General features: G+C 71.7%; 117 protein-coding genes, 1 tRNA gene and 1 riboswitch (1 of these 119 cut by a window edge). Of the genes, 78 read left to right on the top strand and 40 right to left on the bottom strand.

Going from position 1 to position 106743, the window contains the following annotated elements; genetic code table 11:
• Positions 1-144 precede the first annotated feature (144 nt).
• From ISG29_RS21860 to ISG29_RS15995, 5 genes are all read right to left on the bottom strand, one after another.
• On the bottom strand, positions 145-786 hold the full coding sequence (locus tag ISG29_RS21860; protein WP_407940231.1) for a transposase: 642 nt from the start codon (positions 784-786) through the stop codon (positions 145-147).
• The gene (locus tag ISG29_RS21855; RefSeq protein ID WP_407940230.1) at positions 689-1546 is read right to left on the bottom strand and encodes a transposase; all 858 of its coding nucleotides are present in this window, start codon (positions 1544-1546) and stop codon (positions 689-691) included. The genes ISG29_RS21860 and ISG29_RS21855 overlap by 98 nt, the downstream gene beginning before the upstream one ends.
• Positions 1547-2149: 603 nt before the next feature.
• Positions 2150-3661: an ATP-dependent DNA ligase gene (locus ISG29_RS16005; protein WP_194504445.1), complete on the bottom strand. Its 1512-nt coding sequence runs from the start codon at positions 3659-3661 to the stop codon at positions 2150-2152.
• Between the two features lie 44 nt (positions 3662-3705).
• Positions 3706-5115 carry a wax ester/triacylglycerol synthase domain-containing protein gene (locus tag ISG29_RS16000; protein ID WP_194504444.1) on the bottom strand — a complete coding sequence of 470 codons (1410 nt, stop codon included), beginning with the start codon at positions 5113-5115 and terminating at the stop codon, positions 3706-3708.
• Positions 5116-5222: 107 nt separating this feature from the next.
• Positions 5223-6005, bottom strand: a complete 783-nt coding sequence (locus tag ISG29_RS15995) for an enoyl-CoA hydratase/isomerase family protein (RefSeq protein ID WP_194504443.1) — start codon at positions 6003-6005, stop codon at positions 5223-5225.
• A 35-nt stretch (positions 6006-6040) separates the two neighbouring features.
• Between ISG29_RS15995 and ISG29_RS15990 the strand changes: the two genes are divergently transcribed.
• From ISG29_RS15990 to ISG29_RS15885, 22 genes are all read left to right on the top strand, one after another.
• Entirely contained in the window at positions 6041-8242 is a 2202-nt protein-coding gene (locus ISG29_RS15990) for a molybdopterin-containing oxidoreductase family protein (protein WP_194504442.1), read from the top strand.
• Positions 8243-8276: 34 nt separating this feature from the next.
• On the top strand, positions 8277-9218 hold the full coding sequence (locus ISG29_RS15985; RefSeq protein WP_194504441.1) for a DNA-3-methyladenine glycosylase family protein: 942 nt from the start codon (positions 8277-8279) through the stop codon (positions 9216-9218).
• Between the two features lie 24 nt (positions 9219-9242).
• Positions 9243-10214, top strand: coding sequence for an SCP2 sterol-binding domain-containing protein (locus ISG29_RS15980; protein ID WP_194504440.1), 972 nt, complete (start codon positions 9243-9245; stop codon positions 10212-10214).
• Between the two features lie 90 nt (positions 10215-10304).
• Positions 10305-11456 carry a glutamine-hydrolyzing carbamoyl-phosphate synthase small subunit gene (gene carA / locus ISG29_RS15975; RefSeq protein ID WP_194504439.1) on the top strand — a complete coding sequence of 384 codons (1152 nt, stop codon included), beginning with the start codon at positions 10305-10307 and terminating at the stop codon, positions 11454-11456.
• Positions 11456-14854, top strand: coding sequence for a carbamoyl-phosphate synthase large subunit (carB, locus tag ISG29_RS15970; protein WP_194504438.1), 3399 nt, complete (start codon positions 11456-11458; stop codon positions 14852-14854). Before carA ends, carB begins: the two co-directional genes overlap by 1 nt.
• A complete protein-coding gene (locus tag ISG29_RS15965) occupies positions 14851-15966 on the top strand; it encodes a quinone-dependent dihydroorotate dehydrogenase (RefSeq protein WP_194504437.1) in 1116 nt (371 codons plus the stop codon). Before carB ends, ISG29_RS15965 begins: the two co-directional genes overlap by 4 nt.
• On the top strand, positions 15963-17120 hold the full coding sequence (locus ISG29_RS15960; protein WP_194504436.1) for an alpha-hydroxy-acid oxidizing protein: 1158 nt from the start codon (positions 15963-15965) through the stop codon (positions 17118-17120). The genes ISG29_RS15965 and ISG29_RS15960 overlap by 4 nt, the downstream gene beginning before the upstream one ends.
• Positions 17117-17938: an iron-sulfur cluster-binding protein gene (locus tag ISG29_RS15955; protein ID WP_194504435.1), complete on the top strand. Its 822-nt coding sequence runs from the start codon at positions 17117-17119 to the stop codon at positions 17936-17938. Before ISG29_RS15960 ends, ISG29_RS15955 begins: the two co-directional genes overlap by 4 nt.
• On the top strand, positions 17935-18831 hold the full coding sequence (locus ISG29_RS15950; RefSeq protein ID WP_194504434.1) for a beta/alpha barrel domain-containing protein: 897 nt from the start codon (positions 17935-17937) through the stop codon (positions 18829-18831). Before ISG29_RS15955 ends, ISG29_RS15950 begins: the two co-directional genes overlap by 4 nt.
• A complete protein-coding gene (pyrF, locus tag ISG29_RS15945) occupies positions 18828-19664 on the top strand; it encodes an orotidine-5'-phosphate decarboxylase (protein WP_194504433.1) in 837 nt (278 codons plus the stop codon). Before ISG29_RS15950 ends, pyrF begins: the two co-directional genes overlap by 4 nt.
• The gene (locus ISG29_RS15940) at positions 19661-20107 is read left to right on the top strand and encodes a hypothetical protein (RefSeq protein WP_194504432.1); all 447 of its coding nucleotides are present in this window, start codon (positions 19661-19663) and stop codon (positions 20105-20107) included. The genes pyrF and ISG29_RS15940 overlap by 4 nt, the downstream gene beginning before the upstream one ends.
• 109 nt (positions 20108-20216) lie before the next feature.
• Positions 20217-20540, top strand: coding sequence for an integration host factor, actinobacterial type (gene mihF / locus ISG29_RS15935; RefSeq protein ID WP_194504431.1), 324 nt, complete (start codon positions 20217-20219; stop codon positions 20538-20540).
• Positions 20537-21100, top strand: a complete 564-nt coding sequence (gmk, locus tag ISG29_RS15930) for a guanylate kinase (protein ID WP_194504430.1) — start codon at positions 20537-20539, stop codon at positions 21098-21100. Before mihF ends, gmk begins: the two co-directional genes overlap by 4 nt.
• A gap of 12 nt (positions 21101-21112) precedes the next feature.
• Positions 21113-21448 (top strand): DNA-directed RNA polymerase subunit omega, encoded by a 336-nt coding sequence (gene rpoZ / locus ISG29_RS15925; RefSeq protein ID WP_194504429.1) that lies wholly within the window; start codon positions 21113-21115, stop codon positions 21446-21448.
• A 3-nt stretch (positions 21449-21451) separates the two neighbouring features.
• Positions 21452-22669, top strand: coding sequence for a bifunctional phosphopantothenoylcysteine decarboxylase/phosphopantothenate--cysteine ligase CoaBC (gene coaBC / locus ISG29_RS15920; protein WP_328829485.1), 1218 nt, complete (start codon positions 21452-21454; stop codon positions 22667-22669).
• A gap of 5 nt (positions 22670-22674) precedes the next feature.
• Complete coding sequence (gene metK, locus ISG29_RS15915; RefSeq protein ID WP_194504428.1) at positions 22675-23880, top strand: methionine adenosyltransferase; 1206 nt, start codon at positions 22675-22677, stop codon at positions 23878-23880.
• 45 nt (positions 23881-23925) lie between these two features.
• Positions 23926-25974 (top strand): primosomal protein N', encoded by a 2049-nt coding sequence (locus ISG29_RS15910; protein WP_194504427.1) that lies wholly within the window; start codon positions 23926-23928, stop codon positions 25972-25974.
• Between the two features lie 180 nt (positions 25975-26154).
• On the top strand, positions 26155-26700 hold the full coding sequence (def, locus tag ISG29_RS15905; protein WP_194504426.1) for a peptide deformylase: 546 nt from the start codon (positions 26155-26157) through the stop codon (positions 26698-26700).
• A complete protein-coding gene (gene fmt / locus ISG29_RS15900; protein ID WP_194504425.1) occupies positions 26700-27629 on the top strand; it encodes a methionyl-tRNA formyltransferase in 930 nt (309 codons plus the stop codon). Before def (ISG29_RS15905) ends, fmt begins: the two co-directional genes overlap by 1 nt.
• Before the next feature lie 12 nt (positions 27630-27641).
• Positions 27642-28058 (top strand): MmcQ/YjbR family DNA-binding protein, encoded by a 417-nt coding sequence (locus tag ISG29_RS15895; RefSeq protein WP_328829481.1) that lies wholly within the window; start codon positions 27642-27644, stop codon positions 28056-28058.
• A 2-nt stretch (positions 28059-28060) separates the two neighbouring features.
• Positions 28061-29404, top strand: coding sequence for an RsmB/NOP family class I SAM-dependent RNA methyltransferase (locus ISG29_RS15890; RefSeq protein ID WP_328829479.1), 1344 nt, complete (start codon positions 28061-28063; stop codon positions 29402-29404).
• The gene (locus ISG29_RS15885; protein WP_194504423.1) at positions 29401-29877 is read left to right on the top strand and encodes an SRPBCC family protein; all 477 of its coding nucleotides are present in this window, start codon (positions 29401-29403) and stop codon (positions 29875-29877) included. Before ISG29_RS15890 ends, ISG29_RS15885 begins: the two co-directional genes overlap by 4 nt.
• On the opposite strand, the gene ISG29_RS15880 is transcribed toward ISG29_RS15885, so the two are convergent.
• From ISG29_RS15880 to ISG29_RS15870, 3 genes are read right to left on the bottom strand one after another with little or no spacing between them, the layout of a single operon-like run.
• Positions 29861-30481, bottom strand: coding sequence for a hypothetical protein (locus ISG29_RS15880; protein WP_194504422.1), 621 nt, complete (start codon positions 30479-30481; stop codon positions 29861-29863). The genes ISG29_RS15885 and ISG29_RS15880 overlap by 17 nt on opposite strands.
• Complete coding sequence (locus tag ISG29_RS15875) at positions 30478-30966, bottom strand: SigE family RNA polymerase sigma factor (protein WP_328829476.1); 489 nt, start codon at positions 30964-30966, stop codon at positions 30478-30480. Before ISG29_RS15875 ends, ISG29_RS15880 begins: the two co-directional genes overlap by 4 nt.
• Positions 30967-31026: 60 nt before the next feature.
• Positions 31027-31749, bottom strand: a complete 723-nt coding sequence (locus ISG29_RS15870; RefSeq protein WP_328829474.1) for an AAA family ATPase — start codon at positions 31747-31749, stop codon at positions 31027-31029.
• A 32-nt stretch (positions 31750-31781) separates the two neighbouring features.
• On the opposite strand from ISG29_RS15870, the gene ligD reads away from it, so the two are divergent.
• The 8 genes from ligD to ribH all read left to right on the top strand — a co-directional run bounded on the left by ligD (position 31782) and on the right by ribH (position 38539).
• Positions 31782-32741, top strand: coding sequence for a non-homologous end-joining DNA ligase (ligD, locus tag ISG29_RS15865; RefSeq protein WP_194504420.1), 960 nt, complete (start codon positions 31782-31784; stop codon positions 32739-32741).
• Complete coding sequence (locus ISG29_RS15860; RefSeq protein WP_194504419.1) at positions 32738-33175, top strand: TY-Chap domain-containing protein; 438 nt, start codon at positions 32738-32740, stop codon at positions 33173-33175. Before ligD ends, ISG29_RS15860 begins: the two co-directional genes overlap by 4 nt.
• A 52-nt stretch (positions 33176-33227) precedes the next feature.
• Positions 33228-34052 carry a crotonase/enoyl-CoA hydratase family protein gene (locus ISG29_RS15855; protein WP_328829472.1) on the top strand — a complete coding sequence of 275 codons (825 nt, stop codon included), beginning with the start codon at positions 33228-33230 and terminating at the stop codon, positions 34050-34052.
• A 35-nt stretch (positions 34053-34087) separates the two neighbouring features.
• On the top strand, positions 34088-34741 hold the full coding sequence (gene rpe / locus ISG29_RS15850) for a ribulose-phosphate 3-epimerase (protein WP_194504417.1): 654 nt from the start codon (positions 34088-34090) through the stop codon (positions 34739-34741).
• A gap of 155 nt (positions 34742-34896) precedes the next feature.
• Positions 34897-35026, top strand: a riboswitch (FMN riboswitch).
• 89 nt (positions 35027-35115) lie between these two features.
• On the top strand, positions 35116-36195 hold the full coding sequence (gene ribD, locus ISG29_RS15845; RefSeq protein WP_235960049.1) for a bifunctional diaminohydroxyphosphoribosylaminopyrimidine deaminase/5-amino-6-(5-phosphoribosylamino)uracil reductase RibD: 1080 nt from the start codon (positions 35116-35118) through the stop codon (positions 36193-36195).
• Positions 36195-36803: a riboflavin synthase gene (locus tag ISG29_RS15840; RefSeq protein WP_194504416.1), complete on the top strand. Its 609-nt coding sequence runs from the start codon at positions 36195-36197 to the stop codon at positions 36801-36803. The genes ribD and ISG29_RS15840 overlap by 1 nt, the downstream gene beginning before the upstream one ends.
• Positions 36804-36806: 3 nt before the next feature.
• The gene (locus ISG29_RS15835) at positions 36807-38063 is read left to right on the top strand and encodes a bifunctional 3,4-dihydroxy-2-butanone-4-phosphate synthase/GTP cyclohydrolase II (protein ID WP_194504415.1); all 1257 of its coding nucleotides are present in this window, start codon (positions 36807-36809) and stop codon (positions 38061-38063) included.
• The gene (ribH, locus tag ISG29_RS15830) at positions 38060-38539 is read left to right on the top strand and encodes a 6,7-dimethyl-8-ribityllumazine synthase (RefSeq protein WP_194504414.1); all 480 of its coding nucleotides are present in this window, start codon (positions 38060-38062) and stop codon (positions 38537-38539) included. Before ISG29_RS15835 ends, ribH begins: the two co-directional genes overlap by 4 nt.
• Here ribH and ISG29_RS15825 read toward each other — a convergent pair.
• Complete coding sequence (locus ISG29_RS15825; protein ID WP_328829465.1) at positions 38517-39152, bottom strand: GNAT family N-acetyltransferase; 636 nt, start codon at positions 39150-39152, stop codon at positions 38517-38519. The two genes, ribH and ISG29_RS15825, sit on opposite strands and share 23 nt — an antisense overlap.
• Positions 39153-39173: 21 nt before the next feature.
• Here ISG29_RS15825 and ISG29_RS15820 point away from each other — a divergent pair, with 21 nt between their 5' ends.
• The 3 genes from ISG29_RS15820 to ISG29_RS15810 are packed head-to-tail and all read left to right on the top strand — an operon-like array spanning position 39174 to position 40759.
• A complete protein-coding gene (locus ISG29_RS15820) occupies positions 39174-39437 on the top strand; it encodes a phosphoribosyl-ATP diphosphatase (RefSeq protein WP_194504413.1) in 264 nt (87 codons plus the stop codon).
• Positions 39438-39447: 10 nt separating this feature from the next.
• Positions 39448-40311, top strand: coding sequence for an ATP phosphoribosyltransferase (hisG, locus tag ISG29_RS15815; RefSeq protein WP_194504412.1), 864 nt, complete (start codon positions 39448-39450; stop codon positions 40309-40311).
• A 10-nt stretch (positions 40312-40321) separates the two neighbouring features.
• Complete coding sequence (locus ISG29_RS15810) at positions 40322-40759, top strand: PH domain-containing protein (RefSeq protein WP_328829463.1); 438 nt, start codon at positions 40322-40324, stop codon at positions 40757-40759.
• Here ISG29_RS15810 and ISG29_RS15805 read toward each other — a convergent pair.
• The 3 genes from ISG29_RS15805 to ISG29_RS15795 are packed head-to-tail and all read right to left on the bottom strand — an operon-like array spanning position 40748 to position 42447.
• Positions 40748-41662: an aldose 1-epimerase family protein gene (locus ISG29_RS15805; RefSeq protein WP_194504410.1), complete on the bottom strand. Its 915-nt coding sequence runs from the start codon at positions 41660-41662 to the stop codon at positions 40748-40750. The two genes, ISG29_RS15810 and ISG29_RS15805, sit on opposite strands and share 12 nt — an antisense overlap.
• 21 nt (positions 41663-41683) lie before the next feature.
• A complete protein-coding gene (locus ISG29_RS15800; protein WP_194504409.1) occupies positions 41684-42271 on the bottom strand; it encodes a dienelactone hydrolase family protein in 588 nt (195 codons plus the stop codon).
• On the bottom strand, positions 42271-42447 hold the full coding sequence (locus tag ISG29_RS15795; RefSeq protein WP_328829460.1) for a mycothiol transferase: 177 nt from the start codon (positions 42445-42447) through the stop codon (positions 42271-42273). The genes ISG29_RS15800 and ISG29_RS15795 overlap by 1 nt, the downstream gene beginning before the upstream one ends.
• Positions 42448-42461: 14 nt before the next feature.
• Here ISG29_RS15795 and moaA point away from each other — a divergent pair, with 14 nt between their 5' ends.
• Complete coding sequence (gene moaA, locus ISG29_RS15790) at positions 42462-43460, top strand: GTP 3',8-cyclase MoaA (RefSeq protein ID WP_194504408.1); 999 nt, start codon at positions 42462-42464, stop codon at positions 43458-43460.
• 31 nt (positions 43461-43491) lie between these two features.
• Here moaA and ISG29_RS15785 read toward each other — a convergent pair whose 3' ends face one another.
• Entirely contained in the window at positions 43492-43698 is a 207-nt protein-coding gene (locus ISG29_RS15785) for a hypothetical protein (protein WP_194504407.1), read from the bottom strand.
• Positions 43695-44030 (bottom strand): DUF3099 domain-containing protein, encoded by a 336-nt coding sequence (locus ISG29_RS15780; RefSeq protein WP_194504406.1) that lies wholly within the window; start codon positions 44028-44030, stop codon positions 43695-43697. The genes ISG29_RS15785 and ISG29_RS15780 overlap by 4 nt, the downstream gene beginning before the upstream one ends.
• Positions 44031-44084: 54 nt before the next feature.
• On the opposite strand from ISG29_RS15780, the gene ISG29_RS15775 reads away from it, so the two are divergent.
• From ISG29_RS15775 to ISG29_RS15745, 7 genes are all read left to right on the top strand, one after another.
• Positions 44085-44312, top strand: a complete 228-nt coding sequence (locus tag ISG29_RS15775) for a dodecin (protein WP_194504405.1) — start codon at positions 44085-44087, stop codon at positions 44310-44312.
• 74 nt (positions 44313-44386) lie between these two features.
• Complete coding sequence (gene fabG / locus ISG29_RS15770) at positions 44387-45121, top strand: beta-ketoacyl-ACP reductase (protein WP_194504404.1); 735 nt, start codon at positions 44387-44389, stop codon at positions 45119-45121.
• A 3-nt stretch (positions 45122-45124) separates the two neighbouring features.
• On the top strand, positions 45125-45904 hold the full coding sequence (gene fabI / locus ISG29_RS15765; protein ID WP_194504403.1) for an enoyl-ACP reductase FabI: 780 nt from the start codon (positions 45125-45127) through the stop codon (positions 45902-45904).
• A 4-nt stretch (positions 45905-45908) separates the two neighbouring features.
• On the top strand, positions 45909-46409 hold the full coding sequence (locus ISG29_RS15760) for a serine O-acetyltransferase (RefSeq protein ID WP_194504402.1): 501 nt from the start codon (positions 45909-45911) through the stop codon (positions 46407-46409).
• A 57-nt stretch (positions 46410-46466) separates the two neighbouring features.
• Positions 46467-47018 (top strand): SixA phosphatase family protein, encoded by a 552-nt coding sequence (locus ISG29_RS15755; RefSeq protein ID WP_194504401.1) that lies wholly within the window; start codon positions 46467-46469, stop codon positions 47016-47018.
• Positions 47019-47080: 62 nt separating this feature from the next.
• Positions 47081-47575 carry an FBP domain-containing protein gene (locus ISG29_RS15750; protein ID WP_194504400.1) on the top strand — a complete coding sequence of 165 codons (495 nt, stop codon included), beginning with the start codon at positions 47081-47083 and terminating at the stop codon, positions 47573-47575.
• Positions 47572-48222, top strand: a complete 651-nt coding sequence (locus ISG29_RS15745) for a TetR-like C-terminal domain-containing protein (protein WP_194504399.1) — start codon at positions 47572-47574, stop codon at positions 48220-48222. Before ISG29_RS15750 ends, ISG29_RS15745 begins: the two co-directional genes overlap by 4 nt.
• On the opposite strand, the gene ISG29_RS15740 is transcribed toward ISG29_RS15745, so the two are convergent.
• Genes ISG29_RS15740 through ISG29_RS15730 form a run of 3 tightly spaced genes read right to left on the bottom strand, consistent with a single transcriptional unit; the run spans position 48207 to position 51205 of the window.
• Positions 48207-49205, bottom strand: coding sequence for an Ldh family oxidoreductase (locus ISG29_RS15740; RefSeq protein WP_194504398.1), 999 nt, complete (start codon positions 49203-49205; stop codon positions 48207-48209). The two genes, ISG29_RS15745 and ISG29_RS15740, sit on opposite strands and share 16 nt — an antisense overlap.
• 14 nt (positions 49206-49219) lie before the next feature.
• Positions 49220-50434, bottom strand: a complete 1215-nt coding sequence (gene serB / locus ISG29_RS15735; protein ID WP_194504397.1) for a phosphoserine phosphatase SerB — start codon at positions 50432-50434, stop codon at positions 49220-49222.
• Between the two features lie 9 nt (positions 50435-50443).
• The gene (locus tag ISG29_RS15730) at positions 50444-51205 is read right to left on the bottom strand and encodes a hypothetical protein (protein WP_194504396.1); all 762 of its coding nucleotides are present in this window, start codon (positions 51203-51205) and stop codon (positions 50444-50446) included.
• Between the two features lie 74 nt (positions 51206-51279).
• On the opposite strand from ISG29_RS15730, the gene ISG29_RS15725 reads away from it, so the two are divergent.
• Genes ISG29_RS15725 through ISG29_RS15710 form a run of 4 tightly spaced genes read left to right on the top strand, consistent with a single transcriptional unit; the run spans position 51280 to position 54394 of the window.
• Positions 51280-52074 (top strand): ABC transporter ATP-binding protein, encoded by a 795-nt coding sequence (locus ISG29_RS15725; RefSeq protein WP_194504395.1) that lies wholly within the window; start codon positions 51280-51282, stop codon positions 52072-52074.
• A 9-nt stretch (positions 52075-52083) separates the two neighbouring features.
• Complete coding sequence (locus ISG29_RS15720) at positions 52084-52563, top strand: NfeD family protein (protein ID WP_194504394.1); 480 nt, start codon at positions 52084-52086, stop codon at positions 52561-52563.
• Positions 52560-53633, top strand: a complete 1074-nt coding sequence (locus ISG29_RS15715; RefSeq protein ID WP_194504393.1) for an SPFH domain-containing protein — start codon at positions 52560-52562, stop codon at positions 53631-53633. Before ISG29_RS15720 ends, ISG29_RS15715 begins: the two co-directional genes overlap by 4 nt.
• Positions 53630-54394, top strand: coding sequence for a sulfite exporter TauE/SafE family protein (locus tag ISG29_RS15710; RefSeq protein WP_194504392.1), 765 nt, complete (start codon positions 53630-53632; stop codon positions 54392-54394). The genes ISG29_RS15715 and ISG29_RS15710 overlap by 4 nt, the downstream gene beginning before the upstream one ends.
• A 15-nt stretch (positions 54395-54409) precedes the next feature.
• Here the strand turns inward: ISG29_RS15710 and ISG29_RS15705 are convergent, their stop codons facing one another.
• Positions 54410-54850: a hypothetical protein gene (locus ISG29_RS15705; protein ID WP_194504391.1), complete on the bottom strand. Its 441-nt coding sequence runs from the start codon at positions 54848-54850 to the stop codon at positions 54410-54412.
• Between the two features lie 61 nt (positions 54851-54911).
• On the opposite strand from ISG29_RS15705, the gene ISG29_RS15700 reads away from it, so the two are divergent.
• Complete coding sequence (locus ISG29_RS15700; RefSeq protein ID WP_194504390.1) at positions 54912-55589, top strand: nitroreductase family protein; 678 nt, start codon at positions 54912-54914, stop codon at positions 55587-55589.
• Positions 55590-55702: 113 nt separating this feature from the next.
• Here the strand turns inward: ISG29_RS15700 and ISG29_RS15695 are convergent, their stop codons facing one another.
• Genes ISG29_RS15695 through ISG29_RS15685 form a run of 3 tightly spaced genes read right to left on the bottom strand, consistent with a single transcriptional unit; the run spans position 55703 to position 59008 of the window.
• Positions 55703-56665 (bottom strand): alpha/beta hydrolase, encoded by a 963-nt coding sequence (locus ISG29_RS15695; RefSeq protein ID WP_194504389.1) that lies wholly within the window; start codon positions 56663-56665, stop codon positions 55703-55705.
• On the bottom strand, positions 56655-57455 hold the full coding sequence (locus tag ISG29_RS15690) for a glycerophosphodiester phosphodiesterase (RefSeq protein ID WP_194504388.1): 801 nt from the start codon (positions 57453-57455) through the stop codon (positions 56655-56657). The genes ISG29_RS15695 and ISG29_RS15690 overlap by 11 nt, the downstream gene beginning before the upstream one ends.
• Before the next feature lie 38 nt (positions 57456-57493).
• Positions 57494-59008, bottom strand: coding sequence for a catalase (locus tag ISG29_RS15685; RefSeq protein ID WP_194504387.1), 1515 nt, complete (start codon positions 59006-59008; stop codon positions 57494-57496).
• A gap of 115 nt (positions 59009-59123) precedes the next feature.
• Between ISG29_RS15685 and ISG29_RS21745 the strand changes: the two genes are divergently transcribed.
• The 4 genes from ISG29_RS21745 to ISG29_RS15665 all read left to right on the top strand — a co-directional run bounded on the left by ISG29_RS21745 (position 59124) and on the right by ISG29_RS15665 (position 63344).
• Complete coding sequence (locus ISG29_RS21745; protein WP_194504386.1) at positions 59124-60278, top strand: PP2C family protein-serine/threonine phosphatase; 1155 nt, start codon at positions 59124-59126, stop codon at positions 60276-60278.
• Positions 60275-61141 (top strand): hypothetical protein, encoded by an 867-nt coding sequence (locus tag ISG29_RS15675; protein WP_194504385.1) that lies wholly within the window; start codon positions 60275-60277, stop codon positions 61139-61141. Before ISG29_RS21745 ends, ISG29_RS15675 begins: the two co-directional genes overlap by 4 nt.
• A 182-nt stretch (positions 61142-61323) precedes the next feature.
• Positions 61324-62541, top strand: coding sequence for a uroporphyrinogen-III C-methyltransferase (gene cobA / locus ISG29_RS15670; protein ID WP_194504384.1), 1218 nt, complete (start codon positions 61324-61326; stop codon positions 62539-62541).
• Positions 62541-63344 carry a TrmH family RNA methyltransferase gene (locus ISG29_RS15665; protein ID WP_194504383.1) on the top strand — a complete coding sequence of 268 codons (804 nt, stop codon included), beginning with the start codon at positions 62541-62543 and terminating at the stop codon, positions 63342-63344. Before cobA ends, ISG29_RS15665 begins: the two co-directional genes overlap by 1 nt.
• Before the next feature lie 34 nt (positions 63345-63378).
• Here ISG29_RS15665 and ISG29_RS15660 read toward each other — a convergent pair whose 3' ends face one another.
• Positions 63379-64050, bottom strand: coding sequence for a hypothetical protein (locus ISG29_RS15660; protein ID WP_194504382.1), 672 nt, complete (start codon positions 64048-64050; stop codon positions 63379-63381).
• 18 nt (positions 64051-64068) lie between these two features.
• Positions 64069-64668: a peptide deformylase gene (def, locus tag ISG29_RS15655; RefSeq protein WP_407940228.1), complete on the bottom strand. Its 600-nt coding sequence runs from the start codon at positions 64666-64668 to the stop codon at positions 64069-64071.
• 97 nt (positions 64669-64765) lie between these two features.
• Here def (ISG29_RS15655) and ISG29_RS15650 point away from each other — a divergent pair, with 97 nt between their 5' ends.
• The 6 genes from ISG29_RS15650 to ISG29_RS15625 all read left to right on the top strand — a co-directional run bounded on the left by ISG29_RS15650 (position 64766) and on the right by ISG29_RS15625 (position 71840).
• Positions 64766-66157, top strand: a complete 1392-nt coding sequence (locus tag ISG29_RS15650) for an acyl-CoA dehydrogenase family protein (protein WP_194504380.1) — start codon at positions 64766-64768, stop codon at positions 66155-66157.
• Complete coding sequence (locus tag ISG29_RS15645; RefSeq protein WP_194504379.1) at positions 66157-67383, top strand: acyl-CoA dehydrogenase family protein; 1227 nt, start codon at positions 66157-66159, stop codon at positions 67381-67383. The genes ISG29_RS15650 and ISG29_RS15645 overlap by 1 nt, the downstream gene beginning before the upstream one ends.
• Before the next feature lie 107 nt (positions 67384-67490).
• Complete coding sequence (nicT, locus tag ISG29_RS15640; RefSeq protein WP_207793203.1) at positions 67491-68609, top strand: Nickel transporter NicT; 1119 nt, start codon at positions 67491-67493, stop codon at positions 68607-68609.
• A gap of 47 nt (positions 68610-68656) precedes the next feature.
• Positions 68657-70006 carry a DUF2252 domain-containing protein gene (locus tag ISG29_RS15635; protein WP_194504378.1) on the top strand — a complete coding sequence of 450 codons (1350 nt, stop codon included), beginning with the start codon at positions 68657-68659 and terminating at the stop codon, positions 70004-70006.
• Positions 70003-70395 carry an ankyrin repeat domain-containing protein gene (locus tag ISG29_RS15630; protein WP_194504377.1) on the top strand — a complete coding sequence of 131 codons (393 nt, stop codon included), beginning with the start codon at positions 70003-70005 and terminating at the stop codon, positions 70393-70395. The genes ISG29_RS15635 and ISG29_RS15630 overlap by 4 nt, the downstream gene beginning before the upstream one ends.
• Positions 70396-70406: 11 nt before the next feature.
• Positions 70407-71840 (top strand): GuaB1 family IMP dehydrogenase-related protein, encoded by a 1434-nt coding sequence (locus ISG29_RS15625; protein WP_194504376.1) that lies wholly within the window; start codon positions 70407-70409, stop codon positions 71838-71840.
• A gap of 266 nt (positions 71841-72106) precedes the next feature.
• Here the strand turns inward: ISG29_RS15625 and ISG29_RS15620 are convergent, their stop codons facing one another.
• The 3 genes from ISG29_RS15620 to ISG29_RS15610 all read right to left on the bottom strand — a co-directional run bounded on the left by ISG29_RS15620 (position 72107) and on the right by ISG29_RS15610 (position 75087).
• Positions 72107-72787 (bottom strand): LysR family substrate-binding domain-containing protein, encoded by a 681-nt coding sequence (locus ISG29_RS15620; protein ID WP_194504375.1) that lies wholly within the window; start codon positions 72785-72787, stop codon positions 72107-72109.
• Positions 72787-73581, bottom strand: a complete 795-nt coding sequence (locus ISG29_RS15615) for a helix-hairpin-helix domain-containing protein (protein ID WP_194504374.1) — start codon at positions 73579-73581, stop codon at positions 72787-72789. The genes ISG29_RS15620 and ISG29_RS15615 overlap by 1 nt, the downstream gene beginning before the upstream one ends.
• Before the next feature lie 174 nt (positions 73582-73755).
• Positions 73756-75087, bottom strand: coding sequence for a M20/M25/M40 family metallo-hydrolase (locus ISG29_RS15610; RefSeq protein WP_194504373.1), 1332 nt, complete (start codon positions 75085-75087; stop codon positions 73756-73758).
• 94 nt (positions 75088-75181) lie between these two features.
• Between ISG29_RS15610 and ISG29_RS15605 the strand changes: the two genes are divergently transcribed.
• Positions 75182-75267, top strand: a tRNA-Leu gene (locus tag ISG29_RS15605).
• Between the two features lie 53 nt (positions 75268-75320).
• On the opposite strand, the gene ISG29_RS15600 is transcribed toward ISG29_RS15605, so the two are convergent.
• Positions 75321-75668: a hypothetical protein gene (locus ISG29_RS15600; protein WP_194504372.1), complete on the bottom strand. Its 348-nt coding sequence runs from the start codon at positions 75666-75668 to the stop codon at positions 75321-75323.
• Between the two features lie 112 nt (positions 75669-75780).
• Here ISG29_RS15600 and ctlX point away from each other — a divergent pair, with 112 nt between their 5' ends.
• Entirely contained in the window at positions 75781-76818 is a 1038-nt protein-coding gene (gene ctlX / locus ISG29_RS15595; RefSeq protein ID WP_194504371.1) for a citrulline utilization hydrolase CtlX, read from the top strand.
• Positions 76819-76825: 7 nt separating this feature from the next.
• Here the strand turns inward: ctlX and ISG29_RS15590 are convergent, their stop codons facing one another.
• The 7 genes from ISG29_RS15590 to ISG29_RS15560 all read right to left on the bottom strand — a co-directional run bounded on the left by ISG29_RS15590 (position 76826) and on the right by ISG29_RS15560 (position 82670).
• Positions 76826-77311, bottom strand: coding sequence for an OsmC family protein (locus tag ISG29_RS15590; RefSeq protein WP_194504370.1), 486 nt, complete (start codon positions 77309-77311; stop codon positions 76826-76828).
• Positions 77312-77346: 35 nt separating this feature from the next.
• A complete protein-coding gene (locus ISG29_RS15585) occupies positions 77347-78690 on the bottom strand; it encodes an LLM class flavin-dependent oxidoreductase (RefSeq protein WP_194504369.1) in 1344 nt (447 codons plus the stop codon).
• Between the two features lie 20 nt (positions 78691-78710).
• Complete coding sequence (locus ISG29_RS15580; protein ID WP_194504368.1) at positions 78711-79334, bottom strand: AmiS/UreI family transporter; 624 nt, start codon at positions 79332-79334, stop codon at positions 78711-78713.
• Positions 79335-79372: 38 nt separating this feature from the next.
• Positions 79373-80629: an acyl-CoA dehydrogenase family protein gene (locus ISG29_RS15575; RefSeq protein ID WP_194504367.1), complete on the bottom strand. Its 1257-nt coding sequence runs from the start codon at positions 80627-80629 to the stop codon at positions 79373-79375.
• Between the two features lie 197 nt (positions 80630-80826).
• Positions 80827-81435, bottom strand: coding sequence for an aggregation-promoting factor C-terminal-like domain-containing protein (locus tag ISG29_RS15570; RefSeq protein ID WP_328829440.1), 609 nt, complete (start codon positions 81433-81435; stop codon positions 80827-80829).
• A 40-nt stretch (positions 81436-81475) separates the two neighbouring features.
• Complete coding sequence (locus ISG29_RS15565; RefSeq protein ID WP_207793202.1) at positions 81476-81694, bottom strand: DUF5703 family protein; 219 nt, start codon at positions 81692-81694, stop codon at positions 81476-81478.
• A gap of 25 nt (positions 81695-81719) precedes the next feature.
• Positions 81720-82670 (bottom strand): aldo/keto reductase, encoded by a 951-nt coding sequence (locus tag ISG29_RS15560; RefSeq protein ID WP_194504366.1) that lies wholly within the window; start codon positions 82668-82670, stop codon positions 81720-81722.
• Positions 82671-82744: 74 nt separating this feature from the next.
• On the opposite strand from ISG29_RS15560, the gene ISG29_RS15555 reads away from it, so the two are divergent.
• Positions 82745-83572, top strand: a complete 828-nt coding sequence (locus ISG29_RS15555) for an undecaprenyl-diphosphate phosphatase (protein ID WP_194504365.1) — start codon at positions 82745-82747, stop codon at positions 83570-83572.
• Here the strand turns inward: ISG29_RS15555 and ISG29_RS15550 are convergent.
• The gene (locus ISG29_RS15550; RefSeq protein WP_407940227.1) at positions 83506-86337 is read right to left on the bottom strand and encodes an FAD-binding and (Fe-S)-binding domain-containing protein; all 2832 of its coding nucleotides are present in this window, start codon (positions 86335-86337) and stop codon (positions 83506-83508) included. The two genes, ISG29_RS15555 and ISG29_RS15550, sit on opposite strands and share 67 nt — an antisense overlap.
• 276 nt (positions 86338-86613) lie before the next feature.
• Between ISG29_RS15550 and ISG29_RS15545 the strand changes: the two genes are divergently transcribed.
• The 9 genes from ISG29_RS15545 to ISG29_RS15505 are packed head-to-tail and all read left to right on the top strand — an operon-like array spanning position 86614 to position 94113.
• Positions 86614-87888 carry an aromatic ring-hydroxylating oxygenase subunit alpha gene (locus ISG29_RS15545; RefSeq protein WP_194504364.1) on the top strand — a complete coding sequence of 425 codons (1275 nt, stop codon included), beginning with the start codon at positions 86614-86616 and terminating at the stop codon, positions 87886-87888.
• Positions 87885-88421, top strand: coding sequence for an aromatic-ring-hydroxylating dioxygenase subunit beta (locus ISG29_RS15540; RefSeq protein ID WP_194504363.1), 537 nt, complete (start codon positions 87885-87887; stop codon positions 88419-88421). The genes ISG29_RS15545 and ISG29_RS15540 overlap by 4 nt, the downstream gene beginning before the upstream one ends.
• Positions 88418-88681: a hypothetical protein gene (locus ISG29_RS15535; RefSeq protein ID WP_328829432.1), complete on the top strand. Its 264-nt coding sequence runs from the start codon at positions 88418-88420 to the stop codon at positions 88679-88681. Before ISG29_RS15540 ends, ISG29_RS15535 begins: the two co-directional genes overlap by 4 nt.
• The gene (locus ISG29_RS15530; RefSeq protein WP_194504362.1) at positions 88678-89772 is read left to right on the top strand and encodes a zinc-dependent alcohol dehydrogenase; all 1095 of its coding nucleotides are present in this window, start codon (positions 88678-88680) and stop codon (positions 89770-89772) included. Before ISG29_RS15535 ends, ISG29_RS15530 begins: the two co-directional genes overlap by 4 nt.
• 4 nt (positions 89773-89776) lie before the next feature.
• Positions 89777-89980 (top strand): ferredoxin, encoded by a 204-nt coding sequence (locus tag ISG29_RS15525; RefSeq protein ID WP_194504361.1) that lies wholly within the window; start codon positions 89777-89779, stop codon positions 89978-89980.
• On the top strand, positions 89977-91170 hold the full coding sequence (locus tag ISG29_RS15520) for an NAD(P)/FAD-dependent oxidoreductase (protein WP_194504360.1): 1194 nt from the start codon (positions 89977-89979) through the stop codon (positions 91168-91170). Before ISG29_RS15525 ends, ISG29_RS15520 begins: the two co-directional genes overlap by 4 nt.
• Positions 91171-91211: 41 nt before the next feature.
• A complete protein-coding gene (locus ISG29_RS15515; RefSeq protein WP_194504359.1) occupies positions 91212-92096 on the top strand; it encodes an alpha/beta fold hydrolase in 885 nt (294 codons plus the stop codon).
• A gap of 3 nt (positions 92097-92099) precedes the next feature.
• A complete protein-coding gene (locus ISG29_RS15510) occupies positions 92100-93071 on the top strand; it encodes a 3-carboxyethylcatechol 2,3-dioxygenase (protein ID WP_328829429.1) in 972 nt (323 codons plus the stop codon).
• 55 nt (positions 93072-93126) lie between these two features.
• A complete protein-coding gene (locus ISG29_RS15505) occupies positions 93127-94113 on the top strand; it encodes a LysR family transcriptional regulator (protein ID WP_194504358.1) in 987 nt (328 codons plus the stop codon).
• Positions 94114-94186: 73 nt separating this feature from the next.
• Here the strand turns inward: ISG29_RS15505 and ISG29_RS15500 are convergent, their stop codons facing one another.
• Positions 94187-94933 (bottom strand): IclR family transcriptional regulator, encoded by a 747-nt coding sequence (locus tag ISG29_RS15500; protein ID WP_194504357.1) that lies wholly within the window; start codon positions 94931-94933, stop codon positions 94187-94189.
• 78 nt (positions 94934-95011) lie between these two features.
• Here ISG29_RS15500 and ISG29_RS15495 point away from each other — a divergent pair, with 78 nt between their 5' ends.
• The 3 genes from ISG29_RS15495 to dmpG are packed head-to-tail and all read left to right on the top strand — an operon-like array spanning position 95012 to position 97793.
• Positions 95012-95836 (top strand): 2-keto-4-pentenoate hydratase, encoded by an 825-nt coding sequence (locus ISG29_RS15495; RefSeq protein WP_194504356.1) that lies wholly within the window; start codon positions 95012-95014, stop codon positions 95834-95836.
• On the top strand, positions 95833-96792 hold the full coding sequence (locus ISG29_RS15490; RefSeq protein ID WP_194504355.1) for an acetaldehyde dehydrogenase (acetylating): 960 nt from the start codon (positions 95833-95835) through the stop codon (positions 96790-96792). Before ISG29_RS15495 ends, ISG29_RS15490 begins: the two co-directional genes overlap by 4 nt.
• Complete coding sequence (gene dmpG / locus ISG29_RS15485) at positions 96789-97793, top strand: 4-hydroxy-2-oxovalerate aldolase (protein WP_194504354.1); 1005 nt, start codon at positions 96789-96791, stop codon at positions 97791-97793. The genes ISG29_RS15490 and dmpG overlap by 4 nt, the downstream gene beginning before the upstream one ends.
• A gap of 41 nt (positions 97794-97834) precedes the next feature.
• Here dmpG and ISG29_RS15480 read toward each other — a convergent pair whose 3' ends face one another.
• Positions 97835-98812, bottom strand: coding sequence for a ketopantoate reductase family protein (locus ISG29_RS15480; protein ID WP_194504353.1), 978 nt, complete (start codon positions 98810-98812; stop codon positions 97835-97837).
• A gap of 321 nt (positions 98813-99133) precedes the next feature.
• Here ISG29_RS15480 and ISG29_RS15475 point away from each other — a divergent pair, with 321 nt between their 5' ends.
• Entirely contained in the window at positions 99134-100486 is a 1353-nt protein-coding gene (locus tag ISG29_RS15475; RefSeq protein ID WP_194504352.1) for an MFS transporter, read from the top strand.
• A 31-nt stretch (positions 100487-100517) separates the two neighbouring features.
• Here the strand turns inward: ISG29_RS15475 and ISG29_RS21035 are convergent, their stop codons facing one another.
• The gene (locus ISG29_RS21035; RefSeq protein WP_235960039.1) at positions 100518-100622 is read right to left on the bottom strand and encodes a CorA family divalent cation transporter; all 105 of its coding nucleotides are present in this window, start codon (positions 100620-100622) and stop codon (positions 100518-100520) included.
• 87 nt (positions 100623-100709) lie between these two features.
• Between ISG29_RS21035 and ISG29_RS21355 the strand changes: the two genes are divergently transcribed.
• Positions 100710-101048 (top strand): DUF2314 domain-containing protein, encoded by a 339-nt coding sequence (locus ISG29_RS21355; RefSeq protein ID WP_328829422.1) that lies wholly within the window; start codon positions 100710-100712, stop codon positions 101046-101048.
• A gap of 55 nt (positions 101049-101103) precedes the next feature.
• Here ISG29_RS21355 and ISG29_RS15460 read toward each other — a convergent pair whose 3' ends face one another.
• Entirely contained in the window at positions 101104-102084 is a 981-nt protein-coding gene (locus ISG29_RS15460) for a magnesium and cobalt transport protein CorA (RefSeq protein WP_194504349.1), read from the bottom strand.
• 31 nt (positions 102085-102115) lie between these two features.
• On the opposite strand from ISG29_RS15460, the gene ISG29_RS15455 reads away from it, so the two are divergent.
• From ISG29_RS15455 to mshC, 4 genes are read left to right on the top strand one after another with little or no spacing between them, the layout of a single operon-like run.
• Positions 102116-102868 (top strand): histidine phosphatase family protein, encoded by a 753-nt coding sequence (locus ISG29_RS15455; RefSeq protein WP_194504348.1) that lies wholly within the window; start codon positions 102116-102118, stop codon positions 102866-102868.
• A gap of 9 nt (positions 102869-102877) precedes the next feature.
• Positions 102878-103456, top strand: a complete 579-nt coding sequence (locus ISG29_RS15450; RefSeq protein WP_194504347.1) for a DUF3090 family protein — start codon at positions 102878-102880, stop codon at positions 103454-103456.
• Between the two features lie 15 nt (positions 103457-103471).
• Positions 103472-104245 carry an SCO1664 family protein gene (locus ISG29_RS15445; RefSeq protein ID WP_328829419.1) on the top strand — a complete coding sequence of 258 codons (774 nt, stop codon included), beginning with the start codon at positions 103472-103474 and terminating at the stop codon, positions 104243-104245.
• A 33-nt stretch (positions 104246-104278) separates the two neighbouring features.
• Positions 104279-105520 carry a cysteine--1-D-myo-inosityl 2-amino-2-deoxy-alpha-D-glucopyranoside ligase gene (gene mshC / locus ISG29_RS15440; RefSeq protein WP_194504346.1) on the top strand — a complete coding sequence of 414 codons (1242 nt, stop codon included), beginning with the start codon at positions 104279-104281 and terminating at the stop codon, positions 105518-105520.
• Between the two features lie 54 nt (positions 105521-105574).
• On the opposite strand, the gene ISG29_RS15435 is transcribed toward mshC, so the two are convergent.
• Positions 105575-106423, bottom strand: coding sequence for a PAC2 family protein (locus tag ISG29_RS15435; protein WP_194504345.1), 849 nt, complete (start codon positions 106421-106423; stop codon positions 105575-105577).
• 119 nt (positions 106424-106542) lie between these two features.
• Between ISG29_RS15435 and metH the strand changes: the two genes are divergently transcribed.
• Positions 106543-106743: the 5' portion of a methionine synthase gene (metH, locus tag ISG29_RS15430; RefSeq protein WP_194504344.1), read on the top strand. It continues 3528 nt past the right edge of the window; 201 of the gene's 3729 nt are visible here — the first part of the coding sequence; its start codon is at positions 106543-106545; its stop codon lies off the right edge, out of view.

Genomic DNA, 106743 nt, shown 5'->3' with positions numbered 1-106743 from the left:
AGCCCCGGTCTTTCATGGGGGCGTCGGCGACGGCGTCGCGGCGTGAGGCGGGTTGATGGCGGTCTTCGGGTACGACGCTGGGCCGGCTGACGCTGCCGGGCTGCGGTTCTCCGGGTGGTGAGGGTTGTGGGCGGACGGGAAGGGTCAGGCTGGTTGCGGAATCGCGGCGATGTTGGCGAAGACCGCGACGACCGCGGCCGCCCATGGCCACGATTCCGGGATGCGGAGCCGTCGGCGGCGGGCGCCGTGCGTGACTCGGGCGGGAACGTGGAGCAATCGGTAGCGCAGTGCCTTCGGCTCACAGCTCGCAAGGGTCTTGGCGTCGCCGGACAGTGCGAGCAGCCTGGTCCAGGCGGTCAGGTCGGCCGCGATCATCGTGAGTGCCAGCCATGTCTGGTTGATCGCGAACTCCCGCGATGGGAACCGGCCCAGACCGGTGTCCTTGGCGTGTTGGATGTGGTCCTCGACCCTGGCGTGGGCGCGGTGCCGGGCTTCGAGGAAGGCCAGCTGCCCGGTCTTGGTGTTGGTGACGAAGGCTTGGTAGCGCCAGCCATCGCGCTCCTCGAACAGCGACAGCTGCGCGCCGGGGTGCGGCCGCTCGCGACGGACGATGACCCGCATCCCGGTCGGCCACTTGGCCAACACGTCTTTGTCGATGAGGCCGGTGAGCTCTGCGACGTCGCCGTCCTCACGCACACCGCCGTCGGCGTCGAGCGCGGGAGTCCAGATCCTCTTCGGGACCCGGTCGATCGCCCCGCGCAGCGACTGGGTGACCGCGAATCCCACGCTGTACTCCACGCTGCGGCCGCGGACCTTGTCCTACCTTGTCCTGTTCGGCGAGCCAGTCCAACAGCTTGTGCGAGGCGCCAGCGCCATCGTTACGGATGAGCAGCTTGCGGCGGTGTCTGCCGGAGATCTGGGCGATCGCGTCGGTGAGAACCTCGATGTGGTCGGCCGCGGTGTTCGATCCAGCGTTCCCGGCACGGAGCTTGGCGGCACGGAGCTTGGCGGCAAGGAGCTTGGCGGCAAGGAACTCGGTGGTGTTGTCGCACCACACGCCGAGCGGGTGGTAGCCGAACGTGCGCTTGAACGTGGGCGCCGCCTGCTCCTTCTCACTGTGGCTGACCACGATCGTGGCGTCGACATCGAGCACGATCATGTCCTCGGCCAGCTCGGTCCCGGCGACCTTGCTGGCCGGCACACCGCCCGGAACCTTGGACCACACGTGTCGGCGGACCCGGGCCCGCGCGGTCGCGATCTTCTTCAAACGCCCCGGGGTGACCTCGTCCAGCGTGCGCCAGACCGTCGGCGGCGATGCGACCGGACCGAGCACCCCGACCTGGTGGCGCAGCACCTCGATGTCGGCGATCGCCTCACCACCATCAGCCAGCATCACCGCGACGTCGACCAGCACTCGGCCCCGGTCGTGGACCGGGACGAAGTTGCGGCGAGCCATCGCCTGCGACAACCCCCCGGTCAGCCCCGTTCGGTCGGCCAACAGCCGGGTCGCGACGCTGCCCGCGTGGGCCACCACGCCGACACCCATCAGCCGTGACAGACAAGCCCGTAGACCACGACGTACGCTCCACCTACCGAGTGCCTTCCGCTGGGCGACCTGGAACCTTCGACAAGTCCAAGTCTTCCCTGCCCAGAGGGCACTTCGGTGTTTCTACGCGCCGAACACCACCAATCGCGGTGAACGATCGGGGTTAGCGCCAGCGACTTCGGTCGATGCGGGTACGCAGGTACAGGTAGAAAAAGATTGTTCCGAGTGTCAGGAGGCACACGGCAACAGCTTTCACGTCGGGGTTATTGACGTATAGACCCACGATGATGCCTATCGCTACCACGATTCCATAGAAGAGCAGCAAGACGAGAACGGCCGTTCGCCTTGGGAGCGTGCACTTGTCGTTTGAGCGGGTCATCTTCCCGCCTTATTCCACAGTCCAACGCATACCGCGCAAACACTACCGGCCGTCAAGCCTCCAAGCGTCGCAGTGATTATGGTCAACCACCAGGGCCAATCGTGGTCTGAGGCAAACGCCATAGAAAGCGAGATGACTACGAAAGATGGGACCGTATACAAAAGCTCGCGCCAGTCTGGTTTGCGCCGTCTAGTCTTTTCGGCCCCCGAATTCATGTCACAGAGTCAAGCACGGAAACGGCGTTGCAGTTCAATGATCGTGTCCACCTGGCTCGGTGGCTTGTCGTCTCGGTAGCGGGCGACCCTTGCGAACCTCAGTGCGACCCCACCGGGGTAGCGGCTCGATCGCTGCACCCCGTCGATTGTTACCTCCACCACCTGGATCGGCTCCACGTGCACCACGTGGCCCTCGCGCGAGGTCTCGAGTGCGAGGAACCGCTCGGTCTGCCAGGCGAGCATCTCGTCGGTCATGCCCTTGAACGTCTTGCCCAGCATCGTGAAGCCGGTGGGGGAGTCGGGGTCGCGCGCGCCGAGGTGGATGTTGGAGAGCCAGCCCTTGCGTCGGCCCGAGCCCCACTCGACCGCGAGCACGACGAGGTCGAGGGTGTGCACGGGCTTGACCTTGACCCAGCCGGCTCCCCGGCGCCCGGCCTCGTAGCGCGCCTCGAGGTTCTTGACCACGACACCCTCGTGCCCGCGCGCGACGACGTCGCGCATGAAGTCGGCCGCGACCTCCGCCGAGTCGGTGACGGTGCGCGGCACCAGGTTCGGTGCCGGTACCAAGGCCTCCAGCGCCGCAAGTCGCTCGTGGCCGGGTGCGTCGAGCAGGTCGCGGCCGTCGAGGTGCAGCAGGTCGAAGAAGTACGGGGTGACCGAGACGCCCGTGGCTTGTGCCGTGCGCGAGGCGGTCTCCTGGAACGGCCGGGGGCGGCCGTCGTCGGCCAGCGCCAGGGCCTCGCCGTCGAGCACGAAGCTCGTGGCGGGAAGGGAGAGGGCGATCGAGACGACCTCGGGCAGTCGCTCGGTGACGTCTTCGAGGCTGCGGGTGGCGATGCGGACCCCGCTACCGTCGCGGTGCACCTGGATGCGGATGCCGTCGAGCTTGGTGTCGACCGCGACCACCCCGCCGCCCACCTTCTCGAGTGCCGCCGCGACATCGGGCGCGGACGACGCCAGCATCGGCTGTACGGGACGCATCACCTCCAGCCGGGCTGCGGCGAGCGCCGGCTCACCGACGACGAGCGCGTCGACGACGACGGCCACGGTCGAGCCGGTGAGCATCGCGGCGCGGCGTACCGCGGCCAGCGGCACTGAAGCCGCCGATGCCACGGCTTCTTGGAGCAGCGAGTCGAGTGCACCCTGACGCACTTCGCCGGTGACGACGGCCTGGAGCCACCGCTGCTCCTCGCCGGTGGCGCGGGCCGTCAGCGCCCTCCACGCCTCGGCGCGTGCCGTGCCCGACCCGACACCGGAGAGGCCTGCGATGCGCCCGAACTCCTCGTGCACCTCGAGCACGCCCAACGATGCCGACGCGGCCGGAGCGGGAACCTCGCGCACCGAGCGCCAGCCCAGCCCGGTGCGGCGCTGGCGCAGTGACCCGGCCAGGTACGAGGCGACGATCGGCAGCTCCGACTCGGGGCAGATGCCGAGCAGCGCGGCCAACGCCTCGACCTTCGCCTTGCGCGAGCGGGTGGCACTCACGGTCACTGAGCAGGCGACGATCTCGGCGAGCAGCATGGCGCCAGTGTGCCCGCGCGCGCCGACACCGACCGGGCGAGCGGTCAGGAGACGGCGAGCAGGCCCTCGGGTGACTCGACCGGCCCGACGGCGGCGGCCAGCACGTCGAGTTCCTCGGCGACGCGGCGCAGGAAGGCGGCCGGGTCCGGCATCGAGCGGGGGGTGGCCACGAGGCCCATCGTCATGCGCTCGCCGTAGGAGTAGACGGTGAGGTTCACCTCGGCCGGCGCGACGGCGACTGCGTAGGAGATCCAGTCGACGACCTCGACCGGGCCCGCGAACCGGTGCGTGCGGGGGCCCGGGACGTTGGCGGTCGTGATGTTGTTGAGGATGCGCGGCAGCCGGTGCGCGAAGACGGTGCGCAGGTAGGGCCCGACCCGAGGCACCAGGTCGCCCAGCGCACGGGTCAGTGCGGGTCCGCGCTCACGTCGCAGCGCCACCCCGTGCAGGCACGCGCGGCTGGTGCGCTCCAGCCGCACGAGCGGGTCGGCCTCCTCGACGTGCAGGTACACGCTGGCGGCGGTGATCTGGTTGCCGCTGGTGCGCGTGGTCTTGACGTCGTCGGCCACGCCGAACGTCGCCACTGCCGGCACGTCGGTGCGGTCGCCGCGCGCGGTGTACTCGGCGCGCATGGCCCCTGCGATGGCGGCGTGCAGGACGCCGTTGAGCGTGGCGCCACTGGCTCGGCCCACCTGCTTGACCAGCGCGAGATCGAGGTCGCCGGAGGCGCAGACGCGCTCGCCCCCGCCGTTGCGGTTGAAAGAGGTGCGCGGCGCGGAGAGTGTGCCGGGAACGAGCTCCTTCTCGGCATAGGCACGACTGACCCGGCGCGAGGCCCGGGCCGCCCGAACGGCGGCGGGCAGACCGCCGCGAGCTGCCATCCGGTCCTGGTGGGCGGCCCGGCGCAGGTCGGCGCCGGTGGTCGCCGCGGCGGAGGCGGTTCGCGCGCGCTCGCCGGCCGGCAGCACCTCGGGGGAGTCGGTGGTCAACGCCAGGAAGGTGTTGAGGGCGGCCAGGCCGTCGGCGACGGCGTGGTGCACCCGTACGACGAGCGCCTGCCGTCCGTTCTCGAGGCCGTGCACGAGCGTGATCGCCCACGGCGGGCGCCCGCGGTCGAGGCGACGCTCGGCGAGATCGGCGCAGACGGCGTCCAGGCCGGCGCGGTCGGGCGTGGGGGCGTGCACCTCGTCGAGGTGGTGCTCGAGCTCGACGGGAGCGTCGACGAGGAAGGGTCGGCCGCCGTAGCCGCGGCCCGTGGCGAAGCGACGGGTGGTCCAGGGCGCGATGCCCAGGTACTCGGGCACGAGTCGGTGCAGGTCGGCGAGTGTGATCGCCCGGCACAGCCGCGCGGTGTCGAGCACGGCCACCTTGAGGGTGTGCATCGGCGTCTGGTCGTCCTCGAGGTGCAGCATCAGCGCATCGGGTCCGGTGAGGCGGTGGACCTGCTCGGTCATGGTGTCTCCGGGTGTCGTCCAACTAGAACGTGTTCTAGTTATTCAACGGGATACCCGGCGGTAGGGCACGGTCTCGCCGATGTGGGATCGATCACCCTTTCGGGTGCCTACTCCCCGGGGATGCCGGTGAAGTCCGGCTCGCGGCCCTCGCCGAAGGCCGTCAGGGCCTCGAGGTTGGCCGGCCCGCCCATCAGCGCGGCGAAGGCGGCGTTCTCCCGTGCGCGCGCCTCGGCGATGGCGTGGCGCAGCGGCTCGGTCATGGTGCGCTTGACCGCCGTCAACGACGAGATCGGACGCCGCGCCAGCGTCTCTGCGTCCCCCCTCGCGGTGGCCATCAGCTCGTCGGGGGAGCAGACCTGGCGCACCAGCCCGATGCGCTGGGCCTCGGCCGCCGAGATCCACTCGGCCGACAACAGCACCCACGCCGCCTCCTGGCGACCCACGAGGCGCGGGAGCAGATAGGACGACGCCGCCTCGGGAGCCACGCCCAACGACGTGAAGGGGCACTTGAGCCGCGCCTCGGACGACATGTAGGCCAGGTCGGCGAACCCGAGCACCGTGCAGCCGATGCCCAGGCCGATGCCGTTGACGGCGACCACCAGCGGTTTGGGGAAGTCGGCCAGCGCATCGACCAGGCCGACGAAGCCGAACTCGCCACGCTGGAAGTCGGGGTCGGTGGCGATCTGGTGCATCTCGAGCAGGTCGGTGCCCGCGCTGAAGGCGCGCCCGTTGCCGGTGAGCAGCACGACGGCGACCTCGGGGTCGTCGGCCGCCTCGCGCAGCGCGCGTGCGGTGGCGTCGTAGAGCGCCTCGTTGAAGGCGTTGAGCGCCTCGGGGCGGTCGAGGCGCATCGTGCGCACCCGGTGCTCGTCGCGGATCTGGAGGACCATGGACGAAACACTAGAACGTGTTTCAGTATGTGGCGATGGCCACGAACCCCTCCGTCCGCGAGGTCACGACCTACTGCCGCATCTGCGAGCCGCTGTGCGGGATGATCGCCACGGTCGAGAACGGCCGGCTCACCTCTTTGCGACCCGACGGCGACCACCCGCTCAGTCGCGGGTACGCCTGCCCGAAGGGCCTGGCCTTCCCGGAGATCCAGTACGACCCCGAGCGGGTGCTGCACCCGCTGCGCCGAGTCGCGGGAGGAGCCCCCGGCGAGTTCGAGCAGGTCAGCTGGGACGACGCCCTCGACGACATCGCCACACGCCTGCGGGCCACGATCGACGAGCACGGAGGCGGGGCGGTCGGTCAGTACTTCGGCAACCCGGCCGGCTTCAACATCACCGCCGCCATCTGGTCAGGCGCCTTCGTCTCCTCCCTCGGCACCTCGCACCAGTACACGGTGGGCAGCCAAGACATCAACAGCCGCTACGTGGCCAGCAAGCTCCTCTACGGCACGCTGGCGCAGCTGCCGTTCCCGGACCTGGCCGAGACCGACTTCCTGCTCATGATCGGCGCCAACCCGCTGGTCTCGCGCGGCAGCGGCGTACGCGTGCCTCGGGCCAAGGAGCGGCTCGCCGACATCGTGAGCCGCGGCGGCCGGGTGATCTGCGTCGACCCGAGGCGCAGCGAGACGGCCAAGGCGTTCGAGCACGTGTCGGTCAACCCCGACACCGACGCACTCCTGCTCGCCTCGATGATCGACGTGCTGCGGGCCGAGGATCTCCTCGACCGCGACGCCGTCGAGCGCCAGGCGGTCGGTGTGGAGGAACTCCTGGCAGCGTGCTCCGACTTCTCGCCGGAGGCCACCGCCGCGCGCACGGGCGTCAGCCCCGACGACGTCCGCTCGCTGGCCCGCGACCTCGCCGCGGCGCCCCGCGCGGCCGTGTACGGCCGCACCGGCTCCTGCCTGGGCCGCCACGCCACCTTGATCAGCGTGCTCATCGACGCGCTGACGCTGCTCACCGGCAACCTCGATCGGCCCGGCGGCACGCTGCTCTCGACGCCGGTGATCCCCTTCGAGGAGGTGGCCGAGCGGGCGGGCCAGATGACCTACGACGCCTCCCGTTCGCGCATCGGCGGCTTCCCCGACGTGATGGGCACCTGGCCCTCGGCCATCATGGCCGAGGAGATCACCACGCCCGGCCCCGACCAGCTGCGCGTGCTGTTCACCCTGGCCGGCAACCCGGTGCTCTCGGGCCCCGACGGCGCCGGGCTCGAGGCGGCTCTGGGGCAGCTGGACCTGCACGTGGCCTTCGACCTCTACGTGAACGAGACCAACAAGCACGCCGACTACGTCTTGCCCGCCCGCACCTGGCTGGAGCGCGCCGACGTGCCGTTCGCGGTCGTCAACTCCTCGCCGTGGCCGCACGTGCAGCACGCCGACGCCGTGCTCGAGCCCGAAGGAGAGGCCCGCCTCGAATGGGAGGTCTACGACGAGATCGCGCGCCGGGCCGGACTCACCCTCTTCCTCCCCGGCCCCGTGGCCACGCTCACCCGGCCGGTGCGCGCGCTCGCCCGCCGCCTCGGGGTGCGGGGCCCGACGCCGTGGACCCTGGTCGACCTGCTCATGCGCACCGGGCCCTACGGCGACCGTTTCGGACTGCGTCGCGACGGCGTCAGCCTCAAGCGCCTGCGCCGGGAACCGCGCGGGGTGATGCTGCCGCGCCCCGAAGGCGGGCGTCTGGCCGAGGTGGTGCGTCACGATCACGGCAAGGTCGACCTCGCTCCGGTGCAGCTGGTCGAGGAGTGGGAGAAGCTACGCGCCGGGCGCGACGCGGAGCCCGACCCGGCGTTCCCGCTGCGGATGATCGGGCTGCGTGAGATGCGCTCGCAGAACTCCTGGATGCACAACAGTTCCGCGCTCATGAGAGGCCGCCAGCGCGTCCACACCGCGCGGATCCACCCCGACGACGCCGAGGCGGTGGGTCTGGTCGAGGGGGCGAAGGTGCGCATCAGCGCGGCTCGTGGCTCCATCGACACCGTCGCCCGCCTCACCGACGAGGTGCGCCCCGGCACCATCGCCGTCCCTCACGGCTGGGGTCACGACGCCGGTTGGACCCGGGCCAACGGGGCGGGTGGAGCGAACTCCAACCTGCTGGCGTCGGCCGACCTCGACGACGTCGAGTTCCTCGCCGGCATGACACTGCTCAACGGCATCCCGGTGGCCATCGAGGCTCTCTGAGCCCCGCGGGGCACGGCTGACGTAGCCTCGCCGGGTGCAGGAGGTCACCAGGGTCTGGCGCCCGGAGTGGCCCTGCCCGGTGGCACGAGTGCTGGGGCAGCACCGTCACGGTGGGGGAGACCCCACCTATCGCGTCGATGCGCGCGGCACGATCTGGCGTGGCGTCCGCACGCCGCTCGGCGTCGCGACGATCGCGGTCGCCTCACGACCCGCGGACGGCGAGGTGCACGCCAGCGCGTGGGGTCCGGGGGGCGACTGGTTGCTCGAGTCGCTGCCCGGACTGCTCGGGGCGCACGACGACTGGTCCGGCTTCGACCCGCGCCACCCCGTGCTCGCCGAGGCGATGCGCCACCACCCGCACGCACGGCTCGGGCGCAGCGGATTGGTCATGGAGGCGTTGGTGCCCGCGATCATCGAGCAGAAGGTCACGGGCCAGGAGGCGTTCGCCGGGTTCCGCATGCTCGTGCGCCGCTTCGGTGAGCGCGCACCGGGGCCGGGCCCAGACGGTGAGGGCCAGAAGCTGTGGGTGCAGCCGGACGCCGCCACCCTGCGCCGGATCCCGTCGTGGGAGTGGCTGCGCATGCACGTCGACCCGGCCCGTTCCCGCACGATCCTGACCGCCGCCCGCGTCGCCGACTCCCTCGAGCGCGCCGGTGCCCTCGATCCGGCGGAGACCGATCGCCGCCTGCGCACCCTGCCCGGCATCGGCGTGTGGACCTCGGCCGAGGTGCGTCAGCGCGCCCAGGGCGACCCCGACGCCGTCAGCTTCGGCGACTACCACGTCGCCAAGGACGTCGGTTGGGCGCTGACCGGCACGCCGTTCGACGACGAGCAGTTGGCGGCCTTCCTCGAGCCCTATCGTCCCCAGCGCGGCCGGGTGCCCGCGCTGATCGCGATGGCCGGGCTGCATCGACCCCGCCACGGGGCCCGGATGGCGCCACGCACGCACCTTCCGGCGAAGGTCACCCGCTGGTGAGCACCGCCGGGTTACTGTGACACAGTGACGCAGACAACATCCCCCACCCTCGCGGCGCTGAGCACCGCGACGGCCGCCGAGGCCCTCGCCTTCCTCACCGACACCCCGGCGGAGGAGCTCGTGGCGGCCATCCGGGCCACCGCCGACGCCGAGCTGTCCCGGCTCGTGGCCCGCGAGGAGATCCGCATCCCGGCCGTGCGTGGGGTGTTGGGCAGGCTGCACGAGTACGCCGACCCGGCCGCCCTGGCGGTGATCGCGGGCCGGGTGCGCATCGACCTCGCCCGCGACGACGCCCGGCTGGGCAACCACCTGCTCGTCATCGAGGGCGGCACCGTCGACGTCGAGACCGACGTGCCGGCCCGCACGCCGGCCGACCTGGTGCTCGCCACGACCGTCGTCGGCTTCATCCGCCTGGTCAGCGGCGAGGGCAACGCTGCGCTGGACTACCTGGCCGGCCGACTCGACGTGCGCGGCGACTGCGCGCTCGCCCTGGCCGTGGGCGGGCTCTTCACCATCCCCGGTTCGGAGTCCCGCGCCCTCGACCCCTCGGCCCTCGCGCCAGCCGACGTCGCCCGCGCGCTGACCGGTGTGCCGGTCGCCCACGTGCGCGAGGTGATGGCCTCGGGCTTCCGGCCGATCGTGCTGGCGGAGGTCTTCTCCCGCATTCCCGACCACCTCGACGAGCGCAAGGCCGCCCGCGTCGACCTCGCCATCGGGTTCCAGCTCTCCGGTGGCCCGGTCGACGCGGGCGGCCCAGAACGACACACGGTGCGCGTGACGCGCGGCACCTGCACGGTCCGGCCGAGCGAGGAGGGGGAGCGGCGCGACGCCACGCTGCTCTGCGACGGCGCCGACTTCCTACGCCTGGTCACCGGACACCTCAACCCGGTCACCGGGGTGCTGCGCGGTCAGCTCAAGGTGCGCGGCGAGAAGGCCAAGGCGCTCCAACTGCTGTCCGTCATGCGGATCCCCAGCCCTGCACGACCCGCCTCGTGAGCCGTGCGGGGGCCGCGCGCTGCTAGGCTCCGGTGAGTCGCTCGACATCCTTTAACGATCCGTCCCGTGAGGCGGAGAAGGAGGTACGGCGTGCCCTCGCATGCCCCCGCAACGACACCGACGTGCCGGCCCGCGATCCTCGTGCTCGAGGACGGTCGCACGTTCCACGGTGAGTCCTACGGAGCCGAGGGTGAGACCTTCGGCGAAGCCGTCTTCAACACCGGCATGACCGGCTACCAGGAGACCCTGACCGACCCGTCCTACCACCGTCAGGTGGTGGTCATGACGGCCCCGCACATCGGCAACACCGGCATCAACGACGAGGATCCCGAGTCGCGCCGCATCTGGGTGTCCGGGTACGTGGTGCGCGACCCCGCCCGGGTGCCGAGCAACTGGCGCTCGCAGCGCTCCCTCGACGAGGAACTGCGCGCCCAGGGGGTCGTCGGCATCTGCGGCATCGACACCCGCGCGCTCACCCGCCACCTGCGCGAGCGCGGCGCCATGCGCTGCGCGATCTCCAGCGTCGAGACCGACCCGGCCGCTCTCCTCGCCAAGGTGCAGGACGCCGAGCAGATGGCCGGCGCAGAGCTGGCCAGCCAGGTGTCGGTCGACGAGGCCTACGTGGTGCCCGCGCTCGGCGAGAAGCGGTTCACCGTCGCCGCCCTCGACCTCGGCATCAAGGCCATGACGCCGCACCGCATGGCCGAGCGCGGCATCGAGGTGCACGTGCTGCCCGCCACCGCGAGCATCGACGACGTGCTCGCCGTCTCGCCCGACGGTCTGTTCTTCTCCAACGGCCCGGGCGACCCGGCCGCCACCACCGGTCAGGTCGAGCTGCTCCGGTCGGCGCTCGAGCGCGGCCTCCCGTACTTCGGCATCTGCTTCGGCAACCAGCTCTTCGGCCGCGCGCTCGGGTTCGGCACCTACAAGCTGACCTACGGCCACCGTGGCATCAACCAGCCGGTGATGGACCGCACCACCAAGAAGGTCGAGGTCACCGCCCACAACCACGGCTTCGCCGTCGACGCCCCGCTCGACCGGGCCACCGAGACGCCGTACGGCAGCGCCGCCGTGAGCCACGTGTGCCTCAACGACGACGTCGTCGAGGGTCTCGAGCTGCGCGACGCGGCCGGCAGGCTCACGGCGTTCTCCGTGCAGTACCACCCCGAGGCCGCGGCCGGCCCGCACGATGCCGCCTACCTCTTCGACCGCTTCGTCTCGCTGCTGGAAGGGGAGATCTGATGCCCAAGCGCACCGACATCTCCACGGTCATGGTCATCGGCTCCGGCCCGATCGTCATCGGCCAGGCCTGCGAGTTCGACTACTCCGGCACCCAGGCGTGCCGGGTGCTGCGCGATGAGGGCTATCGCGTCGTCCTCGTGAACTCCAACCCGGCCACGATCATGACCGACCCGGAGTTCGCCGACGCCACCTACGTCGAGCCGATCACCCCGGAGTTCGTCGAGAAGGTCATCGCCCAGGAGCGCCCCGACGCGCTGCTGGCCACCCTCGGGGGTCAGACCGCTCTCAACGCCGCCATGAACCTGCACGCCGCCGGCATCCTGGAGAAGTACGGCGTCGAGCTGATCGGCGCCTCGGTCGAGGCGATCGAGAAGGGCGAGAACCGCGAGCAGTTCAAGCGCATCGTCGAGGCCCTACCGCCCGAGTGGGGCGCCGAGGTCGCGCGCAGCGTCATCTGCAACGGCGAGGAGCTCGCGCCCGGCTCGACGAAGGAGCAGAAGGTCGCGCACGGCCTCCAGGCCTGCCTCGACGGCGCCGAGACGCTCGGCTACCCGGTCGTCGTCAGGCCCTCGTTCACCATGGGCGGTGCCGGCTCCGGACTCGCCTACGACGAGGCCGACCTGCGTCGCATCGCCGGCCAGGGCCTCACCGCCAGCCCCACCACCGAGGTGCTCCTCGAGGAGTCGATCCTCGGCTGGAAGGAGTACGAGCTGGAGGTGATGCGCGACCGGTGCGACAACGTCGTGATCGTCTGCTCCATCGAGAACGTCGACCCCCTCGGCGTGCACACCGGCGACTCCATCACCGTCGCGCCCGCGATGACGCTCACCGACCGCGAGTACCAGCGGCTGCGCAACATCTCCCTCGGCGTCATCCGCGAGGTCGGCGTCGACACCGGCGGCTGCAACATCCAGTTCGCGGTCAACCCCGTCGACGGCCGCATCGTCGTGATCGAGATGAACCCGCGCGTGTCCCGCTCCAGCGCACTGGCCTCGAAGGCCACCGGCTTCCCGATCGCCAAGATCGCCGCCAAGGTGGCCGTCGGCTACACCCTCGACGAGGTGCGCAACGACATCACCCGCGAGACACCGGCGTCGTTCGAGCCCACCCTCGACTACGTCGTGGTCAAGGTGCCGCGGTTCGCGTTCGAGAAGTTCCCCGGCGCCGACCCGGTGCTCACCACGCACATGAAGTCGGTCGGTGAGGCGATGGCGATCGGCCGCAACTTCACCGAGGCGCTGCAGAAGGCACTGCGCTCGCTGGAGAACAAGAGCGCCGTCTTCGACTGGGAGAAGGACTTCGTCGACCTCGACAAGGCGGCCCTCCTCGCCGAGATCGCCAGCCCGCACGACGGTCGCCTCAAGAAGGTCATGGACGCCATCCGGGCCGGGGCGACGCCGACCGAGATCTTCGACGCCACCGGCATCGACCCGTGGTTCGTCGACCAGCTGGCCCTCATCAACGAGATCGCGGTCGAGGTGACCGCCGCCGACGAGCTCACACCGGCGCTGCTGCGCAAGGCCAAACGGCACGGGTTCTCGGACGTGCAGATCGGCAAGATCCGCGGCATGAGCGCCGACGTCGTGCGCGGCGTGCGCCACGCGCTGGGCATCCGGCCGGTCTACAAGACCGTCGACACCTGTGCGGCCGAGTTCGCGGCCCGCACGCCCTACCACTACTCCAGCTACGACGAGGAGACCGAGGTCGAACCCCGTGAGCGGCCGGCGGTGATCATCCTCGGCTCCGGGCCCAACCGCATCGGCCAGGGCATCGAGTTCGACTACTCCTGCGTGCACGCCTCGCTGGCCCTCTCGGCGAACAAGGACGGCGGCGCGATCGCCGGCGGCGCTCAGGTGGGGGGCTACGAGACCGTCATGGTCAACTGCAACCCCGAGACGGTCTCGACCGACTACGACACCTCCGACCGGCTCTACTTCGAGCCGCTCACGCTCGAGGACGTGCTCGAGGTCGTGGCCGCCGAGCAGGCGGCCGGGCCGGTCGCCGGCGTCATCTGCCAACTCGGTGGGCAGACCCCGCTCGGCCTGGCCCAGGGCCTGGCCCGCGCCGGCGTCCCGATCGTCGGCACCAGCCCGGACGCCATCGACCTCGCCGAGGAGCGCGGCGCCTTCGGGCGGGTGCTCGCCGAGGCGGGTCTCGTGGCCCCCAAGCACGGCACCGCCACCTCGTTCGTCGAGGCCGAGCGGATCGCCGCCGAGATCGGCTACCCCGTGCTCGTGCGCCCCAGCTACGTACTCGGCGGCCGCGGCATGGAGATCGTCTACGACGAGGCGGCCCTCGAGGCCTACCTCGACAAGTACGTCGCCGCGGGGCTGATCAGCCACGAGGCGCCGGTGCTGGTCGACCGGTTCCTCGACGACGCCGTCGAGATCGACGTCGACGCCCTCTTCGACGGCGAGGAGCTGTTCCTCGGCGGAGTCATGGAGCACATCGAGGAGGCCGGCATCCACTCCGGCGACTCCTCGTGCGCGCTGCCGCCGATCACGCTCGGTGAGCGGGAGATCGCTCGCATCCGCGAGGCGACCGAGGCGATCGCGCGTGGCGTCGGTGTGCGCGGCCTGCTCAACATCCAGTTCGCGCTCGGCTCCGACATCCTCTACGTGCTCGAGGCCAACCCGCGCGCCTCGCGCACCGTGCCGTTCGTCTCGAAGGCGACCGCCACGCCGCTGGCCAAGGCCGCGGCGCGGGTGATGCTGGGGGAGTCGATCAAGGATCTGCGCGACGCCGGCCTGCTGCCGGCCGACCGCGACGGCGGCGAGCTGCCGCCCGACCAGCCGATCGCGGTCAAGGAGGCCGTGATGCCGTTCAACCGGTTCCGCACCGCCGACGGCTCCCAGGTCGACACCGTGCTCGGTCCCGAGATGAAGTCCACCGGCGAGGTCATGGGCTTCGACCGCGACTTCGGCACCGCGTTCTCGAAGAGCCAGGCCGCCGCCTTCGGTCCGCTCCCGACGTCGGGGCGCGTGTTCGTCTCGATGGCCAACCGCGACAAGCGCTCCATGATCTTCCCGGTCAAGGTGCTCGCCGACATGGGCTTCGAGATCCTCGCCACGCAAGGCACCGCCGAGGTGCTGCGCCGCAACGGCGTGCCGTGCCAGGTGGTGCGCAAGCACTTCGAGGGCCCGGGCCCGGACGGCGAGAAGACCACCGTCGACCTCATCAGGGACGGCGAGATCCAGCTCATCGTGAACACGCCCTATGGCGCGGGCAAGAGCAACGCCCGCCTCGACGGCTACGAGATCCGCACGGCGGCGGTCATGGCCAACGTCGTGTGCATCACCACCGTGCAGGGTCTGGGTGCGGCGGTGCAGGGCATCGAGGCGGCCAGGCGGGGCGAGATCGGCGTCCGCAGCCTGCAGGACTGGGCCCGGCGGGCGTGACCGCCTACGACCGGGCCTATGAGTGGGCGTTCCGGCATCTCGCGACCCGCGTCGACGCCGAGCGCGCGCACCGGCTCGGCTTCGCCGGCATCCGGGCCGGTGCGCCGCTGACCTCGCGGCTGTCGCGGGTCACCACGGCACCGGTCGAGGCGATGGGTCTCAGCTTCGCCAACCGGCTCGGCTTGGCGGCCGGCTTCGACAAGGACGCCGAGGGCATCGCCGCGCTCGCCGCGCTCGGCTTCGGCCACGTCGAGATCGGCACGGTGACCGGCCGGCCGCAGCCGGGCAACCCGAGGCCCCGACTGTTCCGGCTGCCCGCCGACCGGGCCGTGCTCAATCGGATGGGCTTCAACAACAGCGGGGCCGAGGCGGTCGCGCACCGACTGGCCGTCTACACCCGTCGGCAGCGCGGGTCGGAGCAGCGGATCGGCACTCCGCGCACCGTGCTCGGCGTCAACATCGGCAAGTCGAAGGTGGTGCCCGACGACGACCAGGCCGCCGTCGAGGCCGACTACGAGACCAGCGCGAGCCTGCTCGCGCCGTACGCCGACTACCTCGTCGTCAACGTCTCCTCGCCGAACACGCCGGGGCTGCGCAACCTCCAGGCCGTCGAGCGCCTCGAGCCGTTGCTCGCCCACGTGCGCGCGGTGGCCGACCGGGCCTCGCCGCAGCGGCGGGTGCCGCTGCTGGTGAAGATCGCCCCGGACCTCGCCGACGACGACCTCGACGCCGTCGCCGATCTCGCCGTCGCGGGGCGCCGAGACGCCGTGCTCGACGGCATCATCGCCACGAACACCACCATCGGGCGCAGTGGTCTGGTCACCCCGGCCGCCGAGGTCGAGGCGCTGGGCGCGGGCGGGCTCTCGGGTGCCCCGCTGACGGCGAGGTCGACTGCGGTGCTGCGCCGGCTGCGCAGCCGGGTCGGTGAGGAGATGACGCTCGTCGGCGTCGGCGGCATCGACACCGGCGCGGACGCCCGGGAGCGAGTCGCCGCTGGCGCTACGTTGGTGCAGGGCTACTCGGGCTTCGTCTACGGAGGTCCGGGCTGGCCGCGCCGGATCGTCCGGGCGCTGGAGGAGCCCCGAGATCGTGGAGAGGCAGGACACGCATGAGCTACGGGGACTACCAGATCGAGCTGTACCTCGGCGCGCTGAGCGGCGTCCTGCCCGAGCACCCGTTCAGCTACCCCGACCTGGAGTCCCAGGCCCTGGCCACGCTGCCGCCGGAGCTGCGCACCTACATCGCCGGCGGCGCGGGCGACGAGACCACCCAACGCGCCAACGTCTCGGCCTTCGACGACTACGCCCTCGTGCCGCGCATGCTCAACGCCCACGCCGAGCGCGACCTCTCGATCGAGCTGTTCGGCCGCACGCTGCCCACGCCGCTGATGCTGGCCCCGGTCGGTGTGCTCGGCCTCGTCACACCCGACCAGCACGGTGACGTGCACGGCGCCGAGGTGGCGGCCGCCACCGGTGTCCCGTTCATCGGCTCGACGCTCATGAGCGACCCGCTCGAGGAGGTGCGCCCGGCGTGCGGTGACACCCCTGCGTGGTTCCAGCTCTACACGCCCAGGGACCGAGATCTCGCGGCCAGCCTGGTCTCTCGCGCCGAGGCCGCCGGCTACGAGGCGATCGTGGTGACCCTCGACACCTGGGTGCCGGGTTGGCGCCCGCGCGACCTGGCCAGCGGCAACTTCCCGCAGCTGCGCGGCAAGGCGCTGGCCAACTACACCTCCGACCCGCGGTTCGCCGAGATGACCGGGCCGGACCCCGACCCCGGCGCCACCGTGATGACCTGGGTCGGCACCTTCGGCAACCCGCTCACGTGGGACGACCTCACCTGGCTGCGCCAGCTGACCGACCTGCCGCTGGTGCTCAAGGGAATCTGCCACCCCGACGACGCGCGGCGCGCCCTCGACAGCGGTGCCGACGGCATCTACTGCTCCAACCACGGTGGCCGCCAGGCCAACGGCGGCGGCGGCGCCCTGCACTGGCTGCCGGACGTCGTGGCCGCGGTCGACGGCCGCGCGCCGGTGGTCTTCGACTCCGGGGTGCGCACCGGCGCCCACGTGGTCACCGCGCTCGCCCTCGGCGCCACGGCCGTGGCCATCGGGCGGCCCTACGTCTACGGGCTGGCCCGCGGCGGCGTGCCGGGCGGCGTGCACGTCGTACGCTCTCTGCTGGCCGAGGCCGATCTCATCATGGGCGTCGACGGCTACCCCACCCGTGCAGACCTGACCCCCGACGCGGTGCGACGGCGCGGGTGAAGGCCCACGTCCGGGCCGAGGTGCTGGCCAGCAAGCGCATCGGCGCCTACCAGCACCTCACGCTCGTGGCGCCCGGGGTGGGCGAGCGGTTCCGGCCCGGCAGCTTCGCGGCCGTCAGCGTCGGCCCGGCCGGTGAACGGGCCCGGCTCGCCCGGCGTCCGTTCTGGATCCACCAGGTGCGACCCCTCGGCGGCTACGCCGCCACGGTGCAGCTCGTCGTCGAGCCGCGAGGCGAGGGTTCGCGCTGGCTGGCCTCCCGCCAGCGCGGCGACCGGGTCGAGATGACCGGCCCGCTCGGCCGGCCGTTCGCGCTGCCGAAGGAGCCCGTGCCGGTGCTACTCGTCGGTGAGGGTGTCTCCGCGGCCCCGCTGTTCCCGCTCGCGGAGCGGCTGCGTGAGCGCGACTGCCCCGTCAGCCTGGTGCTGGGCGCCGACGACGAGGCGCACCTGCTCTCCGCGCTCGAGGCCCGCCGGACCGCACGTGCCATCACCGTCGTCACGCACGACGGGTCGGTCGGGGCGCGCGGGAGGATCCCGGACGTCGTGGCCGAGGCACTGCGTCGCAGCGACGCCGCGGTCGTCTACGCCGCGGGCCGGGCCGCCACCCTGGCCGCCGTCGCCCAGGCCGCCGAAGACCACGGAGCCTGGAGCCAGGTCGCGGTCGAGGAGCCCTCGGACCAACCCTGGGCGTGCTGCACCGGGCTGTGCCAGGGCTGCGCGCTTCCGGTGGTGGGGGAGCACGGCGCACCGCGCGAGGTGCGGGCGTGTCTCGACGGGCCGGTCCTGCGGGGCGACCGGGTGCGGTGGGCCGACCTGTGAGAACCTCGCTCGCCGGTCTCACGCTGGCCTCGCCCGTGCTCGTGGCCTCCGGGTGCGGCGGCACCGGCCCCGAGCTCGCGGCGTTCGGTCCGCTGAGCGCCTACGGGACGTTCACGACCCGCTCGATCACCCTCGACCCCCGGCCCGGCGCGGCCGGTCCCCGCCTCGCCGAGTCGCCGTCCGGCCTCGTGCACGCCACCGGCTTGCCCAATCCGGGCATCGACGGGTTCTTGGCCACCGAGCTGCCCTGGCTGGTGCAGTCCGGTGCGAAGGTGGTGGTGTCGGTGGTCGGGCGCAGCCTGGGCGAGCTCGCCGAGCTGGCCCGCCGCCTGGGCCGGACGCCGGGCGTAGCCGCCGTCGAGATCAACCTGGCCACCCCCGACCCCGTCAGCAACGGCGTGCTGGAGCTGCGCGAGCCGCAGCACCTCGGCGGCGCCGTGGCGGCGGTGGCCCGCGAGTTGCCGCGCGGAGTGCCGGTGCTGGCCAAACTGCGCGCCGACCCGGTGCGCGTCGTCGAGTCCGCCCGCATCGTGGCCGAGGCGGGCGCCGGTGCCGTCGTGGTGGGTGGAGCCCTCCCGGCCGCCCTGCCGGACGGGCGGCCCGCGGGTCTCAGCGGCCCGGCCATCGCGCCGCTGGCGCTGCGCTGCGTGCGTGAGGTGGCCCTCGCCCTGCGCGAGGCGGACACCGAGGTCGACGTGGTCGGGTGCGGTGGCGTGCACACTGGTGGCGACGTCCGCGCCTTCCTCGACGCCGGAGCGGTCGCCGTGGCGGTCGGCTCCGCCCTGTTCCACGACCCCACGACGGCGGCCCGGCTCGCGGCAGAGCTCACCGACATCCCTGCCGACACCGCTGGCGGCACCCCTGCCGATCACCTTGGAGGAGAAGAGCGATGACCCCCTTCGGCACCCGCGTGCACGACGCCATGGAGCAGCGCGGCCGGTTCTGCGTCGGCATCGACCCGCACGCCGCCCTGCTGCGCGAGTGGGGCCTCGGCGACGACGTCGCGGGGCTGGAACGGTTCGCGCTGGGCGTGGTCGAGGCGGTCGCGCCGCTGTGCTCGGTGGTCAAGCCGCAGTCGGCCTTCTACGAGCGGTTCGGCAGCCGGGGCGTCGCGGTGCTCGAACGGGTCATCGCCGAGTCACGGGCCGCCGGCGCGCTGGTGCTGCTCGACGTCAAGCGCGGCGACATCGGCTCGACGTCCCAGGCCTACGCCGATGCCTACCTCGATCCCGCCTCTCCGCTCTTCAGCGACGCGATCACCGCCAGCCCCTACCTCGGCTTCGGCTCCCTCGACCCGATGATCGACACCGCGCGCAAGCACGGTGCGGGGGTGTTCGTGCTCGCGCTCACCTCGAACCAGGAGGGCCCGGAGGTGCAGCACGCGCGGACCATCGAGGGCGGGAGTCGCGGGGAGCGCGTGGCCGATCTCGTGCTGGGTCGTCTCCGAGCGCTCAACGACGGGGCCGATCCGCTGGGCTCCGTCGGTGCCGTCATCGGTGCCACCATCGCCGAGAGCGTCGAGCACCTGGCCTTCAACGGGCCCGTGCTGGCACCGGGATTCGGGGCCCAGGGCGGCACGGCGGCCGACGTCAAGCGGATCTTCGGCAGCGTCGCACCGCACGTGCTCGCCAGCTCCTCGCGCGAGGTGCTGCGGCTCGGCCCCGACGCCGCGGCCATGCGCGAGGCCGTCCGACGCGCCAACGACGATCTCGCGGAGCTCGGGTGAGGGGCCGCGCCCTGCTCGCCGGCGCCGGCTTGGTGGCGCTCATGGGGGTGCACGGCTGCTCCTCGGACCCGCAGGCCGACTACTGCCACACCGTCGAGGACCACCAGGACGACTTCAGCGAGGCCGTCGCGCAGGGTGGGCCGACCGCGCTGTTGACCGTGCTGCCGGACATGGTCGACCTGCGCGACCAGGCGCCCGACGACATCCAGGGCCAGTGGCAGCAGGTCACGGGCCGGCTGCTCGCACTCCGAAAGGCCCTGGACGACGCGGGCGTCGACCCGACGAGCTACGACCGCGACAAGCCGCCGTCCGACCTGAGCGCCGCCGACAAGACCGCCATCGACGCGGCCGCCAAGCAGTTGGTGAGTGCCGACACCGTGACCGCGTTCGAGCAGATCCAGACCCAGGTGCGCGACGTGTGCCACACGCCGCTGTATCGGTAGCCCGGGCGGGCGGGCGCGTTGCCGGTCGGTGAGAGTTCTGACTAGATTGGGCCCCTCTCCCACCATGAAGTGCTCCCACCCCCGATGAGCTCGTCAAAAGGATGCGTACGTGGCACTACCACCACTCAGCCCCGAACAGCGGCAGGCCGCCCTGGAGAAGGCAGCCGCCTCGCGTCGTGAGCGAGCCGAGGTCAAGAACCGTCTGAAGAACTCCGGCGCTTCGCTGGTCGACGTGATCCACGAGGGTCAGCGCAACGAGGTCATCGGCAAGATGCGCGTCGTCGACCTGCTCCAGGCCATGCCGGGCCTGGGCAAGGTGCGTGCGCGTCAGCTCATGGAACGCCTCGGCATCGCCGAGAGCCGCCGGGTGCGGGGCCTGGGCACCAAGCAGGTCGCCGCGCTCGAGAAGGAGTTCGGCGGCCCGCAGGCGTGAACAGGCTGGTGGTGCTGGCCGGACCCACAGCCGTCGGCAAGGGCACGGTGGCCGCCGAGGTGCGGCGCAGCAGCCCCGACGTGTGGATCTCCGTGTCGGCGACGACGCGCGCCCCACGGCCCGGGGAGATCGACGGTGTGCACTACCACTTCGTCACCCCCGAGCGGTTCGACGCGATGGTGGCGGCCGGCGAGATGCTCGAGTGGGCGGTCGTGCACGGCACCCACCGCTACGGCACGCCACGCGGCCCCGTCGAGGAGGCGCTGGCGGCCGGCACACCCGCCCTGCTCGAGATCGACCTGCAAGGCGCCCGGCAGGTGCGCGCGTCGATGCCCGACGCCCTCTTCTGCTTCCTCAAGCCGCCCTCGTGGGACGAGCTGGTGCGCCGGCTCGTCGGCCGCGGCACCGAGGGGGAGGCCGAGCGGGAGCGTCGGCTCGCCACGGCGCGCGAGGAGCTCGCCGCGGAGTCGGAGTTCGACGTCACGATCGTGAACTCCGAAGTTCGTGCCGCGGCGGAGGAGTTGGTAGCCTTGCTGAGGTTCAACCACTCTCGAGACTGAGGACCCCACCACGTGTCTGCACCGATGATCGCCGCCGAGGGCGTCACCAACCCCTCGATCGACGACCTGCTCGTCAAGGCCGACAGCAAGTACCGCCTGGTCCTCTACAGCGCCAAGCGCGCCCGGCAGATCAACGCCTACTACTCCCAGTTGGGCGAGGGCCTGCTCGAGTACGTCGGCCCGCTCGTCGAGACCCACGTGCAGGAGAAGCCCCTCTCGATCGCGCTCCGCGAGATCAACGAGGATCTCCTCACCTGCGAGGACGTCGACCCGGCCGAGCTCGCCGCCGAGGAGGCCGCGGCTGCCGAGGCCGCCGCAGCCGCGACCGAGGCCCGCACCGAGGGCTGACCCGTGCCCCGTGTGGTGCTCGGGGTCAGTGGAGGAATCGCCGCCTACAAGGCGTGCGAGCTGCTGCGTCGCCTCACCGAGAGCGGCCACGACGTGACGCCGGTACCCACCGCCGCGGCGTTGGAGTTCGTGGGAGCGCCGACCTGGTCGGCGCTCTCGGGCAAACCGGTGAGCGCCGAGGTGTGGGACGCCGTGCACGAGGTGCCGCACGTGCGCCTGGGCCAGGAGGCCGATCTCGTGGTCGTCGCGCCCGCCACGGCCGACCTGCTCGCCAAGGCGGCGCACGGCCTGGCCGACGATCTGCTCACCAACACCCTGCTCACGGCCCGCTGCCCGGTCGTGTTCGCCCCCGCGATGCACACCGAGATGTGGGAGCACCCTGCCACGGTCGCCAACGTCGCCCTCCTGCGCGAGCGCGGCGTCGTCGTCCTCGACCCCGCCTCGGGTCGATTGACCGGCGCCGACACCGGTCGCGGCCGACTGCCCGAACCGGCCCAGATCTTCGAGGTCTGCACGGCCGTGCTGGCCCGGTCGGGCGTCCGGGATCTCGTCGGACGACGCGTCGTCGTCTCCGCGGGCGGAACCCGCGAGTACCTCGACCCCGTGCGATTCCTCGGCAACCGCTCCTCGGGCCTGCAGGGGTTCGCCCTGGCCAGCGCGGCCGCCGCGCGCGGCGCCGAGGTCGTGCTCGTCGCCGCCAACGCGACCCTCGCCGACCCCGTCGGGGTCGAGGTCATACGGGTCGAGACGACGGCTCAGCTGCGCGAGGCCGTGCTCGCGGCGTCCGTCGATGCCGACGCGGTCGTCATGGCGGCGGCCCCGGCCGACTACCGACCGACGTCGGTGAGCGAGTCGAAGATCAAGAAGGCCGACGACGGCTCCGCCCCGAGCCTCGAGCTGACCCAGAACCCCGACATCCTCCGCGAACTCGCCCGGGAGCGACGCACCGAGGGGCAGGTCATCGTCGGCTTCGCCGCCGAGACCGGCGACGCCACGGGTGACGTGCTGTCCCTCGCACGGGCCAAGCTGGCCCGCAAGGGCTGCGACCTGCTCGTCGTCAACGACGTGAGCGGGGGAGCGGTGTTCGGCAGCGACGAGAACGAGGCCGTGCTCCTCGACGCCGACGGCCACGCCACCGAGGTGCCCCGAGCCTCCAAGGGCGTGCTGGCGCACGCCATCTGGGACGCCGTCGGAACACGTTTCATCTCTGACCTAGGCTGAGGGCCATGACTGGACGTTTGTTCACCTCGGAGTCCGTGACCGAGGGCCATCCTGACAAGATCGCTGATCAGATCAGTGACACCGTGCTGGATTATCTGATGGAGCACGATCCCGACAAGGCGAACCTGCGGGTGGCGGTCGAGACGTTGCTGACCACGGGTCTGGTGGTGGTGGCCGGTGAGGTGCGTACGAATGCCTATGCGCCGGTGGCCGAGCTGGTGCGCAAGAAGATCGTGGAGATCGGCTACGACTCGAGCGAGAAGGGTTTCGACGGTCTCTCGTGCGGGGTGCAGGTCGCGATCGGTGGGCAGTCGGCCGACATCGCGGCGGGTGTCGATGACGGGCACGAGTCGCGGGTGGGTGCCTCGGTCGATGAGCTCGACAAGCAGGGTGCGGGCGATCAGGGTCTGATGTTCGGGTATGCCTCGGATGAGACCGAGGTGATGATGCCGTTGCCGATCGTGATGGCTCAGCGGCTCTCGCAGCGGTTGGCCGAGGTGCGTCATGACGGCACGCTGGCCTATCTGCGCCCGGACGGTAAGACGCAGGTCACGATCGAGTACGACGATGCGGGTAACGCGGTGCGGGTCGACACGGTGGTGCTCTCGACGCAGCACGAGGACGGCATCGATCTGGAGACCCAGCTGCATCCCGACATCGTCAAGCACGTGATCGACCCGGTGTTGGAGTCCTTCGACATCCCTTCGCAGGGGTATCGGATGTTGATCAATCCCACGGGCACGTTCGTGGTGGGTGGTCCGATGGGTGATGCGGGGTTGACGGGTCGCAAGATCATCGTCGACACCTATGGCGGGATGGCGCGTCATGGTGGTGGTGCGTTCTCGGGCAAGGATCCCTCGAAGGTCGACCGTTCGGCTGCGTATGCGATGCGGTGGGTGGCCAAGAACGTGGTGGCTGCGGGGTTGGCCAAGCGGTGCGAGGCGCAGGTGGCGTACGCGATCGGCAAGGCGCACCCGGTGGGTGTGTTCATCGAGACCTTCGGTACCGGCACGGTGGCCGATGAGGCGATCCAGGCTGCGGTGTTGGAGGTCTTCGATCTGCGTCCGGCTGCGATCATCCGCGACCTCGATCTGCTGCGTCCGATCTATGCGAAGACGGCCGCGTATGGTCACTTCGGTCGTGAGGAGCCCGAGTTCACCTGGGAGCGCACCGACCGCGCGGAGGCCCTGCGCACCGCCGCGGGCCTCTGACCCGATCCAGGCCCGGCGTCGGTGGGCGCTGGTAGACACCCCTGCATGACCACCCCGCCACCGCAGCCCCCCGAGCAGCCCGAGCTGTTGCCCGGGATGGTGCGGGCGGGGGTCAAGCAGGCCCAGGCCAAGGCCCGCGCCACCCGTGAGCGCAAGGCGGCCGGGGCCGCGATCACCGATGTCGACCCGGTCGCCCGGGTGCTCGTCGACACCGGGCTGGCCCACCTCGACCGGCCCTTCGACTTCGCGGTGCCGGCGTCGATGTCCGAGGCGGCTCGACCGGGGGTGCGGGTCAAGGTCCGCTTCGCGGGCAAGGAGGCCGACGGATACCTGCTCGAGCGAGCGGCGACGTCCGACCACACCGGCAGGCTCCAGCCATTGCGACGCGTCGTCGGCGCCGAGCAGGTGCTCACCGGCGAGGTCGCCGACCTCGCCGCCCTCGTGGCCGGGCGGTACGCCGGCACCCGGCACGACGTGCTGCGACTGGCGGTGCCGCCCCGCCACGCGACCACCGAGAAGGCCGAGGACGAGCCGACGACCGCTGCGGTGGTCCGCGCGCCCAGCCATCCGGAGTGGGCCCACTATCCGCACGCGGCCGCCTGGCTGGCCCGGCTCGGCTCGGGAGAGGCGCCGCGTGCGGTGTGGAACGCGAGCCCGGGGGCCGACTGGCCACGCCTGCTGGCCGACGCCGCACTCGCCGCGCCCGGCGGGGTGGTGCTGTGCCTGCCCGACGGCAAGGACGTCGCTCGCGTCGCCGCCGCCCTCGACGAGGCGTCGCCCGAGGCTCCCCAGCACGCCGTGCTCACCGCCGACCTCGGACCGGCCGCTCGCTATCGCTCCTTCCTGCGCCTGCTGCGGGGCCAGCGGCGCATCGCCGTCGGAACCCGGGCGGCCGCACTGGCCCCGGTGCGCGACCTCTCGCTGGTGATGATCTGGGACGACGGCGACGACCTGCACGCCGAGCCGCGGGCGCCGTACCCGCACACCCGCGAGACACTGCTCCTACGGGCCGAGCAGGTGGGGTGCGCAGCGATGGTCGCCGGGTTCGCCCGCACCGTCGAGGCCCAGCACCTGGTGCACACCGGGTGGGCGCACGAGATCGCGGTGGCCCGCCAGCCACTGCGCGCCGCGGTCACGGTGCGCGTCACCGGAGCCAGCGACCACGATCTGGCGCGCGACGTGAGCGGTCGGGGTGCGCGCATCCCGCGCGAAGTGCACGACCTGCTGCGGCACGCCGTGCAGCAGGGCCCGGTGCTGGTGCAGAACCCGCGGCAGGGCTACCTCGCGGCACTGGCGTGCGAACGCTGCCGCACGCCCGCCCGCTGCCCCGCATGCACCGGACCGCTGCGACTCGGCACACCGACCCGTGCTGCGTCGTGCGCGTGGTGCGGAACCGAGGCGCCGGGCTGGGCGTGCGCCGAGTGCGGGCATCGCGGCCTACGCGCCCCGGTACTGGGCCAGGCCCGCACGGCCGAGGAACTGGGTCGCTCGCTGCCGGGCGTCAGCGTGCGCACCTCCGCTCGCGACGACGTGCTCGCCAGCGTGCCCGACAAGCCCGTGGTCGTGGTCGCGACGCCCGGAGCCGAGCCGGTGGCCGAGGCGGGCTACGCCGCGGTCGTCGTCCTCGACACCTGGCTCGGCCTGGGTCGCCCCGAGTTACGAGGCGAGGAGGAGGCGCTGCGCCGGTGGGCGAACGCGATCGGGCTGGTGCGCCCCGGCGGCCGGGCACTCCTCGTGGGTGATCCGGGCCACCCCACGCTCCAGGCGCTCGTGCGGTGGGACGTCGCGGGGTTCGCGGCCCGTGAGGCCGAGAACAGGGCCTCGGCCCACCTGCCACCGGCGTCGCGGATGGCGACGATCACCGGGCTGCCGGGAGCCGTCGACGACGCGCTCACCCTGCTCGCGGCGCCCGAGGACGCCGAGCTGCTCGGCCCCGTGCCCGACGAGCGGGACGCGGAGCGCTCGCGCCTGGTGGTGCGGGTGCCGAGGCGTGACGGGCCGGCGCTCTCGGCGGCCCTGGGTGAGCTCCAGAGGGTGCGCTCGGCGCGCAAGCTCGACCCCGTGCGCGTCCAGGTCGACCCGATGAGCCTGTGAAGGGCGGAGCCCGTCGGATGTGCAATTCCTGACGGTTCATCCACGATGGGTCACGTCGACCGAGGCGGTCTCCGACGTGCCCCGGGACCTGCGCATCAGACTGGTAGGCCAGGGCACCTCCTACCGCAACCAGACCAACCTGCAACCCTCCCGCGGGGGGCGACACCTAGACTCCGGCGCATGCCCGTGCAGCCGATCCGCCTCTTCGGCGACCCGATCCTGCGCAAGCCCGCCGTCGAGGTGACCCACTTCGACAAGGAGCTGCGCACGCTCGTCGCCGACTTGACCGACACCATGCTCGACGCCCCCGGCGCCGGCTTGGCCGCACCGCAGATCGGCGTGGGCCTGCGGGTGTTCACCTACAACGTCGAGGGCGAGGTGGGGCACCTGGTCAACCCGACCCTGGAGCTCTCGAAGGAGCAGCAGGACGGGCTCGAGGGTTGCCTCTCGATCCCCGACATGACCTTCGAGTGCCTGCGCGCCCTGTCGGTCGTCGCGAACGGCTTCGACATGCACGGTGAGCCGGTGACCATCCACGGCACCGACTACCTCGCTCGCGCCATCCAGCACGAGACCGACCACCTCGACGGCGTCCTCTTCGTCGACCGGCTCGATGCCGAGACTCGCAAGCTGGCCATGAAGGAGATCCGGGAGGCCGAGTGGTTCGCCGCGTCGCCGCCCACGGTCAAGGTCTCGCCCCACCCCATGAGAGGTCTCGGTATCTGATGCGCGTCGTGTTCGCCGGCACCCCCGAGGTCGCCCTGCCCGCCCTGGAGGCCATCGCCGACTCCCGCCACGAGCTGGTCGGCGTCGTCACGCGTCCTGACGCTCCTGCGGGCCGAGGTCGCAAGCTCTCCGCCAGTCCCGTGGGGCAGCGCGCCGAGGAGCTCGGCGTCCCGGTGCTCAAGCCCGACCACCCGCGCGAGCCGGAGTTCCAGGCCGCGCTGCGCGAGCTGGCGCCCGACTGCTGCCCGGTGGTCGCCTACGGCGCGCTGCTGCCTCAGTCGGCGCTCGACATCCCGCCGCACGGGTGGGTCAACCTGCACTTCTCGTGCCTGCCTGCCTGGCGCGGAGCGGCCCCGGTGCAGCACTCCATCTGGGCCGGTGACGAGGTCACCGGTGCCACCACGTTCCGCATCGTCAAGGCGATGGACGCCGGCCCTACGTTCGGCGTCATGACCGAGCGGATCCGGCCCACCGACACCGCCGGCGACCTGCTCGCGCGGCTCGCCGAGGGCGGCGCCGGGCTGCTCGTCGCCACCCTCGACGGCCTCGAGGACGGCGAGGTCGTCGCTCGCGAGCAGCAGGCCGAGGGGGTCTCGATGGCACCGAAGATCCTCGTCGACGACGCCCGGATCGACTGGGCCGAGCCGGCCATCGGTGTGGACCGGCGCGTCCGGGCCTGTACCCCGTTCCCCGGCGCGTGGTCGCTGTTCGAGGGCGAGCGCATCAAGATCGGTGCGGTCACCCCGTTGGACGAAGGCACCGACCTGGCACCCGGCGAGCTCGAGGTGCGCAAGAACAGCGTGCTCGTGGGCACCGGCAGCACCGCCGTGCAGCTCGGCGAGGTCAAGGCGTTCGGCAAGAGGCAGATGGCCGCGGCCGACTGGGCGCGCGGTGCCCGGCTGACCTCCGGCACCCGCCTGGGGGAGTGAACCCGGGTGGCTGTGCGTGAGTCCAGGCCCGCCACGTCCGCCGATGTCGACGAGATCTGCCTCGGCCTACCCGAGGTCACTCTCGGCACCTCGTGGGGCGACGTACCGACCTACCTGGTGCGTGGCAGGGGGTTCGTGTTGTTCCGACACCCCCACCCCTCGGCGACCGACCCGGCCACCGGCCAGCCCTACGACGACCTGCTGGTCATCAGTGTCGCGAGCCTGGAGGACGTCGAGGCGCTGACGGGCGATCCCTCCACCCCGTTCTTCACCATCGAGCACTTCACGAACCACCGAGCCAAGCAGGTGCTGGTGCAGCAGTCGCGGCTGGGCGAGCTGAGCCTGGCCGAGCTCAGCGAGCTCATCACGGACGCCTACTGCGCCAAGGCGCCCAAGACGCTCGTGCGCACCGTGCGTCAGGACGTCTGAGCGTGGTCGATCCGGCGCGGGAGGCCGCGGTCGAGGTGCTCACCGCAGTGCGCGAGGCCGACGCCTACGCCAATCTCGTGCTGCCGGTGGTGCTGCGCCGGCACGGGCTCACCGGACGAGACGCCGGCCTGGTCACCGAGCTGGTCTCCGGCACGATCCGGCGTCGCGGTACCTACGATGCCGTGCTCGCGGCATGCAGTGACCGACCGTTGGAGCGGGTCGAGCCGGCCGTCCTCGACCTGCTGCGGCTCGGCACGCACCAACTGCTGGCCATGCGGGTGCCCCCGCATGCCGCGATCAGCACCACGGTCGACCTCGCGGGCGGCCGCGGCACGGGGGGTTTCGTCAACGCCGTGCTGCGCCGGGTCTCCGAGCGTGACCGCGAGGCGTGGCTACGGCAGGTCGCCCCGCCGCGAGCGCAGGCGTCGGACCGTCACGACGCGGTCGTGCACAGCCACCCGGTGTGGGTCGTGGCCGAGCTGCGGCGCGCCCTGGCCGCGGCCGGTGGCGCTGAGGAGGTGGAGGCGCTGCTCGCGGCCGACAACGCCCCGCCACGGGTCACGCTCGTGGCCCGCCCCGGCCTGGCCGAACGCACCGAGCTGCCGGGCGAGCCGACGCCGTTCTCGCGTTACGGTGTCGCGCTGGAGGGTGGTGACCCCGGTACGGTGCCAGCGGTGGCCGAGGGCCGTGCCGGCGTGCAGGACGAGGGCTCCCAGCTGGTCGCGCTCGCCCTCGCCGAGGCGGCCCTCGAGGGTCGCGACGGCACCTGGCTCGACGTCTGCGCCGGACCCGGGGGCAAGAGCGCCCTGCTCGCCTCGCTCGCGGCTGGGCGCGGCGCCCGATTGATCGCGACCGAGCGCCAGCACCACCGAGCCCGGCTGGTACGTCGCAACCTCGCAGCCGTACCCGGCGACCACGTCGTGCTCACGGCCGACGGCACCCGGCCACCACTCGTGGGCGGTGGCGTGGACCGGGTGCTGGTCGACGCGCCCTGCACGGGGCTGGGTGCGCTGCGACGGCGCCCGGAGGCGCGGTGGCGGCGCGAGCGCGGCGACCTCAAGGCGCTCTCTCGGCTCCAGGAGCGACTGCTGGCCGCGGCGCTCGACGTCGTGCGCCCGGGTGGGCTGGTGCTCTACGCGACCTGCTCGCCGGTGCTGGCCGAGACCGAGCGCGTCGTGAGCCGCACGGTGAGGCGACGCGACGACGCCACCCTGGTGCCGCTCGACCTCGGCATCGCCGCCTCGGCGGGACCGGTGCCCGGCACCGTGCAGCTGTGGCCCCATCGCCACGGCACCGACGCGATGTTCCTGGCGCTCTTCCGACGAGACGTACCGTCGAGCGCATGAACGCACCCTTCCGCTCCCACGCCGCCAGCATCGATCTCGACGCAGCGCCCGAGGAGGTCTACGACCTCGTCTCCGACGTCACCCGCAGCGGCGAGTGGAGCGTGCAGTGCCGGGCGTGCGAGTGGGTCGACGCGGCGCGGGCCGGCGAGGTGGGCGCCGAGTTCACCGGTCACAACGCGACTCCCGAACGGGAGTGGACGACGACCTCCACCGTCGTGAGGGCAGACCGGCCGCACGAGTTCGCCTGGGAGGTGGCCGGCGGGGTGACCCGCTGGACGTTCTCGACGGCCGCCGCCGGTGAGGGCACGACGCTCACGCACACCTGGGAGTTCCTCGAGGTGGGGCGCGAGGTGTTCGGTCAGCGGTTCGGCGACGACGCCGAGGCGCAGATCGAGGACCGCACCCGAGCCGCGCACGCGGGCATCCCTCAGACGTTGGCGCGGATCGCCCAGGTGCTCACGAGCTCCAGGTGAAGGACTCGGCGATGGTCTGCACGTCCTCGCCGGTGGCGCCCGCGTAGGGGTTCAGGGTCGCGAAGTGACCGTCGTGCCCGTCGGTGACCAGGTAGGACGTCTTGTCGGGATCCCCGCCGTCGTAGTCGTCGTGCTGTGCGATGCCCCGGATGGTGACCGCCACCGCGTGGCCGGTGGACTCCTGGGTGCAGGTGAACTTGTCGTCGGCAGGCTCGGTGCACGACCAGCCGGCGGGCGGGTCGATCGCCAGCGAGTAGTCCGCGGCGTCGAGGGAGTCCTTGACCTCCTGGAGCGAGCGGAGGGTGGGCGTCGCGGTCGGACTCGACGACGCCGTGGGCGAGTCACTGGTGCCGGCGGTGGGCGAGGCGGCGAAGCCGGCCTCGGCGGAGCCCTCGTGCGGCACCAGCCACACGACGCCGGCTGCCACGGCCGCGATCGCCAGCGCCGACCCGCCCAGGGTGGCGCGCCGTCGCGCGCGCAGTCGTCGCCCGCACGTGAGCGAGCCGGCGACGAGGCGATCGACGTCGACCGGCTCGGCCAGGGCGCGATCGTGCAGCGCGGTGCGGAGTCTGCTGTCGGTGGGGTGATCGCTCTTCTGGTTCATGGGGTGGCCCTTTCATAGGACGGATCGACGAGAGGGCGCAGGCGCTGGAGCGTGCGGTGAGCACGGGTGCGCACGGCACTCTCGGACAGATCGAGGAGGCGGGCGGTGTCGGCGATGCTGAGGTCATCCCAGTAGCGCAGGACGACGACGGACCGGTCGATCGGTGGCAGTGCGGCCAGCGCGGCGGTGAGGTCGAGGCGTAGGTCCGGGTCGAGAGGCCGAGCCTCCCGTTCGGTGGTGACGTCGGTCGGGATCTCGCCCGAGCGCTTCAGCCGGTGGACCGAGCGGAAGGCGTTGACGAGGATCGCTCTGGTGTAGGCCACCGGGTCATCGGCTCGGGAGACCCGGCGCCACCGGGCGAAGGCCTGGGCGTAGGCCGACTGCACGAGATCCTCGGCAGCGTGGTGGTCGCCGCACAGCAGCCACGCGGTGCGGTGCAGTCGGGGCGCCGTCTCGCGGACGAACGTCTCGAATTCTTCAGTCACATCCAGAGGACGCCGCCAACCCCGCACGATGTTTCAGACCTCTCCGAGAGTCCGTGGGTCTCAGTCGAGCACGTGCCGCAGGTAGCGGCCCGGGGCGTCGAGGTAGGCCTTCCAGTGCTGCACGAGCTCGAGGTGCTCCCACCCCGCCTCGCGCAGCCCCCAGTCGCCGACCTCGAGGATCCGCGCACCGGGCAGCGAGGCGAGCACGGGGGAGTGCGTCGCGCACAGCACCTGCCCGCCGGTGGCGCGCAGCTCGTGCAGGGTGCTCATCAGGCCCAGAGTCGAGGAGAACGACAGCGCCGCCTCGGGCTCGTCGAGGCAGTAGAAGCCGGGGGAGTCGAACCGGGTGCGCAGCACCTCGAGGAACGACTCGCCGTGGCTGAGCCGGTGCCAGTGGTCGCCGCCGCCGGCCTCGGTGGCCTGGTAGGTGTACCAGCCGTGCATCGTCTCGGCGCGCAGGAAGAAACCCCACCGGCCGCTGCCGATCCCGCGTTGGAGGCGCAACGCCTTCCACAACGGCGACTCGGTGGGGTGCGTAAAGTACTGCCCCTGCGTCGACCCGCCTTCCGGCGAGAGCCCGTAGGCCATCGCCACCGCCTCGACGATCGTCGACTTGCCGGACCCGTTCTCGCCCACCAGGAACGTGACGCCGGGGGCCAGGTCGAACCCCTCGCGCAGCATCTGTGCCACCGCCGGGATGCTCGCCGGCCACTCGCCGCGAGGCAGCGGCGCGCGGGCGTCGTCGACGCTCACCCGGACGACGGGCGGTTGGTCGAAGTCCACCTCGGCAGGGTATCGGCCACTAGGGTCTGGGCATGGCGTCCAAGCCACCATCGGTGGAGATCGAGGTCGACGACCGGGTGGTGCGGATCAGCAACCCCGAGCGCGTCTACTTCCCCGAGACGGGAGCCACGAAGCTCGACCTCGTCGAGTACTACCTCGCGGTCGGGCCGGGCATCGTCAACGCGCTGTGGGAGCGCCCGTGCATGCTGCACCGGTTCCCGAAGGGGCTGGCCGGTCCGAAGGTGCACCAAAAGCGGCTGCCGGCAGGCGCGCCGGCGTGGGTCGAGACGGTGCAGCTGCACTTCCCGCGGTGGAACCGCACCGCCGACGAGCTGTGCGTCACCGAGCTGGGCAGTGTGATCTGGGCGGTGCAGATGTCGACCGTCGAGTTCCACCCCTGGAACAGCCGCCGCGGGCACACCGAGCGGCCCGACGAGTGGCGCATCGACCTCGACCCCGGTCCGCAGTGCGGTTACGACGACGTACGCCGCGTGGCCGGCATCGTTCACGAGGTGCTCGACGAGCTGGGCGTCACGGGCTATCCGAAGACCAGTGGCAGCAAGGGGCTGCACGTGTACGTGCGCATCACGCCCGAGCACGGCTTCGCAGACGTCAGGCGCGCGGCGCACGCGTTCGCCCGAGAGGTCGAACGCCGTGCGCACGGGCTGGTCGACCTCACCTGGTGGCGCAAGGACCGCGACCCGGCCGCCGTCTTCGTCGACTACAACCAGAACACCCGCGACCACACGATCGCGGCCGCCTACTCCGTGCGCGGCCTCCCCGACGCCCGGGTGTCGACGCCCGTACGGTGGGAGGAGATCGACGACGCCGACCCGCGCGACTTCACCATCGCCACGGTGCCGGCCCGCTTCGCCGAGGTCGGTGACCTGCACGAGGGCATCGACGCCGACCCGTGGCGCATCGACCCGCTGCTGGAGTGGGCCGAGCGCGACGAGCTCCCGACCGGGGACGACGAGGAGGACCAGCCGTGAGAGGCACCTGGGACGACGTCAACCGGCGGCTCACCAGTACCCTGCTGGCGCTCGACCTCGGCGATGTGCTCACCATCGGCGACGCCCCACCGACGCCCGCCAAGAAGGGTCTCTTCGGCCGGGCCAGGGCGGCGTCGTCCGCCGGGCCTCGCCGCTACGCCATGGTGACGGCCACCCGCAACGAGCTCGTGGCCGAGGTCGTCGGCTCCACCTCGTTCGGCGGGGACTGGCCGATGACGCCGGAGCAGGAGGCCTACCTCGAGCGCACCGGCTGGCAGCGGCCGTGGAGCGACGAGCTGCTCACCTGGATCCGCGATGCGCCGCTGCAGCGCGCGCCCAACATCGCGATCGCCATCGTGCGCGCTCTCCAGGAGCTCGGCTGTGAGGTCGAGCAGCTCGAGGTGTCGTTGAGCCGCGAGGATCCCGACGCCTGAGCCCGGGTCACGGCGTCGCCATACACAAGTCCTGGACTGTATGGTCACGGGCGTGTCCGACAACAGCGCACCCGCAGCCGAGCCGCTCGTCCTCGTCGAGGCCGACGGTCCCGTCCTGACCGTCACGCTCAACCGCCCCGAGAAGCGCAACGCCACGAACGCCGAGGTGCTCTGCCGCCTCTACGACGCGTGGGTGCGCCTCGACGAGGACGACGACCTGCGGGTCGCGATCCTCACCGGCAAGGGCTCGGTCTTCTGCGCCGGCATGGACCTCGGTGAGATCGCTCGGCTGAACCAGGGCGCGAAGGACAACGAGTGGATCACGCGGCTCGTGGAGAGCCCCGACATCTCGCTCAAGGCCTACCTCAAGACCTACCGGCCCACGAAGCCGATCATCCTCGCCGCCGAGGGTGTGGCCCGGGCCGGTGGCACCGAGATCCTGCAGGGAACCGACATCCGGGTGGCCGGAGAGAGCACCGTCTTCGGCGTCACGGAGGTGCAGCGCGGACTGTTCCCGATGGCCGGCTCCGCCGTTCGACTGCGCCGCCAGATGGGGTACGCCGTGGCCGCCGAGATGCTGCTGGCCGGCGACGACATCACCGCGCCGCGTGCCCACGAGCTCGGGCTCATCAACCACGTCGTGCCCGACGGTCAGGCGCTGGCCAAGGCCCGCCAGATCGCCGAGCGGATCGCGGCCAACGGCCCCGTCGCGGTGCGCAACATCCTCGCCGTGCTCCGCCAGACCGAGACGATGCCCGAGGAAGAGGCCTTCGAGATCGAGATGCCGCTGGGCTACGCCACGATGGCCACCGAGGACGCCAAGGAAGGCCCGCGCGCGTTCCTCGAGAAGCGCGCTCCGGTGTTCCAGGGCCGCTGAGTCTCCCGGCGCCGCGCCTGAGAGGATCACGACCCATGGGCATCCAGATCACGCCGAGCATCCTCAACGCCGACTTCGCGGCCCTGGGTGCCGAGGTCGCGCGCATCCCGAGTGCCGACTGGGTACACGTCGACGTGATGGACAACCATTTCGTGCCGAACCTGACGTTCGGCCCGACGATGGTCGAGGCGCTGGCACGCAGCACCGACATCCCGCTCGACGCGCACTTGATGATCACCGACGCCGACCGCCACGCGCCGACGTACGCCGAGGCCGGCTGCGGGTCGGTGACCTTCCACGTCGAGGCGGCCCAGGCGCCGGTGCGGCTGGCGCGGGAGATCCGCGCCGCCGGGGCGCGCGCCAGCATGGCGCTCAAGCCGGCCACGCCGGTGGAGCCGTACGAGGATCTGCTGCCCGAGCTCGACATGCTGCTGCTGATGACCGTCGAGCCCGGCTTCGGCGGCCAGAAGTTCCTCGACCTGGTGCTGCCCAAGATCCGCCGGGCTCGGGCGCTCATGGACAAGCACGGCGTCGAGACCTGGCTCCAGGTCGACGGCGGCGTCTCGCTGGAGACCATCGAGCGCTGCGCCGAGGCCGGTGCCGACACCTTCGTCGCCGGCTCGGCCGTGTACTCCGCCGACGACCCGGACGCGATGATCGAGGCGCTGCGCGCCGCCGCTGCCGGCTGAGAGCGGCCTGCGCCGCCGGCACCGTGGGCGAGGTGAGTCCTTCGGCGTGCGGGTCGGGGGAGTGGCGCGTGGTGTGATTCACAACGGCTCGACGCCGAGCAGTCCGGGAGGCTCGTGCGCTTCCGTGGTTCAATGGCACCGACGAGTGAACATGCTCGCGTGCTCTGGGGTCGGTGTAATTCCGAGCCGGCGGTGAAAGTCCGCGACCCGGTCACAGCCAGTGACCGGTTGACCAGGTGGAACTCCTGGACCGACGGTGAGAGTCCGGATGGGAAGCGCACGCAGCGGTCATGCTCGCCGCCGTCCTCCGACGGCCGCGACGCGCCCGCCGTCCCCCGGAGTCCGTGAGCCCGACCGGACCAGGACGACGCACCATGACCAGCACAGCCGGCACCACCGCAACCGAGGCGGCCGCCATGAGGCGTGCGCTCGCGCTCGCGGCGACGCCGGGCGTGCCGATGGTGGCCGACACCCGCCGCGTGGGCTGCGTGCTGCTCGACGACGCCGGCCGCACGATCGCCGAGGGGTTCCACGCCGGGCCCGGCACCCCGCACGCCGAGGCCGCCGCCCTGGCCGCGGCGGCCGACTCGGCAGCCGGCACCACGGCCGTGGTCACCCTCGAGCCCTGCGACCACACCGGCCGCACCGGCCCGTGCACCCAGGCGCTGATCGCGGCCGGGGTGCGCCGCGTGGTGTTCGCCGAGCCCGACGCCAACCCCACCGCGGCCGGCGGCCAGGCCCGGCTCGAGGCCGCGGGCATCGAGGTCGTCTCCGGACTGCTGGCCGACGAGGCGGCGGCTCTCAAGCGGGTCTACGACGTGGCGCGCGCCGAGCAGCGCCCGTTCGTCACGTGGAAGCTCGCCGCCACGCTCGACGGACGCAGCGCGGCCGCCGACGGCACCAGTCGGTGGGTCTCCGGCACGGCTGCACGACGCGACACGCACCGGCTGCGCGCGCTGTGCGACACGATGCTCGTCGGCACCGGCACCGTGCTGGTCGACGACCCGCTGCTCACCGTGCGCGACGCCGAGGACCGGCCCCTCGCCGTCCAGCCGCTGCGCGCGGTGATGGGGCGGCGCGACCTGCCGGCCGACCGCCGCGTGCTCAACTCCGACGCCCAGACCGTGCTCCTGCGCACCCGCGACCCGCGCGAGGCGCTCGCACAGTTGTGGGCGCGGGGTCGCCAGCACGTGTTCCTCGAGGGCGGCCCCACGCTCGCCGCCGCGTTCGTGCGGGCCGGGCTCGTCGACGAGATCGTCTGCTACGTCGCGCCCTTCTTCCTCGGCGCCGGCCTCTCCTCGGTCGCCGACCTCGGAATCGGCACCCTCGCCGAGGCGTTCCGGCCCCGGGTGGCCGATGTCGTCGTACTCGAACCCGTCGTCGAGGGCGAGGAGCCCAACGTGCGTTTCATCCTGACCCCGCAGCACCCCGCCGACCACCAGGAGCGTGAGTGATGTTCACCGGCATCGTCGAGGAACTCGGCACCGTCAGCGCCATCGACGACCTGACCGACGCCATCCGGCTGCGCATCGCCGCCGACGTGGTGCTCGAGGGCACCGGCCTCGGCGACTCGATCGCCGTCAACGGCTGCTGCCTCACGGTCGTCTCGATCGAGGGCCGCACCTGGACCGCCGACGTGATGCGCGAGTCGCTCGACAAGACCTCGCTCGGCACGGTCCGCGTCGGTGACCGGGTCAATCTCGAACGTGCCGTCACCGCCGACAAGCGGCTGGGCGGCCACATCGTGCAGGGCCACGTCGACGGCGTCGGCTCGATCGGCCGCCGCACGCCGAGCGAGCACTGGACCGTGGTCGAGATCGCGGTGCCACCGGCCCTGACCCGCTACGTGGTCGAGAAGGGCTCGATCACCATCGACGGCATCAGCCTCACCGTCGTCGACGTCACGGACACCAGCCTCACCGTCAGCCTCATCCCCGAGACGCTCGCCCGCACCACCCTGGGCTTCCGCGAAGCCGGGGACGCCGTCAACCTCGAGGTCGACGTCATCGCCAAGCACGTCGAGAAGCTCGCGCTGCCGTACCTCTCGCAGAAGGAGAACTGACCCATGACCGTCCGACTTGACCCCGTCGAGCGCGCGATCGCCGACATCGGCGCCGGCAAGGCCGTGGTCGTCGTCGACGACGAGACCCGGGAGAACGAGGGCGACATCATCTTCGCGGCGTCGAAGGCGACGCCCGAGCTGATGGCCTGGACCATCCGGCACTCCAGCGGCGTGATCTGCGTGCCCATGCCCGGCGACATGCTCGATCGGCTCGAGATCCCGCTGATGACCCCGCACAACAAGGACGCCTACCGCACGGCGTACACGATCACCGTCGACGCTCGCGATGGCGTCAGCACCGGCATCTCCGCCGCCGACCGGGCACACACCGCCCGGGTGCTGGCCGACTCGGCCACCGAGGCATGGGAGCTCACCCGGCCCGGTCACGTGCTGCCGCTGCGCTACCGCGAGGGCGGCGTGCTCGTGCGACGCGGGCACACCGAGGCCGCGGTCGACCTGGCCCGGCTGGCGGGCCTGACCCCGGCGGGCGTGCTCGTCGAGGTCGTCAACGACGACGGCACCATGAAGCGAGCACCCGAGCTGCGCGCGTTCGCCGACGAGCACGGCATCGCGATGATCTCGATCGAGGATCTGGTGCGCTACCGGCGTCGCCACGAGACGCTGGTGCAGCGTCAGGCCGTCACCCGGTTGCCCACCCGGGCCGGGGAGTTCACCGCCTACGGCTACCGGATCACCGTCGACGGCTCCGAGCACGTGGCGCTCGTGCACGGCGACCCCGAGGCGCTCACGGACGGCGAGCCGGTGCTCACCCGGGTGCACTCGGAGTGCCTGACCGGTGACGTGCTCGGCAGTTACCGCTGCGACTGCGGGCCACAGCTCGACGAGGCGCTCGAGCGGGTCGTCGCGGAGGGTCGCGGTGTGGTGATCTACCTGCGCGGCCACGAGGGTCGTGGCATCGGGCTGCTCGCCAAGCTCCAGGCCTATCAACTCCAAGACGGCGGCCGCGACACCGTCGATGCCAACCTCGACCTCGGGCTCCCGGCCGATGCCCGCCACTACGGCACCGCCACGCAGATCCTGCGCGACCTCGGGGTCGGCTCGGTGCGACTGATGACCAACAATCCCGACAAGATCAGCAGCCTCGAGGAGTTCGGCATCACCGTCACCGAGCGAGTGCCGCTCACCCCGCACCCCAACGACCACAATCTCGCCTACCTCACCACCAAGCGTGACCGGATGGGGCACGTGCTGCCCGATCTCGACGTCGCCGACCTCGACCCGGATGGAGTGAACGCATGAGCGGCCACGGAGCCCCCACCACCGACCCCGTCGACTGCGGCGACCTGCGCGTGGCCGTCGTGGCGGCGTCCTGGCACACCGAGGTGATGGACGGCCTGCTGGCCGGCACCCAGCGCGCCCTGGCGGACTTCTCGGTGCCGCACGCCGAGATCGTCCGCGTGCCCGGCACCTTCGAGCTCCCCGTCGTCGCGTCCGCCCTGGCGGCCACCGGCTACGACGCGGTGGTCGCGCTCGGCGTCGTGGTGCGCGGCGGCACCCCGCACTTCGACTTCGTGTGCAACGCCGCCACCGACGGCCTCACCCGCGTCGCGCTCGACCACACGGTCGCCGTCGGCTTCGGTGTGCTCACCTGCGACACCGACGAGCAGGCCTTCGACCGCGCCGGTCTCGACGGCTCGAAGGAGGACAAGGGCTACGAGGCCACCTCCGCCGCCCTGCTCACCGCTCGCACCCTCAAGGCCGTCCGCCGCGGCTGAGCCACTCCTCGGCCAGCAGCGCATAGACGAACTCGTCGAGCCAGCCGCGCTCGCGGTGCAGCGAGTCGGCCACGTGGTGGGCCTCGCGCCGCATGCCTAGCCGTTCCATGAGCCGCCACGACGATTCGTTGTCGCTGAAGCACTCGGCGACGACGCGGCGCAGGCCCAGGCCGCCGTCCGCGACCGGGGTGAAGCACAGGTCGATCACTCCGCGCACCATCTCGGTCGCCAGCCCCTGCCGGCCGTGGCGTGGGTCGAGCACCCAGCCGAGGGTGGCCTGCGTGGCGCGGGCGCGCTCGCGCACCTCGGTCTGCGCCCAGGCGTCGCCGACCATGACCATGACGTCGCCGACGAGCACGCCGTCGCGCTCGACGTGCAGCACGTGCCGGGCCGCCTCGCTGCTGAGGTACTCCTCGGTGTTGGCCAGAGTCGGGACGGGCCCGCCGATCCACTCCGCCACACCCGGCAGCGAGCGGTAGCCGAGCAGAGCCGCGGCGTCGTCGGGTCGTGAGGGCCGCAGCAGCAGCCGCTCGGTGCGCACAGGCCAGACGAGGTCGTGCAGGGCGGGGGCTGCGGTGCCCGGAGTCTGGGCTGATGCGGGGGAGTCGCTCACGGGCACCTAGTCTGGTGCCTCGTGAAGACGTTCGACGAGCTCTGGGCGGAGTTGGCCGAGAAGGCCGCCACCCGTCCCGCCGGTTCCGGCACCGTGGCGCAGCTCGACGCCGGCGTCCATGCGATCGGCAAGAAGCTGGTCGAGGAGGCCGCCGAGTCGTGGATGGCCGCCGAGCACGAGGGCCGCGACCGGGCGGCCGAGGAGATCAGCCAGCTGCTCTACCACGCCCAGTGTCTGATGCTCGCCCTCGGGCTGGAGCTCGACGACGTCTACACCCACCTCTAGGACCTCGACCATGACCAGCACCGACCCCGGCATTCTCCGCGTCGCGATCCCGAACAAGGGCTCGCTGTCGCAGTCGGCCTCCGACATCCTGCGCGAGTGCGGCTACCGCCAGCGCGACGACGCCAAGCAGCTCACCCTGATCGACGACGAGAACGGGGTCGAGTTCTTCTACCTGCGCCCGCGCGACATCGCTCTCTACGTCGGCGAGGGCACCCTCGACGTCGGCATCACCGGCCGCGACCTGCTGCGCGACTCCGGCGCCAAGGCCGACGAGGCGATGGAGCTCGGCTTCGGCCGCAGCCGGTTCCGCTTCGCCGGCCCCGCCGGGCAGTTCTCGGACGTCACCCAGCTCGCCGGCACGCGCATCGCGACCTCCTACACCGGGGTCGTGCACGACTTCCTCGCCGCGCGCGGCATCACCGCCGAGGTGGTGCGCCTCGACGGCGCGGTCGAGACCAGCATCCAGCTCGGTGTGGCCGACGCGATCGCCGACGTCGTCGAGACCGGCTCCACGCTGCGCCGCGCCGGCCTGGAGGTCTTCGGCGAGACGATCCTGGAGTCCGAGGCCGTGCTCATCACCCGCAGCGGCGAGATCCCCGCCGGGTTCGACGTCTTCCAGCGCCGCCTCGAGGGCGTGCTCGTCGCGCGCAGCTACGTGATGATGGACTACGACATCCCGACCGCCGCGGTCACCGAGGCCGTTCGGCTCACTCCCGGCATCGAGAGCCCGACCGTGGCGCCGCTGCATCGCGAGGGCTGGTCGGCGGTGCGGGCGATGGTCCCGCGCGACGGCGCCCAGAGACTGATGGACGCGCTCTACGACCTGGGTGCGCGCGGCATCCTGCTCACCGACATCCATGCCTGCCGACTCTGAGGGTGCCGGGGTGAGCCTGCCCGTCACCTGGCGGCCGCTGGGCGGACCCATCGTGGGGGTCGTGCTGGGCGTGGGGCTGCTCGTGGTCTTCGGTGCGGCCTGGTTCGCCTTCGACGACGAGACCCGAGGCAAGTTCACGGCCTTCCAGATCGGCACGATGCTCGTGCTGGGCGCGCTCGGGTTCGCGTGCCTGCACGCGCTGATCCGGTCCCGGGTCGTGGCCAGCCGAGACGGCCTGCTCATCGTGAACGGCTATCGCAAGCACCAGCTGGCCTACGAGCAGGTCGTCGACGTGCACCTCTCACCCGGCGCGCCGTGGGTCACCCTCGACCTCAGCGACGGCACCACCCTCTCGGTGCTGGGCATCCAGGGTTCCGACGGACGCCGTGCCGTGCGCGCCGCTCGTGCCCTGCGGGCGCTCGTGGTGAACCCGCCGTCAGTCGACTGACCGGATGCCCCAGGTCGCGGTGTGCGACTCACCGGGCTCGAGCACGACCAGTCCGACCCCGGAGTTGAGGGCGTCCGCGGGGGCGGTCATCGGCTCGATCGCCATCGACCTGCGCGCCGAGGCGGGCACGTCGTCGGCGGTGTAGAGCTGCAGGCAGGTGTAGGCGTCGTCGGCCCACAGCGCCACTCCGGTACCGGCCGCCGGGTCGCGCAGCACGGTGGTGGTGACGCCGCGCTCGTCGGGGAGCAGGTCGGTGAAGCCGTCGTTGAGCACGGTGTCGCGCACGGGCCGTGCGACGCGGAAGTCGAAGGCGGTGTCGTCGACGGGCTCGTAGCCGGTGGGCAGCAGCCGCTCGCCGTCCGCCAGCACCCGCGTGCTGGCGGGAAGGGTGAGCTCCCAGCCGTCGACCGGGCCCTCGCCGGCGAGCAGGTAGGGGTGGGCCCCAGCGGCGTAGGGCGCCGGGGAGTCGGCCAGGTTGGAGGCCGACTGCGTGACGGTGAGACCGTCGGCGGAGAGGTCGTAGCTGACCGCGACGTCGAGGCTCCACGGGTACCCGGTCTGCGCCATCACACGGTAGGTCAGCGTGACCGAGTGCGAGGTGTGCTCCTCGAGCGTGAAGGCGACCCACCGCACGAGGCCGTGGGATGCGTTGTGGCGCGAGGGCTCGGTGAGCGCGAGCTGGAGATCCCTCCCGTCGAATGAGTAGCGGCCGTCGCGAGTGCGGTTCGGCCAGGGCACCAGCAGCTGACCACGGCCGCCCGGCGCCATCTCGTGCTCCCCGAACCCGTCGAGCAGTGCTCGCCCCTCGTGCTCGAGCAGCCGGAGCGCGCCGCCGCTCTCGGTGACGACGGCCCGGTAGCCGGCCGCCGCGATCTCGAACTGCTCACCGCTGGGGGAGGTCATGCCCGAGAGGGTAGCGAGGCGTCACACGGCGCTCAGCAGCGCGAGCACCCGCTCGACCACCAGGTCGGTGGCCGCGCCGTCGTAGGTCGCCAGCGCGCTGTCGCAGAAGAGGTGGGCATCGCCGGGGTAGGTGAAGACCTCACCGCCGGGGGCGCCGGCGACCAGCTCGCGTGCGGCGTCCAGGTCTCCCTCGTGGGCGAAGAACTCGTCGTCGTCCATGCCGTGCACCTGCACCGGCACGCCGCCGGGCCACGGGCCGAAGGCCCACTCGCCCGTCACGGGCACACACGCCTCGAGCAGCACCGCGCCGGCCACACCGTCGCGGGTCTGGGCCAGCCGCTGTGCCTGCATGACGCCCATGGAGATGCCGACCATGACCACCGGCCCGGCGGCGAGCAGCTCCGACGCCGCGGCATCGGCCAGCGCCGTGGCGTCCGGGGCGTCGTCTGAGTTCTTCCACGCGAACGCGTCGGGCATCGTGGTGAAGGTGCGCCCGGCGTAGAGGTCGGGTGTGTAGACGTCGTGGCCGCCGGCGCGCAGCCGCTCGGCGAGATCCCGCACGCCGTCGGTGAGCCCGAGCACGTGGTGGAAGAGCAGCACGGTGGCCATCAGCGTCTCCAGTCGTCGTCGGGGTCTCCTCCGGTGCGTCCGTCGACGCTCTCGCACAACAGCTCGGCGTGCCCGGTGTGGCGACCGTACTCCTCGACGAGGGCGAAGAGCATGCGCCGCAGGCTCGCCCGGCGCCCGCCGGCCCAGGCGGCGTCCGGCCCGACCCGCGGTCGCACCGTAGGGTGGTGACATGTCTCACCGTGTGCTCGCCGACCGCTTCGGACGCGTCGCCACCGACCTGCGGGTCTCGCTGACCGACCGGTGCAACCTGCGCTGCAACTACTGCATGCCGGCCGAGGGCCTGGACTGGCTGCCCGGCGACGACGTGCTCACCGACGACGAGGTCGTGCGACTGATCCGCATCGGGGTGGAGCACCTCGGCATCGCGGAGATCCGGTTCACCGGGGGAGAGCCGCTGATCCGACGCGGGTTCGTCGACATCGTGCGACGCTCGCGCGAGCTCGGGCCCGGCCTCGGGCTCTCGGTCACCACCAACGCCCTCGGCCTGGCCAAGACGGCGCACGCACTGGCCGAGGCCGGCCTCGACCGGGTCAACGTCAGCCTCGACACCGTGCGCCCCGACACCTTCCGCGAGATCACCCGTCGCGACCGCTTCGCCGACGTCGTCGCCGGCCTCTCCGCAGCCCAGGAGGCCGGTCTCGGGCCGATCAAGGTGAACGCGGTGCTGCTGCGCGGGACCAACGACGACCAGGCTGGCGAACTGCTCGCCTGGTGCCTGGAGCGCGGCTACGAGCTGCGGTTCATCGAGCAGATGCCGCTGGATGCCCAGCACGGCTGGAATCGCGAGGCGATGATCACCGCCGACGAGATCTTCGCGATGCTCGAACGCGACTACACGCTCACCCCGGCCAGCGAGCCCCGTGGCAGCGCCCCTGCCGAGCTGTTCACCGTCGACGGGGGCCGCGGCACCGTCGGCGTCATCGCCTCGGTCACCCGGCCCTTCTGCGGCGACTGCGACCGCGTGCGGCTCACCGCCGACGGCCAGGTACGCAACTGCCTCTTCGCGCGCTCGGAGTCCGACCTGCGCACCGCCCTGCGCGGCGGCGGCAGCGACGAGGAGATCGCCGACCGCTGGGTCGTCGCCATGGCCGGCAAGGCCGCCGGTCACGGCATCGACGACGAGACGTTCCTCCAGCCCGACCGGCCGATGTCGGCCATCGGCGGCTGACCTGGTACGAGGCCGGTCAGAACGAGGGTGGTCAGACCGAGAGGTCCACGCCCTCGCGGTGCGGTACGACGTCTTTTAAGAACCCCCGCGACCCGAGGAAGGAGCCGAGGTGTTCACGGTGCTCCTCGCACGCCAGCCACACCTTGCGACGCTCCGGCGTGTGCACCTTGGGGTTGTTCCACACCAGCGCGTGCGCGGCTTCGGCCTGGCACCCCTTGGCGGAGCAGGGGTCGGTCATCGGGGTCCGAGCGAGTCGTGCCGCGACCGCGACTCCAGCTGCGGGGCGCCGTAGGCTCCGGGTTGGAGCTCGAAACCGTCGCGGCGGGTCGCCTGGGCGTTGGCCATGACCACCGCGACGTAGGGCAGCACGATCGCACCCGCGATGAGGATGGGCCACAGCCAGTTGACCCCGGCCAGACCGGAGATGCAGGCACCGACGAAGCACGCCGAGCGGATGCTCATCGAGATCAGGTAGCGCTTCTGGCGCCTGCGCAGATCCTCGGCCGGGCTCACAGCGGCAGTGGTGATGCGGATGGCGTCGTCGCCCCGCGACTGCTGCTTGCCTGCCATGACCCTCAGTGTAGGTCGGCCGTCGTGAGGCGTGGCGTCCACTAGGGTGGCCAGGTGAGCAACCGCACCTACCGAGTGACCGAGATCGTCGGCACGTCCCCCGACGGCATCGACCAGGCCATCCGCAACGGCCTCGAGCGCGCCGCGCAGAACCTGCGCCACGTCGACTGGTTCGAGATGACCCAGGTCCGCGGCCAGGTCAAGGACGGCACCGTCGAGCACTTCCAGGTCGGGCTCAAGATCGGCTTCCGTCTCGAGGACGACGGTCCCGTCGACGCGTGACCTCGGCCCGGACGACGCGTGATCTGGGGCACGTCGTTTCGAGTACGCGTGGGTAATCACTAGCGTCGTCGCACGTGAGCGAGAGCAGTACACAGCCCAGACCCGAACCGAGGTCCGTGCTGGTCACGGGCGGCAACCGCGGCATCGGACGCGCCATCGCAGAGGCGTTCCTCGCCCAGGGCGACAACGTCGCGGTGACCACCCGCAGCGGCGGGGCCCCGGACGGTGCCCTCGACGTCCGCTGCGACGTCACCGACGGCGCGGCGATCGACGCGGCGTTCAAGCAGATCGAGGAGGCCCACGGTCCGGTCGAGGTGCTGGTCGCCAACGCCGGCGTCACCGCCGACACGCTGTTGCTGCGGATGAGCGACGACGACTGGGAGCAGGTCATCTCGACCAACCTCACCGGCTCCTTCCGGCTCGCCAAGCGCGCCGCGAAGGGCATGCTGAGGCTGCGGCGGGGCCGGATCATCCTGATCTCCTCGGTGGTCGGACTGCTCGGCTCGCCGGGCCAGGTCAACTACGCGGCCTCGAAGTCCGGGCTGGTCGGCATGGCCCGGTCGATCGCCCGCGAGCTCGGCTCCCGCTCGATCACCGCCAACGTGGTGGCGCCGGGCTTCATCGAGACCGACATGACCGCCCAGCTGCCCGAGGAGCAGGTGAAGGCCTATCAGGGCCAGATCCCGCTCGGCCGGCTCGGCGCGGTCGACGAGGTCGCCGGTGCGGTGACCTGGCTCGCCGGACCCGGCGCGGCGTACGTGACGGGCGCCGTGATCCCCGTCGACGGCGGACTAGGGATGGGGCACTGAACCATGGGCATTCTCGAAGGCAAGACGATCCTCGTGGCCGGGGTGACGATGGACTCCTCCATCGGTTTCGCCACCGCCAAGGTCGCCCAGGAGCAGGGTGCGACCGTCCTCATCTCCAACTTCGGCCGCGCGCTCGGCATCACGCGCCGCATCGCCAAGCGGCTGCCCACCGAGCCGCCGGTGCTCGAACTCGACGTCACCGACCCCGAGCACCTCGAGGGGCTGGCGGCCCAGGTGCGTGAGCACCTCGGCGACGACGCCCACCTCGACGGCGTGGTCCACTCGATCGCCTTCGGCAACCCCGAGACGCTGCTGGGCGGCCGGTTCCTCGAGGGTCCGTGGGACGACGTGGCGCAGGCTGTCCAGGTATCGGCGTACTCGCTGAAGTCGCTGGCCACCGCGTGCCGCCCGCTGATGGGAGAGGGTGGGTCCATCGTCGGCCTCACCTTCGACGCCACGGTCGCCTGGCCCGCGTACGACTGGATGGGCGTCGCCAAGGCCGGTCTGGAGTCCTGCTCGCGCTACCTCGCGCGCGATCTGGGGCCGGAGGGCATCCGGGTGAACCTCGTCTCCGCCGGGCCGCTGCGCACCCTAGCGGCCAAGGCCATCCCCGGGTTCTCCGATCTCGAGGACATGTGGGCCACTCGGGCACCGCTGGGCTGGGACAACACCGACCAGGAGCCGACGGCGAAGGCGGTGTGCGCGCTGCTCAGCGACTTCTTCCCGGCTACCTCCGGGGAGATCGTGCACGTCGACGGCGGCTTCCACGCCATGGGAGCATGACTGCGTGACCGATCCGGTGCTGAACCGCGCGTGGTTGACCCAGGACTGGTCGGTCAACGCGGGCGCTCCGCGGCTCCAGCTCATGCTCGTGCTGTTCCGGCTGGCGCAGGCGCTGCGTCGGCCCTTCGACCGTCGCTGCCGGATCATCGCGCTGCCGATCGTGGTGCTCTACACCTGGTACGCCGAGGCACTGTGCTCGGTGGAGCTGCCGGTGCGCACCCGGGTCGGCCCCCGGCTGCGGGTGCGGCACGGGTTCGGCATCGTGTTCAACGACGCCTGCGTCGTCGGGGCCGACGTCGAGGTGCGCCACGGCGTCACCTTGGGCAACAAGGTCGAGGGCGGCGCGTGTCCGACCCTCGAGGACGGCGTGTCGCTCGGCGTCAACGCCACCGTGCTCGGCGGGGTGCGGATCGGTCGGGGAGCGATCGTCGGAGCCGGTGCCGTCGTGGTGCACGACGTCGCCCCGGGCGTCACGGTGGTGGGCACCCCCGCCAAGCCCGTCTGAGGCCGGCGGGTCACCCCCGTGGTCGCGGCGGTTGGGGGCGGCTGTCAGATTGTGTGAGTGGCACCGACCCCCGCAGCGCCTCGTCCCTCCGACCCGACCCGTCGCCTCGTGGTCATCCGGCACGCCAGGGCCGAGCAGGTCGCCAACTCCGACGCAGAGCGCCGGCTGACATCCGAGGGCCGGGCCGACGCCGTGGCAGCCGGCCGATGGCTGCGCGACCGGGGGCTCGAGCCGGACCGGCTGCTGGTGTCGTCCGCGGAACGAACGCGAGAGACGGCCGCGGGCGTCCTCGAGGGCGGCCGCTTCGTCGGCGCCACGCTCGACGTCGAGCCGACGCTGTACTCAGCCAGCCCGGAGACCGCGCTCGACCTGGTGCGCGAGTGCCCCGACGACATCGCGACCCTGGTCGTCATCGGGCACAACCCCACGATGGCCTACCTCGCGCAGCTGCTCGACGACGGCGAGGGCGACGCGCAGGCGTCGGCGGCCCTCCTCCAGGGGTATCCGACCTGCACGATGACCGTCTTCGACGTCGAGGGCGCCTGGGCCGACCTCGGGGAGCAGCAGGCGGCCGTGGTCGCCTACCAGGTGGCCCGCGGTGCCGGGTGATCGATGGGAACTATGCCTGTGAGGGGTTTGCCTATGATGCATAGGTAAGTCACGATGAGTGCATGCAACCCCTGGACGAGAAGGCGATACGCACGAGCTTCGTCAACGCGAGCAAGGGCGAGGTCGCCCGGATGAACCTGCCGGCAGACCTCGACGACCGGCGCTGGCCCGACCTCGACCTGCTCACGTGGATCGACCCGAGGTCGCCTCGATCGGCCTATCTCGTGGTGCCGACGCCGGAGCGCGGCGTCGTCGGCATCGTGCTGAAGCGAGCAGGCGGAGGCAGCACCCGGGCTCGCATGTGCTCGCTGTGCACCACCACGCACGGCGGCCAGGGGGTGGCGCTGATGGTCGCCCAGCGGGCCGGGCGGTCCGGCCGCGAGGGCAACACCGTCGGCGTCGAGATGTGCGCCTCGCTCGCCTGCTCGGCCTACGCCCGCGGCACGCTGGAGCGCCCGGCCATGACGGTCGTGCACGAGACGCTCTCGGTCGATCAACGAGTCGAGCGACTGCGCCGCAACGTGCTCGCATTCGTCGACCGAGTGCTGGCGTCATGAGCCCCCGCGCCGGACTCAACCCCGATCGGCTCGCCGCGGAGGCAGCCGACCTCGCCGATGAGCAGGGGTTGGGAGCCGTCACCCTGACCGCGTTGGCGCGTCGTGTCGGCGTGAAGCCGCCGAGTCTCTACGCCCATGTGGCGAGCAATCGCGACCTACGGCAGCGCCTGACGCTGCGGGCCCTGGAGGAGAGCGCCGGCCGGGTCGCCGAGGCGGTCGCGGGGCGTAGCGGGCGAGAGGCCATCGACGCGCTCGGCCAGGCCTACCGCGACTACGCCTCCGCGCACCCAGGCCGCCACGCGGCCATGTCCCTGCCGTTGGACGACGAGGTCGCGGCGGTCGGCGCCGGACCGCGCCACGCCGAGCTGGCCCGCGCCGCGCTGCGTGGCTACGCCCTCGGCGAGCCCGACGAGACCCACGCCGTCCGGCTACTCGGCGCCACGGTGCGCGGCTGGACCGACCTCGAGCGCGCGGGCGGCTTCGCCCGCAGCGAGCCCGACGCCGAGGCGAGCTGGCAACGCGCCGTCGATGGCCTCGACGTCGTCTTCGGGTCGTGGTCGCGGGGAGTCGCCGGCGCCGCCGATCCGGCCGCCTCGCACGCAACCTCGAGGGCCGAGAGCCAGGCGTCGGGTCAGGGCATGGTCTGAGCAGCGGGTACGTCGTAGAGGTCGCAGAGGCGGGCGATCCGGTCGAAGGTGGAGGCAGTCACGGGGATCCCGGACCGGAGTCGCTCCTCGCGGGTCCGGGTCGCACGTTGACCAGGCAGGAGGACGGGGGCGTCGGGGTGCTCCGGCCGGCTGGAGAGCACCCACTCCAAGAACCCCTCGACGTCCTCCTTGAAGTCCGCCGCGCTCGTCGGATCCCCGAGGTCGAACGCGATGACCAGCGCGCCTTGGTCCTCGACCCCGGGATCGCGGCGGACCGTGCCCGCGCGGGTGAGACCGCCGGCCAGCGCTTCGACGATCAGCGCCAGCGCGTACCCCTTGGGCCCACCCGCCGGGCGCAGCGCGCCGGCGGAGGTCCGCCAGTGCTCGGGGACCGCCTCGCCTCGGTCACCGTGCTCACCCAACCGTCCGGAGGCCACCACGCTCGTCGCCATGTCGATCACGAGAGGCGCTCCGACGCGGGGGATCCCGGCCGCGATCGGATTGGTCGACAGCCTTGCCTCGCTACCTCCGTGTGGGGCGACGGCCTGCCCGCCACCTGCATCGTTGGCGACGACGACGATCATGGCGTTCTCGGTCGACGCCACCTCGCAGAAGTCGGCCAGCCGGCCCGCGAACGCGCTGCGGCGGACCGCCACAGCCGAGACCCCGAACCTGCGCGCCCGTGAGATCGCCAGATCCCGAGCGTAGGCCAGAACGAGGTGCCCGAAGCCGTGGTCGCCGTGGATGCGTACCCAGGCACCGCGGTCCTCCTCGATCGTGGGTCGGGCGGAGACGTTGACCAGACCTCGTTCGATGTCGTCGATGTACTGCGGCAGACGCCACAGACCGTGGGACTCGTGGCCGGCCGCATCGGAGTCGACCATGAGGCGAGCCATCGATGCGGCATCGTCCGACGGCATCCCTCGGGCGCTCAGGATCTGGCTGCAGACCCGCACCCACTCCTGGTGCGACACACGGATCACGGGGCACTCCCAGCTCAGACCGGCGGCGCCGGGGTGGTGATGCCGGCGGCCCGGTCGGCAGCCTCGATCTCCTCGCGGCTGATGCCGAGCAGGTACATGATCGTGTCGAGATAGGGCACGTTGAGAGCCGTGTCGGCGGCGTCGCGCACGGCCGGCTTGGCATTGAACGCGATGCCCAGACCGGCCGCCTCGAGCATGTCGAGGTCGTTGGCGCCGTCGCCGATGGCGATGGTGGCGGCGGGGTCGACGCCGAGCTCGGCAGCGAACTCGCGCAGTGCGGCGGCCTTCGCGGCGCGGTCGACGACCGCGCCCACGACGCGACCGGTCAACACGCCGTCGACGATCTCGAGCTCGTTGGCGCGCGCGAAGTGGATGCCGAGCTCGACGGCGAGCCGCGCGGTGATCTGGCTGAAGCCGCCGGAGACGATCGCGAACCGATAGCCCAGCCGGCGCAGGGTGCGCACCATCGTGCGGGCGCCGGGAGCGAGCTCGATGGAGTCGTACACCTCGTGCAGGGCCGAGGCGGGCACGCCCTCGAGAAGCGCGACCCGGGAGCGCAGCGACTCCTCGAAGTCCAGCTCGCCACGCATCGCGCGTTCGGTGACCTCGGCCACCTCGTCCTCGCATCCGGCGTGGGCCGCGATCATCTCGATGACCTCGCCCTGGATGAGCGTGGAGTCGACGTCCATGACGATCAGCCGCATGCCGTGGCGCAGCAGTCCTGCAGGCTGGACCGCCAGATCGATGCCGAGACGCGCCGCCTCCGGAGCCAGGACGCCGCGCAGCGCGGCGGGCTCGGCGCCCGAGGCGTGCAGGTCGATGGCGGTCACGGGGTAGCTCGCCATACGTTCGATGCGGTCGATGTTGCCGCCGGCCTCCGCGATCCGGCTCGCCACCGCGGCCATCGCGGTCGCGGTCAGCGGGGCGCCGAGCACCGTCACATGGGCCCGGCCCTCGGCGGGCTCGTGGGCGTCGCCCGTGCCGGGCTCGATCTCCAGGCTCATGTCCAGGCCGGCCGCGGTGCTCTCGAGCTCCTCGCGCAGGAGGTCGGCCTCGACCCGCGACTCGGGCGCCGTCACCAGGAGTCCCAGCACCAGGCGGCGCCGCAGCACGATCTGCTCGAGGTCGAGGACGTCGACGCCGAAGCGGGCGAGGGTCGAGAACACCGTCGAGGTGACGCCGGGTCGTTCGCGCCCGGTGAGCGTGATGAGCAGCGTCTCGGGGCGCACGGGGGAACCCTAGGTCATGGGCCAGACCTCGGGGGAGCAGGCGGCCACCAGGGCGCGGCGAGCGGCCCGGCCGAGCGGCACCAGCGCCTGCTCGCGGCGCTGCGCCTCGTGCAGCGTGAGCGCGCCGCCGTCGTCCTCCAGGGCCAGGTCGACGATCTCGCGGGCCACGAGCGCACGGTCGGCCAGGTCGACGCAGCGCGCCGGCGTGCCCGGGGGAGCGGTGAGCGGCTCGCGGTGCCGCAGGTTCATGAGGTGGTCCGCGAGCTCCGGGCGCCAGCGGGCTACGTCGAGCCGGGCCAGCAGGTCGGTCGCCTCGAGCAGGCCCGCTCGCAGGGCACGGTCGGCCTCGCCGACATCCGGGAGCTGGCGCCGGTCCGCACGGTGGGCCACCCAGGTGGTCGCGCCCCCGACGACGTGGGGCACGAGGCCGATGCCGTCTGCGACCGCGGCCTCACCCATCTCCAGGGCGTCGTGGTTGAAGGCGACCGGTCCGCCGAGACCGACCGGATCCCCCTCGGCGGGGAAGGCGGCGCCGAGGCAGGTCGCACCCTCCACGCGCAGGCGCGCCAGACCCCCGATGAGTGCCTCGACCGGTTCCCCGCCGAGGCCGAGGTCGGCGAGCCCCGAGAGCACGTGCGTGGCCTGCCCGGTCTCCTCGGCGGCGACCACCTCGTCGACCACCAGATCGGCGACGACGTGCCCGCGCAGCCACGCGGTGCCCCACCAGGCCAGCCGGGCGGAGGCCGGGAGGTCGGTTCGCGCTCGGCTCACGGCGGGCGACGCTACGCGGCAAGCCGTGCGAGGTGTGCGGGTAGGTGCCGGCCCGGGCCCGTAGGGTGTCGCCCATGGCCGCCGTCATCGACCTCGTCGACGTCACGGTCCGGCGGGGCGACTCCCTGTTGCTGGACCGCATCTCGTGGACCGTCGAGGAGGACGAGCGCTGGGTGGTGCTGGGCCCCAACGGTGCCGGCAAGACCACCCTGCTCTCCCTCTGCTCCGCCCAGCTGCACCCCACGCAGGGGCGCGCCGACATCCTCGAGGAGACGCTGGGTCGCGTCGACGTCTTCGAGTTGCGACCCCGCATCGGCGTGACGAGCGCGGCGTTGGCCGAGCGCATCCCGCGCCACGAGTCGGTCAGCGACGTCGTCGTCTCTGCCGCGTACGGAGTGCTCGGCCGCTGGCGTGAGGTCTACGACGAACTCGATCACGAGCGCGCGACCTCCCTGCTGCGCGAGTTGGGCGCCAAGCACCTGATCGACCGCACCTTCGGCACGTTGAGCGAGGGCGAGCGCAAGCGGGTCCAGATCGCCCGTGCCCTCATGAGCGACCCCGAGATGCTCCTGCTCGACGAGCCGGCCGCCGGTCTCGACCTGGGCGGCCGCGAGGATCTCGTCTCGACCCTCTCGGTGCTCGCCTACGACCCCGACAGCCCCGCCACCGTGCTCGTCTCCCACCACGTCGAGGAGATACCGCCCGGTTTCACCCACGCCCTGCTGCTGCGCAAGGGCCGCGTCGTGAAGGCCGGGCTCATCGACGACGTGCTCACCGAGCAGCACCTCTCGGCCGCCTTCGGCATGCCGCTCGTGCTCGACCACGCCGACGGCCGGTATGCGGCTCGCCGGCGCACCCGGGTTCGGTAGGGTCTTTACATGGATTGGCTCGGCGACCACCAGTGGGCGGCTTGGCTCGCCCTCGCCGCAGCGCTGGGCGTCGGTGAGATGTTCAGTCTCGACCTCATCCTCGGCATGCTGGCCGTGGGTGCGCTGGTCGGCATGGTGGCCGGGGCGCTCGCCGCGCCCGTCGTCCTCCAGGTGCTGCTCGCCGTGGCCGCAGCGGCGGCCACGCTGACGCTCCTGCGGCCCTCACTGGTGCACCGCCTGCACGACGGCCCGGGGCTGACCACGGGTCACCAAAAGCTCGTAGGCTCCCAAGGCATCGCGGTCACCCGGCTCACCGCGGCGACGTCCGGCCAGATCCGCCTCGAGGGCGAGATCTGGACAGCCAAGCCCTACGACGACACGACGCCCATCGCCGAGGGCCAGACCGTCGAGGTGTTCGAGATCCGGGGCGCCACCGCCTACGTGCACCCCCTGACGCTGCCCGGTTCCACCCCAGAGGAGATCGCATGACCACCGCCATCTTGATCCTGCTCGCGCTGGTCGTCCTGTTCGTGATCGTGATGCTCGCCAAGACCGTGCGGATCATCCCGCAGGCGCGGGCCGGCATCGTCGAGCGGTTCGGCAAGTACAAGGGCACGCTCAATCCCGGCCTGAACATCGTCGTGCCGTTCATCGACACGGTGCGCTACGTCATCGACATGCGCGAGCAGGTCGTGAGCTTCCCGCCGCAACCGGTGATCACCGAGGACAACCTCGTGGTCTCGATCGACACCGTCATCTACTTCCAGGTGACCGACCCGATCGCTGCGACCTACGAGATCGCCAACTACATCCAGGCGATCGAGCAGCTCACCATGACCACGCTGCGCAACATCGTCGGTGGCATGGACCTCGAAGACACCCTCACCAGCCGCGAGTCCATCAACGGCGGCCTGCGTGGCGTGCTCGACGAGGCCACCGGCAAGTGGGGCGTGCGCGTGAACCGCGTCGAGATCAAGGGCATCGACCCGCCGCCGTCGATCAAGGACTCGATGGAGAAGCAGATGCGCGCCGACCGCGACAAGCGTGCGCTGATCCTCACCGCCGAGGGCGAGCGGCAGTCCGCCATCTTGAGTGCCGAGGGAAACAAGCAGTCGGCCATCCTCAACGCCGAAGGTGAGCGCGAGTCGCAGATCCTGCGGGCGCAGGCCGACCGCGAGGCGGCGATCCTGCGTGCCCAGGGTGAAGGCCAGGCCATCAAGACGGTCTTCCAGGCCATCCACGACGGCAACCCGGACCAGTCGCTGCTCTCCTACCAGTACCTCCAGATGATGCCCAAGATCGCCGAAGGTGGTGCGAACAAGCTCTGGATCGTGCCGAGCGAGATCGGCAAGGCCCTCGAGGGGCTGGGGTCGACCATGAACGACCTGCGCGGCATCCCGACCGAGACCGAGGGCCCGCGCGAGCGCGTCGACATGGGTCCGAGCGAGCCGCAGCTGCCCACGAGCTCAGGCACCTCCGAGGCCGACGCTGCGGTGCAAGCCGCCATCGCCGAGGCCCAGCGCGCGGCGAACCCGGGCAAGACAGACCTCGATAAGTGACGCCGGTCGAGGCGGTCGCCCTCCTCTTCGCGGGCGCCGCCGCCGGCGGCATCAACACGCTGGTCGGGTCCGGCACGCTCATCACGTTCCCGACCCTGCTCGCCTTCGGCGTACCGCCGGTCACCGCCAACGTCTCCAACAACATCGGGCTGCTGCCCGGCTCGCTGGCCGGCGCGTGGGGCTATCGCCGCGAGCTGGTCGGTCAACGCACGCGAGCCATCCGGCTCGCCGTGGCCTCGGTCATCGGCGGGACGACGGGCGCCGTGCTGTTGCTGGTGCTCCCGAGCAGCGCCTTCGACACGATCGTGCCCTTCCTGGTGCTCCTTGGCGTGGTGCTCGTGCTCGCCCAGCCCGCCATCTCCCGGCGGGTGGCGGCCCGCCGTGCGGAGAGGGGCGTGGTCGGCACCGGCGTTCCGGTCTGGGTGTGGATCTCGACGGCGGCGGCGGGTGTGTACGGCGGCTACTTCGGAGCCGCGCAGGGCGTGATCCTCATGGGCGTGCTCGGCATCGGGATCGTCGAGGACCTGCAGCGCCTGAACGCGGTGAAGAACGTGCTGGCCAGTGTCGTGAACGGTGTCGCCGCCGTCGTCTTCGTCTTCGTGGCGCACGTCGACTGGCCGATCGCCGGCATCATCGCGCTCGGCAGCGTCGTCGGAGGCACGCTGGCGGCTCGCTTCGGCCGCCGCCTGCCAGCCGTCGCCCTGCGCGGGCTCATCGCGGTGGTCGGCCTGGTCGCGGTCACCGCGCTCCTCGTGACGTAGCGACCTACCGCGAGCTCACGCCTTCCGGACCGACTCCCTGGCCGCCTCGTTGGCCGCCTTCTTGGCCGCCTTCCTCTCCGCTCGCGTGAGCGTGGTCCGCTGCGAGGGCAGCAGGCCGAGCAGACCCATGACGGCCGCGCCCGTGCCGGCCGCCGCCATGGTGGTGCCGGCCCTCTTCTCCAGGCCCTGCTCGGCCGGAGCCACGAACCCGGTCCACGCGTCGGCCGCGTCGACGCCGACGCCGATCAGCACGAGCCCGGCCCGGCCCTTGCCGGAGGCCAGCAGCGTGGCCGCACCGATCGCGATCTCGCGGGTGCCGAAGAGGCGCGTCACGAAGCCCGCCTGCGGGTTCGTCGACGTGGCGACGCCGAGGTACGTCGAGGCCAGGTCGGGGCGGGCGATGCAGGCGGCGCCGACGGCGATGCGGCCGAGGCTGAGTCCGGTCACGGGGTTCATGCCCCGTGACCCTAGCGGCTGGGTGAGGGACGTGGTGGGAGAGTGGAGGCATGGAGACGACATGGAGTTGAGCGAGGTCATGCGGACGACCCCGGCCAGCCGGGAGTTCGCCGACGAGCCGCCCGAGGTGCAGGTACCCGACGAGCTGCTGCACCGCATCCTCGACGACGCCCGGTTCGCGCCGTCCGGAGGCAATCGTCAGGGCGTGCGCATCATCGCCGTGCGCGACCCCGACACCCGGCGCCGTCTGGCGGAGCTGAACGAGCCCGCGGTGCGCCGCTACCTGGCGCAGTCCAAGGCGGGGGAGTCGCCCTGGAACCCGCTGCACCCTCCCGGCCCGAGCGCCGAGGAGATCGCGGCGACCGGCGTCCCCGCATCGTTCACCGAGCCACTGCTCACCTGCGGCGTCGTGCTGGTCGTGACCGTCGACCTCGGCGTCGTCGCCGCCATGGACCAGGATCTCGACCGGATCGGGCTGGTCTCTGGCGCGTCGGTCTACCCGCTGGTGTGGAACATCCTGCTCGCGGCCCGCGCCGAAGGCCTGGGCGGCACCATCACCACGATGGCGGTCGCCCGCGAGGACGCCGTCCGCGAGCTGCTCGGCGTGCCCGAGGGCTACGCCGTGGCGGCAGTCGTCCCCCTCGGCAGACCCGCGAAGCAGATCACCAAGCTGACGCGGCGTCCGGTCGAGGAGTTCGTGACGTGGGAACGGTTCGACGGGGCCGGTGTGTCCGGCTGAGGCTGGGTGCCGACGTGAGGGCCGACGTGGGGGCCGACGTGGGGGCCGACCCCGGCTAAGTGTGGGATCCGGTTCACCAGATGGCTCGGACCCCACGCCCCAGCGCGCGCTCGTCAGGCGGAGAGGTACGCCCCGACCCACCGGCCGAGCTCGTCGTAGGCCCGGGCCCGGGGCTCGGCGCGGGAGAGCACGACATCGTGGCGGGCGCCCGGGACGGCGACGTAGGTGACGTGGGTACCCAGGCAGGGCGACCACCGGCGGATTTGGGAGACGTCGAGGACCATGTCGGAGGCGTGTACGTCCTCGCCCATCTCGGCCGGTGTGGTGGAGCGGTCCGAGCTGAGCACGAGGATGGGCACCGAGAGGCTCAACCCCCGGTGCAGCACGGCGTGGCCGCGGCGGATGGCGCGCAGCCAGCCGAACATCACCGGGAACGAGAGCAGGGGCTTCCAGTCCAGGTCGAAGTCCCACTCGCCGTCGTGCTCGCGGTGCAGCGAGCGGCCGTAGAGTCCCTTGACCTCGCGCCCGAGCACGCGCTGGGGCCAACGGGCGCCGATCTGGTCGATGAGGAGGGTGCCGACCGAGCGCAGCCACGGGGCGCCTTGCAGGTCGAGCCAGGGCGAGTTCAAGACGACCCCGGCCAGCTCGGCTGGACGCCGCCGCTCCAGCCACAGCGGCAGCGTCAGACCTCCGGTGGAGTGGGCCGAGACGACGACGTGGTCGTGCCCGTCGCGCTGGGCCACCCGGTGCCAGGCGGCGTCGAGGTCGGCGTCGTACTCGCCGAGGTCCGCCACATAGGTGGGCGTCTGCCACGGCCGGATGGAGCGGCCGTACTTGCGCAGGTCGAGGGCATAGACGTCGTAACCGCGGTCGAGCCACCACTGTCCGTAGTCGGCCTGGAAGAAGTAGTCGGCGAACCCGTGCACGTGCAGCACGGCCCGCTCGCCCGGCCCCTCGCCGTCCGCCCACCGATGCACGAGCGTCGCGACGACCCGCCCCTCGTCGTCCGAACCGAGATCGATGGTCTCGGCCTCCCACGACCCGCCCAGCACGTCGGCCACGAAGTCAGCGCTCACGGCGCGAGTCTGGCAGACCGTCGCGCACCGCCAGGGCCAGACCGGGCTCGTTGCTCGTGACGAGCCAGGCTCGTCCGGGCTGCAACCAGTAGCGCAGCGATCGCTCGGTGTCGACGGTCCACACGAGGAGCGGCAGTCCACGCCGTCGGGCGAACGCGGCCACGCCCAGCCGCGCCAGCGCGTGGTTCGCCACGATCACGTTGGCGCGCGAGCGCCTCACCCGCAGCCGCGGCAGCACCTCCGAACGCCGGATGCGCAACTGCAGGTACCACGGCAGCCCCGCCACCCGGCGTCCGAGCGAGAGCCCCACGAGCAGGTCGAGGCCGCGCGCGTCGGCCCAGTCGCGCACGACTCGCACCGAGGCGTCCTCGAGCGTCGTGACCACCAGGCGGTCGGCTCCCAGGGCGGCCACCGCCTGCTCGGCCGCGCGCACCTCGGCTGCGACGCCGGGCGCGGCGCCCGGCTCGGGCACCAGCTTGAGGTCGATGTGCGCCCGCACGCCGGCCTCCGCCAAGACCGCGAGCACCGTGTCGTAGCGCAGGTGGTCGGGGGCCTGCCGCGCGAAGGCGGGGTAGTCGAGATCGGCCAGCGCGGCTCCGTCGGCCAGCCGGTCGTCGTGGTAGCAGACGAACGTGCCGTCCCCGAGGGCCTGGACGTCGAACTCGACGTAGTCGACACCCATCGCGACGGCCTGGCGCAACGCCGGCGCCGTGTTCTCCCGGGAGCGGTCCGAGCCCGCCCCGCAGCGGTGCGCGCTGACGAGGACGGGCTCGGAGGGGCGGCGCAGCACGCCGCCCAGGGTTCCAGACGGGGCTGGAGGGGCGGAGCTCAGGCCTCGACGACCTCCTGCGCCTCGGTCGGGTGCGGCGCCGGCGCACCGTGGTCGCCGCTGCGCACGGCCTCCTCGATGCGCTTGCCGATCTCGGCGTCGACAGAGGTCCAGTACTCGAACGCCCTTTCCAGGACCGGCTCGCTCACCCCGCCGGCCAGGTGACCGGCGACGTTGTCGACGAAGCGCTCGCGGGCGGCGTCGTCGAAGACCTCGCGCACCATCGTGCCGGCCTGGCCGAAGTCGTCGTCCTCGGCGCGCAGCGTGTAGGCCTCGCGCACCATCTCACCGTCGGTCTCCCAGCCGTCCTCGACCGGCCCGGTGAGGTCGGAGTAGGGGGCGTCGTAGGAGTTCGGTGCGTACTTCGGGGCGTCTCCGACGTGGTCGTAGGCCATGGGGCCGTCGAACTGGTAGGTGTAGGCGCCCTCGACGCGATGCCGGTTGACCGGCAGCTGCTGGTAGTTCGGTCCGATGCGGTAGCGGTGGGTGTCGGCGTAGGCGAAGACGCGGCCCAGCAGCATCTTGTCGGGGGAGAACCCGATGCCCGGCACGATCGCCGACGGCTCGAAGCTCGCCTGCTCGATCTGGGCGAAGAAGTTGTCGGGGTTCTTGTTCAGCGTCATGGTGCCGACCTCGTGCAGCGGGTAGTCGCTGTGCGGCCACACCTTGGTGAGGTCGAAGGGGTTGAACCGGTAGGTCTTGGCCTCCTCGTAGGGCATGACCTGCACCTTGAGGGTCCAGCTGGGGTGGTCGCCCCGCTCGATGGCCTCGTTGAGGTCGCGGCGGTGGAAGTCGGAGTCCTCGCCGGCGATCCGGTTGGCCTCGTCCTGGGTGAGGCACTCGACGCCCTGGGCGGAGATGAAGTGGAACTTCACCCAGAACTTCTCGCCGGCCTCGTTGTACCAGAGGTAGGTGTGGCTGCCGTAGCCGTTCATGTGGCGCCACGTGCGCGGGATGCCGCGGTCGCCCATGAGCCAGGTGACCTGGTGGGCCGACTCGGGGTTGAGGGTCCAGAAGTCCCACTGCATGTCGTTGTCGCGCAGGCCATTGCCGCCGCGGCGCTTCTGGCTGCGGATGAAGTGCGGGAACTTCATGGTGTCGCGCACGAAGAACACCGGGGTGTTGTTGCCGACGAGATCCCAGTTGCCCTCGGTCGTGTAGAACTTCAGCGCGAAGCCGCGCGGGTCGCGCCAGGTGTCGGGCGAGCCCTGCTCGCCGGCGACGGTCGAGAAGCGGGCCAGCATGTCGGTGGTGGTGCCCTGGGTGAACATCGCGGCCTTGGTCCACTGCGAGACGTCTGCGGTGCACTCGAACGTGCCGAACGCACCGGAGCCCTTGGCGTGCACGTTGCGCTCGGGCACGCGTTCGCGGTTGAAGTGGGCCATCTGCTCGATGAAGTGGTGGTCGTGGAGCAGCAGCGGCCCGTCGGGACCGACGCTGAGGCTGTTGCGGTCCGACGGCGCCGGTGCGCCGGTGCCGGTCGTGGAACCGCGCTGGGCGGGTGCCTGGGTCATGGGTCGAGATCTCCTTGCATGGTGGGTGGCATCGATCCGGGGCTCTGCTCCCACGGTGCCTCGCTCCTGCCCGGTTTCCCACCACCCCGGGGTGGGTGGACCGTAGGCTTCGCGCGTGAACCGTGGTGCTCCCCGCCGGCCGTTCGGAGGCCGCTCCTGGAGTCGCGGCGCGATCGAGCTGGCGACCGAGTGGAGCCGGGGCACCCCGCGCAGCCAGGGCGTCGTCCTCGCCCTGCTCGTGCTCCTGGTCACCGGGTGCTTCACGGTGACCTGGCACCGCTACCAGGTGCTGCCCGTCGGCACGTACTTCGTGTGGTTGGTCATCGGGCTCGCGCTCCTGCGCTTCCGGCCGCTGCTGGTGCTGACGATCGTCGTGCTCGGCGGTGTGGCCGTGCTGTCGTTCAAGGCCGACGACGGGGGCGCCGCGTTCTCCGTGGCCCGGCTCTCCGGGCTCCTCGCCCTGAGCCTGGGCGGGGCGCTGATCCTCGTCCAGTCCGGGCTCCAGCGCAGTGGTCTGCCGGCTCCGCTGGGGGACTCCATGCTGGCCGACTTGCGCGACCGCCTCCAGCGCCAAGGCGTGGTGCCGCCGCTGCCGGTGCCCTGGCGCTGCCAGACCTCCATGGTCGCCGCGCACGGAGTCGGCTACGCGGGCGACTTCATGGTGGCCGACCTGCGCGAAGGGCCTGACGGCGACGAGCTCGAGCTGATTCTCGTCGACGTGGTCGGCAAGGGCATCGCGGCCGGAACCGGAGCGCTCCAGTTCGCCGGAGCCCTCAGCGGGTTGATCGGCGCGCTACCCCCGCGGCGGCTCTTCGAGGCGGCCAACGACTTCCTGCTGCGTCAGGAGTCCGAGGAGACCCTGGCGACGGCCGTGCACGTGCTGATCGATCTGGCCACCGGTCGCTTCGTCGTGCACAGCGCGGGTCATCCCCCGGCGCTGCGTTGGAACGCCGCGCGCCGAGAGTGGATCCCGCAGACGGCCCGGGGCATGGCGCTCGGCGTCAGTTCCGAGCTCTCGCTGCACGACTCCTCGGGCACGCTCGCCCGCGGCGAGGCGCTCATGTTCTATACCGACGGTGTGGTGGAGAGGCCCGATGCAGACATCGACGACGGCATCGCCTGGCTCCAGCGGATGGGCAGCATCGCCGTCGCCCATGGATTCGAGGGTGCGGCCGAGCGGATCCTGCGCCGGGTGCCGCGCGGCGACGACGACAGAGCCGTGCTGATCATCGACCGCGGTCTGGAGCGGCCCGTCGGAGGGCCGCGATGAGCGAGGACCTCGCCCGTGCCCTGTTGCACGAGCACGCCGAGCGTCGCGTCACCGGGCACCTCGAGGACCCCGCCACCTGGGCTGCCGTCGCGTGCGTCGAGCGGACGGCGTGCGTCGCCGGACACACCGACAGCGTGCGGCTCGCCGCCCTCTTCGCCGCCGACGCGCCCCTGCCCGCCGGGCGGCTGGGCGAGCTGGTCGAGGAATCGATCGAGCGGGTCGTGGCCGCCATCCGCAGACGCCAACGCGACAACCGCATCGAGGCCGGCGTCCTCAACGCCCCAGCGGGCCACTACGCGGTCACGAAGGACGCCGTGCTGCTGCGCGCCGCGGTGCGGGCGGCACACCGCACCTTCGAGGAGGTGCCCTACTACACCCAGCGCTACGGCGGTCGCGGCTCGCGCTTCGCCGGGTCGGACTCCGCGTGGCTGGCGACCCTCACGGGCCTGCCGCTCGAGCGAGCGCTCCAGCAGGTCACATGGCTCAGCGGGCTGCTGGCGTGCAAGGGCATGCCGTCATGGCTGATGGAGCGGCATCTCGACGATCTGGCGCTCGGGCTCGACGAGGCCGCGGGCACGGGGACCAGCGGCGTGCTGCCGGGCGTGGCCGCGGCACTGCGGGAGCGTCGTTGCGCAGCGGTCCCGCACGAGGTTCTCCTGGCCGCGGAGCACCGGGTCGACGACGAGGTGGGGGTGCGTCAGCCGGTGCCGCAGAGCGGCGCGTTGGTCGTGGCGGAGGTCGCCGACCAGCGCTCGGGCATGACGACCGGCCACGACGTCGCGCTCGACTGGCTCGTGGAGCGCTCCGCGCCCGACGTCGCAGACCTCCTGCGGGAGATCGCTGCCGGCACGTCCCGTCGATGATCGCGCGGGTGGCAGCCCTACCGGCCGAGCTGGACGACGTCCCAGCCGGTGAGCAGAGACCGGGCGTCGGGTCGGCGGGAGGTTCGAGGTCTGCCATACACCGAACCCAGCCACTGCGCGGCGTGGCGACCACCACCCGGGCAGGAGCAGCGTCGTCGGACCGTCGCTGGGAGCATGGGGCCATGAGCTCGGAGCCCCCGTACCCCGCAGGCCTACGCCTGGCCGGACGCCGCGTGCTCGTCGTCGGCGGTGGTCACGTCGCCCAACGCCGCGTGCCGCCGCTGATCGCGGCAGGAGCCGACGTGCTGCTCGTCTCGCCCGACGTCACCCCCTCGCTGGAGGGCTTGGCGGCGGAGCTGACCTGGGAGGCTCGCGGGTTCGCCGAGTCCGACCTCGACGGCGCCTGGTATGCGTTGGCTCTCACCGACGACCCCGAGGTCAACGCGGCCGTGGCGTCGGCCGCCGAGGAGCGCCGCGTCTTCTGTGTGCGCGGCGACGATGCCGAGGGCGGCACGGCATGGACGCCGGCCGTCGGCCGCCACGACCAGCTCACCGTGGCCGTGCTCGCCAACCGCGAGCCACGGGTCTCGTCGTCGGTGCGGGACGACATCATGGCCGGTCTGCGCGACGGATCCCTCGCGGGGCGCGCCGCGCACGACCGCACGCCGGGGGTGGTGCTGGTGGGGGGCGGCCCCGGCGATCCCGAGTTCGCGACCGTGGCGGCGCGCCACGCCCTGGCCTCCGCCGATGTGGTGGTGGCCGACCGGCTGGCGCCGCGCGAGCTGCTCGACGAGCTCGCGCCTGACGTCGAGCTGATCGACGTGGCCAAGCTGCCGCGCGGTCGGTCCGCCGCCCAGGAGTTCATCAACGAGGTCATCGTCGACCGCGCCTTGGCCGGCAAGCGGGTCGTGCGCTTCAAGGGCGGTGACAACTTCGTGTTCGGCCGCGGCTACGAGGAGGTGCTCGCCTGTCAGGCGGCGGGCGTGCCCGTCACCGTGGTGCCCGGTCTCACCTCGGCGATCGCGGTGCCCGCACGTGCGGGCATCCCGGTCACGCATCGCGGGGTCGCGCACGAGTTCACCGTGATCTCGGGCCACCTGCCGCCCGGTCACCCGGACTCGCTGGTCGAGTGGGACGCCGTGGCCCGGCTCCGCGGCACCGTCGTGCTGCTCATGGCCGTCGAGAACGCTCCGAAGATCGCCGAGGCGCTGCTCGCGGGCGGTCGTGACGCCGAGACCCCGCTCGCGGTGGTGATGGACGGCACGATGCCCGCGGAGCGCACCGTCATCTCGACCCTCGGCACGTTGGCCGCCGACATCGAGACCGAGGGCGTGCGCCCCCCGGCGATCATCGTGATCGGCGACGTGGTCGGGGTGGCGCGGCCCGCCGGCCGCGGCTGATGGCCGACCTGATCGAGGTCGACGACCCCGACGACCCGCGTCTGGCCGACTACCGCGACCTGCGCGACGTCACGCTGCGCAAGCACCTCGAGGCCCAACACGGGCTGTTCCTCGCCGAGGGGGAGAAGGTCGTGCGGCGGGCGGTCGAGGCCGGATACCCAGCCCGCTCCTTCCTCATGGCGCCGCGCTGGCTCGACGGACTCGGCGACGTGCTGGAGCGCAGCGCCGCACCCTGCTTCGTCGTCTCCGAGGCGATGGCCGAGCAGGTCACCGGCTTTCACGTGCACCGCGGTGCGCTCGCCTCGATGCGCCGCAACGCGCTGCCGAGCGTCGAGGCGGTGCTGCACGGCGCCCGCACCGTGCTCGTGGTCGAGGACGTCGTCGATCACACCAACATCGGCGCCCTGTTCCGCAGTGGCGCCGCCCTCGGGGTCGACGCCGTGCTGCTCTCGCCCCGGGCCGCCGACCCGCTCTACCGGCGCTCGGTGAAGGTCGCGATGGGAGCGGTGTTCTCGCTGCCCTGGACCCGGCTGGAGGAGTGGCACGGTGCGCTGCCCTCGCTCACCGCACGCGGGTTCACCACCGTCGCGCTCACGCTCGCCGAGGGCGCCGTCCCGATCGAGGACGCCGTGCTCGGGCTCGACCGGGTCGCTCTCGTGCTCGGCTCCGAGGGCCACGGCCTCTCGGCGCGATGGCAGGCCGACGCCGATCGGCTGGCCACCATCTCGATGGCGGCCGGCATCGACTCGCTCAACGTCGCCGCCGCCTCGGCGGTCGCCTGCTACGTCGCCGCCCGCCGCTGACCGGTGGCCGGCGCGCGGCCACCGCAGGAGCGGGCTATCGGCAGTCGGCCGGGTCGGTGCTGAGCACCTGGTCGACGGGGGCCCGGGCGGTCTGCTGCTCGCCGTCCTGGGTCCAGGTGGCCTCCAGGGTGCCGAGGTCGGCGGGGGAGTCGCCGCGGCGGGTCGTGGGGGCCATGCGCAGATGGAACATGAGGCCGCCGGTCTGGCCGGCGAACGTTGCCATCAGGTCGGTGGACTCGCGCTGGCTCCACACGACGAAGCGATCGTCGAAGTCGGAGCGGGTGTCCCACGCGATGGTGCCGCCGCTGGTGATCGCGCCACCGGGGTTCTGGGGCGGGATCGAGACGGGGGAGCCGATCACGCGGTAGCCGGTGCCGTCGACCAGCCGGAAGCCGATCTCGTCGAGATCCGCGGTGCTCTTCCACTGGCTGTCGAACCACGCGATGTCGCGCGGCATGCCGCGGGTGAAGCAGGTCGTGCCGCTGCTGCCGACCTCGACCGAGACCGCCGGGTCGTCGGCCGCTTCGGGCTGGGCGGTCACCGTGGTGGTGACGGTCACGGTGGCCTGCGCCGCGGTGTCGGCGGAGGAGCCGGAGGAGGTGTCGGTGCAGGCGCCGGCCCCGAGACCCACGAGAGCGACGACGGCCGTGAGGGCCACGACAGGCCGCGGCGTCCGCGAGAGCTGGGCCGACAGGGAGAGCGTCATGGCCAGAAGGTTAGGGGCTCAGGCGGGCCAGCCGAGCGGGTACTCGTCGGCGGAGCGCTCCATCTCCTTGGTCAGCCTCTTGCGCGCCTTAGTGGGTAGCCGGTCGCCGAAGACGGTGCCGACGGTGTGGTCGGTCTCGTGCTGGAGGCAGCGGGCGAGCAGTCCGTTGCCGCTGAAGGTCACCGGCTCGCCGTCGAGGCCCACGCCGGTGACGGAGGCGAAGTCCGGGCGCGCGCAGCCGACGAAGGCGCCGGGGTAGGAGAGGCAGCCCTCTTCGGCGTCGTCGAGGTGGCGGTCCTTGCCCTCGGGGAGCGTGAGCACCGGGTTGCACACGACACCCACGGTGCGCTCGCCGCTCTCGTCGGGGCAGTCGAAGACGTACATCGCGAGGTCGACGCCGACCTGGCAGGCGGCCAGACCGACACCGTCGGCGGCGTACATGGTGGCGACCATGTCGGCGGCGAGCGCGCGCAGGTCGTCGTCGAACGCGGTCACCTGCCGCTGGGGGCGGTGCATCACGTCGGTGCCCCACCGGGTGATGGGTCGGACCGATCCGCCCTCGGGGAGCGGGCCGTGCGGCGCGTGGGCGGGAGAGTCCGGGGCAGCCATGCGGCGCATCCTAGGGCGTGCGGTCGTGCGGTTCGGTGCACACGTGTGACCTGATCCACGGCCGTCGGTGTAGCGCCGTGTGTAACTCATAGTTACATTATCTCGTATGGACCTTCCCAAGACCCTGACCTCCCGTCTGGGGCCGGGCGGCAAGAACGGGCTGGCGAGCACCGAGAAGCGCGACCCCATCGGGTACGCCGTGGCCGGTCTCGGCAGACTCGCCGCGAGCGACCTGCTCGACCGCCTCGGCATCCGCAAGCAGACCGAGCAGGTCGTGTTCACCACGACCCGCAGCGGCTTTGCGGCCCTCACTCGGGCCAGCCGCCAGTTCGCGAAGGCCGGCAGCACGAAGAAGCCCGGAACCCGCGTGCCGAGCGCCGAGCCGACGGGGCTCTTCGACCTCACGCCGAGTGAGGACGAGCAGATGCTCGTCGACGTCGTGAGCGAGTTCGCCGCCGAGATCGTGCGCCCTGCCGCCGCCGACGCGGACGACGCGTGCGCCACGCCCGAGGAGGTGCTCGCGGCCAGCCTCGAGATCGGGCTGCCGATCCTGGGTCTGCCCGAGGCGTTGGGCGGCATCGCCGAGGAGCGCTCGGCCATGGCCGGCACCCTCGTCGCCGAGGCGCTGTCGAAGGGCGACATGGGCATCGCGGTCGCCGCGCTCGCCCCGGGGGCGGTCGCCACCGCCATCGGGCTCTGGGGCACCGAGGCGCAACAGCAGACCTACCTGCCGCCCTTCTCGGAGGAGAAGTCCGGCAAGGACGGCGTGCCCGCCGCAGCGCTGGCGCTGGCCGAGCCCACCGTGCTCTTCGACGTGCTCGCGCCGTCGACCACCGCCACGAAGACCGCCGACGGCTACGAGCTGAACGGCGTCAAGGCCGGCGTCGTGCGCGGCGCCGAGGCCGAGCTGTTCGTCGTCGGCGCCGAGCTCGACGGCAAGCCCGTGCTGTTCCTGCTCGAGTCCGGTGCCGAGGGCCTGAGGGTCGAGGCCGACCCCTCGATGGGCCTGCGCGCGGCCGCTCTCACCACGCTGCACCTCGACCACGTGAAGGTGCCGGCCGACGCCGTGCTCGGTGAGACCGACGCCTCCACCTACACCGAGTGCGTGCGGCTCTCGCGTCTGGCCTGGTGTGCCCTCGCGGTCGGCACCGGCCAGGCCGTGCTCGACTACGTGACGCCCTACGTCAAGGAGCGCGAGGCGTTCGGCGAGCCGATCGCACACCGTCAGTCGGTGGCCTTCATGGTCGCCAACATCGCGATCGAGCTGCAGGCCATGCGCCTGCTCACCTACAAGGCCGCCGGTCAGGTGGCCGTCGGCAAGGACGCCGCGCGTGCGGTGGGCCTGGCCCGCAAGCTGTGCGCGGAGCGCGGCATGGGCATCGGGAACGACGGTGTCCAGCTGCTCGGGGGCCACGGCTTCGTCAAGGAGCACCCGGTCGAGCGGTGGTACCGCGACCTGCGTGCCGTCGGAATCATGGAAGGTGCGGTGCTGGTCTGATGATCTACCTCGAGGATCCCAAGAAGCTCAAGCCCCTGGTGGGCCAGGCCCACCAGGTCGCGATGAACATGCTGCGGCCGATTTCGCGCAAGTACGACCGCGCCGAGCACGCCTACCCGACCGAGCTCGACATGCTCGCCTCGATGATCGACGGGCTCTCGGAGTCCGGCGCCTCCGAGGGCGCCGGCGCCTCCGGCGTCCGTCGAGAGGAGAAGCAGGAGAAGACCGGCCCCGAGTCGTCGGGAAACAGGAACGGCTCGAACCTCGCCTCGGTGCTCTCGATCACCGAGATGTGCTGGGGCGACGTCGGGCTGCTGCTCTCGATGCCGCGTCAGGGCCTGGGCAACTCGGCCATCGCCTCGGTGGCCGACGAGGAGCAGTCCGAGCGGTTCGAGGGCGTGTGGGCCGGCATGGCCATCACCGAGCCCGGCGTCGGCTCCGACTCCGCCCAGATCAAGACCACCGCCGTGCTCGACGGCGACGAGTACGTCATCAACGGCGAGAAGATCTACGTCACCTCCGGCGACCGAGCCGACCACATCGTGGTGTGGGCGACCCTCGATCGCGAGCTCGGCCGGGCCGCCATCAAGTCCTTCGTGGTGCCCAAGGGCACACCCGGCATGCGGGTGGAGCGGCTCGAGCACAAGCTCGGCATCCGCGCCTCCGACACCGCGGCGATCCTCTTCGAGGACTGCCGGGTGCCGAAGGAGAACCTGCTCGGCTCGCCCGAGGTCGACACCAAGCAGGGCTTCGCCGGCGCCATGGCCACCTTCGACAACACCCGCCCACTGGTGGCCGCGATGGCCGTGGGGTGTGCCCGCGCCTCGCTCGACCTGACCCGCGAGCTGCTGGAGCAGGCCGGCGTCCGCATCGACTACGACCGCCCCGCGCACACCCAGGTGGCCGCGGCCTCGAAGTACCTCCAGCTGGAGGCCGACTGGGAGGGCGCCAAGCTGCTGATGATGCAGGCGGCGTGGATGGCCGACAACCGCGAGCCCAACAGCCTCGAGGCCTCGATGGCCAAGGCCAAGGCCGGCCGCGTCGGCTCCGACGTCACGCTCTCGTGCGTCGAGTTGGCCGGCATGGTCGGCTACTCCGAGAACGAGCTGCTCGAGAAGTGGGGTCGTGACTCCAAGATCCTCGACATCTTCGAGGGCACCCAGCAGATCCAGCAGCTGATCGTGGCTCGCCGGGTGCTCGGGCTGACCAGCGGTCAACTGAAGTGACCGGCTGAGGCGTCGACCGGGGGAGTCCTCATCCCGGCTGGTCACCCGTGCCCACCCTTGTTGCATGATGGTTGCAACAACCAACCATCTGCGGCGAAGGGTGAAGCATGGCGAAGGCGTCACGACTGACCGCAGCGTGGGGCCACCTGGCGCCGAGGGAGCGCCGCAGCCTGTTCGGCATGTACGCCCTGATCGTCGCGCTGCACCTGATCGGCTTCGGTGTGCTCGTCATCCTCGTGGCTCCTCACGGCTACCAGATCGGCGGCGCCCACCCGACCTACACCGTGGGCGTGGGGCTGCTGGCCTACACCTTCGGCCTGCGGCACGCCTTCGACGCCGACCACATCGCGGCCGTCGACAACACGACGCGGACGCTGCTCGCCCGGCGCGAGCGGTCGGCCTCCGAGCGAGGATGGCGCGGTGAGCGGCCCTTGTCGGTGGGCTTCTGGTTCTCCCTGGGCCACTCCACCATCGTGTTCGCGCTCTGTGTGCTGCTCGGCCTCGGCGTCCGCTCGCTGTCTGGCCAGCTCGCCGACGACGACTCGCGGCTGCACACGCTGACCAGCATCGTCGGACCCTCGGTCTCCGGGCTGTTCCTCTGGATCCTCGGCATGGTGAACCTGGTGGCGCTGATCGGCATCGTGGCGGTGTTCCGCGACCTGCGGCAGGGGCGCTTCGACGAGGCCGAGCTGGAGCGCCGGCTGGACTCCCGCGGGCTGCTGAACCGGGTTCTGGGCGGGCTGACCCGCTCGGTGACCCGCGCCTGGCACATCTACCCGGTCGGGGTGCTCTTCGGGCTCGGCTTCGACACCGCGACCGAGGTCGGGCTCCTCGTGGTGGCGGGGGGCGCGGCGACCTCCGGTCTGCCGTTCTGGGCGATCCTGGTGCTGCCGATCCTCTTCGCGGCCGGCATGTGCCTCATGGACACCACCGACGGCGTCTTCATGAACGTCGCCTACGGGTGGGCCTTCGCCCGGCCGGTGCGCAAGATCTTCTACAACCTCACCATCACCTCACTCTCCGTCCTCGTCGCCCTCGTCATCGGCACCATCGAGCTCGACTCGGTGCTCGTCGACCGGCTCTCGATCCGACACGGACCGTTGGCGGCGATCGCCGGTATCCCGCTCGCCGACGCCGGCTACGCCCTCGTCGGGCTGTTCGTGCTGGTGTGGGCCGTCGCGCTCGCGGTCTGGCGCCTCGGCCGCGTCGAGGAGCGCTGGATCTGACCCGGTGGGGTGGGCTGGCGCCTCGGCCCCAGGGGCAGGGTGAGGGCATGGGAGAGGGAGACACCATCAGCAAGGCCGACGAGAAGCGGCTGAGGACCATCGTGCAGGTGCTCGACGACGCCTTCGGCGAGCTCATGCGCGGCGACCCGGCCGGGTTCCGAGGCAAGTACCGCAAGATGGCCGCCGACCCGCACGCCTTCTACCGCGGGACGGCATGTCTGTTCTACAACGACGTCACCAGCGGAGCCGCGCGTGACACCGGCTCCTCGTGGGACGACGGCCGCTCGGGTCGCATCTGGATCCACGGGGATCTGCACGTCGAGAACTTCGGCACCTACCTCAACAGCGACGGCCGGCTCGTGTTCGACGTCAACGACTTCGACGAGGCCTACATCGGGCGCTGGACGTGGGATCTCCAGCGGTTCGCGGCCTCGCTCGCGCTCGTGGGGTGGCAGAAGGCGCTGCCCAAGGACGACGTCGAGGCGCTCATCGCCGACTACGTGGGCGCCTACCTCGACCAGGTCGACGCCTACGCGTCGGGGGCGGCGGAGGATTTCGCGCTGCTGCTCGACAACACCGACGGCCCGATCCACGCGGTGCTGGCCTCGGCGCGGATGAACCGCCGCACCGACCTGCTGGATGCGAACACGACCCGGCAAGACGGCGACCGCGTGTTCATCGAGGACTCCTCCGTGCGGCGCCTCGGCGTGGAGGAGCAGAGCCGCGTGGTGGAGGCCTACCGCCGCTACCAGGAGTCGATTCCGCAGGAGAAGCGCCGCAACGCGCTCTTCTACGAGCTGCGCGACGTCGTGGGCAAGTCCGGCTTCGGCATCGGCAGCGCGGGGCTGCCGGCCTACAACCTGCTGATCGAGGGGCACAGCCAGGCGCTCGACAACGACGTGCTGTTGTCGATGAAGCAGGCCAACGTGCCGGCCGTCAGCAGGTTCGTCGACACTTCGGCGGTCGAGAAGTACTTCGACAACGAGGGCCATCGCACGGTCGTGAGCCAGCGCTCGCTGCAGGTGCACACCGACCCGTTGCTCGGGTGGACCGACATCGACGGCGTCGGCTACATGATCGCGGAGGTCTCGCCCTACGAGGTCGACCTGGAGTGGGACGACCTCGTGGAGCCGGATCAGATCCGCCGAGTCGTCACGCTGCTGGGGCGAGCCACCGCCAAGGTGCACTGCGCCTCGGACTCCGACAGCGAGCAGGATCTCGTCGACTTCCAGGTCGAGGAGGCCGTGCGCGGCTCGGTGGGGGAGAAGCGCGAGGAGCTCGTCTCCTGGCTGGTCGACTTCGGCCTGCGCTACGCCGATCAGGTGCGTTCCGACCACGGCCTGTTCGTCGAGGCGTTCCGCTCGGGTCGCATCGGCTTGGAGGCGACCGGGTCGTGAGCGGGCCCTGCCCAGAACCTTCCCCGGAGGCGGTGGAGCTCGCGCACCAGCTGCTCGACTGCGCCCGCGAAGGTGCAGCCGAGCGACTGCTGGCCTACGTCGATGCCGGCGTGCCGGTCGACCTCACCGACGCCTCCGGCAACACCTTGCTCATGCTCGCGGCCTATCACGGTCATGCCCACCTGGTGGCCGCGCTGGCACAGCGCGGAGCCGACGTGAACCGGCTCAACGATCGCGGCCAGTCGCCGCTCGCCGGCGCCGTGTTCAAGGCGGAGGACGACGTGGCCCGGGTGCTGGTGGAGACGGGCGCCGACCCCGACCGCGGGGCGCCCTCGGCACGTGAGACCGCCCGGTTCTTCGAGCGGACGCTGCCAGGGTCCAGCACGTAGAGTCGCGCCCCGTGCGCTTCTTGAACGACGCGGCCCCGCCGTACGACCTGACCTACGACGACGTTTTCATGGTGCCGGCCCGGTCGGGCGTCGCCAGCCGCTACGACGTCGACCTCGCCACGACCGACGGGTCCGGGGCGACCCTGCCGCTGGTGGTGGCGAACATGACCGCGATCGCGGGTAAGCGGATGGCGGAGACGGTCGCGCGGCGCGGCGGCCTGGTGGTCATCCCGCAGGACATCCCGGTGCCCGTGGTGAGCGACGTGGTCGCGTTCGTGAAGTCGCGCCACCTGGTCTTCGACACCCCCATCGAGCTCGCGCCGCACCAGACCGTCGCGGAGGCGCTGGCTTTGATCCCGAAGCGCGCTCACCGCGCCGCGGTGGTGGTCGACGACGCGCGGCCGGTCGGCGTGCTCGGCCTGGGCGACTGCGTCGAGGTCGACCGCTTCGCGCAGGTGCACCAGGTGATGAGCCCGCCCGAGGTGATGATCGAGGCCGGTACCGACCCTCGCGTGGCCTTCGACGCCATCGACCGGGCCCGGGCCGCGCTCGCCGTCGCGGTGGACGCCGACGGCCGGCTGCTCGGTGTGCTCACGCGCGCCGGCGCCCTGAGGGCCACGCTCTACACGCCCGCGACCGACGAGCGAGGAGGCCTGCGCGTCGCGGCGGCCGTGGGTGTCAACGGCGACGTGGGCGCGAAGGCGGCCGGGCTGGTGGAGGCGGGCGTCGACACGCTGGTCGTCGACACCGCCCATGGTCATCAGGAGCGGATGCTTGAGGCCTTGGGCGCCGTGCGTTCGCTGGACCTACCGGTGCCGATCGCTGCCGGCAACATCGTCTCCGCCGAGGGAACGCGTGAGCTCGTGAAGGCGGGCGCCGACATCGTGAAGGTGGGCGTGGGCCCGGGTGCGATGTGTACGACCCGCATGATGACCGGCGTGGGCCGACCGCAGTTCTCGGCGGTGCTCGAGTGCTCCGCCGCGGCGCGCGACCTGGGTGCGCACGTGTGGGCCGACGGCGGCGTCCGGCACCCTCGCGACGTCGCGCTCGCGCTGGCCGCTGGGGCGTCGTCGGTGATGATCGGCAGCTGGTTCGCCGGCACCCACGAGTCGCCGGGTGACCTGGTGGAGGACGGCGACCGCGCCTACAAGGTCTCCTTCGGGATGGCCTCGGCCCGCGCCGTGGCGAACCGCACGACGGGGGAGTCGGCCTACGACCGCGCGCGCAAGGGTCTCTACGAGGAGGGCATCTCCTCCTCGCGGATGTACCTCGACCCCGCCCGGCCGGGCGTGGAGGATCTCATCGACCAGATCTGCTCGGGCGTGCGCTCGGCGTGCACCTACGCCGGCGCCACCTCGCTCGCGGAGCTGCACGACCGCGCCGTGGTGGGCGTCCAGTCGGCTGCCGGGTACGCCGAGGGGCGGCCGCTCGCGACCTCCTGGTGAGTCCGCCGCCCGGTGGTTGAGCCGCCGGATGCCGGAGGATGTCGTCGCCCGGTGGTTGAGCCGCCGGATGCCGGAGGCGCAGGCGTGTCGAAACCCCTGCAGCCAGGCCGGGGATGTCGCCGCCCGGTGGTTGAGCCGCCGGATGCCGGAGGCGCAGGCGTGTCGAAACCCCTGCAGCCAGGCCGGGGACGTCCCCCGACGGGTCGCCGGGTTTCGACGCGCTCGTCGCTGGCGCTCCTCACGGCTCAACCACCGTGCGGCTGGTGTCAGTCGCGGGAGGAGTTCCGGCTGCGGCCGCGCACGACGCCGATGAACACCTGCACGCGGGGGTCGTCGTTGTCGATCAGCCAGCAGAGCCCCACGGTGGTGCCGGGCAGGTCGGTGACCGGGCGGTAGGCGACGTCGCGAGAACCGAAGAGCCTCGCGACGGCCATGGGCACGATCGCGACGCCGACGCCGGTCGCCGCGGTCAGGATCGCGTCGTGCTCGCTCATCGGCGGCCAGGCGAGCTGGTCGACGTCGGGGCGCCACCCGGAGCGCTCGGGCAGCACCAACTGCTCGTCGGCGAGCTCGGCGGTGCTCACCTCGTCGACCGCGGTGACGACGTGCTCGGTGCTCGTCACGACGACCGGCCGCTCCTCGTACAGCGGGATGCAGTGCAGGCCGGTGCGGTCGATCGGCAGCCGCATCAAGGCCATGTCGAGCGACCCGTCGCGGACGCCGGACTCCTGGTCGTCCTCGGCGACCGGCACCAGCTCCAGCTCGCGCCGGGTGCGGCGCCGGTAGGCGTCGGCCCACTTGTCCGGCGTCGCACCGGTGACGAACCCGAGTCGGAACGCCCCGTCCGGCAGGTCCGCGAACGGGTCCGCGCGGGGCTCGACCCGGGGTGCCGCGCGGGGCGCCGCTCGCGACTCGGGGCGCGGGTGGGTCCGACGCTGGGCAGCCATCAGGCATCCTCGAGGGGCGGCAGGCCGGCCTGGGCACGCGCGGTCGTGAGCCGCTCGAGCGCGATGGGGCCGACGCCGTGCAGGGCGGCCAGACGGGCGTTCGTCCACCCGTCGAGGGCCTCGAGGGTCTCGATGCCCTCGGCGCGCAACGCCCGGGTGGCGGGCGCTCCGATGGTGCGGGGGAGCGGGTGGCCTGCGGGCCGCGGCGCCCGCTCGCGGCGCGGGCCACCGTGATCGACGACGGCCTCGCCGCGCGGCGAGAGCCGGTAGCCGATGGCGAGGGACTCGGTGAGCCCGCGCTCCTTGAGCTTGCGCACGTCGGTCTTGAACGGCTGGGTGTCGCGCCCGAGCTCGGCGGCGAGCTCGGGGGCCCGGCGACCGGGGTTCGCGTCGATGATGCGCAGGGTGGTCCGTGTCCACGGCGCGGACGCCGCCCGATCGAGCCGGTCGAGTCCCGTCAGGATGCTCTCGATCTCGGCGGCGTCGGGCACGGTCTCGCGCAGGGCCTCACGCGGGTCGGCTCCGCCGAAGCGGAGGCCGACCTTGAAGACCGGACGGTCGGCCCGGGCGGCCAGGTTGTCGCGCAAATCGGCCAGGCTCGACGCGCCGGCCCGTCGGGCGTCGTCCGCCCGGAGTGTCGAGGGTGCCACCTGCTCGACCAAGGTGACCTCGACGACCCCCACCGAGGTGCGCAGCCGGGTGCCGACCTTGACGCGCGGGCGGTCCCACCGCCGGAACGCCAGGTCGATGGTGCCCTCCTTGATGGCCGCGAGCTCGGCCGGCCTGATCATCACCGCCCCATTCTCGCCGACCCTCGCGCCGCGGGAGCGATCAGTCCTGGGAGATCTGCACGCGCACGCGGTCGCGGTCGGTGTGCATGGCGACGGGCATGTCGGCGGGCATGTCGGCGAGCACGGCGGGATCCTTCTCGTCGTCGCCCTCGACGATCTGGCGGGTGAGAAGGCTGTTCAGACCTCGTCGAGGAACCGGTCGAAGACGCGGGCCCCGAACTCGAGAGCGTCCACGGGCACCCGCTCGTCGACCCCGTGGAACAGCGCGGTGAAGTCGAGGTCGGCGGGCAGGCGCAGCGGCGCGAAGCCGTAGGAGGCCATGCCGAGCTTGCGGAAGTGCTTGGCGTCGGTGCCGCCGCTCATCAGGTACGGCGCCACGACGGCGTCCGGATCCTCGGCGAGCAGCGAGCGGTTCATGGCGGTCACCAGGCCGCCGTCCTCGGCGTCGTACGGGGTCTCCCACGGCTGCTGGTGGGAGACGAAGTCGATGTCGACGCCCTCGCCGGTGAGCTCGGCGAGGGTGGTGAAGAACTCGTCCTCGAAGCCCGGGAGGAATCGCCCGTCGACGTGCGCGGTGGCCTCGGTCGGGATGACGTTCACCTTGTAGCCGCCGCCGAGCATCGTCGGGTTGGTGGTGTTGGAGATGACGGCCCCCAGCATGCGGGCCGCACCGCCGAACTCCTCGATCAGCGCCGGTGCGTTCTCGGGCGTGGCCTCGACGCCGGCGAGGTCGCCGACGGTGGCCAGCAGCACCTCCATCGTGGGCGTCAGGCGCACCGGCCACTGGTAGGCGCCGATGCGGGCGACGGCAGCGGAGAGTCGGCTGATCGCGTTGTCGTCGTTGATCATCGAGCCGTGCCCGGCGCGCCCGCGGGCGGTGAGGCGCATCCAGGCCATGCCCTTCTCGGCGGCCTCGATGAGGTAGACGCGCTGGCCGCGCACGGTGGTCGAGAAGCCGCCGACCTCGCCGATGGCGGCGGTGCAGTGCTCGAGATGCTCGGCATGGTGTTGCACCAGCTGCTCGGCGCCGTGGTGACCGCCGGCCTCCTCGTCGGCGGTGAAGCAGAGCACGAGTGGCCGCTTCGGCACGACCCCCGCCCGGGCGCGAGCACGCACGACGCTGAGCAGCATGGCGTCGAAGTCCTTCATGTCGACCGCTCCGCGGCCCCACACGTAGCCGTCTTGCACCTCGCCCGAGAACGGATCCATCTGCCAGTCCTCGGCCGCCGCGGGCACGACATCGAGGTGGCCGTGCAGGAGCAGCGGCTCGCCCTCGGTGCCGCCCCAGTGCGCGATCACGTTGGTGCGCCCGGGGGAGTCCTCGAACAGCTCGGGCTCCAGCCCGACCTCGTCGAGCAGTCCGGCGACGTACTCGGCCGCCTTGCGCTCGCCCGGGCCGTCGTCCTCGCCGTAGTTGGAGGTGTCGATGCGGATCAGCTCGCGGCACAGGTCGACCACCTCGGTGGCCGGGTCGTAGCCGGTCTGGGGCGTGGTGTCGTCGGCTGCCATGGGTCCAGCATGGCAAACCCCTCGCCCGGCCCCCACCCACCGTCGGGCCGATTCAGCCAACCGGGCGCTGCTTTGCTAGTGTTCCCACGCACTCGTCCGGGTGGCGGAATTGGCAGACGCGCTAGCTTGAGGTGCTAGTGCCCGTACTAGGGCATGGGGGTTCAAGTCCCCCCTCGGACACAGAAGAGAAACCCCTCGCCGAAGGCTCGGCGAGGGGTTTCGTGTTGGGTGGCTCAGCCGGGCGGGTCGACGAACATCATCACGGCCATCACCACGGCCACGGCGGCCACGCCGGCCCCGACGACGCGCGCGTACCACACGCTGGAGATGAACGATCCCGAGTAGTCCACGCCCATCGGGCGGGCTCGCTTCAGCGCGGCGGACATGGCGCGGGCGCTCCCCTGGAGATCCAGAGCCATCGTCAGCCCGTAGAGGGCCAGGGTGGCCGGGAACCACACCATGAGCCAGGGGCTGGGCGCCAGGACGAGCGACAGCGCGAGCACCACCCAGGCGGCCAGCACGACGGGCACCAAGACCTTGATCAGAAGGGGAGCCTCTGACCACAGTTGTCGGTACGACATGGCGGCCAGCCAAGCAGACGACCGATCACCCCTCCGGTCGACGATGAGCCCGGTCGGAACACGCAGGCGCCGTACTTTCGCCCGTCCACGCCCGCGGCATTAGCCTCCCTGCGTGAGTGCCCAGGCCCCTACCTCCGTCATCCTCGTCCGCGCCGAGAGGTTCCTCCCGAACCCCGCCACCGCGGCCGACAACGCCTTCCAGACCTCGATGGCCGACGGCGAGTCGCCGCAGGAGGTCTCGGCGCGCGCACTCGCCGAGATGGACGCCGTCGCCGAGGCCCTGCGCGCGCAGGGCATCGGCGTCCACGTGTTCTCCGACGCCGACCACACGCGTCCCGACAGCGTCTTCCCGAACAACTGGATCTCCACCCACGCCGGCGGCAGTGTCGCGGTGTTCCCGATGTACGCCTCGAACCGGCGTCACGAGCGTCGCGCCGACGTGCTGGAGATGCTGAAGTCGACCTTCCGGGTGCAGACGATCGTCGACTACTCCGGTCTCGAGGCCGACGGCATCTTCCTCGAGGGCACCGGTGCGATGGTGCTCGACAACGTCTCGAGGGTGGCCTACATGGCGCGCAGCCACCGAGCCGACAGCCATGTGCTGGAGCGGTTCTGCACCGACTTCAACTACGAGCCGATGGCCTTCGACGCCGTCGACTCCACCGGCGTGCCGGTCTACCACACCAACGTGATGGCCTGCATCGGCACCGACGTGGCGCTCTTCGCCCTCGACATGATCCCCGACCCGATCCGGCGCGAGCAGGTACGCGAGCGGCTCACGGTCAACGGGCGCACGGTCATCGAGCTCACCGAGACCCAGGTGCGCGAGTTCGCGGGGAACGCCGTCGAGCTGCACCGACCCCGCACCGAGGAGCAACGGGCGGTCGACCCGCGACATCTGGTCTTGGCGATGTCCGCGCGAGCGCGGCGCAGCCTGACGCCCGAGCAGGTCGAGCTGATCGAGCGGTCCGCCGAGATCGTCTCCGTCGACATCCCGACCATCGAGCTGGCGGGGGGCTCGGTGCGCTGCATGATCGCCGGCGTTCATCTCGACCACCGCCGGCCGATCGACGCCTCCCGTCTCTCTGACGCCGTCCGCGCCATCAACGAGGACGCTCCGCGCACCAACGACGGTCGCTTCGTGAGCTGAGCTGCGCTCAGGCCGGCAGCGGGCGCGCCTCCCAGCGCGAGGAGTAGGCGATGCCGCTGCGGCGGAACAGCTGGGTGACGGGGCAGCGTCGCTCGAGCTCGGCGACGAAGTGGTCGAACGCCTCGCCTTCGGCGTCGGTCTCGACCTGGGCGGTGACCTCGACGGTGTCGAAGTTCGCGTTGCCCTCGGCGCCGGTGACGAAGACCGATGGGTCGAGGTCGCCCTGGGCGCGGAAGGTGAAGTCGCCGAGCCGGATGCCGAGATCCTTGGCGACCAGCTGGGCGCTGATCTGGTTGCAGGAGGTGAGGGCACCGAGCGTGTAGGCCAGCGGGCTCGGTGCGGCGTCGGCACCGCCGAAGGCGGGGTAGGTGTCGGCGGCGAAGCGGTGGGCGTGCTCGCCGCCGACGGTGACGTCTTGGGCGACACCGGCGCCGCGGCTCTCGACGACGAAGGGGACGGTGGACATGGTGATGGCCTTCCTGGTGGGAGTCATGAGTGGGGATGGTGGGGTCGGTGGCGGGAGAGGGCTCACACGCTCACACGGGAGCGCGACGGCGAGCCGGTGAGACCGAGGTGCTCGCGCAGCGTCGACCCGGTGTAGGCCTCGCGGAAGAGGCCACGCCGGCGTAGCTCGGGCACGACCTGGTCGACGAAGTCGTCGAAGGTGCCGGGACTCTGGGCGGCGGAGAGGATGAACCCGTCGGCCTCGCCGCCGTCGACCATCTCCTCGATCTGGTCGGCGACGTCGACCGCGGTGCCCACGAGCTGGGGGAGCAGCACCCCCTGCGCGTAGAGCCGGCCGATGTCGCGCAGGGTCAGCTCGTCGCGTTCGCTGAGACGACGGGCCACGTTGAAGAGTCCCTGGGTGCCCGCCACCTCGACGCGCTGGACCGGTGCGTCGAGGTCGTAGGTGGAGAAGTCGTGGTCGGTGTGCACCGAGAGCGTCATGAGTCCCGAGATCGGGTCGGCCAGTTCGTTGTGGAACGCCTGCTTCTCGCGCGCGATCGAGGCGGTCTCGGCCACGAAGGGGATGAAGGACGGGAGGATCTTGAGGCTGTCGGGGTCGCGGCCGGCGTCGTCGGCGCGGGCTTTGACGTCGTCGTAGTAGGCGCGTCGACCCTCGGGGGTCGGGTCGATCTCGAAGATGGCGTCGGCCCAGCGGGCGGCGAAGTCCTTGCCCTTGGCCGAGGAGCCGGCCTGGATCAGGACGGGGCGCCCTTGCGGCGAGCGAGGTGTCGTGAGGGGGCCGCGGGTCTTGTAGAACAGCCCGTCGTGGTCGACCCGGTGCACCTTCGTCGGGTCGGCGAAGACCCCGGTGGCCTTGTCCTGCACCAGGGCGCCCTCCTCCCAGCTGTCCCACAGCGCCGCCGCGGCCTCGAGGAACTCCTGTGCGCGGTCGTAGCGCAGGTCGTGGTCGAGCGCCGACTCGAGCCCGAAGTTGCGCGCCTCGGCGCTGCTGAGCGAGGTGACGATGTTCCAGCCCGCCCGCCCGCCGCTGAGGTGGTCCAGGGAAGCGAACAGGCGCGCCACCTCGAAGGGGTGGAAGTACGTCGTGGACTTGGTGACGGCGACGCCGAGGTGGCGCGTGACGGCGGCGATGCTGCTGGCCACCAGCGAGGGGTCGAGCGTGGCGCTGGCCTGGGTGCCGCGGCGTAGCGCCTCGGTCTCGTCGCCGCCGTAGTTGGTCGGCACGGCGAGCAGGTCGGCGAAGAAGACGAAGTCGAACGTGCCGCGCTCGAGCGTGCGCCCGATGCGGTGGTAGTAGTCCGGTTCCAAGAACGCCGGCGAGGAGCCGGGGTGGCGCCACGCGGCGTGGGAGTGGGTCACGTGCGAGGCGATCTGGAAACCACCGAGGTGGATCTGTCGAGGCATGGTGCTCTCCGAGCGGGGGGTCAGGCGGCCGGGACCGCGACGGGCTCGCCCACCAGGGCGGGCCGCGGGATCCGGCGCAGTGGGACGACGAGCAGGGCGGCGGTGGCCACGATCGAGCCGAGCACGACCAGGGGCGAGACGTCGCCCCAGAGGCCGAGCAGCATCACGAAGCCCGGCACGGTGCACGTGGTGAACGACAAGACGAGGGTCAGCCAGCCGGTCACCTCGGTCCACCGCTCGCGGCCCAGGCCGAGGACGACGAAGAACATGGTCCACAACACCGACCACTGCGCCCACAGCAGGGCCGTGGAGGGGTCGTCGAAGCGCACTACGTTGACCACGGCGAAGCCGACCGCCAACAGTGCGACCCACGCCGAGTACCAGCCCAGGCCGGTGCCGGGGACACCGGCGAGGTTGCCGATGCCGACGTAGAGGTAGGTGAAGCCGAACAGGAAGATCCCGGCGGCCCCGAGGATCTCGTCCGGGGTCTGGGCGGTGGCCAGGAGGTAGGCGGGGATGGCGGTCTGCAGACCGCCGACGAAGAGGTTGAAGACCCCGGCGCTGCGGGGGTCGACGTGACCCAGCAGCAGCAGCCCGTTGACGAGCAGGGCGGCGCCGACGAAGAGAACTCCGACCGATGACATGGCGGTTCCTTTGCGAGGGAGAAGGGCTCGAGGCGGGATCAGAAGTAGGCGTTGGCCGGGAAGGCGGTGCCGTTGACCTCGTGGTCGCCGACGGCCGAGGCCTTGAGGAAGGTCGGGTTGTGGGTGGAGATGGTGCGCACGTTGCGCCAGTGACGGTCCAGGTTGTGCACCGACTGCGTGGCCGAGGCGCCGCCGACGTCGAAGAGACGGGCAGCGGTGGCATAGGAGAAGCCGTCGATGGCGACCTTGGCCTGGGCGGCGGCGAGCTGGGCGGCGTCGCAGGCGGCGGCGTCCGGCACGCCGTCGACGACGGAGTCGAAGGCCTCCTGGATGCGCTGCGCCGCGGCCAGGACGATGGCCTCGGCGGCGAAGGCGTCGGCGGAGATCTGTCCCACCACCTGCAGCACCTGGGCATCCTGCGCGGGCACCTGGGGGTCGCGGGCGTGGCTGAAGCTGCGCTTGCGACTGCGGACCAGGCGTACGGCGTCGTCGGCCACGCTGCGCAGCACGCCGGCGGTCACGGCCTGGAGGAAGAGCTGGAGGAAGGCGCCGAAGTACGACGGCGCGTCCTGGTGGTCGGGGTCGCCGAGGTCGAAGACCTCGTGCTCGGCCACGTGCACGTCGTCGAGACGCGTGGTGCCGGTGCCCGTCAGCCGCTGGCCGAAGCCGTCCCAGTCGTCCTCGACGGTGACGCCGCGGCGGTTGATCGGGATCACGGCGCCGGCGATGCGTCCGCCGGGCGCGGCGGCCCAGATCTGGGTGTGGTCGGAGTAGAGGGTGCCGGTGGAGTAGAACTTCTTGCCGTTGAGGCGGTAGCCGCCCTCCGGGTCGGGCGTCAGCGCGGTCTCGAAGTGCAGTCCGACCGGGGTGGCGGTCTGCTCGCTGAACCCGTTGCCGACCAGCTCGTCGGCGGCCACGATCGCCAGGCCCCGCGCGCGGGCCGAGGGGTCGGTGGCGATGAGCTGCTGCTCGACGAACCAGAAGTGGGTGCGCAGGATGTGCGCGACGTTGGAGTCGGCCTGGGCCAGCTCGATGAGCGTGGAGAACAGCTCGGGGATCGTCGCGCCCGCCCCACCCTCGGCGACGGGGACGCGCAGGCGCCCCAGCCCGGCCCTCTTGACCCACTCGATGGCCTCGAAGGGAGCCTCGCGGTCCTGCTCGCGACGTGACGCACCCTCGCGGAGGCGGTCGAGCAGCGCGGCGAGTTCGGGGGAGCGCGGGAACACGGGCGTGGTCGTCGCGACGGCCTGGGACGAGGTGGTCTCGGACGAGGTGGTCTCGGACAAGGTGGTCATGGGGATTCCTCTCGACGAATGGTGGCAACCACTTTTGTACAGTAAGTCGACCAAGACACTAGACAATGGGGTCGCGAACGACGCCGTGTCTTACGAAGCGGACTCCTCGCCCGGGCCGACCGGCGGGCGTCAGGGGAGCCGATCTGCGCTCAGAGTCGGGCTCGGAGTCGAGCTGGGAGTCGGGCTGAGAGTCGGGCTCAGTACCAGCCGACGCGCTGGGAGTGCGCCCAGGCGCCGTCGGGGTTGCCGTATCGGGCGGCGATGTAGGCCAGCCCCCAGGTGATCTGGGTCTCCGGGTTGGTGCGCCAGTCGGGAGCGATGACGGCCATCTTCGAGCCCGGCAGCGATTGCGGGATGCCGTAGGCACCGGAGGAGGCGTTCTCCGCGAGCTGGTTCCACCCCGACTCACGCTGCCACAGCGCGTCGAGGGAGGGCCACTGGTCGGGCGCGAACCCGAACTGGAGCATCAGGTGGTAGCCCAGCCCGCGGTTGGAGTCGGGGTCGATGTCGGTGGGCAGTACCTCGGGGGACGCACTCGGCAGGGTCGCCGCGATGCGCTCGGCGCGGTCGCGCAGTTGCTCCATGATCACGCGGCGGGGCACGCGGGCGGCGGCGCCGGTGCGCTCGACCGGGGGCTTCGTCTTCTGGGTGACCGGCTTCTTCGCCGGAGTGGACGACGGGGTCCGGGTCGGCGTCGGGGCCGACGTGCTCACCGGGCTGGAGGGCGCGTCGGACGCCGTCTGCTCGGCCGTGCCGCACCCGGCGGTCAGCAGCGCGACGGTTAGCAGCGCGACGGTCCTCCCCACGCGCGGGAGAGTACGTGAAGACCCCGGATGCGGGACACCTTCAGGCGGTGCGGACGGCGCGGATGATCTTGCGGCGCAGGACGACCCGGCGGGTTCCGTCGGCGGTGATGCGCACCCGGTCGAGCTCCCAGCCGCCGTGCTCGGCCCGGTCGACGAGCAGTTTGGTCACCACGTTGCGGGAGAACTCGCGCGAGAACGAGACCTTGTCGAACTCCCACTCCACGCCGCGGCCGGGTGGACGGCGATCCGTTCGGCTCATCGTCTCTCCTGCTGGTCGGAGGCTGTCAGTCGGCGCTGACGTCGTCCAGCGCCTCGACGATCTCGCGGGGGAGGTTGAGGCCCTCGACACTGAGAGCCGCCTCCAACTGGGCCGCGGTGCGTGCGCCCACGATAGGTGCTGTGACGCCGGGACGGTCACGGACCCAGGTCAGCGCCACCTGCGCGGGTGTGAGCCCCAGCCCGTCGGCGGCGCGCGCCACGGCCTCGACTACGGCGACGACGCGGTCGTCGTCGAGGTAGGGCGCCAGGAAGCGCGCGAACTGGCTGTCGGCGGCCCGGGAGTCCGACGGCGTGCCGGTGCGGTACTTGCCGGTGAGCACGCCGCGCCCGAGCGGTGACCAGGCCAGCACGCCGAGATCCATGGCCTCGGCGGCGGGCAGGGTCTCGTGCTCGATGCTGCGGTTGACCAGGGAGTACTCGACCTGGGTGGAGGCAAGCGGCACCCGGCCGGGTAGCGCGCGCTGCCAGGTGGCGGCCTGCGCGGTCTGCCAGCCGGTGTAGTTCGAGATGCCGATGTGCGCGGCCCGACCGCTCGTGACGGCGATCTCGAGTGCCGAGAGCGTCTCCTCGACCGGGGTCGAGGGGTCGGAGGTGTGCACCTGCCACAGGTCGACGTCGTCGACGCCGAGGCGCTTCAGCGAGGCGTCGAGGGTGCGCAGCATGGCACCCCGCGAGGTGTCGACGTGCATCCGGCCCGCCCGCGGGCCCAGACCCGCCTTGGTGGCCACCACGACCTCCTGGCGGGCCACGACGTCGCCGAGCAGCCGGCCGACCAACTCCTCGGAGCGCCCTTCGGCGTAGGCCGCGGCCGTGTCCAGCAGGGTGCCGCCCGCGTCGACGAAGGCCGTGAGCTGGTCGCGGGCCTCGTGCTCGTCGGTGTCGCGGCCCCACGTCATCGTGCCCAGGCCGAGGCGGGAGACCCGCAGGCCGGTGCCGCCGAGGGATCGCTGCTGCATGGCTCCTGAACTTAGTGGACGCCGGCGGTGAGCCGGTCCCGGCTCGCCGGTGCGGGTTGCCTAGGGTTCGGGTCGTGGTCGACTTCCTCAAGGCCGTCGTGCTGGGCACCCTCCAGGGACTCACCGAGTTCCTGCCGATCTCCAGCAGCGCGCACCTGCGCATCTACCCCGAGTTGTTCGGCTGGGGCGATCCCGGGGCGGCCTTCACGGCGGTGATCCAGATCGGCACCGAGCTCGCGGTGCTGCTCTACTTCCGCCACGACATCTGGCGCATCGCCAGCACCTGGCTCCGCTCCCTGGTGCAGGCCGAGTACCGCGGACACATCGACGCGCGCCTCGGGTGGTTCATCATCGTCGGCTCGCTGCCGATCGTGCTGCTCGGCATCGCGCTCAAGGACGTCATCGAGCAGGACTTCCGCTCGTTGTGGATCATCGGGACCACCCTGGTCGTGCTGGGCCTCGTGCTCGGCTTGGCCGATCGCGTGGGCAGCACCGGCAAGACGACCAGGAGCCTCACGTTCCGCGACGCCGTCCTCATGGGGCTCGCACAGGCCGCAGCGCTCGTGCCGGGGGTGTCGCGCTCGGGCGCCACGCTGTCGATGGGTCGGTTCTTGGGCTACGAGCGCGAGGCCGCTACCCGGTACGCGTTCCTGCTCGCGATCCCGGCCGTCGTGGGTGCCGGGCTCTTCGAGCTCAAGGAGATCCCGCGCGGCGAGAACACGTACGGCTGGGGTCCGACGATCCTCGCCACGGTCGTCTCGTTCGTGGTCGGGTACGCCGTCATCGCCTGGCTGCTGCGCTGGGTCACCACGCGCACCTACACCCCGTTCGTCGTCTACCGGGTGTTGCTCGGGGGCGCCGTCTTGGTGCTCGTGAGCACCGGAGTGCTCGCGGCCGGCTGAGCGAGCAACAGCTCGGCCAGGGTGAGGGCCGGGCGCCGGGCCAGCTCGCGCAGCTGGATGCGGCAGGAGAAGCCGTCGGCCAGCACGACGGTCTGCTCGCCAGCGGCGCGCACGGCCGGCAGCAACTGCGTCTCCGCGACGGCCACGGAGGTCTCGTAGTGCCCGCGCTCGACGCCGAAGTTGCCGGCGAGACCGCAGCAGCCGCCCACGGTCCGGACCGTGGCACCGGTGCGTGCCAGCACGGCGAGGTCGGTCGACCAGCCCAGCACCGAGGCGTGGTGACAGTGCGGCTGCGCCACCACGGTGACGGCGCTGAGGTCGGGGGGCGTCCAGGCGGGGGCGTCGCCGAGCACCTCGGCGAGGGTGCACATCGCTCCCTGGACGCGTGCCAGCCGTGGGTCGTCGCCGATGAGTTCGTCGGCGTCGCTGCGCCAGGTCGCGAGGCACGAGGGCTCGATCCCGACGATCCGTACGCCCCGCCTGGCCACGGGCTCGAGGACGTCGAGAGCCGCCAGCATCGAGCGGCGGGCGAGGCCGCGTTGGCCGGTGCTGAGGTAGGTCAGGCCGCAGCAGGCCCGTCGGCCGACGACCTCGACGCCGAAGCCGGCTCGCTCCAGCAGCTCCACCACGGGTGCGGCACGACCGTCCTCGAAGGCGTCGGAGAAGGAGTCGACCCACACGGCGACCCGCTGCTGGGCCTCCGCGCGCTTCACGTGCGCGAGACTGCGCCGGGCCGAGCGGCGGGCCAGTCGGGGGATCGATCTCCGGGCGTCCACGCCGGCCGACCACCGCATCAGCCGGGCGAGGAGCGGATGCTCGACCCCGGTCGCCGCGTTGACCAGGCGGCCGAGCCGCAGCCGGGACACCAGGGCCGACCAGGCGGGCAGCCAGCCCAGCGAATAGTGCTGGCGTGGCCGGAGCCGACCACGGTAGCGACGGTGGAGCACGATCGACTTGTAGGAGGCCATGTCGACGCCCGTGGGGCAGTCTCGTGCGCACCCCTTGCAGGAGAGGCACAGGTCGAGGGCCTCGGAGACCTCGGGGCTGTCCCATCCCGAGACCAGCTCGCCGTTCACCATCTCCTGGAGCACCCGCGAGCGCCCTCGCGTGGAGTCCTTCTCCTCGCCGGTGGCTTGGTACGAGGGACACATCACCGTGCCGCCGCCGGGGCCGTCGGTCAGGCACTTGCCGACGCCGGAGCAGCGGTGCACCTCCTCGACGAAGGCGAGCTCGGTGCGCGCCAGCGGTGAGTCGGCGGCCTGGGCCACCCGGAGGTGGCTTCCGACGGCCTCGGGGTCCACGATGACGCCGGGATTGAGGATCCCCTCGGGGTCGAGGAGAGCCTTGACCCGGGCCATGAGGGCCAGGGCCTCGGGTGAGTACATGTGGCGCAGCAGCCCCGAGCGGGCACGCCCGTCGCCGTGCTCGCCGGACATCGAGCCGCCGAAGCGCCCGACGAGGGCAGCCGCCTCCTCGACGAAGGCGGCGTACGCGTCACGACCGCCCGGGACGCCGAGCGGGAAGTCGATGCGACAGTGCACGCAGCCCTCGCCGAAGTGCCCGTAGGGCAGGGCGTGCAGATCGTGTCGCGCCAGCAGATCCTCGAAGGCGCGCAGGTACTCTCCCAGCCGCGCCGGCGGGACGGCGGCGTCCTCCCAGCCACCGTAGGCCGGCCGCTCGAGGCTGGTCTCGGCGAGTCCGGCACCGTCGGCGCGGATCTTCCACAGTGCCGCGGTCGCGACCGGATCCTCCACGACCCACCCGTCGGCGGCACGCGCCTGCTCCAGCAGCGCGGCCGCGCGCTCGGCGAGCCTCCGCTCGTCGTCGTCGACCAGTTCCACCAGCATCCAGGCGTCGCCGTCGGGCAAGGCCGGCACCGACCCGGGCCCCTGGCGCCGCACGACGACGTCGACCATGCGCCGGTCCAGGCCCTCCGCGGCGGTGGCGCCGACCTCGGCGAGCAGTGGCGCGTCGTCGGCGGCCTCCGGCATCGAGGGGTAGCCGAGGGCGACCATGGTCGTGAAGGGCTTGTCCTCCACGAGTCGCACGGTCGCCTCGACCGTCACGGCGAGCGTGCCCTCGGTGCCGGCGAGGAAGGACGCGACGTCGAAGTCGTTCTCGGGGAGGAGGTGCTCCAGGGAGTAGCCGGACACCTGACGACTGAAGCGGCCGAACTCGGTGCGGATGAGGGCGAGGTGGTCGCCGACCAGCCGTTCGAGCGCGCGCAGCGTGGGGGAGGTGACCGGGAGCCCGGGCCCGACCCGCACCGTCTCGCCGGTGCCCAGCACCGCGGTCAGCGCCACGACGTTGTCGGCCGTGCGGCCGTAGCCCAGGGCTCGCGGGCCGCACGCGTTGTTGCCGATCATGCCGCCGATGGTGCAGCGGTCGCTGGTCGAGGGATCCGGGCCGAAGCGCAGGCCGTGCGGCCGGGCCGCCGCCTGGAGGTGGGCCTGCACCACGCCGGGCTGCACCCGCGCCGTGGCCTCGTCGGGGTCGATGGAGAGGATCCGGGTCAGGTGACGGGAGAGGTCTTGGACCACACCCGTGCCCAGTGCGTTGCCGGCACACGACGTGCCTGCGCCGCGTGGCGTGAGCGGAGTCGCGGTGTCCAGGCAGCACCGGACCACCGTCGCCACCTCGGCGCCGTCGCGTGGGAACGCGATCGCAGTCGGCACGAGCCGGTGCAGGCCGGCGTCGCTGGTGTACAGCGCGCGGGAGAGCCCCTCGTCGGAGACCTCCACGCCCGCGGCGCGCAGTGCTCTCACCACACCCGTTGCCGACCTCCGGGCGCCCTCTCGAGGGCGGCGAGCTCGCAGGGGCGGGGAGAGGGACCAGGGCACGGAGATCCTCCTGATCTCGAGACGACGCTGCGCACCGCAGTCTGGGCCCGCGCCCGGCCGACGGCTAACCACGCGGCGTTGTGAGGCCCACGGATCTGTCGTTCGACCGTGGGGCCGGGGCGCCCTAGCGTCGAGATCGCGTGATGCCCGTCACCACCGGGGGCGTCGCCGAGTCGTCCTCGAGTCCAAGGAGAACCAGCAGTGTCGACAGCCACGGATCCCGACCACTACCTCGACCAGGGCGCCGCGCGGGTCCGCAAGAGCGCCTACCTCTCGCCGGAGCTCTACAGCGCCGAGATGGAGCGGATCTTCGACAAGACCTGGCTCTACGTCGCCCACGCCTCGGAGATCCCGAACCCGGGCGACTACAAGACCACGACGATGGCCGGCCGTCCGGTGGTCGTCTCACGGACCCGCGAGGGCACCATCGCCATCGTCCAGAACCGTTGCCGGCACCGGGGCGCCAGCGTGTGCCAGGCGCCGACCGGCAACGCCCGCTTCTTCCGCTGCGAGTACCACGGCTGGACCTATAAGAACAGCGGCGAGTTGGTCGGGGTCACCTTCCCCGACGGCTACGAGAAGATCGACAAGTCCACGCTCGGCCTGCTGACGATCCCGCGCATCGAGGTCTACCGCGACTTCGTCTTCGCCTCCTTCAACTCCGAGGTCCAGCCTCTCGAGGACCATCTGGCCGGCGCCAAGGAGTTCCTCGACCTGTTCATCGACTCCGGTGGTGGCCGCCCCCTGGTCGCCGCGCACGGCACCCAGCAGCTGACCTACCCCGGCAACTGGAAGCTCCAGCTCGAGAACGGCTGCGACGGCTACCACCCGAACTTCGCCCACCGCTCCTTCTTCCGCGTGGTCGGCAGCCGGCTCCACGACGACTCGTCCGGCTCCTACCTCGGCGGCCGGTCGACGGCCAAGGCGCGCAGCCTGGGCAACGGCCACGCGATCCTCGATCAGCGGCAGTCCGTGGGCGATCACTACGAGAAGCGGGCCCTGCTCGCCCCCGACTCCGAGCAGATCGTGGAGCAGTTGGCCGAGGAGGTCTCGGACGACGAGCGCACCCGACTCATCGCCGAGTCGGTGCACCTGGGCTTCAACCTCACGATCTTCCCGAACCTCCAGCTCATCGGTGTCCACATCCGCGAGATCGTGCCCAAGAGCGCCACGGAGACGGTCGTGAAGTACACCCCGATGACCATCGACGGGGTGCCCAGCGGCATCAACGAGTTGCGGCTGCGCAGCCACGAGCTGTTCTACTCCGCCGCCGGGTTCGGGGTGCCCGACGACAGCGAGATGTTCCGTCGCGTCTCCTCCGGCCTCGACACCGACGAGGAGTGGCTGTTGCTCTACCGCGGCGCGCACCGCGTCGAGGGTGACGAGAACGCGGCGGAGTCCCATGTGACCGACGAGCTGCCCCAGCGTGCCGAATGGCTGCACTGGGCCAGCCTGATGCAGGAGGAGAAGGCGTGAACACCGCACCGGTGGTGGTCGAGGCCACCGAGGCCCGCACCGAGGCCCGCACCGAGGCTCTGGCCGATGTCGTGCACCGCGAGGGCGAGCTGCTCGACGACCGACGCTACGACGAGTGGGCCGAACTGTTCACCGACGACTGCCGCTACTGGGCGCCCTATGACTGGTACGCCCCGGAGCCGCGCGGCGCGATGAACATCATCTACGACGACAAGGCTCGTCTGCTGGATCGCGTCTCGCGCCTGACCGGTGGCGACTTCCACTCCCAGGATCCCGCGTCGCACACGACGCGCCTCATCGGCGTGGTGCGCCCGCTGGCCGACCCGGGCAGCTGGACGCCGCCCGGCGTCAGCGAGGCCGCCTTCACCGCGTCCTTCCGACTCACCGAGCTGCGCCGGGAGGTCCTCACCGAGTACTCCGGGCGGGTGAGCTGGTGGCTGCGAACCGAGAGCGGCAGCCCGCGGATCGTGGCCAAGAAGGTGCAGCTGCTGGGTGCGAACCGTCCGCTGGCCAACCTGACCTTCCCGCTGTGAGCGCCGGCGGCGGGCCGACGACCAGCGGTCCCTCGGACATCTCGTTCGTCCTGCGCAACGAGTTCGCCAACATCCGCGTCAGCACCGAGGCCGGACAGTGCGGGGTGCGGCTGAAGATCACCGACCTCGAGACGGGTTCGAGCACCTACCTGGACCTGCTCGAGCTGGCCGGTCTGTGCGAGTGGCCCGAGGAGGAGCGCCTCATCCCGGTGCAAGGTCACCTCTACGCCGAGCACACCGAGCGCGAGGTCGGCCGGTGAGCGGGGCGGCGGTGGTGCAGGCGCTGTTGGGGCCGGGCCGTCTCGAGGAGCGTTCGCTCGATCTGCCCGAGGTCGGCTCCGACGACGGACTCCTGGAGGTGCTCGCTTGTGGGTTGTGTGGCAGCGACGTCGCCAGCTTCACCGGCGGCAAGCAGCACGAGTACCCGGTCGTCCTCGGGCACGAGGTGGTGGGGCGCGTCGCCGAGGCCGGCGAGCAGGCCCTGCGCCGCTGGGGTGTGTCGGTCGGTGATCGCGTCGTCCTCGAGGAGGCGCTGCCCTGCCTGGGGTGCGATCTGTGTCGCAGTGGGCGACAGCGGCTGTGCACGCGTCTGGGCCTGCGCCTGGGCGACACGGGCATCGGCACCGCCCCGAGCCTCTGGGGCGGCTACGCCTCCCACCTCTACCTGCACCCCCACGCCCAGCTGCACCGCGTGCCGGACGCCGTGCCCGACGACGTGGCGACGCTCTTCATCCCGCTCTCGAACGGACTGTCCTGGATGCGCGACCGAGCCGAGCTGAGGCCCGGCCAGTCCGTCGTCGTCATCGGCAGCGGTCAGCACGGCGTCGCCACGGCCCTGGCCGCGCGGCACCTCGGCGCGAGCAGCGCGACGATCGTGGGAACCGCCGCCGATGCGGGGCGCCTCGACCTGGCCGCGCGCCTGGGCGCTCGCACGGTGGCCATCGACCCGGCGGCACCGGCCACCGCGGTCGTGCGAGAGGTCGCCGCCGTGGTGGGCGGCCGTGCCGACGTCGTGGTCGACATGACGCCTGGTGCCACCACCCCGCTCCAGGCCAGCATCGAGCTGGCGGCCGTCGGTGGCACCGTCTTGTGGGGCGGGCTGAAGCGTTCCAGCGAGCTGCCGCCCGTGCCCGTGGACGAGGTCATCCGTCGCGAGTTGACCGTCCGTGGTCTCTGGGCGCGGCCCAGTTGGGCCGTGGCCGCCGCACTGGAGTGGCTGGCCTCCGATCCCGGCCTCGCCGACCTCTGCGCGGAGTCGGTGCCGCTGGAGCGTCTGGACACCGCGTTCGCACAGGCCACCCATCCCGATCCCGCACAACGCCCACTGCACGTCGCAGTGGTGAGGAGGTAGACAGATGAGTCAGCAGCTCCACGTCGACGAGAACAAGTGCGCCGGCCACGCCCTGTGTACGGTCATCGCCCCCGATCTGTTCGAGATGGACGACCGAGGCAAGGCGATCGTCATCGGCCAGGTCGACGACGCGAACCTCGCCGAGGCCGAGGAGGCCGTCGCGGAGTGCCCGGCGCTGGCCATCGCCATGACCTCGTCGGGCTCGTGAGCGGTCGAGACGGCGTCCTCGTCGTCGGTGCCTCGCTCGCCGGACTGCGCACCGTGCACGAGCTGCGTACCTGCGGTTTCGACGGCGCGATCCGACTACTGGGCGGCGAGCAGACCCTGCCCTACGACCGTCCGCCGCTCAGCAAGGGCTACCTGGCAGGCACGGTCGGGACCGAGGCGGTCCAGCTGACCTCCGAAGAGGAGCTGCGCAGCCTCGACGTGGAGTTCGTGCGCGGCGTGCACGCCCGCTCGATCGACCTCGACGCCCGTCGCGTGTCGTGCGACGACGGCACGGACCTCGCCTTCGACCGGCTGGTCGCCGCCACCGGCGGTCACGCCGTGACGCCGCAGTGGGTGCGCGACCTGCCCGGCCCCGGTGTGCTGCGGACGGTCGAGGACGCCGATGGGTTGCGGGGCCTCGTCCGGCCCGGCACGCGGGTGGTCATCGTGGGTGGCGGCTTCGTCGGTAGCGAGGTGGCGGCCACGCTGTGCTCGGCCGGCGTCCGGGTGACCCTCCTCGTCGACGGCGATGTCGTGCTGGGCCGCCTCGGACCGCGAGTCGCGGGGGTCTTCACCGACCTGCTGCGCCGGCGGGGTGTCGAGGTGCGGTCGCACGCCACGGTCATCGATGCGACTCCCGACGAGTCCGGGGTGCACCTGGTGTTGGCGGACGGCACCACGCTGGAAGGGGATCTCGCCTTGGCGGCCGTGGGCTCCGCGCCGACGACGGCCTGGCTCGGGGAGCTCGCGGGACCGCACGCGGCCCCGATGACGGTCGATCGCCACGGTCGCGCGCACGAGCGTGTCTGGGGGGCCGGTGACGTCACCGGCACCGGGCACTGGGCCGAGGCGGTGCGGCAGGCCCGGGTCGCCGCACGCAGCATCGTCGGGCGCGAGGACCGCACCACCCACCGGCTGCTCGACGAGGTGCCCTACGCCTGGACCGACCAGTTCGAGGTTAAGGTGCAGACGCTGGGGCGACCCGCCGCCACCGACACCTTCCACCCACTGCCCGGCCACGACGTGGGCTCCCTGTGCTTCAGCGGCGTCTACAGCCGTGCCGGGCAGGTGACGGGCGCCGTGATGGCCGACCGGCCCCAGGATCTCGCACGGATGCGGCGCCACCTGGCCGCCCCGACCCGCGTGTCCGCCGTGCTCGACGACGCAGTCGCCTCGGGCGAGTCCGCCTGACCACCGTTCCCGAACCACCCGCCCAGAAGAGAGGCAGCCCCATGTCCGACCCCCGCCCCTACACCTCCGTGTGGTCCGATCTCGCCCAGGTCGAGTTCTCCCAGGGCTTCTTGCAGTCAGGGCCGTACCGCACGCGCTATCTGCACGCCGGCTCCGACGACAAGCCCGTGCTGCTCATGCTGCACGGCATCACCGGTCACGCCGAGGCCTACGTGCGCAACCTGGCCTCCCACGCCGAGCACTTCTCGGTCTGGGCGATCGACCTCATCGGGCACGGGTACAGCGACAAGCCCGACCACCCGCTGGAGATCCCGCACTACATCGAGCACGTCGAGCACGTGCTCGACACCCTCGGCGCTCGCACCGCCTACCTGACCGGGGAGTCGGTGGGGGGCTGGGTCACCGCACGTTTCGCCCAGCAGCTCCCCGAGCGAGTCGAGCGGATCGTCCTGAACACCATGGGGGGCACCATGGCCAACCCTGCGGTGATGGAGCGCCTCTACACGCTCTCCATGGAGGCCGCCAAGGATCCCAGCTGGGAGCGGGTCAAGGCGCGCCTGGAGTGGCTGATGGCCGACCCGGCCATGGTCACCGACGATCTCATCCGCACCCGCCAGGCCATCTTCGAGCAGCCCGACTGGCTGCGGGCCTGCGAGTCGAACATGGCGCTGCAGAACCTGGAGATCCGCAAGCGCAACATGTTCACCGATGACGACCTGCGCAGCATCGAGACCGAGGCGCTGGTGCTGTGGACGACCAAGGATCCCTCCGGCCCGGTCGACGAGGGCGCCCGGATCGCCTCGTTGCTGCCCCGCGGCAGGCTCGCCGTCATGGACAACTGCGGCCACTGGCCGCAGTACGAGGACACCGAGACCTTCGACCGGATCCACCTCGACTTCCTGCTGCACGGGCACCGGGGGGTCTGAGCCGTGTCCCACTACGCCGTGGCGATGTCGCACACACCTCTGCTGGGCAAGGTGGAGGTCGCCGCCGACGTGACCGCCGAGCTCGACGCCCACGTCGAGACCCTGCGCGCGGAGATCGAGCGCTTCGACCCGACGGTGATCGTGCTCTTCGCGCCGGACCACTACAACGGCTTCTTCTACGACATCATGCCGCCGTTCTGCATCGGCACCGCCGCGCGGGCGATCGGTGACTTCGGGAGTGCCGAAGGTGATCTCTCGGTGCCCGCGGAGCTTGCGCAGTCCCTCGCTCAAGGCGTGATGGACGCCGGTTTCGACACCGCGATCTCGCGCGGCATGGAGGTCGACCACGGGGCGGTCCAGCCGCTGGAGCTGCTCTTCGGCGGACTCTCGACCCGCCCCGTCGTGCCGGTCTTCGTCAACGGAGTGGCGGTGCCGTTGACTCCGATGGAGCGCATCCGCGGCTTCGGGGCCGCGGTCGGTCGCCATCTGGCCACCACCGAGGAGCGAGTGCTCTACCTGGCCTCAGGTGGGCTCTCCCACGATCCCCCCGTCCCGCAGTGGGCGGACGCCGACGACCAGGCGCGCGCCTTCCTGCTCGCCGGACGCCACCCGACGACCCAGGCACGGGCCGCGCGCGAGAGCCGCGTCTTCGCCACCGCGGAGGCGTTCAGCCAGGGCGCCGCGAGCATCCGGGATCTCAACCCGACGTGGGACCAGGCGTTCCTGGAGAGCCTGGCTGCCGGCGACCTGGCCACCATCGGCGGTTACGACCCCGAGGAGATGACCCGGGTCGCCGGTCACTCGGCGCACGAGGTGCGCACGTGGCTGGCCGCTTTCGGGGCGCTCCAGGCGGCTGGGGGGGACTACTCCGTCGTGACGCGCTACTACCGGCCGATCCGCGAGTACATTGCCGGTTTCGGCATCCTCTCCGCCGCGCCACTGGGGTCGGCGCCGAGCCCTCGCAGGCATGGCTAGCCGTAGGCTGAGCCGGCCGCGCCGCCCCGAGACGACGCCCGCGGAGGAAGGAACCATGGTGAGCGATCTCTCCGACGACTCGCTCACCCGCGATCTGGACACCCGCCTGGTGAGGACGTTCGCGATGGTGGCGGAGGAGATGAGCTTCTCCGGCGCTGCTCGGCGCCTCGGCATGACCCAGCAAGGTGTCAGCTCCCACGTGCGGCGGCTCGAGGGTCTCCTGGCCGTTCCGTTGTTCGAGCGGAGTCGCTCCCACGTGGCGCTCACCGAGAGGGGCGAGAGCCTGCTCGGCCACGCCCGCCAGGTGCTCATGGCCACCGAGAACCTCTTCGCCGCCACCTCGACGCAGCGTTCGCCGGTCCGGGTGGCGGAGATCCGCGGACGCCGGATGATGCAGCAGTGCTATGCGACGTTTCGCCGGGAGCACCCGCAGCAGCCGGTCACGTTCTTCGACATGCTCAGTCGCGAGCAGACCAAGGCCATCGCCGAGGGCCACCTCGACATCGGTATGGGGCGCCTGCTGGCGCCGGTACCGGGCCTGAACTCGATGCCGTTCCGACTCGACCCCGTGCTGGCGCTCAACGTGACCGACCCCGGCCCGGTGCACCTGCGGTCGGGCCGGGTGGGCTACACCGGAGGCGGCAGCGAGCGATTCGCCAACTGGGTCTCGTTCTGTCGTGAGCTCAGTGTCAGCACCGGGGCGCACCTGGTGCCCGTGCCGCACGACAACACGATGCTCGAAGCCATCGGCCAGGGCCAGATGGCCGGCGAGCTGCCCCCGGTGTTGGCGATGGCGGGCATGCGGGACTACCCCTCGGCGGAGTACTTCGACTTCCGGCCGCTCGAGGACATCCAGCCCTACTACCCCTGGCGCATCTTCTGGCGCACCAACGAGAGTCGTCGCGAGGTGCGTGCCTTCCTCTCGACCGCTCTCGCCGTGGCGCGTGAGCAGCGCTGGATGGAGCTGCTGGACCGCGACGTGGAGATCTGGCTGCCACGCGACGGGGAAGACCACCTGCGCCCCGGGGCCCGGATGCCCTAGCCGGCTCCGTTCGGAGTCGACCTAGACGTCTCGTCGGGGCATGGGGCGAGGGGCGTGTCATCGGGCTCGGGGATCAGGGGGTCGAACGCCGCGCCAGCGCGGCGCCGATGGCGGCGGCGACGGCCCGCACGACCACGGCGTGGCGTGCCGGCCAGAAGCGGCCGAGGGGCCCGGCGGCGCTGACGGCGGCCACGACGTCCTCGCCGACCGTCACGGGCGCTGCAACGCAGGTCAGGCCGGGAGCCGACTCCTCGTGCTCGAAGGCCACGCCCTCGTCGAGGGCGCGTTCGAGCTGACGATGCAGGATGCCCGGAGCGGTCACGGTGTGGGCGGTGACGCGTTCGAGTGGTCCGGTCAGTAGCGAGGCGACATCGCCCGGGTCGGCGTGCGCAAGCAGCATCTTGCCGATCGCCGTCGCGTGCAGCGGCATCCGTCCGCCGGTGCGCGACGGACTCCGCGCCTGACGGTGGCCGCCGATCTTGAGCAGGTAGACGACGTCGGAGCCCTCGCGTACCCCGAGGTGGACGGTCTCGTGGGTGCGCTCGTAGAGATCCTGCAAGAAGGGCAGGGCCACCTCGGTGAGGGTCCGCTCCGTCGAGGCGCGCATGCCGAGCTCGAACAGTCCTCTGCTGAGGCGATACCCGCCCGGGACGCGGTCGAGCAGCCGGTGCTCGACGAGCTCGCGGCACAGCCGGTGTGCCGTCGCCTTGTGCAGACCGGTGCGTCGCGACAGCTCGCTGAGCGTGAGGACCGGCTCCTCGAACGAGAAGGTGCGCAGGAGTGAGACGGCCCGGCCCAGCACCGTGTGCGGCGCAGTCATGGCGCGATTCTAGGCCGATGTTTCACTCAGCGAGACACGAGCCTGGGGCTCCGATGCGACCGACTGCACAGTGTTGCCATGACCCTCTCCACCCCCGCCGCCACCACGAGCCCGTCGGTCGACCAGGCCGTCGAGCGGCTCGCGGTCGCGAGCAGTTCGCACACTCCGTGCCCGCCCGTGCGCGACCTGATCGGTCGCGACGACGTCGCCGCCGCCTACGCCGTGCAGTCGCGGCTCGTCGCCCGTCGCATCGACGACGGAGCGCGGCCAGTGGGCCGCAAGATCGGGCTGACCTCGCCGGCCGTGCAGGCTCAGCTGGGGGTCGACCAGCCCGACTTCGGCGTCCTCCTCGACGACATGGCCTACAGCGACGGTGCCGACCTCCCGGTGGACGCGGTCCTGCAGCCGCGCGTCGAGGCCGAGGTGGCCTTCGTCCTCGGCGCAGACCTCGACGCCGAGGATCTGGGCATCGACGACGTGCGGTCGGCGATCGAGCACGTGGTCCCCGCCCTGGAGATCTGCGGCAGCCGAGTCGCCGAGTGGGACATCAGCTTCGGTGACACCGTCGCCGACAACGCCTCCTCGGGGGCCTACGTGCTGGGTCCGCAGCGCGTGCCGCTCGCCGAGGTCGAGCCGCGTGCGGTACGGATGACGCTGCGGATCAACGACGAGGAGGTCTCCCAGGGCTCGGGGGAGGCCTGTCTCGGGGATCCGCTCCTCGCGGTCCTCTGGCTGGCACGCCAGGTGCGCGAGCTCGGGAGCCCGTTGCGGGCCGGTGAGGTCGTCCTCGCCGGCGCCCTCGGACCCATGCGCCCCCTCACCATCGGCGACTCCGTCGCCGCCGACCTCACCGGACTGGGTCGGGTCGCGTTCACCTACGCTCGAGAGGAGCAGCAGCTGTGAGTGCCACGAAGGTAGCCATCATCGGTTCGGGCAACATCGGGACCGACCTGATGATCAAGGTCATGCGAGGCAGCGACCGCCTGGCGATGGGCGCGATGGTCGGCATCGACCCCGCCTCGGACGGTCTGGCCCGCGCCGCCCGGATGGGCGTCGCCACCACTGCCGAGGGAGTCGAGGGCCTCGTGGCGATGGAGGGCTTCGACGACATCGACATCGTCTTCGACGCGACGTCGGCCAAGGCCCACGAGGCCCACGCGGCGCGACTGCTGCCGCTCGGCAAGCGGCTCATCGACCTCACCCCTGCCGCCATCGGGCCCTACGTGGTCCCGGCGGTCAACATCGACGACCACCTCGACGCACCCGACGTCAACATGGTCACCTGCGGCGGCCAGGCGACGATCCCGATCGTCGCCGCCGTCTCCCGCGTGGTGCCCGTCGCCTACGGCGAGATCGTCGCCTCCATCGCCTCGAAGTCGGCCGGTCCGGGCACCCGGGCGAACATCGACGAGTTCACCGAGACCACCTCGGCCGCCATCACCAGCGTCGGCGGCGCGGAGCGGGGCAAGGCGATCATCATCTTGAACCCCGCCGAGCCGCCGTTGATGATGCGCGACACGGTCTTCTGCCTGGCCCGGGTCGAGGAGCCCGGTCAGCTCGAGGAGATCCGCGAGAGCGTGGCCAAGATGGTCGGCGACGTCGCGGCCTACGTGCCCGGCTACCGGCTCAAGCAGGAGGTGCAGATCCGCGAGCTGGCCCCCGACCAGCCGCTGCGCACGCTCGTCGCCGAGGGACCCCGGCCGACCCACCAGGTCTCGGTGTTCTTGGAGGTCGAGGGAGCGGCGCACTACCTGCCCGCCTACGCGGGCAACCTCGACATCATGACCTCCGCAGGGGTCCAGGTGGCAGAGCGGATCGCTGCGGGCGCCGCGACAGCACAGGCAGGCGGTCACGCATGAGCACTCCCATCTTCGTCCAAGACGTCACGCTGCGCGACGGCATGCACGCCGTCCGGCACCGCATGGAGCCCGCGGAGGTGCGCGCGATCGTGGCCGCCCTCGACGCCGCCGGCGTCGACGCGATCGAGGTCGCACACGGCGACGGGCTGGCCGGCTCGTCGGTCAACTACGGGCCGGGCTCACACACCGACTGGGAGTGGCTCGAGGCGGCTGCCTCGGTGATCGACCGAGCGCGCCTGACCACGCTGCTGCTGCCCGGGGTCGGCACCATCCACGAGCTCAAGACCGCCTGGGATCTGGGCGTTCGCTCGGTGCGGGTGGCCACCCACTGCACCGAGGCCGACATCAGCGCCCAGCACATCGCGGCGGCGCGCGAGATCGGCATGGACGTCTCGGGGTTCTTGATGCTCTCCCACATGTCGCCGCCCGAGGAGCTGGCCCAGCAGGCGAAGCTGATGGAGTCCTACGGTGCGCACTGCGTCTACGTCACCGACTCCGGCGGCCGACTGACCATGAACGACGTCCGGGCGCGGGTGCGCGCCTACCGCGACGTGCTCGACGCGGGCACCGAGATCGGCATCCACGCCCACGAGAACCTCTCGCTGTCGGTCGCCAACTCGGTGGCCGCCGTGGAGGAGGGCACCTACCGGGTCGACGCCTCGCTGGCCGGGCAGGGCGCCGGTGCCGGCAACTGCCCCATCGAGGCGTTCGTGGCGGTCGCCGACCTCTCCGGCTTCGAGCACCGCTGCGACCTCTTCGCGTTGCAGGATGCCGCCGACGACCTGGTGCGTCCGTTGCAGGATCGTCCGGTCCGCGTCGATCGCGAGACGCTGACCCTCGGCTACGCGGGTGTGTACTCCAGCTTCTTGCGGCACGCGGAGAACGCCTCGGCCGAGTACAAGGTCGACGTCCGCGACATCCTCACCGAGTGCGGTCGACGCCGGCTGGTCGGCGGCCAGGAGGACATGATCATCGACATCGCGCTCGACCTGGCCCGCTAGTCCGGACGCGTCGTCCACGTCTGCTCCGAGCCCGGCGGGGCTCAGAGCAGACCGTGGCTGCGTGCGTGCAATCGCGACACACCGAGCAGGGCGCCGAGCGCGGGGGTGGGCACGCCCAGCTCCGTGCCCAGTGCGTGCACCGAGCCCAGCAGCGCCTCCAGCTCCACGGGCCGGCCGGCGTCGGCGTCTTGGTGCATGGAGGTGCGGAAGCTGCCCAGTCGTCGGGTCAGCACCAGCCGGTCGGCCGGTGAGCGCTCGTCGTCGAGGCCGAGGAGCCGGCCGATCTCACGTGCCTCCGTCATCGCGGCGAGCGCGAGATCGTGCACCAAGGGGTCGTCGAGCAGGGTGTCGACGGGGCTGCGGGTCACCATCGACAAGGGATTGAGCGCCAGGTTGCCGAGCAGCTTGAACCACACGGCCGCCCGGATGTCGTCGCTCGCCTCGGCGTCGAATCCTGCCGCCCGCAGGTCGGCGGCGACGGTGGGCGCGAGCTGCTCTGCCGGACCGTGAGGGGCTGCGGCTCCGAGCACCAGCCGTCGCCCCGAGGTGGGCACCACGACCCCTGGACCCTCGGTGGTGGCGGTGAGGTGCACGGCCATGCCCAACGTGGCGGTCGCCGGGATGCCGGCGCGCAGCCTCTGGTCCGCGCTCGAGACCGCCACCTTGTGTTCAGCGGCGACCCCGTCGCCGAACCACCAGGGGAGTCCGTTCATCGCGGTCACGACGACGACCCCTTCGCCGAGACGCGTGCGCAGCTCGACCAGGGCGTCGGCGAGGGCGGGCACGGCGGTCGACTTGACGGCGAGGACCACCACGTCGACGTCGTCGAGCTCCTCGGGCGCCGAGACCATCGGCAGCCGCAGCGTCTGCGTCGTGGCGCCACGCACGCGCATACCGTGCCGGCGGACCGCCTCAACGGTCGCGGGTCGAGCCAGCCCCACGACATCGAGGCCGGCGCCTGCCAGCCCCGCGGCGATCGAGCCGCCGATCGCTCCCAGACCCCAGACGCAATAACGCACGTGCCGCTCGCTCTCTTCTCGACGGTCTCCACAGCCAGGCTCCACACCAGGCTCGACGCAGGCTCCGCACCAGGCTCCGCACCAGGCTCCGCACCAGGCCTCACACCAGGCTCCGCGACGCGCGTCCGCCGCGGGTCGGGAGGGGCTTCGTCGGACACGACGACACCCGTGGTCCCAGGATGTCGCATCGCGAGGACGGTCACGCCGAAGCGTTGTCAGGTGCCCTGACCGCGTTGTAACCCACGTCACTCGAACGCTGATAGACCTGCCCGTCGTGGCGTCCATGTGGCGTGCGCCACTCACAGAGACGGGAGTCCACCGATGACGCAGACCGACCACACTGCCCGCCCGGCCACGGCCGGAGCGGCGGCCGATCCACGCGAGTACCGCCGTGTGCTCGCCTCGAGCTTCTTGGGTTCGACGGTGGAGTTCTACGACTTCCTGCTCTACGGCACGGCGGCGAGCCTGGTCTTCGGCCAGCTCTTCTTCAGTGAGCTCAGCGACTCCGCGGCCCTGACCGCCTCGTTCGCGACCTTCGCGGTGGGCTACGTGGCCCGACCGCTGGGCGGGTTCCTCTTCGGTCACCTCGGAGACCGTGTGGGGCGCAAGGCGACCTTGATGACGACCATGACGATCATGGGGCTCTCCTCGACCCTCATCGGCTTCCTGCCGACCCACGACCAGATCGGCACCGCGGCGCCACTGCTGCTGCTCGGCTTGCGGGTACTGCAAGGCGTCGCGGTCGGTGGCGAGTGGGGAGGGGCCGCGCTCATGGCCCTCGAGCACGCTCCAGAGCGCGAACGAGGCCTCGCCGCCTCGGTGGCCAACATGGGTGGCCCCGCGGGAGCCATGCTCGCCACGCTCGCCTTCGCCCTGATGACGACCCTGCCCGAGGACCAGCTGCTCTCGTGGGGATGGCGAGTGCCTTTCCTTCTCTCGGCCGCACTCGTGGGGGTCTCCCTCTACGTGCGGGTGCGCATCTCGGAGAGCCCGCTGTTCGTGGAGAGCATGAAGCGCGCCGAGAGCGCCGACCGTCGCAAGCGCCTGCCCGCCGCGGTGATCCTCACCCGCTACCGCTCGCAGCTGTTCGTCGGCACGCTCGGCGCTCTGGCGGCGGTGGTCTACTCGATCTTCATGGCGACCTTCGCGCTCGCCGCAGCCGAGGCGTCCGGAGTCGCGGCATCCCACGTCCTGGTGGCCAAGGCCGCGGCGGCGTTCGTGCACATCTTCGCCATCGCCTTCTTCGCCCGTCTCTCCGACCGGGTCGGTCGCAGGCCGGTGATCCTCACGGGCTGCGCCTTGAGCATCGTGTTGGTCTACCCGCTCCTGGCGCTGCTGGGCAGCGGGAACGGCTGGCTGGTCCTCATCGGGTTCCTGGTCGGCAGCCCGCTCATCCAGGGGTGCCTCTACGGGCCTACGGCGGCCTTCATCGCCGAGCGCTTCTCCACCGAGGCGCGCTACACCGGTGCCGGCGTCAGCTACCAGCTCGCCACCTTGCTCGCGGGCTTCGTGCCGCTGATCGCCACGCCCCTGTGGCTGGCGGGTCAGCACGGTCACGGGGAGCACAGCGTGTGGCAGTTCGGCTACGTGGGCGCGTTCCTCATCGGGTGCGCCGCGGTGACCGCCGTGGTCGTCGGGTTCTCGCGCGAGACGCGGTCCCACGCTCTGACCTGAGCCCGGCCGAGCGATCCGCCCGGGCGGGGTCTCAGAGCCAGCCGGACCTCTTGAAGAACCACCACAGCAGGCCCGCGGTGGCCGCCATCAGGGTCAGCGCGTAGGCGTAGCCGAACGTCCAGTCGAGCTCGGGCATGTGGGTGAAGTTCTTCCGCTGATGCACCCGAGCGGTCACAACTGGGAAGGCGAAAACCTCAAGTCCGTCGTGTGTGACCATCGACAAGTGCCTTCGAACGAACATGGATCGCGTGACGTCGACTTCGTGCTGGGCGACGGTGAGGCGCTCAATCGTGAGCACCCGCGGACATTCGAGATCCCGAGTCGCGAAGAACGCGAGCGCTTGAAGCCAGGAGACCTGGTGAAGTTGCTCTTCGAGATTCTTCGACCTGAACCCGAAGGCCCCTTCGCTGAGCGGATGTGGGTCGAAGTTACGGAGATTGTGGGTGACGGCTACGTCGGCTCTCTGGACAACGACCCGCAGGTCATCAGGAGCGTTCGTCCCGGCGGCCGCATTGAGTTCCTTCCCCATCATGTGATCGCCATCTGGGACGACGGAGTCTAGGCGTCTCTAATCGCCTGAGGGAACGACGAGCCCTGGGGTCCCTACGGTCGCTCGGCTAGAGCCAGCCCCATCGCTTCATCAGCCACCAGATCAGCGCAGCGGAGCCGATCATCTGGAGAAGAGCGAGCGGGAAGCCGAAGGGCATGTTCAGGACACCCATTGACGTGAAGTTCATGCCGTAGACCCCCGCGATGAGGGTCGGGACGACGACGATCGCGGCGCCGGCGGAGATCTTGCGCATGTCCTCGTTCTGCTGCATCGAGATGCGCGCGACGTGGGCGTCGAAAGCGGTGGAGAGGAGGCTGTCGAGGGTGTCGACGACCTCCGCGGCCTGGTTGAGGTGGTCGAGCACGTCGCGGAAGAACGGGGCGGCCTCGCCGTCGACACCGGGAACCTCGCCAACCGAGAACCGGCGCATCGGGTCGCGCAGCGGCATCACGGCCCGCCGCACCTCCGCGATCTCGCGCTTGAGCGTGTAGATGCGCATCGAGTCGTTGGTGCGTTCAGGGCTGAAGACCGACTCCTCGACCTCGTCGACGTCGACCTGGAGCTCGCCGACCACGGAGGTGTAGCCGTCGACGACGCGGTCGCACACGGCGTACACGACCGAGGAGGGTCCGTGCGTGAGCACCTGCTCCTGACCCTCGAGGGTGTGCCTGGCCGAGGCCAACTCCGAACCACGCCCGTGCCGCACGGTCACCACGAAGTCGCGGCCCACGAAGAGGTTCACCTCGCCGGTCTCGACGGCGTCCTCGGAGTCGACGTACCAGAGCGTCTTGAGGATGAGGAAGAGGCTGTCGCCGTACCGCTCGAGCTTCGGCCGCTGGTGCGCCGAGACGGCGTCCTCGACGGCGAGCGGGTGCAGACCGAACGCCTCGGCCACCTCGCCGAGCTCGCCGGCGCTCGGCTTGTAGAGCCCGACCCAGCAGAAGCCGCCGTCGCGCGCAGCCTCGGCGCGCAGCGCCGCGTAGTCGTGGGCGTGGCAGTCAACGGGGATGCGCGTCCCGTGGCGGTACACAGCGCTGTCGACGATCACGGGCTCACCGTAGACGCATAGAGTCTCCAGCATGGCCACCGTCATCCTCGTCCGACACGGTCGCACGACCGCGAACGCCACGGGCGTACTCGCCGGACGCACCCCGGGAGTCAAGATCGACGAGACCGGACGACGCCAGGCCGAGCGGGCTGCCGAGCGGCTGGCCGCCGTACCGCTCGCCGCCCTCGTGACGAGTCCCCAGGAGCGGTGCCGGCAGACCTCGCGGGTGCTGCTCGCATCCCAACCGAAGCGACGCGGACGTGACCCGCTGACGCCGGTGGTCGAGAAGGGCCTCGCCGAGTGCGACTACGGCGACTGGCAGGGGCGCCGACTGGGCGAGTTGGCGAAGGAGAAGCTCTGGCGCACGGTGCAGACCCAGCCCTCGGCGGCGGCCTTCCCGGGCGGTGAGTCGCTGCCCACGATGCAGGCGCGTGCCGTCGACGCCGTGCGCCGTCACGACGCCGCGGTGAGCGCCGAGCACGGTGCCGACGCCGTGTGGGTCGCGGTGAGTCACGGCGACATCATCAAGTCCGTGCTGGCCGACGCGCTCGGCATGCACCTCGACCTCTTCCAGCGCATCAACGTCGACCCCGCGTCCCTCTCGATCGTGCGCTACACCGAGCAGCGCCCCTACGTGCTCGCGAGCAACACCCACGCGGGGGATCTCGCCTGGCTGGTGCCCCAGAAGAAGGGGCGCCGCCGCTCGACCGCCCGCGGCTCGGCCGACGCCGCGGTGGGCGGGGGCGCCGGTCCGGGGGAGTCCGGCGAACCGGCACCTGCCTAGGCTGGCCCCATGCCCGTCGTCCACCGCTTCGACCCGCCCGAGCGATTCGTCGCCGGCACCGTCGGCGAGCCCGGCTCGCGCACGTTCTTCCTCCAGGCCCGCCTGGGAGCACGCATGGTGAGCGTGTCGTTGGAGAAGCAGCAGGTGGCGGCTCTCGCGGAGCGGGTCGACGAGCTGCTCGACGAGGTGATGAGCAGCGAGCGCAGTCGCGGCGTGGTCCCGGCCGTCGCGCCGCTCGACCTCGCCGACAACCGGCCGCTGGAGCAACCGATCGAGGAGGAGTTCCGGGCCGGCACCATGACGCTGTCGTGGGATCCCGACGACGAGCGGGTCGTCATCGAGGTCTTCCCCTTCTCCGAGGCCGCCGTGGTCGCACCCGACCAGGTCGACCAGGACTTCGAGGAGCCCGAGCCCGAGGAGGTGCTGTTGGTGCGCCTCGAGCCCGGCGCGGCCCGCGCGTTCGTGCAGCGCAGCGAGAGCGTGCTCGAGGCCGGGCGCCCCGCCTGCCCGTTCTGCGGTGAGCCGATCGACCCCGACGGCCACCTGTGCGTGCGCGCCAACGGTTTCCGGCGCCGCGACCCGGTCTGAGGCGGGCGGCGGTCGGTGCTGACGGGTGAGATGGAGCTGCACGGCCGGGTGATGCCCGCCAGCAACGCGACCTTCGTGGGCACGCTGCGCGACGGTGGCACCGCTACCCAGGTCGTGTACAAGCCGATCGCGGGCGAGCGTCCGCTGTGGGATTTCCCGGGTGCGGTGCTGGCCCACCGTGAGGTGGCGGCCTTCCACGTGGCCGAGACGTTCGCGGGGGAGTCACTGCCCGTGCTCGTGCCGCCCACCTGGCTCGGCGACGGTCCGCACGGCGAGGGCATGGTGCAGGTGTGGGCCGAGCCCGACCCCGATCAGAGCGCGGTCACGATCGTGCCCGAGGGGGAGGTGCCCGCGGGCTACCTGCACGTCTTCGACGGCATCGACGCTCGTGACCGCGACATCTCCCTGGTGCACGAGGACACCCCCACGTTGCGGCAGATGGCGGTCTTCGACGCACTCGTGAACAACGCGGACCGCAAGGGCGGGCACGTGCTGGAGATGACCGACGGCCGGCGTCTCGGCGTCGACCACGGCATCGCCTTCCACAGCGAGGACAAGCTGCGCACCGTGCTGTGGGGGTGGGCGGGGCAGCCGCTCACGGACGACGAACTCGAGGCCGTCCTGCGCGTGCGGGCGGGTCTGGGGTCGACGCTCCACGACCTCCTCGCGCCGCTGCTCGGCCCGCTCGAGATCGACTGTCTCGCGCGCCGCTGCGATCGGCTGGTCGGGCGGGGTGTGATGCCGGTGCCGCGCGGGGGTGGCCCGGCGATCCCGTGGCCGCCCTTCTGAGGCTCGCGCGAGAGGGGTGTCTAGGCTCGCCCCATGCGTGCGTGGTCTGCCTCCGACATCCCGACCCTCGACGTGACGGGCCCACCGGTGTCATTGCACGACACGGCGAGTGGCGGTCGGCTCGACGTGACGCCCGGTGAGGGCCCGGCTCGTCTCTACGTCTGCGGCATCACGCCCTACGACGCCACGCACATCGGTCACGCCGCGACCTACGTGGCGTTCGACCTGCTCGGTCGCGCCTGGCGCAGCGCCGGCCACGACGTCCGGTTCGTGCAGAACGTCACGGACGTCGACGACCCGCTGCTCGAGCGCGCCGACAAGGTCGGGGTCGCCTGGCAGGAGATCGCCGAGCGCGAGACGGCGCTGTTCCGAGAGGACATGGAGGCGCTGCACGTGCAACCGCCCGATGCCTACATCGGCGCCGTGGAGTCGATCCCCCTGGTGATCGACCTCATCGGCCGCATGCAGGACGCGGGCGCGGTGTACGCCGTCGAGCGGGATCTGTACTTCTCGGTGACCGCCGACCCGGCGTTCGGTGCGGAGAGCAACCTCGACCGCGAGGCGATGCTCGCGATCTTCGGCGAGCGCGGTGGAGATCCGGAGCGACCCGGCAAGAAGGATCCGCTCGACTGCCTCGTGTGGCGTGCGGAGCGTCCGGGCGAGCCGTCGTGGCCGAGCCCGTTCGGTCCGGGCCGCCCCGGTTGGCACGTCGAGTGCGCGGCCATCGCGATGGAGTACCTCGGCGGCGCGTTCGACGTGCAGGGCGGCGGATCCGACCTCGTCTTCCCACACCACGAGATGTGCGCGGGTCATGCCCAGGTCGCCAGGCCGGGGACGCCCTTCGCCCGGGCCTACGCCCATGCCGGCATGGTCGCCTACGACGGAGAGAAGATGTCGAAGTCCAAGGGCAACCTGGTCTTCGTCTCCTCGCTCCGTCTCGCCGAGGTGGACCCGATGGCCATCCGGCTCACGCTGCTGCGCCACCACTACCGCAGCGACTGGGAATGGACCGACCAGGAGCTGCTCGACTCCATCGACCTGCTCGCACGCTGGCGACGCGCGATCTCGCTCGGCGCCGGTGCTCCCGCCGAGCCCGTCGTGCATGCCGTGCTCACCGCGCTGGCCGACGACCTCGACGCCCCCGCCGCCGTCGCGGCCGTCGACGTCTGGGCGACCGCCACTCTCGGCGAAGGCACGCTGGCCGACACCACCGACGCCGACGCCGGCGCCGGCGTCCTCACGGTGCTCGACGCCGCCCTCGGGCTGGCCCTCTAACCACGAGGGGTCGAGAAATGTCCCTCGAGGGGTCAGGAACTGTCCCTCGAGGGGTCAATCGTCTGACTGACGACGCTTGAGGTAGCGCTCGAACTCGCGGGCGATGGCCTCGCCGGAGGCCTCGGGCAGCTCCGCGGTGTCGCGGGTCTCCTCCAGCGACCGCACGTAGTCGGCGATGTCCTCGTCCTCCTCCGAGAGCTCGTCGACGCCGCGCTCCCAGGCGCGGGCATCCTCGAGCAGCTCGCCGAGGGGGATCGAGGCCTGCAGCAGATCCTCGAGCTGGCCCAGCAGGGCCAGCGTGGCCTTGGGGCACGGCGGCTGGGCCACGTAGTGCGGCACGGCGGCCCAGTACGAGACGGCAGGCAGGTCCAGGCGCACGCAGGCGTCCTGGAAGACCCCGACGATGCCGGTGGGCCCCTCGTAGGTCGACTGCTCGAGCTTGAGCCGGTCGACCAGCTCGGGCTCGCTGGCGGTGCCGGTGACCGGGATCGGACGCGTGTGCGGGGTGTCGGCCAGCAAGGCGCCCAGGGTCACGATCATCCGCCCGCCCAGGTCGTCGACGGCGGCCAGCAGCTCGGCGCAGAACTGCCGCCACCGCATGTTCGGTTCGATGCCGCGGATGAGGATGATGTCGCGGTCGAAGCCCGGGGGAGAGGCGACGGCGATGCGGGTCGTGGGCCAGGTGAGCCGACGAAAGCCCCGCTCGTCGGAGCCCACCACCGGCCGGTTGACCTGGAAGTCGTAGAACTCCTCGGGGTCCAACGTGCCGACGACCTTGGCGTCCCAGACCTCGAGCAGGTGGTCGACGACGCCGGACGCCGCGTCGGCGGCGTCGTTCCAGCCCTCGAAGGCCGCGATGACGAGGGGGTCCACCAGCTCCGGCACGTCGTCGAACTCGATCACCGCACCAGCCTAGTGGGGAGGGTTCACGCGCCCGCGACGATTTCGGGGCGTCCCGACGGAATGCCACGATGTGAGCAGGCATTCCGGATACCGGACGCCGACCGAGAGGAGCCCGCCTCGTGACCACCGACTGGCGACCCGATGCCACCGAAGCGCTGACCCGAGCCCTGCGCTCCAGGATCCTCGTGATCGACGGCGCCATGGGCACGGCGATCCAGCGCGACCGGCCCGACGAGGCCGGCTACCGGGGCGAGCGGTTCAAGGACTGGGACGGCGGCGACCTGCAGGGCAACAACGACCTGCTCACGATCACCCAGCCG

Origin of the sequence: Nocardioides acrostichi (assembly GCF_015319165.1) — a bacterium.
Lineage (GTDB): Bacteria > Actinomycetota > Actinomycetes > Propionibacteriales > Nocardioidaceae > Nocardioides > Nocardioides acrostichi.
This window is presented reverse-complemented; position numbering and strand designations above follow the sequence as displayed.

Bases quoted from the DNA above. Each gene is read 5' to 3' on its own strand.
- ISG29_RS15715 (WP_194504393.1), top strand. From the start codon at position 52,560: ATGACCACCGCCATCTTGATCCTGCTCGCGCTGGTCGTCCTGTTCGTG.
- ISG29_RS15565 (WP_207793202.1), bottom strand. From the start codon at position 81,694: ATGAGCCGAACGGATCGCCGTCCACCCGGCCGCGGCGTGGAGTGGGAG.
- ISG29_RS15685 (WP_194504387.1), bottom strand. From the start codon at position 59,008: ATGACCCAGGCACCCGCCCAGCGCGGTTCCACGACCGGCACCGGCGCA.
- ISG29_RS15475 (WP_194504352.1), top strand. From the start codon at position 99,134: ATGACGCAGACCGACCACACTGCCCGCCCGGCCACGGCCGGAGCGGCG.
- dmpG (WP_194504354.1), top strand. From the start codon at position 96,789: ATGAGCACTCCCATCTTCGTCCAAGACGTCACGCTGCGCGACGGCATG.
- ISG29_RS15560 (WP_194504366.1), bottom strand. From the start codon at position 82,670: ATGCAGCAGCGATCCCTCGGCGGCACCGGCCTGCGGGTCTCCCGCCTC.
- def (WP_407940228.1), bottom strand. From the start codon at position 64,668: ATGCGCCGCATGGCTGCCCCGGACTCTCCCGCCCACGCGCCGCACGGC.
- ISG29_RS15705 (WP_194504391.1), bottom strand. From the start codon at position 54,850: ATGAACCCCGTGACCGGACTCAGCCTCGGCCGCATCGCCGTCGGCGCC.
- ISG29_RS15960 (WP_194504436.1), top strand. From the start codon at position 15,963: ATGAGCTACGGGGACTACCAGATCGAGCTGTACCTCGGCGCGCTGAGC.
- ribH (WP_194504414.1), top strand. From the start codon at position 38,060: ATGAGCGGCCACGGAGCCCCCACCACCGACCCCGTCGACTGCGGCGAC.
- ISG29_RS15590 (WP_194504370.1), bottom strand. From the start codon at position 77,311: ATGACTCCCACCAGGAAGGCCATCACCATGTCCACCGTCCCCTTCGTC.
- ISG29_RS15505 (WP_194504358.1), top strand. From the start codon at position 93,127: ATGGTGAGCGATCTCTCCGACGACTCGCTCACCCGCGATCTGGACACC.
- ISG29_RS15455 (WP_194504348.1), top strand. From the start codon at position 102,116: ATGGCCACCGTCATCCTCGTCCGACACGGTCGCACGACCGCGAACGCC.
- ribD (WP_235960049.1), top strand. From the start codon at position 35,116: ATGACCAGCACAGCCGGCACCACCGCAACCGAGGCGGCCGCCATGAGG.
- ISG29_RS15990 (WP_194504442.1), top strand. From the start codon at position 6,041: ATGGCCACGAACCCCTCCGTCCGCGAGGTCACGACCTACTGCCGCATC.
- ISG29_RS15675 (WP_194504385.1), top strand. From the start codon at position 60,275: ATGAGCGAGGACCTCGCCCGTGCCCTGTTGCACGAGCACGCCGAGCGT.
- ISG29_RS15910 (WP_194504427.1), top strand. From the start codon at position 23,926: ATGACCACCCCGCCACCGCAGCCCCCCGAGCAGCCCGAGCTGTTGCCC.
- ISG29_RS15745 (WP_194504399.1), top strand. From the start codon at position 47,572: ATGAGCCCCCGCGCCGGACTCAACCCCGATCGGCTCGCCGCGGAGGCA.
- fabI (WP_194504403.1), top strand. From the start codon at position 45,125: ATGGGCATTCTCGAAGGCAAGACGATCCTCGTGGCCGGGGTGACGATG.
- ISG29_RS15725 (WP_194504395.1), top strand. From the start codon at position 51,280: ATGGCCGCCGTCATCGACCTCGTCGACGTCACGGTCCGGCGGGGCGAC.
- carB (WP_194504438.1), top strand. From the start codon at position 11,456: ATGCCCAAGCGCACCGACATCTCCACGGTCATGGTCATCGGCTCCGGC.
- ISG29_RS15885 (WP_194504423.1), top strand. From the start codon at position 29,401: ATGAACGCACCCTTCCGCTCCCACGCCGCCAGCATCGATCTCGACGCA.
- ISG29_RS16005 (WP_194504445.1), bottom strand. From the start codon at position 3,661: ATGCTGCTCGCCGAGATCGTCGCCTGCTCAGTGACCGTGAGTGCCACC.
- ISG29_RS15525 (WP_194504361.1), top strand. From the start codon at position 89,777: ATGAGTCAGCAGCTCCACGTCGACGAGAACAAGTGCGCCGGCCACGCC.
- ISG29_RS15805 (WP_194504410.1), bottom strand. From the start codon at position 41,662: ATGACCTCCCCCAGCGGTGAGCAGTTCGAGATCGCGGCGGCCGGCTAC.
- ISG29_RS15610 (WP_194504373.1), bottom strand. From the start codon at position 75,087: ATGGCAGCCGACGACACCACGCCCCAGACCGGCTACGACCCGGCCACC.
- ISG29_RS15700 (WP_194504390.1), top strand. From the start codon at position 54,912: ATGGAGTTGAGCGAGGTCATGCGGACGACCCCGGCCAGCCGGGAGTTC.
- ISG29_RS15635 (WP_194504378.1), top strand. From the start codon at position 68,657: ATGGGAGAGGGAGACACCATCAGCAAGGCCGACGAGAAGCGGCTGAGG.
- ISG29_RS21035 (WP_235960039.1), bottom strand. From the start codon at position 100,622: ATGCCCGAGCTCGACTGGACGTTCGGCTACGCCTACGCGCTGACCCTG.
- fmt (WP_194504425.1), top strand. From the start codon at position 26,700: ATGCGCGTCGTGTTCGCCGGCACCCCCGAGGTCGCCCTGCCCGCCCTG.
- ISG29_RS15995 (WP_194504443.1), bottom strand. From the start codon at position 6,005: ATGGTCCTCCAGATCCGCGACGAGCACCGGGTGCGCACGATGCGCCTC.
- ISG29_RS15660 (WP_194504382.1), bottom strand. From the start codon at position 64,050: ATGACGCTCTCCCTGTCGGCCCAGCTCTCGCGGACGCCGCGGCCTGTC.
- mshC (WP_194504346.1), top strand. From the start codon at position 104,279: ATGCGTGCGTGGTCTGCCTCCGACATCCCGACCCTCGACGTGACGGGC.
- moaA (WP_194504408.1), top strand. From the start codon at position 42,462: ATGTCTCACCGTGTGCTCGCCGACCGCTTCGGACGCGTCGCCACCGAC.
- ligD (WP_194504420.1), top strand. From the start codon at position 31,782: ATGGCGTCCAAGCCACCATCGGTGGAGATCGAGGTCGACGACCGGGTG.
- ISG29_RS15645 (WP_194504379.1), top strand. From the start codon at position 66,157: ATGATCTACCTCGAGGATCCCAAGAAGCTCAAGCCCCTGGTGGGCCAG.
- ISG29_RS15835 (WP_194504415.1), top strand. From the start codon at position 36,807: ATGACCGTCCGACTTGACCCCGTCGAGCGCGCGATCGCCGACATCGGC.
- ISG29_RS15750 (WP_194504400.1), top strand. From the start codon at position 47,081: ATGCAACCCCTGGACGAGAAGGCGATACGCACGAGCTTCGTCAACGCG.
- ISG29_RS15780 (WP_194504406.1), bottom strand. From the start codon at position 44,030: ATGGCAGGCAAGCAGCAGTCGCGGGGCGACGACGCCATCCGCATCACC.
- ISG29_RS15650 (WP_194504380.1), top strand. From the start codon at position 64,766: ATGGACCTTCCCAAGACCCTGACCTCCCGTCTGGGGCCGGGCGGCAAG.
- ISG29_RS15880 (WP_194504422.1), bottom strand. From the start codon at position 30,481: ATGAACCAGAAGAGCGATCACCCCACCGACAGCAGACTCCGCACCGCG.
- ISG29_RS15800 (WP_194504409.1), bottom strand. From the start codon at position 42,271: ATGGCCACCGTGCTGCTCTTCCACCACGTGCTCGGGCTCACCGACGGC.
- nicT (WP_207793203.1), top strand. From the start codon at position 67,491: ATGGCGAAGGCGTCACGACTGACCGCAGCGTGGGGCCACCTGGCGCCG.
- def (WP_194504426.1), top strand. From the start codon at position 26,155: ATGCCCGTGCAGCCGATCCGCCTCTTCGGCGACCCGATCCTGCGCAAG.
- ISG29_RS15840 (WP_194504416.1), top strand. From the start codon at position 36,195: ATGTTCACCGGCATCGTCGAGGAACTCGGCACCGTCAGCGCCATCGAC.
- ISG29_RS15620 (WP_194504375.1), bottom strand. From the start codon at position 72,787: ATGGCTGCCCAGCGTCGGACCCACCCGCGCCCCGAGTCGCGAGCGGCG.
- ISG29_RS15495 (WP_194504356.1), top strand. From the start codon at position 95,012: ATGACCCTCTCCACCCCCGCCGCCACCACGAGCCCGTCGGTCGACCAG.
- pyrF (WP_194504433.1), top strand. From the start codon at position 18,828: ATGACCCCCTTCGGCACCCGCGTGCACGACGCCATGGAGCAGCGCGGC.
- ISG29_RS15585 (WP_194504369.1), bottom strand. From the start codon at position 78,690: ATGCCTCGACAGATCCACCTCGGTGGTTTCCAGATCGCCTCGCACGTG.
- ISG29_RS15720 (WP_194504394.1), top strand. From the start codon at position 52,084: ATGGATTGGCTCGGCGACCACCAGTGGGCGGCTTGGCTCGCCCTCGCC.
- metK (WP_194504428.1), top strand. From the start codon at position 22,675: ATGACTGGACGTTTGTTCACCTCGGAGTCCGTGACCGAGGGCCATCCT.
- ISG29_RS15785 (WP_194504407.1), bottom strand. From the start codon at position 43,698: ATGACCGACCCCTGCTCCGCCAAGGGGTGCCAGGCCGAAGCCGCGCAC.
- ISG29_RS15600 (WP_194504372.1), bottom strand. From the start codon at position 75,668: ATGTCGTACCGACAACTGTGGTCAGAGGCTCCCCTTCTGATCAAGGTC.
- ISG29_RS21855 (WP_407940230.1), bottom strand. From the start codon at position 1,546: ATGGGTGTCGGCGTGGTGGCCCACGCGGGCAGCGTCGCGACCCGGCTG.
- ISG29_RS15500 (WP_194504357.1), bottom strand. From the start codon at position 94,933: ATGACTGCGCCGCACACGGTGCTGGGCCGGGCCGTCTCACTCCTGCGC.
- cobA (WP_194504384.1), top strand. From the start codon at position 61,324: ATGAGCTCGGAGCCCCCGTACCCCGCAGGCCTACGCCTGGCCGGACGC.
- ISG29_RS16000 (WP_194504444.1), bottom strand. From the start codon at position 5,115: ATGACCGAGCAGGTCCACCGCCTCACCGGACCCGATGCGCTGATGCTG.
- ISG29_RS15575 (WP_194504367.1), bottom strand. From the start codon at position 80,629: ATGACCACCTTGTCCGAGACCACCTCGTCCGAGACCACCTCGTCCCAG.
- ISG29_RS15450 (WP_194504347.1), top strand. From the start codon at position 102,878: ATGCCCGTCGTCCACCGCTTCGACCCGCCCGAGCGATTCGTCGCCGGC.
- ISG29_RS15580 (WP_194504368.1), bottom strand. From the start codon at position 79,334: ATGTCATCGGTCGGAGTTCTCTTCGTCGGCGCCGCCCTGCTCGTCAAC.
- ISG29_RS15515 (WP_194504359.1), top strand. From the start codon at position 91,212: ATGTCCGACCCCCGCCCCTACACCTCCGTGTGGTCCGATCTCGCCCAG.
- rpe (WP_194504417.1), top strand. From the start codon at position 34,088: ATGGGCATCCAGATCACGCCGAGCATCCTCAACGCCGACTTCGCGGCC.
- ISG29_RS15665 (WP_194504383.1), top strand. From the start codon at position 62,541: ATGGCCGACCTGATCGAGGTCGACGACCCCGACGACCCGCGTCTGGCC.
- hisG (WP_194504412.1), top strand. From the start codon at position 39,448: ATGACCAGCACCGACCCCGGCATTCTCCGCGTCGCGATCCCGAACAAG.